Origin of the sequence: Pseudomonas sp. So3.2b (assembly GCF_019464415.1) — a bacterium.
GTDB lineage: Bacteria > Pseudomonadota > Gammaproteobacteria > Pseudomonadales > Pseudomonadaceae > Aquipseudomonas > Aquipseudomonas shahriarae.
The window spans coordinates 3,399,960-3,515,302 of the sequence record NZ_CP080494.1 but is presented as its reverse complement, the minus strand read 5'-3'; the positions used below and the strand labels follow the sequence as shown (position 1 = coordinate 3,515,302).

At 61.8% G+C, this 115,343-nt stretch carries 98 protein-coding genes (2 of these 98 cut by a window edge); 56 read left to right on the top strand and 42 right to left on the bottom strand.

What is annotated here, in order from left to right; genetic code table 11:
* The 15 genes from tssA to K1X80_RS15515 form a co-directional block, all read left to right on the top strand.
* On the top strand, positions 1–1,402 hold the 3' portion of the coding sequence (gene tssA / locus K1X80_RS15580; RefSeq protein WP_220172271.1) for a type VI secretion system protein TssA. It extends 152 nt beyond the left edge of the window; 1,402 of the gene's 1,554 nt are visible here — the last part of the coding sequence; its start codon lies beyond the left edge, outside the window; it ends in the stop codon at positions 1,400–1,402.
* A gap of 31 nt (positions 1,403–1,433) precedes the next feature.
* Complete coding sequence (tssB, locus tag K1X80_RS15575) at positions 1,434–1,931, top strand: type VI secretion system contractile sheath small subunit (RefSeq protein WP_220172270.1); 498 nt, start codon at positions 1,434–1,436, stop codon at positions 1,929–1,931.
* 27 nt (positions 1,932–1,958) lie between these two features.
* Positions 1,959–3,434 carry a type VI secretion system contractile sheath large subunit gene (gene tssC, locus K1X80_RS15570; RefSeq protein WP_200659736.1) on the top strand — a complete coding sequence of 492 codons (1,476 nt, stop codon included), beginning with the start codon at positions 1,959–1,961 and terminating at the stop codon, positions 3,432–3,434.
* Positions 3,435–3,448: 14 nt separating this feature from the next.
* The gene (tssE, locus tag K1X80_RS15565; RefSeq protein WP_169989801.1) at positions 3,449–3,868 is read left to right on the top strand and encodes a type VI secretion system baseplate subunit TssE; all 420 of its coding nucleotides are present in this window, start codon (positions 3,449–3,451) and stop codon (positions 3,866–3,868) included.
* Positions 3,858–5,627, top strand: a complete 1,770-nt coding sequence (gene tssF / locus K1X80_RS15560) for a type VI secretion system baseplate subunit TssF (protein ID WP_220172269.1) — start codon at positions 3,858–3,860, stop codon at positions 5,625–5,627. Before tssE ends, tssF begins: the two co-directional genes overlap by 11 nt.
* The gene (gene tssG / locus K1X80_RS15555) at positions 5,591–6,607 is read left to right on the top strand and encodes a type VI secretion system baseplate subunit TssG (RefSeq protein ID WP_200659761.1); all 1,017 of its coding nucleotides are present in this window, start codon (positions 5,591–5,593) and stop codon (positions 6,605–6,607) included. Before tssF ends, tssG begins: the two co-directional genes overlap by 37 nt.
* Positions 6,608–6,609: 2 nt before the next feature.
* Complete coding sequence (gene tssH / locus K1X80_RS15550; RefSeq protein WP_200659818.1) at positions 6,610–9,183, top strand: type VI secretion system ATPase TssH; 2,574 nt, start codon at positions 6,610–6,612, stop codon at positions 9,181–9,183.
* Complete coding sequence (locus K1X80_RS15545; protein WP_120733288.1) at positions 9,183–10,709, top strand: sigma-54-dependent Fis family transcriptional regulator; 1,527 nt, start codon at positions 9,183–9,185, stop codon at positions 10,707–10,709. Before tssH ends, K1X80_RS15545 begins: the two co-directional genes overlap by 1 nt.
* 67 nt (positions 10,710–10,776) lie before the next feature.
* A complete protein-coding gene (locus K1X80_RS28210) occupies positions 10,777–10,914 on the top strand; it encodes a type VI secretion protein TagU (RefSeq protein WP_115128353.1) in 138 nt (45 codons plus the stop codon).
* Between the two features lie 15 nt (positions 10,915–10,929).
* A complete protein-coding gene (gene tagH / locus K1X80_RS15540) occupies positions 10,930–12,048 on the top strand; it encodes a type VI secretion system-associated FHA domain protein TagH (protein ID WP_220172268.1) in 1,119 nt (372 codons plus the stop codon).
* A gap of 5 nt (positions 12,049–12,053) precedes the next feature.
* On the top strand, positions 12,054–12,554 hold the full coding sequence (tssJ, locus tag K1X80_RS15535) for a type VI secretion system lipoprotein TssJ (protein ID WP_200659769.1): 501 nt from the start codon (positions 12,054–12,056) through the stop codon (positions 12,552–12,554).
* A complete protein-coding gene (gene tssK, locus K1X80_RS15530) occupies positions 12,541–13,872 on the top strand; it encodes a type VI secretion system baseplate subunit TssK (RefSeq protein WP_200659778.1) in 1,332 nt (443 codons plus the stop codon). Before tssJ ends, tssK begins: the two co-directional genes overlap by 14 nt.
* A gap of 4 nt (positions 13,873–13,876) precedes the next feature.
* The gene (icmH, locus tag K1X80_RS15525; RefSeq protein ID WP_164844811.1) at positions 13,877–14,743 is read left to right on the top strand and encodes a type IVB secretion system protein IcmH/DotU; all 867 of its coding nucleotides are present in this window, start codon (positions 13,877–13,879) and stop codon (positions 14,741–14,743) included.
* Between the two features lie 15 nt (positions 14,744–14,758).
* Positions 14,759–18,145, top strand: coding sequence for a type VI secretion system membrane subunit TssM (tssM, locus tag K1X80_RS15520; RefSeq protein ID WP_220172267.1), 3,387 nt, complete (start codon positions 14,759–14,761; stop codon positions 18,143–18,145).
* Positions 18,146–18,286: 141 nt separating this feature from the next.
* Entirely contained in the window at positions 18,287–19,168 is an 882-nt protein-coding gene (locus K1X80_RS15515) for a serine/threonine-protein kinase (protein WP_233093294.1), read from the top strand.
* Here K1X80_RS15515 and K1X80_RS15510 read toward each other — a convergent pair.
* A complete protein-coding gene (locus K1X80_RS15510) occupies positions 19,165–19,503 on the bottom strand; it encodes a DUF6388 family protein (protein ID WP_057959356.1) in 339 nt (112 codons plus the stop codon). The two genes, K1X80_RS15515 and K1X80_RS15510, sit on opposite strands and share 4 nt — an antisense overlap.
* Positions 19,504–19,535: 32 nt before the next feature.
* Positions 19,536–19,715, bottom strand: coding sequence for a hypothetical protein (locus K1X80_RS15505; protein WP_232544788.1), 180 nt, complete (start codon positions 19,713–19,715; stop codon positions 19,536–19,538).
* 447 nt (positions 19,716–20,162) lie between these two features.
* Here K1X80_RS15505 and K1X80_RS15500 point away from each other — a divergent pair, with 447 nt between their 5' ends.
* The 3 genes from K1X80_RS15500 to K1X80_RS15490 all read left to right on the top strand — a co-directional run bounded on the left by K1X80_RS15500 (position 20,163) and on the right by K1X80_RS15490 (position 25,134).
* The gene (locus tag K1X80_RS15500; protein ID WP_186625172.1) at positions 20,163–22,265 is read left to right on the top strand and encodes an EAL domain-containing protein; all 2,103 of its coding nucleotides are present in this window, start codon (positions 20,163–20,165) and stop codon (positions 22,263–22,265) included.
* A gap of 816 nt (positions 22,266–23,081) precedes the next feature.
* Positions 23,082–23,591 (top strand): alkane oxidation protein activator PraB, encoded by a 510-nt coding sequence (gene praB / locus K1X80_RS15495; protein WP_057436883.1) that lies wholly within the window; start codon positions 23,082–23,084, stop codon positions 23,589–23,591.
* A gap of 100 nt (positions 23,592–23,691) precedes the next feature.
* Positions 23,692–25,134, top strand: a complete 1,443-nt coding sequence (locus tag K1X80_RS15490; RefSeq protein ID WP_216312071.1) for an outer membrane protein transport protein — start codon at positions 23,692–23,694, stop codon at positions 25,132–25,134.
* A 101-nt stretch (positions 25,135–25,235) separates the two neighbouring features.
* Here the strand turns inward: K1X80_RS15490 and K1X80_RS15485 are convergent, their stop codons facing one another.
* The 11 genes from K1X80_RS15485 to nirS all read right to left on the bottom strand — a co-directional run bounded on the left by K1X80_RS15485 (position 25,236) and on the right by nirS (position 34,162).
* Complete coding sequence (locus tag K1X80_RS15485) at positions 25,236–26,696, bottom strand: cytochrome D1 domain-containing protein (RefSeq protein ID WP_220172266.1); 1,461 nt, start codon at positions 26,694–26,696, stop codon at positions 25,236–25,238.
* Positions 26,693–27,526 carry a uroporphyrinogen-III C-methyltransferase gene (gene cobA, locus K1X80_RS15480; protein ID WP_115128345.1) on the bottom strand — a complete coding sequence of 278 codons (834 nt, stop codon included), beginning with the start codon at positions 27,524–27,526 and terminating at the stop codon, positions 26,693–26,695. Before cobA ends, K1X80_RS15485 begins: the two co-directional genes overlap by 4 nt.
* Positions 27,527–27,593: 67 nt before the next feature.
* Entirely contained in the window at positions 27,594–28,772 is a 1,179-nt protein-coding gene (nirJ, locus tag K1X80_RS15475) for a heme d1 biosynthesis radical SAM protein NirJ (protein WP_220172265.1), read from the bottom strand.
* Between the two features lie 57 nt (positions 28,773–28,829).
* The gene (locus tag K1X80_RS15470) at positions 28,830–29,360 is read right to left on the bottom strand and encodes an Lrp/AsnC family transcriptional regulator (RefSeq protein ID WP_169960662.1); all 531 of its coding nucleotides are present in this window, start codon (positions 29,358–29,360) and stop codon (positions 28,830–28,832) included.
* Complete coding sequence (locus K1X80_RS15465; protein ID WP_169989811.1) at positions 29,335–29,778, bottom strand: Lrp/AsnC family transcriptional regulator; 444 nt, start codon at positions 29,776–29,778, stop codon at positions 29,335–29,337. Before K1X80_RS15465 ends, K1X80_RS15470 begins: the two co-directional genes overlap by 26 nt.
* Positions 29,771–30,286, bottom strand: a complete 516-nt coding sequence (locus K1X80_RS15460; RefSeq protein ID WP_057436868.1) for an Lrp/AsnC family transcriptional regulator — start codon at positions 30,284–30,286, stop codon at positions 29,771–29,773. Before K1X80_RS15460 ends, K1X80_RS15465 begins: the two co-directional genes overlap by 8 nt.
* A complete protein-coding gene (locus K1X80_RS15455; protein ID WP_057959364.1) occupies positions 30,283–30,741 on the bottom strand; it encodes an Lrp/AsnC family transcriptional regulator in 459 nt (152 codons plus the stop codon). Before K1X80_RS15455 ends, K1X80_RS15460 begins: the two co-directional genes overlap by 4 nt.
* A gap of 1 nt (position 30,742) precedes the next feature.
* Positions 30,743–31,915, bottom strand: coding sequence for a cytochrome D1 domain-containing protein (locus K1X80_RS15450; protein WP_057959365.1), 1,173 nt, complete (start codon positions 31,913–31,915; stop codon positions 30,743–30,745).
* Positions 31,912–32,238 carry a cytochrome c gene (locus K1X80_RS15445; protein WP_169960664.1) on the bottom strand — a complete coding sequence of 109 codons (327 nt, stop codon included), beginning with the start codon at positions 32,236–32,238 and terminating at the stop codon, positions 31,912–31,914. Before K1X80_RS15445 ends, K1X80_RS15450 begins: the two co-directional genes overlap by 4 nt.
* Before the next feature lie 16 nt (positions 32,239–32,254).
* A complete protein-coding gene (locus K1X80_RS15440; protein ID WP_057436867.1) occupies positions 32,255–32,569 on the bottom strand; it encodes a c-type cytochrome in 315 nt (104 codons plus the stop codon).
* A 24-nt stretch (positions 32,570–32,593) separates the two neighbouring features.
* Positions 32,594–34,162, bottom strand: coding sequence for a nitrite reductase (gene nirS, locus K1X80_RS15435; protein WP_232544800.1), 1,569 nt, complete (start codon positions 34,160–34,162; stop codon positions 32,594–32,596).
* Positions 34,163–34,464: 302 nt separating this feature from the next.
* Here nirS and K1X80_RS15430 point away from each other — a divergent pair, with 302 nt between their 5' ends.
* The 7 genes from K1X80_RS15430 (at position 34,465) to K1X80_RS15400 (ending at position 40,498) form a co-directional block, all read left to right on the top strand.
* Positions 34,465–35,241, top strand: coding sequence for a CbbQ/NirQ/NorQ/GpvN family protein (locus K1X80_RS15430; protein WP_057436862.1), 777 nt, complete (start codon positions 34,465–34,467; stop codon positions 35,239–35,241).
* Positions 35,225–35,791, top strand: coding sequence for a cytochrome c oxidase subunit 3 (locus K1X80_RS15425; protein ID WP_128592978.1), 567 nt, complete (start codon positions 35,225–35,227; stop codon positions 35,789–35,791). The genes K1X80_RS15430 and K1X80_RS15425 overlap by 17 nt, the downstream gene beginning before the upstream one ends.
* Positions 35,788–36,009, top strand: a complete 222-nt coding sequence (locus K1X80_RS15420) for a cytochrome C oxidase subunit IV family protein (protein WP_057959367.1) — start codon at positions 35,788–35,790, stop codon at positions 36,007–36,009. Before K1X80_RS15425 ends, K1X80_RS15420 begins: the two co-directional genes overlap by 4 nt.
* A gap of 153 nt (positions 36,010–36,162) precedes the next feature.
* Positions 36,163–36,681: a sigma-70 family RNA polymerase sigma factor gene (locus K1X80_RS15415; RefSeq protein WP_220172264.1), complete on the top strand. Its 519-nt coding sequence runs from the start codon at positions 36,163–36,165 to the stop codon at positions 36,679–36,681.
* Positions 36,678–37,613, top strand: coding sequence for a FecR domain-containing protein (locus tag K1X80_RS15410; protein ID WP_057959368.1), 936 nt, complete (start codon positions 36,678–36,680; stop codon positions 37,611–37,613). Before K1X80_RS15415 ends, K1X80_RS15410 begins: the two co-directional genes overlap by 4 nt.
* A 161-nt stretch (positions 37,614–37,774) precedes the next feature.
* A complete protein-coding gene (locus tag K1X80_RS15405; RefSeq protein WP_128592979.1) occupies positions 37,775–40,165 on the top strand; it encodes a TonB-dependent receptor in 2,391 nt (796 codons plus the stop codon).
* A 117-nt stretch (positions 40,166–40,282) separates the two neighbouring features.
* Positions 40,283–40,498, top strand: coding sequence for a molybdopterin-binding protein (locus K1X80_RS15400; protein WP_003173733.1), 216 nt, complete (start codon positions 40,283–40,285; stop codon positions 40,496–40,498).
* A gap of 33 nt (positions 40,499–40,531) precedes the next feature.
* Here the strand turns inward: K1X80_RS15400 and K1X80_RS15395 are convergent, their stop codons facing one another.
* Genes K1X80_RS15395 through K1X80_RS15385 form a run of 3 tightly spaced genes read right to left on the bottom strand, consistent with a single transcriptional unit; the run spans position 40,532 to position 43,345 of the window.
* Positions 40,532–41,680, bottom strand: coding sequence for a MalY/PatB family protein (locus K1X80_RS15395; protein ID WP_057959370.1), 1,149 nt, complete (start codon positions 41,678–41,680; stop codon positions 40,532–40,534).
* 49 nt (positions 41,681–41,729) lie between these two features.
* Positions 41,730–42,410 (bottom strand): Crp/Fnr family transcriptional regulator, encoded by a 681-nt coding sequence (locus tag K1X80_RS15390; protein WP_198799306.1) that lies wholly within the window; start codon positions 42,408–42,410, stop codon positions 41,730–41,732.
* A 47-nt stretch (positions 42,411–42,457) separates the two neighbouring features.
* Complete coding sequence (locus tag K1X80_RS15385; RefSeq protein ID WP_057436851.1) at positions 42,458–43,345, bottom strand: LysR family transcriptional regulator; 888 nt, start codon at positions 43,343–43,345, stop codon at positions 42,458–42,460.
* Between the two features lie 113 nt (positions 43,346–43,458).
* On the opposite strand from K1X80_RS15385, the gene K1X80_RS15380 reads away from it, so the two are divergent.
* The gene (locus K1X80_RS15380; RefSeq protein ID WP_057445050.1) at positions 43,459–44,319 is read left to right on the top strand and encodes a DMT family transporter; all 861 of its coding nucleotides are present in this window, start codon (positions 43,459–43,461) and stop codon (positions 44,317–44,319) included.
* Between the two features lie 89 nt (positions 44,320–44,408).
* Here K1X80_RS15380 and narL read toward each other — a convergent pair whose 3' ends face one another.
* Together narL and K1X80_RS15370 are read right to left on the bottom strand one after the other, a co-directional pair.
* The gene (gene narL, locus K1X80_RS15375) at positions 44,409–45,056 is read right to left on the bottom strand and encodes a two-component system response regulator NarL (RefSeq protein WP_081044232.1); all 648 of its coding nucleotides are present in this window, start codon (positions 45,054–45,056) and stop codon (positions 44,409–44,411) included.
* Positions 45,057–45,067: 11 nt separating this feature from the next.
* On the bottom strand, positions 45,068–46,873 hold the full coding sequence (locus tag K1X80_RS15370; protein WP_057959375.1) for an ATP-binding protein: 1,806 nt from the start codon (positions 46,871–46,873) through the stop codon (positions 45,068–45,070).
* A gap of 310 nt (positions 46,874–47,183) precedes the next feature.
* Between K1X80_RS15370 and K1X80_RS15365 the strand changes: the two genes are divergently transcribed.
* The 13 genes from K1X80_RS15365 to K1X80_RS15305 all read left to right on the top strand — a co-directional run bounded on the left by K1X80_RS15365 (position 47,184) and on the right by K1X80_RS15305 (position 64,465).
* A complete protein-coding gene (locus K1X80_RS15365) occupies positions 47,184–48,449 on the top strand; it encodes a nitrate/nitrite transporter (RefSeq protein ID WP_081044233.1) in 1,266 nt (421 codons plus the stop codon).
* The gene (locus K1X80_RS15360) at positions 48,446–49,843 is read left to right on the top strand and encodes a NarK family nitrate/nitrite MFS transporter (RefSeq protein ID WP_057959377.1); all 1,398 of its coding nucleotides are present in this window, start codon (positions 48,446–48,448) and stop codon (positions 49,841–49,843) included. The genes K1X80_RS15365 and K1X80_RS15360 overlap by 4 nt, the downstream gene beginning before the upstream one ends.
* A gap of 70 nt (positions 49,844–49,913) precedes the next feature.
* A complete protein-coding gene (locus tag K1X80_RS15355) occupies positions 49,914–53,687 on the top strand; it encodes a nitrate reductase subunit alpha (protein ID WP_057959378.1) in 3,774 nt (1,257 codons plus the stop codon).
* Position 53,688: 1 nt separating this feature from the next.
* Positions 53,689–55,227: a nitrate reductase subunit beta gene (narH, locus tag K1X80_RS15350; protein ID WP_029291316.1), complete on the top strand. Its 1,539-nt coding sequence runs from the start codon at positions 53,689–53,691 to the stop codon at positions 55,225–55,227.
* A gap of 3 nt (positions 55,228–55,230) precedes the next feature.
* Positions 55,231–55,986 (top strand): nitrate reductase molybdenum cofactor assembly chaperone, encoded by a 756-nt coding sequence (gene narJ / locus K1X80_RS15345; protein WP_057436843.1) that lies wholly within the window; start codon positions 55,231–55,233, stop codon positions 55,984–55,986.
* The gene (gene narI, locus K1X80_RS15340; protein WP_057436841.1) at positions 55,979–56,656 is read left to right on the top strand and encodes a respiratory nitrate reductase subunit gamma; all 678 of its coding nucleotides are present in this window, start codon (positions 55,979–55,981) and stop codon (positions 56,654–56,656) included. The genes narJ and narI overlap by 8 nt, the downstream gene beginning before the upstream one ends.
* A 10-nt stretch (positions 56,657–56,666) precedes the next feature.
* Positions 56,667–57,581, top strand: a complete 915-nt coding sequence (locus tag K1X80_RS15335) for a peptidylprolyl isomerase (protein ID WP_057436839.1) — start codon at positions 56,667–56,669, stop codon at positions 57,579–57,581.
* 1 nt (position 57,582) lies between these two features.
* Positions 57,583–58,569 (top strand): GTP 3',8-cyclase MoaA, encoded by a 987-nt coding sequence (moaA, locus tag K1X80_RS15330; RefSeq protein WP_057959380.1) that lies wholly within the window; start codon positions 57,583–57,585, stop codon positions 58,567–58,569.
* Between the two features lie 120 nt (positions 58,570–58,689).
* Positions 58,690–59,742: a YhcG family protein gene (locus tag K1X80_RS15325; protein ID WP_220172263.1), complete on the top strand. Its 1,053-nt coding sequence runs from the start codon at positions 58,690–58,692 to the stop codon at positions 59,740–59,742.
* A gap of 96 nt (positions 59,743–59,838) precedes the next feature.
* On the top strand, positions 59,839–61,833 hold the full coding sequence (locus tag K1X80_RS15320) for a ribonucleoside triphosphate reductase (protein WP_057959382.1): 1,995 nt from the start codon (positions 59,839–59,841) through the stop codon (positions 61,831–61,833).
* Positions 61,834–61,897: 64 nt separating this feature from the next.
* On the top strand, positions 61,898–62,053 hold the full coding sequence (nrdD, locus tag K1X80_RS15315) for an anaerobic ribonucleoside-triphosphate reductase (protein ID WP_038441552.1): 156 nt from the start codon (positions 61,898–61,900) through the stop codon (positions 62,051–62,053).
* Positions 62,050–62,745 (top strand): anaerobic ribonucleoside-triphosphate reductase activating protein, encoded by a 696-nt coding sequence (locus K1X80_RS15310; RefSeq protein ID WP_057959383.1) that lies wholly within the window; start codon positions 62,050–62,052, stop codon positions 62,743–62,745. Before nrdD ends, K1X80_RS15310 begins: the two co-directional genes overlap by 4 nt.
* 100 nt (positions 62,746–62,845) lie before the next feature.
* Positions 62,846–64,465 (top strand): methyl-accepting chemotaxis protein, encoded by a 1,620-nt coding sequence (locus K1X80_RS15305; protein WP_057959384.1) that lies wholly within the window; start codon positions 62,846–62,848, stop codon positions 64,463–64,465.
* A gap of 194 nt (positions 64,466–64,659) precedes the next feature.
* Here K1X80_RS15305 and K1X80_RS15300 read toward each other — a convergent pair whose 3' ends face one another.
* Genes K1X80_RS15300 through K1X80_RS15285 form a run of 4 tightly spaced genes read right to left on the bottom strand, consistent with a single transcriptional unit; the run spans position 64,660 to position 67,732 of the window.
* The gene (locus K1X80_RS15300; protein ID WP_057959506.1) at positions 64,660–65,985 is read right to left on the bottom strand and encodes a 4Fe-4S binding protein; all 1,326 of its coding nucleotides are present in this window, start codon (positions 65,983–65,985) and stop codon (positions 64,660–64,662) included.
* 32 nt (positions 65,986–66,017) lie between these two features.
* A complete protein-coding gene (locus tag K1X80_RS15295; RefSeq protein ID WP_057959385.1) occupies positions 66,018–66,860 on the bottom strand; it encodes an FTR1 family protein in 843 nt (280 codons plus the stop codon).
* 17 nt (positions 66,861–66,877) lie between these two features.
* Complete coding sequence (locus tag K1X80_RS15290; protein WP_057436827.1) at positions 66,878–67,201, bottom strand: cupredoxin domain-containing protein; 324 nt, start codon at positions 67,199–67,201, stop codon at positions 66,878–66,880.
* Positions 67,202–67,732, bottom strand: coding sequence for an iron transporter (locus K1X80_RS15285; protein ID WP_057959386.1), 531 nt, complete (start codon positions 67,730–67,732; stop codon positions 67,202–67,204).
* Positions 67,733–67,908: 176 nt separating this feature from the next.
* Between K1X80_RS15285 and K1X80_RS15280 the strand changes: the two genes are divergently transcribed.
* Positions 67,909–68,118: a DUF3079 domain-containing protein gene (locus K1X80_RS15280; RefSeq protein WP_057436825.1), complete on the top strand. Its 210-nt coding sequence runs from the start codon at positions 67,909–67,911 to the stop codon at positions 68,116–68,118.
* Between the two features lie 105 nt (positions 68,119–68,223).
* Entirely contained in the window at positions 68,224–68,436 is a 213-nt protein-coding gene (locus K1X80_RS15275; RefSeq protein WP_057959387.1) for a PLDc N-terminal domain-containing protein, read from the top strand.
* Between the two features lie 202 nt (positions 68,437–68,638).
* Here K1X80_RS15275 and K1X80_RS15270 read toward each other — a convergent pair whose 3' ends face one another.
* Entirely contained in the window at positions 68,639–69,523 is an 885-nt protein-coding gene (locus tag K1X80_RS15270) for an alpha/beta hydrolase (protein WP_198817537.1), read from the bottom strand.
* Positions 69,524–69,597: 74 nt separating this feature from the next.
* Positions 69,598–70,767 carry a diguanylate cyclase gene (locus K1X80_RS15265; protein WP_200659813.1) on the bottom strand — a complete coding sequence of 390 codons (1,170 nt, stop codon included), beginning with the start codon at positions 70,765–70,767 and terminating at the stop codon, positions 69,598–69,600.
* A gap of 183 nt (positions 70,768–70,950) precedes the next feature.
* Here K1X80_RS15265 and K1X80_RS15260 point away from each other — a divergent pair, with 183 nt between their 5' ends.
* Together K1X80_RS15260 and K1X80_RS15255 are read left to right on the top strand one after the other, a co-directional pair.
* Positions 70,951–71,547: an NUDIX domain-containing protein gene (locus tag K1X80_RS15260; RefSeq protein WP_057959507.1), complete on the top strand. Its 597-nt coding sequence runs from the start codon at positions 70,951–70,953 to the stop codon at positions 71,545–71,547.
* 97 nt (positions 71,548–71,644) lie between these two features.
* Complete coding sequence (locus tag K1X80_RS15255; RefSeq protein ID WP_220172262.1) at positions 71,645–72,232, top strand: LysE family translocator; 588 nt, start codon at positions 71,645–71,647, stop codon at positions 72,230–72,232.
* 1 nt (position 72,233) lies between these two features.
* On the opposite strand, the gene K1X80_RS15250 is transcribed toward K1X80_RS15255, so the two are convergent.
* The 11 genes from K1X80_RS15250 to gloB all read right to left on the bottom strand — a co-directional run bounded on the left by K1X80_RS15250 (position 72,234) and on the right by gloB (position 87,355).
* Complete coding sequence (locus K1X80_RS15250; RefSeq protein WP_057436815.1) at positions 72,234–73,055, bottom strand: AraC family transcriptional regulator; 822 nt, start codon at positions 73,053–73,055, stop codon at positions 72,234–72,236.
* A 112-nt stretch (positions 73,056–73,167) separates the two neighbouring features.
* Positions 73,168–75,636: a TonB-dependent receptor gene (locus K1X80_RS15245; protein ID WP_220172261.1), complete on the bottom strand. Its 2,469-nt coding sequence runs from the start codon at positions 75,634–75,636 to the stop codon at positions 73,168–73,170.
* A 227-nt stretch (positions 75,637–75,863) separates the two neighbouring features.
* Positions 75,864–76,832 carry a FecR domain-containing protein gene (locus K1X80_RS15240; protein WP_220172260.1) on the bottom strand — a complete coding sequence of 323 codons (969 nt, stop codon included), beginning with the start codon at positions 76,830–76,832 and terminating at the stop codon, positions 75,864–75,866.
* Entirely contained in the window at positions 76,829–77,359 is a 531-nt protein-coding gene (locus K1X80_RS15235) for a sigma-70 family RNA polymerase sigma factor (protein ID WP_115128320.1), read from the bottom strand. Before K1X80_RS15235 ends, K1X80_RS15240 begins: the two co-directional genes overlap by 4 nt.
* Positions 77,360–77,535: 176 nt before the next feature.
* Positions 77,536–79,146, bottom strand: a complete 1,611-nt coding sequence (locus K1X80_RS15230; protein WP_057959392.1) for an ABC transporter ATP-binding protein — start codon at positions 79,144–79,146, stop codon at positions 77,536–77,538.
* A gap of 1 nt (position 79,147) precedes the next feature.
* On the bottom strand, positions 79,148–80,167 hold the full coding sequence (locus tag K1X80_RS15225) for an ABC transporter permease (RefSeq protein WP_057436809.1): 1,020 nt from the start codon (positions 80,165–80,167) through the stop codon (positions 79,148–79,150).
* A 1-nt stretch (position 80,168) separates the two neighbouring features.
* Positions 80,169–81,242 (bottom strand): microcin C ABC transporter permease YejB, encoded by a 1,074-nt coding sequence (locus K1X80_RS15220; RefSeq protein ID WP_057436807.1) that lies wholly within the window; start codon positions 81,240–81,242, stop codon positions 80,169–80,171.
* A gap of 1 nt (position 81,243) precedes the next feature.
* Positions 81,244–83,082 carry an extracellular solute-binding protein gene (locus K1X80_RS15215; protein WP_169989824.1) on the bottom strand — a complete coding sequence of 613 codons (1,839 nt, stop codon included), beginning with the start codon at positions 83,080–83,082 and terminating at the stop codon, positions 81,244–81,246.
* Entirely contained in the window at positions 83,079–84,908 is a 1,830-nt protein-coding gene (locus tag K1X80_RS15210) for an extracellular solute-binding protein (protein WP_057959395.1), read from the bottom strand. The genes K1X80_RS15215 and K1X80_RS15210 overlap by 4 nt, the downstream gene beginning before the upstream one ends.
* 168 nt (positions 84,909–85,076) lie before the next feature.
* Positions 85,077–86,489 (bottom strand): lytic transglycosylase domain-containing protein, encoded by a 1,413-nt coding sequence (locus tag K1X80_RS15205; RefSeq protein WP_057959396.1) that lies wholly within the window; start codon positions 86,487–86,489, stop codon positions 85,077–85,079.
* 98 nt (positions 86,490–86,587) lie between these two features.
* Positions 86,588–87,355, bottom strand: a complete 768-nt coding sequence (gloB, locus tag K1X80_RS15200) for a hydroxyacylglutathione hydrolase (RefSeq protein ID WP_057959397.1) — start codon at positions 87,353–87,355, stop codon at positions 86,588–86,590.
* Between the two features lie 65 nt (positions 87,356–87,420).
* Between gloB and K1X80_RS15195 the strand changes: the two genes are divergently transcribed.
* Positions 87,421–88,179 carry a class I SAM-dependent methyltransferase gene (locus K1X80_RS15195; protein WP_057436800.1) on the top strand — a complete coding sequence of 253 codons (759 nt, stop codon included), beginning with the start codon at positions 87,421–87,423 and terminating at the stop codon, positions 88,177–88,179.
* Between the two features lie 84 nt (positions 88,180–88,263).
* Positions 88,264–88,716, top strand: a complete 453-nt coding sequence (gene rnhA / locus K1X80_RS15190; protein WP_057436798.1) for a ribonuclease HI — start codon at positions 88,264–88,266, stop codon at positions 88,714–88,716.
* A gap of 55 nt (positions 88,717–88,771) precedes the next feature.
* On the opposite strand, the gene K1X80_RS15185 is transcribed toward rnhA, so the two are convergent.
* Complete coding sequence (locus K1X80_RS15185; protein WP_128592986.1) at positions 88,772–89,077, bottom strand: DUF2388 domain-containing protein; 306 nt, start codon at positions 89,075–89,077, stop codon at positions 88,772–88,774.
* Between the two features lie 202 nt (positions 89,078–89,279).
* On the opposite strand from K1X80_RS15185, the gene dnaQ reads away from it, so the two are divergent.
* The 3 genes from dnaQ to K1X80_RS15170 all read left to right on the top strand — a co-directional run bounded on the left by dnaQ (position 89,280) and on the right by K1X80_RS15170 (position 93,063).
* Entirely contained in the window at positions 89,280–90,020 is a 741-nt protein-coding gene (gene dnaQ, locus K1X80_RS15180; RefSeq protein ID WP_162947798.1) for a DNA polymerase III subunit epsilon, read from the top strand.
* Positions 90,021–90,235: 215 nt separating this feature from the next.
* Positions 90,236–92,491 carry an Orn/Lys/Arg decarboxylase N-terminal domain-containing protein gene (locus K1X80_RS15175; protein WP_115128315.1) on the top strand — a complete coding sequence of 752 codons (2,256 nt, stop codon included), beginning with the start codon at positions 90,236–90,238 and terminating at the stop codon, positions 92,489–92,491.
* An 8-nt stretch (positions 92,492–92,499) separates the two neighbouring features.
* Entirely contained in the window at positions 92,500–93,063 is a 564-nt protein-coding gene (locus K1X80_RS15170; RefSeq protein WP_057436789.1) for a GNAT family N-acetyltransferase, read from the top strand.
* A gap of 19 nt (positions 93,064–93,082) precedes the next feature.
* Here K1X80_RS15170 and K1X80_RS15165 read toward each other — a convergent pair whose 3' ends face one another.
* Positions 93,083–93,982, bottom strand: a complete 900-nt coding sequence (locus K1X80_RS15165; RefSeq protein WP_057959400.1) for a LysR substrate-binding domain-containing protein — start codon at positions 93,980–93,982, stop codon at positions 93,083–93,085.
* A 92-nt stretch (positions 93,983–94,074) separates the two neighbouring features.
* Positions 94,075–94,299 carry a hypothetical protein gene (locus K1X80_RS15160; RefSeq protein WP_057436787.1) on the bottom strand — a complete coding sequence of 75 codons (225 nt, stop codon included), beginning with the start codon at positions 94,297–94,299 and terminating at the stop codon, positions 94,075–94,077.
* A gap of 227 nt (positions 94,300–94,526) precedes the next feature.
* Here K1X80_RS15160 and K1X80_RS15155 point away from each other — a divergent pair, with 227 nt between their 5' ends.
* From K1X80_RS15155 to K1X80_RS15130, 6 genes are all read left to right on the top strand, one after another.
* On the top strand, positions 94,527–95,084 hold the full coding sequence (locus K1X80_RS15155) for an NADPH-dependent FMN reductase (RefSeq protein WP_170059209.1): 558 nt from the start codon (positions 94,527–94,529) through the stop codon (positions 95,082–95,084).
* Positions 95,085–95,450: 366 nt separating this feature from the next.
* A complete protein-coding gene (locus tag K1X80_RS15150) occupies positions 95,451–96,965 on the top strand; it encodes a class I adenylate-forming enzyme family protein (RefSeq protein WP_220172259.1) in 1,515 nt (504 codons plus the stop codon).
* Complete coding sequence (locus K1X80_RS15145) at positions 96,955–97,566, top strand: HAD family hydrolase (RefSeq protein ID WP_057959402.1); 612 nt, start codon at positions 96,955–96,957, stop codon at positions 97,564–97,566. Before K1X80_RS15150 ends, K1X80_RS15145 begins: the two co-directional genes overlap by 11 nt.
* 57 nt (positions 97,567–97,623) lie before the next feature.
* On the top strand, positions 97,624–98,994 hold the full coding sequence (locus K1X80_RS15140; RefSeq protein ID WP_220172258.1) for an FAD-dependent monooxygenase: 1,371 nt from the start codon (positions 97,624–97,626) through the stop codon (positions 98,992–98,994).
* A gap of 100 nt (positions 98,995–99,094) precedes the next feature.
* Positions 99,095–99,952 (top strand): polyketide synthase, encoded by an 858-nt coding sequence (locus K1X80_RS15135; RefSeq protein ID WP_220172257.1) that lies wholly within the window; start codon positions 99,095–99,097, stop codon positions 99,950–99,952.
* A gap of 41 nt (positions 99,953–99,993) precedes the next feature.
* Positions 99,994–103,410, top strand: a complete 3,417-nt coding sequence (locus K1X80_RS15130; RefSeq protein ID WP_220172256.1) for a beta-ketoacyl synthase N-terminal-like domain-containing protein — start codon at positions 99,994–99,996, stop codon at positions 103,408–103,410.
* A 92-nt stretch (positions 103,411–103,502) separates the two neighbouring features.
* Here K1X80_RS15130 and K1X80_RS15125 read toward each other — a convergent pair whose 3' ends face one another.
* Both K1X80_RS15125 and K1X80_RS15120 read right to left on the bottom strand, forming a co-directional pair.
* On the bottom strand, positions 103,503–103,997 hold the full coding sequence (locus tag K1X80_RS15125) for a DUF934 domain-containing protein (protein ID WP_029291397.1): 495 nt from the start codon (positions 103,995–103,997) through the stop codon (positions 103,503–103,505).
* Positions 103,981–105,639: a nitrite/sulfite reductase gene (locus K1X80_RS15120; RefSeq protein WP_057959405.1), complete on the bottom strand. Its 1,659-nt coding sequence runs from the start codon at positions 105,637–105,639 to the stop codon at positions 103,981–103,983. The genes K1X80_RS15125 and K1X80_RS15120 overlap by 17 nt, the downstream gene beginning before the upstream one ends.
* A gap of 452 nt (positions 105,640–106,091) precedes the next feature.
* Between K1X80_RS15120 and K1X80_RS15115 the strand changes: the two genes are divergently transcribed.
* Entirely contained in the window at positions 106,092–107,171 is a 1,080-nt protein-coding gene (locus K1X80_RS15115) for an ABC transporter substrate-binding protein (RefSeq protein ID WP_186625144.1), read from the top strand.
* A gap of 6 nt (positions 107,172–107,177) precedes the next feature.
* Here K1X80_RS15115 and K1X80_RS15110 read toward each other — a convergent pair whose 3' ends face one another.
* Entirely contained in the window at positions 107,178–107,393 is a 216-nt protein-coding gene (locus K1X80_RS15110; RefSeq protein WP_057959407.1) for a DUF2970 domain-containing protein, read from the bottom strand.
* Positions 107,394–107,529: 136 nt separating this feature from the next.
* On the opposite strand from K1X80_RS15110, the gene K1X80_RS15105 reads away from it, so the two are divergent.
* Positions 107,530–114,642, top strand: a complete 7,113-nt coding sequence (locus K1X80_RS15105; RefSeq protein WP_220172255.1) for an NEL-type E3 ubiquitin ligase domain-containing protein — start codon at positions 107,530–107,532, stop codon at positions 114,640–114,642.
* Positions 114,643–114,692: 50 nt separating this feature from the next.
* Here K1X80_RS15105 and metH read toward each other — a convergent pair whose 3' ends face one another.
* Positions 114,693–115,343, bottom strand: the end of a protein-coding gene (gene metH, locus K1X80_RS15100) for a methionine synthase (RefSeq protein ID WP_057959409.1). Its footprint extends 3,060 nt past the window's final position; 651 of the gene's 3,711 nt are visible here — the last part of the coding sequence; the start codon falls outside the window, past its right edge; its stop codon occupies positions 114,693–114,695.

The following is a 115,343-nucleotide window of genomic DNA, read 5'->3' as shown; positions in this document are numbered from 1 at the left end:
CAGCCAGCCGGACTGGCAGTCCGTGGTGGACCAAAGTGAAGCCTTGTTGCGTCACGAATCCAAGGATTTGCGGGTGGTTGCCTGGTTGACATGGGCTCTGTATCAACGCGAGTCCTTTTCCGGCCTGCTCGCCGGGCTCGGCCTGTTGCGCGACCTGTGTGAGCACCATTGGGCGACGGTTCACCCCCTCAAGCAGCGTACCCGCATTGCGGCCTTTGGCTGGTTGGTACAGCGCATTGAACCGGTGTTGGCGCAGAGTTTTTCGCTCAAGCACCAGCGTTCCCTGTTCCAGTGCCTGGCCGTGCAATTGTCCGACCTTGACCAGTTGTGGGTCAGGCACCTGGGGGACGATGCGCCGTTGCTACTGGCTGCGCGCAGGCAACTGGCGGACAAGCTGCAACAGGCCCGGGAGAACGATCCGCCGCCATCCGGGGTGAGCGGGGTGGTTGCCCAGGTCAAGCAGGTCGCGACCCAACTGCTGGCGCCTGAGCCGGTGGTGAACAACGAAAAAGACGTTCACAGGCTCCTGCGTACGCTGCAGGACGGCGCTCGACCGCTGTGTACCTGGTGGCTGCGCCAGAACGCCACTGACCTGCGGGCTTTGCGCCTGAGCCGGACGCTGGGCTGGCTGGGTATCACTGGTCTTCCCGATAGCAACAGCGAACAGATAACGCCGTTGCGTGGGTTGCTGCCCGACAAACTCAAGCGCTACCAGGAGCGCTTTGCCCAAGGGCATTACGCCGACCTGTTACTGGAGCTTGAGGCCAGCCTGGCGGGCGCGCCTTTCTGGTTTGACGGCGTGCGCATGCTCTGGGAGTGCCTCCAGGCGCTGCAGGCCGAACTGGCGATGGTCGAGACAGAGATTCAGTTCGCCCTGTTGCTGCAACGATTACCGGGGGTCGCTCAATTGCGCTTCCACGATGGAACACCCTTTGCCGACGCTACCACTCGCGGGTGGATCGACAGCCAGGTCAGCCACCACCTGCAGGCAAGGGTGCCACCAAGGAATATTGCCAGTGTTGGTCCGGCGCCATGGGAGGAGGCCTTGCAGACGGTCGCTCCGTTGCTGCGCAAGGAGGGGCTGAAGGCCGCTGTCCAGGCCTACAAAAACGCCATGCAGGCTGCGCGGGGTGACCGTGCCCGGTTTTATTGGCGCCTGGGCCTGGCTCGGTTGTGTATCCAGGGTGCCAAGCATGACTTGGCCAGGATCCAGCTTGAACAGCTTGAGCAGGAGTTGCAGCACGGCAGCCTGCATCGCTGGGAACCGGACCTGACCCTGGAGGTGTTGCAACAGCTGTACGCCTGTTACGACGTATTGCCCCAGGGCCATGGTCTGCGCGAGCGCAAGGACGATGTCTATCGCAAGCTGTGTCAGGTCGATCTGGAAGCGGTACTCCAATAGGTTTTCCGTCATTACGCAAAGGAGAAACATCATGGCCAAAGAAGGTTCGGTCGCCCCCAAGGAACGCATCAACATCACGTTCAAGCCGGCCATAGGCGGTGTCCAGGAAGAAGTTGAGCTGCCCCTGAAGCTGCTGGTCCTGGGTGACTTCACCCAGCGCGAAGACACGCGCAAGGTCGAAGACCGCAAGCCCATCAGTATCGACAAAAACACGTTCGACGAGGTGCTGGCCAAGCAAGCCTTGAGTCTGCAGCTGGGTGTTCCCAATCGATTGCAGGAAACCGATGAAGCCGATGAGTTGCCCATCCAGGTCCGCATCAACGCCATGCGGGACTTCAACCCGGCCCAACTGGTCGAGCAGGTTCCGCAATTGAAAAAACTGATGGAGTTACGTGAGGCGCTGGTCGCGCTCAAAGGCCCTCTGGGCAATACACCGAGCTTTCGCAAGGCCATAGAAAGCGCCTTGGCCGATGACCAGGCCCGTGCACGGGTATTGGCCGAACTGGGGCTGAACAGCCCCAACCCATGACTTTCTCAGTAAAAGGACACTGACCTTATGACCACTAGCCCTAGCGCCCAGGCCACCCCCCTGGATAGCGCATACAGCATTCTCGACGACATCATCGCCCAGACCCGCCTGACGGCCGATGATGGAACCTACGACATCGCCAGGCGCGGTGTGGCGGCCTTTATCGAGGAATTGATCAAGCCACAAAACCGAGGCGAGCCGGTCAAGAAACAACTGGTGGACCGCATGATTGCCGAGATCGACGCCAAGCTCAGCCGGCAAATGGACGAAATCCTCCACCATCCCGACTTCCAGGCACTGGAAGCGGCCTGGCGGGGTTTGCAGCTGCTGGTGGATCGCACCGACTTCCGGGAAAACATCAAGATCGAGCTGCTCAACGTCTCGCGGCAGGACCTGCTGGACGATTTCGAGGACTCGCCGGAGGTTGTGCAGTCGGGTCTCTACAAACATACCTACAGCGCCGAATACGGTCAGTTTGGTGGTCAGCCTGTCGGCGCCATTATCGCCAACTATTTCCTGTCGCCCAGCGCGCCTGACGTCAAGCTGATGCAATACGTATCCAGCGTCGCCTGCATGTCCCATGCGCCGTTCATTGCCGCCGCCGGGCCGGGTTTCTTCGGTCTGGAGAGCTTTACCGGCCTGCCGGACCTGAAGGATCTGAAAGACCACTTCGAAGGGCCGCAGTTTGCCAAATGGCAGAGCTTCCGCCAGAGCGAGGATGCCCGTTACGTGGCCTTGACGGTGCCACGCTTTCTCCTGCGAACGCCCTACGACCCGGTGGACTGCCCGGTCAAGACCTTCGCCTATAACGAGCATGTGGTCAGCAGTCATGAGCATTATCTGTGGGGCAATACGGCCTACGCCTTTGCCACGCGCCTGACTGACAGCTTCGCCCGCTTCCGTTGGTGCCCCAACATCATTGGCCCGCAAAGCGGGGGCACGGTGGAAGATCTGCCGCTGCATCACTTCCAGAGCATGGGCGAAATCGAAACCAAGATCCCCACCGAGGTGCTGGTCTCCGACCGTCGTGAGTACGAGCTGGCGGGGGAGGGCTTCATTGCCCTGACGATGCGCAAGGGCAGCGACAACGCGGCGTTCTTTTCCGCCAGTTCCGTGCAGAAACCCAAGCGCTTCGGCATCAGCGCCGAGGGCAAGGCCGCTGAGTTGAACTACAGGCTGGGCACCCAACTGCCGTACATGATGATCGTCAACCGCCTGGCGCACTATTTGAAAGTGCTGCAGCGCGAGCAGTTGGGTTCATGGAAGGAGCGCACCGACCTGGAGTTGGAGCTCAACAAGTGGATCCGCCAGTACGTGGCCGACCAGGAGAACCCCAGCGCCGAGGTGCGGGGGCGACGTCCGCTGCGGGCGGCACGGGTCGTCGTCAGTGACGTCGATGGCGAGCCGGGCTGGTATCGCATCAACCTCAGCGTGCGCCCGCATTTCAAGTACATGGGGGCGGATTTCACCCTGTTCCTGGTTGGCAAGCTCGATAAAGAATGAGCCGGGGGCCTGAGATGAGTCACTACAGCGGCTTCCTTGAGCGCCTTGCAGGCACCGCGCCTCAGTCGACGGGGCGCACGCCACTCGCCTGTGTCGCCGCGTCGGTGGCCACCCACCTGGGCAACATGCTCAGCACCCGGGCGGGCAGTGTGCAGACGCTGCCCGACTACGGCCTGCCGGACCTCAATGACATGCGTCTGAGCCTGCACGAATCCCTCAGCCAGGCACGCTTTCTGATCGAGCGGTTTATCGCGGCCTACGAACCGCGCTTGAGCAACGTACGGGTCGTTGCGTTGCCACGGGATCGCGACCCGCTGGCCCTGGCCTTTGATATCCAGGGCGCGTTGACCATCGACGGCGTCGTGCAGAACGTGGTGTTTTGCGCAAGCCTGACGGGCAACGGACGTGTCGAGGTCGCCCCAGGTGTCCTTTAACCGCTATTACCAGAGCGAACTCAATGCCTTGCGGCAGTTGGGGCGACGTTTCTGCGAACGCAATCCGGCGCTTGCCCCGTTCCTCGGGGACAGAGGCCGGGATCCGGATGTCGAGCGGTTGCTTGAGGGCTTTGCGTTCCTGACGGGCCGCTTGCGACAGAAGCTCGACGACCAGTTGCCCGAGCTCAGCCATTCGCTGATGCACCTGTTGTGGCCCAACTACATGCGCCCGTTACCCGCGTTCAGCATGTTGCAGTTCGCACCGCTGCTGCGTGCCGGGCCGGCGGTCACGGTCGAGCGGGACACGCCGGTGGAAAGTGTGGCGATTGACGGTGAGCGTTGCCGTTTTCGCACCTGTTACGCAACGGATGTGCTGCCCCTGCAAATCAGCGCGCTGGATTACTCGGCCCAGGGGGAGGGGGCCTTGTTGAGCCTGTGCCTGGAGATGACCGCCGAAGGACATATGGGCGAACTGGTGCTTGAGCACCTGCGCTTGCATTTTGCCGGGGAACGCTACGTCAGCCAGATGCTGTACGTGAGTCTGCTGCGCCACCTGCACGGTATCGAACTGCTGCTACTCGATGGCCAGGGCGAACCGCTGCTGGCCCATGACGGGCAGGTGCGGTCACTGCAACTGCCGGCCTGCGGGGTTCAGCCAGCAGGTTTTTCAGAAGCAGAGGCATTGCTGCCTTATCCGCCGAATGCGTTCACTGGGTATCGGCATCTGCAGGAGTATTTTGCGTTTCCAGAGAAGTATCTGTTTGTCGACGTCGGTGGTCTGGATGTTCTGCAAACCTTGCCGGTTGACGTGCTCAAACAGGTGCGGGGCGTTGAGTTGCGCTTCAAGCTTGGCCAGCGCAATCCCGAGCAGGTGCAGCCCACACTGGACAACGTGAAGCTGTTTTGCACGCCGGTGGTCAACCTGTTCAAGCACGATGGAGTGCCGATCCGACTGGATGGCCGGCAGGACGAGTATCTGCTGCTGGGGGCTGACTATGCGCCAGGCCATTGCGCGGTGTTCTCCGTCGACCAGGTCACGGGGTGGCGTCCGGGTGGCCTGGGCTACCAGACGTACGTGCCATTCGAGTCGTTCGAGCACGATGAGCAGACCGCGTGCTACAGCATCCGCCAGCGGCCCTCCGTGCAACACAGCGGGCTGGATACCTACCTGAGCTTTGGCAGTCGCCAGTCCGGTGATCAGGAAACCCTGTCTGTCGAGATGACCTGCACCAACCATGATTTGCCACGCACATTGCGTATCGGTGACATCAATCAAGCGTGCGAGCAAACACCCGAATTCCTGTCCTTCAGCAATATCACGGCAGCCACCCCTGGCATTGCGCCCCCGCTGGACAGCGACTTTCTCTGGAAGCTGATCAGCAACATGTCGCTCAACTACCTGTCCCTGAGCGATATCAATGCGCTGAAAGTGGTGCTCGAGACCTATGACCTGCCGCGCTACCACGATCGCCAGGCGGAAAAAGTCAGCATCCGCAGGCTGGGCGGGTTGCGCTCGATCAGCCAGCGGCCGATTGACAGATTACACGGCGGTTTGCCGATTCGAGGTGTGGCAATCGACCTGACCGTCGACCTCCAGCACTTCCTCGGAGAGGGCGACCTGTTTGTGTTTGCCTCGGTCCTCAACGAGTTTTTTGCCCTGTATGCGAGCCTCAACTCGTATCACGAACTGCGTGTTACCAGCACACAAGGAGAGGTGTACCTATGGCCATCCCGGATGGGCCTGCAGGCTCTGCTTTAACCGAACTCTCGCGGACCATTCGCGAGTACTCGCTGTTCCAGGCGATCTCGCAGGTGATCGAGTGTTTGCGTGACGCCCATCCGTCCCTGGGCGATGAGGCGCTGTATGAACGCCTGGAGTTCCAGGCCAACCCGGGGTTGGGGTTTCCCGGCAACGATATTGACCGGGTGACGTTCTTTGTCGAGGGCGGGCAACTGCGCGCACGTTTGCGCCTCAACGTATTGGGACTGGTGGGGGCGAATTCGCCACTGCCGGCGTTTTATGGTGAACACGCATTGACCGAACGGGCGGGCGGTAATCCTGTCGGCGATTTTCTCGACCTGTTTCACCACCGCCTGCATCGGTTGATGCTGCCTTTGTGGCGCAAGTACCGCTACCGGGCGTGCTTTCGGGCGGGAGCCAGCGACCCGTTTTCCGAGCAGATGTTCGCCCTGATAGGCCTGGGCGGCCGTGCCGTTCGGGGCGCGACGCAACTGGACTGGAAGCGCCTGCTGCCCTACCTGGGCTTGCTGGGTATGCGCGCCCATTCGGCGGCGCTTATCGAAACGGTGCTGCGTTACTACTTCAAGCACCCGCAGTTGCTGATCGAACAGTGCGTCAAGCGCAAGGTGGTGATTGCCCGCAGGCAACGCAACCAATTGGGTCAGGCCAGCAGCCTTCTGGGCCAGAACCTGGTCCTGGGGCGGCAGGTCGTCGACCGTGCCGGCAAGTTCAGGGTGCATATCCAGAACCTCGACTGGCAGCGGTTTCATGATTTTCTGCCCACCGGCGCAAGCCACTCTCCGCTTGGCGCGCTGGTGCGTTTCGCCGTGCGCGATCCGCTGGACTATGACCTGCGTCTGGTGCTGCGTACTGAGGAGGTGCGGGCGCTGCATATAGGCCAGCGCAATGTGTGCCGGCTGGGATGGACCAGTTGGATGGGGCAGGCGCGCGCGGATGGCGTGCTCACCCTGGCCAATAAACTCGGTAGAAACGGATGACGATGATGAATGTGGACTTGCAACAACTGATTCGCGTGTTGACGACGCACACTCGCCGAGACCTGGAGCGTGCCGCCGAACGCTGTGTGACCCGGGGCGGGACGCAAGTCCTGGTGGAGGACATGTTGCTGGCGCTACTGGAGCACCCGCAAGGATTGCTGGTGCGCGCGCTGCAAGATGCCGGTGTCGAACAGGGCGAGTTGCAAGCCACCCTGCAGCCCAGGGTGGGCCAGGGCACTTCACGCAATCCGGTGTTTGCGCCGTTGCTGGTGCAATGGTTGCAGCAAGCGCTGGCGGTTGCCCAACTGGAATTGGCGCAATCCCAGGTCGGTGACGCAGCCTTGATCCTCGCCTTGCTGCGTAACCCACAGTCTCACGCAGGCAGTCGTTATCAGGTGCTGCTGGCGCGCCTCGATGCGCAGCGCCTGCTTGAATTCGCCCTGAGCGCCGAGATTGAGGGTTCCCGTGGGACAGCCGGCGCCAACAATGAGTCGTTGTTGCAGCGCTTCACCCATGATCTGACTCAGCAAGCCTTAGAGGGGCGGGTTGACCCGGTATTGTGCCGCGACGCAGAAATCCGCCAACTGACCGATATCCTGGCGCGTCGGCGCAAGAACAATCCGATCATTGTCGGTGAGGCCGGTGTCGGCAAGACTGCGCTGGTCGAGGGTCTGGCCCGGCAGATCGCCTGTGGGCAAGTGCCGCCAGTGCTCAAGGATACGCGCCTGCTGGTCCTCGACATGGGGCTGCTGCAGGCCGGTGCCAGCATCAAGGGCGAGTTCGAGCGGCGGCTCAAGGGCGTTATCGACGAAGTGAATGCCTCACCGGTGCCGGTGATCCTGTTTATTGACGAGGCACACACCTTGATCGGTGCCGGCAGCGCGCCCGGCAGCGGCGATGCGGCGAACCTGCTCAAGCCGGCGCTGGCCCGTGGCGAGCTGCGTACCATCGCCGCCACCACCTGGTCGGAGTACAAGAAATACTTCGAAAAGGATCCGGCATTGGCCCGGCGCTTTCAGCCGGTGCATGTCCAGGAGCCCAGTGTCGATGACGCAGTGACCATCCTGCGGGGTCTCACTGCGGTGTATGAAGCCAGCCATGGCGTGTACGTGCGCGATGACGCCGTGGTTGCCGCCGCGCAGTTGTCTGCCCGTTACCTGGCGGGGCGACAGTTGCCCGACAAGGCCGTGGATCTGCTCGATACGGCCTGCGCCCGTGTGCGCATCAGCCTGGTGACAGCCCCGCCGGCGTTGCAGGCCGTGGCGGCGCAGCTGGCTGAAAGCACCGGCCAGCACCAGGCGCTTTGCCGCGATAGGGACGCTGGGTTACCTATAGATCCGGGCGCGCTGCAGGTTCTGGCTGCACGCCTGCAAACCATCGGTTGCGAACACGAGCACCTCAAGCAGTGCTGGACGCGCCAGCGCGAGATGGCCGAAGCGATACTGGCCCTGCGCATACAGGTGAGCCAGGCTCGTCAGTCGGGGCAGGCAATCGAGGTGCTTGAGCAGCAATTGTGCGAGGCCCACGGCAGTCTGCTGGCCGAGCAATCTCACCAGCGCCTGGTCAGCTTCGAAGTGTGCCCACGGCTGGTGGCGGAAGTAGTCAGCGCGTGGACGGGAATTCCGCTGAGCCAGGTGGCCTGCGAGCACAGCACCCAGGTCCGCGATTTCGCCACCGATCTGCGGGCGCGCATTCTTGGCCAGGCGCACGCCGTACAGGCGCTGGATCGCTCGATGCGTGCGGTTGCGGCAGGCCTGAACCGCCCCGATGCGCCCGTGGGCGTGTTTCTGCTGGTCGGCCCCAGTGGCGTCGGCAAGACAGAAACGGCACTGGCCCTGGCCGAGCTGTTGTATGGCGGTGAGCGGTTCCTGACCACTATCAACATGTCCGAGTACCAGGAGCCACACTCACTGTCGCGCCTGATAGGTGCTCCGCCCGGGTATGTCGGCTATGGCGAAGGTGGCGTCCTCACCGAGGCGGTCAGGCAAAAGCCCTATTCGGTGCTGCTGCTCGATGAAGTCGAGAAGGCGCACTCCGGTGTGATGAACCTGTTCTACCAGGTCTTCGACAAAGGGCGGGCCAATGACGGTGAGGGACGTGAGATCGACTTTCGCAACACCCTGATCCTGATGACCTCCAACCTTGGCAGCGAATGCACCATCGACCTGTGCCGGGCCACACGGCATCCCACCCCACAAGCGTTGCAGGAAGCACTTGCGCCGCTGCTCAAGCAGCATTTCAAGCCGGCGCTGCTGGCCCGTATGCGCGTAGTGCCGTACTACCCGATCAACGGAGCGGTGCTGCGGGAATTGGTAGAAAGCAAATTACAGCGCCTGGCTCAGCGTTTGTTGCAGCGCCAGTTAGCGTTCAGCTATTGCCCGCGGCTGGTCGATTACCTGGCAGAGCGCTGTACCCACACCGACAGCGGGGCGCGGTATGTCGATCAATGGATCGACGCCAATCTATTGCCCCTGGTTGTCGATCGCCTGCTTGAGGCAATGGCCAGGGACGAGCATCTGCAGCGTGCCCACGGGACGCTGGATGGCGACGGTCACGTAATCTGTGAGTTTGCGTGATGAGGGAGAACCCGTTGTCACAGGCGCTTGATCCTGCCGAACAGCTGGTGCAGTGGCTCTTGCACATGGGCATCGACAGCGATCGGGCAAGTATGCCTGGCCAACTTGCCCATGCCGCCGTGCAGTTGAGCCAGTGCTCGCTCAGCCAGGTGTACCTGGCAGATGAGGGCGACCGTGGTCTGGTGCTGGCTGCCGAATACCGGCGAGATGCAGGGCCTGGGGATATCGGCGCACGTGCAGCAGTTGATCAGCAGCACCAGCAATTGCTGCAGTTCGCCCTGGAGCACAAGCGCACCTTGAGCATCCGCGGCCTGCAAGACAGCATTTATGACACGACTTTTATTCCGTCAGGCCCGGCGCCCTGGCAATCGTTGCTGTGCGTCCCCGTCACCCATCGCCACCTTGCTGTGAAGGGCGTGTTGTTATGCGTAACCGAACGCAGCATCGACCTGCAGGGGTACGCCACGACACTGGGGCAGTTGGCGGTGTTTGCGCTGCGCCAGCGGTCGCTGTTACCGGAGCCTTGCCCGCCGCCGGCCCATTCGGCGCGCGATAACGTTCTGCGTCCCAACGGCTTCGGCCTGATCGGCAACAGTACGGCGATGGATGAGACCTGCCGCCTGATCGGCAAGGTGCTGGACAGTACCTATACCGTGCTTTTGCGCGGCGAGACCGGCACGGGCAAGGAGGTGGTCGCGCGGGCGATCCATGCCATGGGCCCGCGCCGGTCCAAGGCCTTTGTCGTGCAGAACTGCGCGGCATTCCCGGAAGGGTTGCTGGAGAGCGAACTGTTTGGCTATCGCAAAGGCGCGTTTACAGGCGCCGACCGGGACCGACCGGGGCTGTTCGATACCGCCAACGGCGGCACGTTGCTGCTCGATGAAATCGGCGACATGCCGATGTCACTGCAAGCCAAGTTGTTACGGGTATTGCAGGAGGGCGAAGTACGCCCGCTGGGCGCCCGCGTCGCCCATAAAGTGAATGTACGGATCATTGCCGCCACCCACCGCGACCTGCCTGCAATGGTGGCCCAGGGCAGCTTTCGCGAGGACCTCTACTACCGGCTGGCGCAGTTTCCAATCGAGCTGCCGGCCCTACGCCATCGCGAAGGCGATGCACGGCAATTGGCTCGCCATTTTGCGGGCCAGGCCTGCGCGACCCAGGGGCGAGCACCGGTGTCCTGGTCGGACCAGGCCCTGGATCAACTGTCCAGCCACAGCTTCCCCGGCAACGTGCGCGAACTCAAGTGCCTGGTGGAGCGCGCGGTGTTGTTGTGCGACGACGGGGTGATCCTGCCGCAACATTTGTCGTTGCCATTGGCGTCCTCCACACAGGCCAGCGACGCAACGCTGCGCCAACGCCTGGAGCGCGTCGAACGTGGCTTGCTGATTGATTGCCTGCACAAGAATCGCGGCAATCGCACCCGCACCGCCCGCGAGCTGGGAGTCGCCAGGCGCACCCTGTTGTACCGCCTCGCGCGGCTGAATATCCCTTTCGGTGAAGCATCAAGGGGGAGCGCTGAATGACACCAGCCCTGACTGACAGGCGCCGGCTGTTGCGCTCGGACGGATTTATTTCAATGGGAGAGGCGTGATGATTGTTTCTCGGTGGCAGGTATTAGTCCTTGTTCTGCTGATGTTGGTGCTGAGTGGTTGTACGGCAAATTACGTGTTTGACGACGATGAATATCGGCCGCTGGGAGATCCGCGGCCCGACCAGTACCCGCAATAAGCCCGGAGGCCCCGTATGCAGTTGATATTTGAGATCTGTGGCAATTGGCAAGGCATGCCCGGCTCGACCCGCAACAAAGTGTTTGACGGCGCCGGCGGGGTGATTGGCCGTGGTGCCGATTGTGATTGGGTCATTCCCGATCCCAGCCGTCAGTTGTCCAATCATCATGCCTTGATCAGCTTTCGTGACGATCAGTACTTTCTGACGGACATCAGCAGCAATGGCATTTGCCTGGGGGACAGCGCCGTGCGCTTGCGCAAGGGCCAGGCCCGGCCTATTGGTCAAGGCATGGTGTTTCGGATGGGCCCGTTTGATATTCGCACGCAGTTGGTGGCGGTGGCTGGCGCCGCGAGTCACAGCGACAACCTGATTCCGGATGACGCGTTCCTGCAGCTGGATCCGCTGTATGCCATGCCCGGCCAGGCCCAGCACTCAGAGGAAACGCGCTGGACGGACACCAGCACGGTCGAGCGCCAGCATGTGACTGTGCCGACCCTGGTAGAGCCTGCCCCGCAGATTGCACCAGCGGCAGAAAGCCCCCCGGCAGGTAACGACCACGCGCTGTTCTGGGGGGCGTTTTCCAAGGCGCTGGGCGTGTGCCTGGACCCGCTCGACGAACCAGGGCGGCAAGCGCTGGCAATCAAGGTAGCGGGCTTGCTCAGGCAGGCCGCCGAAGGGTTGCAGCAGAACCTGCACACCCACGAAGAGTTGAAAAGTGAGTTGAGCGCTTCGCTCGGGCGTCCGAGCGACCAGCCTCCCTTGATGGGCGGTGCCGATTCCCTGGAGGCCATGTTGGGCGGTGAGCGGCAGGGGCTGCCAGCCGAACTGGCGGTTATCCAGGCTTACCGCGATTTGCAGGTGCATCAGGTCGCGGTGCTCGCGGGTTGTCGTGCCGCCGTGCGCGGCGCACTGGCGGCGTTTGCCCCGGGCCAGTTGCTGGTGCGTTTCGAACAGCAGGGCAACACGCCGCGGCTCCCCACCAGCGGCGCCTATTGGCGTGCCTACCTACGCCATTATCAGCGCCTGGTCGAGGACGAAGGCTGGAGTGAACGCTTACTGAGCGAGGACTTTGCCAACGCCTACCGGGAGCAGGTACGCCTGGTTTCCACCCTTCACAGTACTTGTTCTGGATGATCCCCATGTCACGCTTCACCTTTGTTCTGTTACTCGCTGTGATGGGCCTGTTGCCCGGCTGCAGCAACCTGTCCCCCTATTCGAAGCTGACCAAGCTGGACCTGACGCTGACTGCCAGCGATCAGGTCAACCCGGATCTGAATGGTCGGCCGTCGCCTATCGTGGTGCGTTTGCTGGAGCTCAGCAATCCGGTGGCCTTCGAGAATGCGGATTTTTTCAGCCTGTATGGACGTGCCGAAAGCAGCTTGCCCAAGGACCTGATAAGCAGCGAAGAATGGGAGTTGCGCCCTGGTGAGCAGGTCCCGCTGAAGCTCAGGGCAACGTCGGGCGGCCGCTACATCGGGGTGTTGGCGGCCTACCGGGATTTGCCCCAGGCACGTTGGCGCTATGTCGTGCCGTTGGCCGTTGGCTCGCGGACCCGTATCGAACTGTTGTTCGATGAAGCGGGCGTGCGCGCAGCCGATTGGCAGCCGACCCAGGCAGGTGACTCACATGCTGCTCGATAAAGTCACCTGGCAGGAGGGCATGTTGTTGCGCCCTCAGCATCTGCAGCACAACGACCGTTACTACCATCAGCAACTGGCCCGCCGCAGCCAGTTGTCACAGGGCTATGCCTGGGGCTTCCTGACCTTGGAAATCGACCCGCAGTACCTCGAGATGGGCAAGGTGGTGGTCAGCCAGGCCAGTGGCGTGCTGCCTGATGGGACGCTGTTCGATATGCGTGACCTGAGCGCGCCGCTGGTGCTGGAAATTCCTCCAAACAGCGGCAGCCAGGCGGTGTACCTGGCGTTGCCGATGGTTGCCGGCAATGCCGTCGAGGTTCGCCGCCCGGCGCAAGCTGATGTAGTGGCGCGCTACACCGCGTACGAAGTGGAAGTGGGAGACGCCAATGCCGGCGAAGACACACGCTGCGCCATAACCTGCGCCCGCCCGGATTTTCGCCTGCTGCTTGGCGACGACCATGACGTCCAGACCTACGTCAGGCTCAAAGTCGCACAGGTCCTGGACTGTAACGGCCAGGGCGTTGTAGCCCTCGACAGCCTGTTCTCGCCGACGTTCATGCACCTTCATGGGTCGCCCTTTTTACTGTCCTGCCTCAAGGAGGTGGTCAGCCTGTTGGCGTTCCGCGGGGACGCGATTGCCGAGCGTTTGCAGGACGCTGGCCAGGCGGCCGGGGCCGAGATGGGGGACTTCCTGATGTTGCAGTTGATCAACCGTACGGAGTTGATCCTGCGCCACTATCTGGACCAGACCCGCCTGGGCCCCGACGTGTTGTACCAGGCTCTACTGGCGTTGCTGGGGGAGCTTTCGACGTTTTCCAGCGCTACCAAACGCGCCGGTTTTGACGGGCGCTACCAACATAGCGAGCAGGGACCGAGCTTCCGTGAGCTGATGGCGGCAATTCGTGCGGTGCTGTCGATGGTACTCGAGCAACATGCCATTGAGCTGGTGCTGCAGCCCCGTCAATACGGGGTGTTGGTGTGCCCGGTCAACGACCTGAATCTGCTGGGCACTGCGACTTTCATTGTGGCCGCCAGTGCCCGTAGCGATTCAGAGGTGTTGCGCCAGCGGTTGCCGGCGCACCTGAAAATCGGGCCGGTGGAGCGGATCCGCGAGCTGGTCAACCTGCACCTGGCTGGCATTAGCGTCAAGCCGTTGCCTGTGGCGCCCCGGCAGATTCCTTTCCATGCCGAAAAAACCTATTTCATGCTCGAGCTCAGCCCCCGCGACCTGGAGCAGTTGGCACATTCAGGTGGATTCGCCTTCCATGTCAGCGGCGAGTTTGCCGATCTTGAATTGAAATTCTGGGCTATCAGGAACTGAACCGATGACGATGGAAAGGACATACCCGCAGGATGACAAGACGGTCCTGCTGGATCGTCATGGATTTGGCCCGGCGCAGGGCGCCATCACGGATTTCGAGGCACCACCGCGCTTTGAACAGCTTGAGGACCGGATGATGTACGCCGCCCATTTGCAGGGCGCAGAACACTTCAGGCTGGGGCTCAACCCGCTGGTGACAGCGGCCTGGGACCTGTTGTCGGAGGTGGTCCGGCTCAAGGGCGGCACGGCCCGTGAAGGCCTGCACGCGCTCAATGATCGGTTGTCATCGGGCATTACGTTGTTTGAAACCCGCGCCCGCCACGCCGCAATCCTCGACAGCCAGATCACGGCGGCGCGTTACGTGCTGTGTAGCGTAATAGACGAAGCGGTGGTGATCACGGCCTGGGGCAGTCAGAGCGACTGGTCGCAGATGAGCCTGTTGAGCCGCTTTCATAACGAAACCTTTGGCGGCGAAAAATTCTTCGAGCTGCTTGAGCGATTGTCCAGGGATCCGATCAAGCATCTGGCGCTGCTGGAGTTGATGTACGTCTGCCTGGCGCTGGGCTTTGAAGGCAAATATCGGGTGATGGAGCGTGGCCTGCTGCAATTGGACGGCATTCGCGACGCTTTATACCGGCAGATCATCCATGTGCGCGGCCACGCGCCTCTGGCCAGTGAGCCCCGGCCACCGTCCAGCCGCAAACCCCGGCAGGCGATGCGCATTGTTTCTGCAACCTGGGTCTGGGTCTTCGTCGTAATGGGCCTGGCCCTCATGTATTCAGGGTTCGCCTGGGTGCTTGGAGAACAGCGCGAGAGCGTGCTCAAAGCCTATCTGCCGACCACCACCGACATCATCCGGACACCGCAGTAGCGCAGGGAGCGATCCATGAAAAATCTATTCAAAATGCTGGCCTCTGCCTTGGGTTTGACCTGGGTCTGGAGCTTGCTGCTGGTACTGTTGCTGGCGTGGACCGTGTGGCGGTTCGGGCCGCTCCTGGCGGTCGATGACAAGCGCTTCTGGCTCGGTGCGACATCGCGCTTATTGACCGTCAGCGGCTTGTTCCTGGCCTGGGGGTTGGCAATGGTCTTTGCCCAGCGGCGCACCCCCGCACAATCCCCCGCACAGGCTTGCGGCCCGGACCAGGCGCCGCCTAAGTCCCACAAGGGCCTTGTGGAGCACGAACAGCACAACGTGCGTGGCCGCTTCAAGGAAGCGCTGCACACCCTCAAGGCAGCGCGGCGTTATGGCAAACGCAGCGAACGTTGGCGCAACGAATTACCCTGGCACCTGGTGATGGGCGCCAGCGCCAGTGGCAAGACCTGCCTGTTGCAGGCGGGTGGCATGCAGCTGCCATTGGACCGGACTGATTGCGGCGCCCCCCACACTGCCGGCGCAATACCCCATTGCGAGTGGTATTTTGCCGATGAGGGGGTCCTGATCGACACCCCGGCGCGCTACCTGACCCATGCCGACAGTGAGGTCGATGGTGGCGGCTGGGCGACCTTGTTGACGCTGTTGAAAGCCCGGCGCCGTGCGCGCCCGCTCAGCGGCGTGCTACTGACACTGTCGGTGGATACCCTACTCAATGGCAGCGAGCAGGACCTGAGCGTTGCTGCGCGCCAGTTCAACAGCCGTCTTCACGATCTGCAGCAGACCTTGCATGTGGAGTTACCGGTCTATCTGGTGCTGACTCAGGCGGACCATTTGCCCGGTTTTGTCGAGTTCTTCGAGCGAACGGAGGGGCAGGGCAGCGACGGTCTGTTGGGCGAGCCCATCGTACCCGGCACGGCGGGAACCGATAACGCCCAGGTGCGCCAGGCATTTGAAGCCGTGCTGCAGCGTTTGAGCGGGGAACTGATACAGCGCCTGCATCTGGAGCGCAGCGGCGAGCGCCGCGGGCGTATGGTGGATTTTCCTCGGCAGGTGGCGCAGATCGGCGAGCGCCTGTGTCTGTTTACCGAACTGGCGTTTTCTGCCCATCGTTACCAGCGCGTCAACGCATTGCGCGGTTTCTACTTGACCAGCGCCGGTGAGCGTCCACGGTTTATCCAGGGCCTGTTCAGCCGGGTGGTGTTCGGCGAGGTCGACCTGGCCGGCCTGGACCACCGGGAGCGCGCGCAGATCCGCCGGCGCCAGCGAGGCCTGGCCCTGGCTGCCTTGCTGGTGCTCGGCGGCGCAGGTTCGCTGTGGATGTACAGCTATTCGCAGAATCATCAACGCCTGGAACAACTGCGGGAGTTGGCGCGGTCTCCGGCTCCTCGGCAGGCGGCAGAAGACCCGAGCGTGGCGATAGTTCCACTATTGGACCGTCGATGGGCGGCCACGCAGGTTTTTCCGGCACCGCAAGGTGCGGGATGGTTGCAGTTTTCAGGTTTGTACCAAGGTGACAGGAGCCGCCCGGTGCTGGACACCGCCTACCGCCAGGCATTGCTCCAGCACCTGATGGCACGGGTCAGCGACATGCTGGAGGAGCAGGTGCGCAGCAACTTGCACGACCGTCAGCAGTTGCTTCTCAGCCTGCGGGCCTATCTGATGCTCAATCTGCCTGAGCGGCGGGACACACAATGGTTGATGGATCGCGTCGCCGAGCTATGGTCGCTGCGCTACCCTGGCGACACTGCCCTGCAGAAGCGTTTGAATGCACATTTTGCACAATTGCTTGCGCAACCCTTTGTGGCACCCCTCAACGAAACCCTGGTGGCCCAGGCTCGCCAGGTCTTGAAAGCGCAACCTTTGGCTGGCGTGATCTACCGTCTGCTGCGTGAACAGGGCAGCGAGCTTGAACCCTATCGTTTCGCGCAACACCTGGACCCCCAGGAGCAAGTGTTCGCCGGCATTGACCAACCCATTCCTGGCTTCTTCACCCAGCAGGGCTACCGTCAGTTCTTTGCCGTGCAGGGCACTCGGATGGTCGCGGCCATCGTGCGTGATAACTGGGTACTGGGGGAGGGTACAGAACTGAGTGCCATGGGCCTGCGCCAACTGATGGTCGAGCTGGAGCAACAGTATTTCAGCGACTATGCCCAGGCCTGGGGGGCGGCGCTGGCCCAGGTGCGCTTGCAGGAAAACGATAGCCCCCGCGAAATTGCCGAGCAGCTGGCGGGCCTGACATCAGCCCGTTCACCGTTGTTGCAGTTGCTGCAGCAGGTCCGGGAAAACACCCGTTTTTCAAGCCCTGTCGAACGCCTTGAGGCGCTTCAGTCGGGTTCGCCGGTGGCCCAGGCGGCCGTGGACAGTGTCGCGCAACGGCTGCCCGACACCCCGCAGCGCGCAGTGCAGCGGCGCTTTGAATCACTGCATCAGTTGCTCGATGAGCAGGACAACCCTGGGCCAGAATTGTCCCAAGTGTTGCAAACCCTCAACCAGGTGCATCTGCAGTTGGCCGCCCTTGGGCGGGAGAACCGGCCTGAACGAGCCGCCTTTGAGCTGGTCAAGCGGCGCATGCAGGGACAACAGGACGCCCTGGGCAACCTGCGCAATGCTACGGCGCGCCTGCCGGCTCCCCTCAACGGCTGGCTCGCGGGTGTCGCTGATGACACCTGGCGCCTGGTGCTTGACGAGGCCTACCGCCACCTGAACCGACGCTATCAGAGTGAGGTGTATGGGTTCTATGCTTCGGCGATCAAGCAACGCTACCCGTTCAGCGCCCATGCCAGCAGCGACGTGGCCCTGAATGATTTTCGCGAGTTCTTCAAGCCCCAAGGGGTGATGGCGCGGTTTCTTGACGACGACCTGCGGCCTTTTGTGATGGGGGACGGCGACCGCTATCGGTTGCGCAGCCTGGATGGCCGCAGCCTGCCGATGTCGCGGGCGTTGCTGGACCAACTGGCAAAGGCGCGCACCATACGCCAGGCGTTCTTCGCCGATGACCCGAGTGAGCCGGGGGTGCGCTTTACCCTGGCGCCATACAGCCTGGATCCCACGGTCAGTCGAGCGATTCTGCGGTTCGGCGACCAACAGATGGAATACCGCCACGGGCCGATTGTCCCGATGCTGTTCCAGTGGCCCACCGATACCGAGGACGGGCGCAGCAGCCTGGTGCTGGAAGGTATGGCGCAACGGCCAATGGGCATCGAGAAAAACAGCGGACCATGGTCGCTGTTCCGCCTGTTTGACTTGCTGCAAGGCGAACCCTCGAATGGCCGCGATGCGCGCCTGCTCAAGGCGGACATCGGCGGCCTGCGAGCCCATTATCTGTTGACCAGCCAGCGCACGCCGAACCCGTTCGAGATGGCGACGTGGCGGACCTTCCGCATACCGGAGCAACTATGAGCCCATGGCAAGACACCTGCCGCAACGCAATGGGCGAGGCGTTGAACCCGGAACCCCCGAATTGATGCTGGATCGCGGGTTCGACGGGGCATTGCGTGGTCAGGCCAGGGGTAATCTGACGGCCCTGGTGATGCAAGCATGATGGAAAACCAGCCCCAGCCTGGCGCCTGTGCCCCGCTCATATCGAGCCCGCTGCCGATGTTACTGGGCGGCCGCTATCGCCTTGAACGGGTGCTCGGGGAAGGGGGCATGGGGATTGTCTATCGCGCCCGTGATTTGCTCCACGAGCAATTCGGTGAGCCAAGGCCCCTGGTGGCACTCAAGGTTCTCGGTGAAAGCCTTGCCCAGTCACAGGATGCGCACCTGCTGCTCTACAGGGAGTTTTCCCTGACCCGCAGCCTGGGGCACGCGCGCGTGGTACGGGTGTTTTCGTTTGATGTGGATACGGCGAGCGAAGTGGCGTTCTTCACCATGGAGCTGATGAGTGGCGCGACCCTGGACCAGTTGTTGCTCGACTGCCCGCGCGGGGTGCCTTGGCAAGAACTGCGGCGTATTGCAACGGGGCTGCTGGACGCGCTGGGTTACATCCATCGACAAGGTGTGTTGCACGGCGATGTGAAGCCCAGCAATGTCATGTTGGACGATGACGGGGTGCGCCTGTTTGACTTTGGCCTTGCCCAGGCGCTTGCGCCGCCGCTGTCCGGGCTGCCGGCCTTGAACCCACAGCGCTTCACTGCCTGGACACCGGCCTATGCCGCCCCGGAACTGCTGGACGGCGCACCCCTGTCAGCCAGTAGCGAGGTCTATGGTGCAGCGTGTCTGGTGTATGACCTGGCGCTGGGCAGGCGTAGTACACAAGGCGCGCGACTGGCGCCTCCGCGACAACTGCCCCGGCGTTGCTGGCCGGCACTGAAAATAGCGCTCAATGGCGACCCGCAGCGGCGAACCATCACCCTCGACGAGTTGCAGGTGGCGATGCAGTGTGAACATTCGGTGGTGGGCCGCTGGTTCGCTGCCCGTTAAGGTGAACTGTCTGCCAGACCATGCAGCTGACAATACTCAGCCCACTCCAGTCCCGCCATCTGGGCCACTTCCTTGTGAACCTCAAGGCGCTTGGCCTCGAACTCCTGTGGCGACTGGCTGATCAGTTGCAGTGTCAGTTCCCAGGCAAACAGGTTGCGGGCTTCTGCCTCGGCCTCAAAGGCCTCATGCAGGCGCTCGGCCCGGTATTGCGCCATGGTTTCCCGCTTGGCCTGGGCCGCCAAGGGGTTCAGCGTGTCCAGTTCGGTGCGCAGATCGGGGTGCTGGCTCAGGAATATATCCAGGGCAAGCTGAAGGTTTTCGCCAGGTTCAGACAAGGGGGGACTCCGCAAATACAGGTTGCGCGACCTCAGGACGAGGCTTGTTCGTAACGGCTTTTGCGTCGGGCGCGTTTACGCAGCCGATTGGCTGTCCACTGTTGCAGTGGATCCAACAAGAAAAAAAACAGGTAGGCGGTCAGCACCAGGGTCAAGTCGATCCAGGTTTTGCTGATAGGCCCTTCGACGGCTTCAACGGCGGCCTTGATCAAAAACAGTACAGCGACCCCACACAACCAAAGCCCTACGGTGAAAACCAGAGGTCGCGCACGATTTGTAAGCCTGCGTTGCATGTTCAATACATCTCCCTGAGAACGCTGGGTCAGTCGGCGTACCGATGCCTGCGGGTGTAAACGTGGCCTGCGGATCGAGTCATTCGATGCCGGCCTGCGGGTCGACAGACCCGTACAGCTCATGACATGAGCGGGTGGCAGTTGGTTCCGAAAACCTGCGGTACCCGCGTGGGCAGCAAGGCCCTCACGCACGGTATTGTTTCAAAAAGCGTAGGAAATTACACCCTTGTATGCACGTCTGCTGGTATCCCAGGACGACGCATCGATGCCAAACGCGGCAAAATCCTTTCATTTTCGGGGCCCGGCCGTGTAGCGTTAAGCCCTCGTTGAAGACCGGTGTGATGGCCCGAGGGCAGGGAGATAGTCATGGCGCAGACGCTGTTCAAGCTGTTCTTCACCCAACGCCTGGCAGCCCTGGCAAGCACGGAGTCGCTGCGAGCCATCCGGGAAGGCCTGTTATGGATCTTGCCATGCTTGCTGGTCTCGGCGGGTTTTCTGCTGTTGTCCGAATGCGCCCGCATTCTCGACTTCCCATCGCCGGTCGTGGCATTCCTGGCCGGCCTGCATGCCAAGATCAGTTCCGTGATCCCGCTGCTGGTGGCCGCTTCCATCGGCTATATGCTGGCAATCCAGCACCGCTTAGCGCAGTTGCCAGTAGCGTTTTTGTGCCTGGCACACGTGGTCATTGCCTCCTTTGTCCTGCGGGACTATCCACGTGCGTCGGCAACCTTTGTCCTGTTTATTGCCATCGCCTCGCCGTTGATCAATGTCCCGGTGATTGCCTGGCTGCATCGCTACCGCTGGACCCGCTTGGTCAACGCAGACCTGGTGGGACACAACCTCAGGGGTACGATCAACATGGTGGTACCGGGAGCAATCACCGCATTGCTACTGGTGGTGACGTTGTCGTTGCTGTTGCAGGTTGCTCATGTGGCGCAGTTCCAGGGCCCGGTGATGCTCGATACGCTGCAGTCCCCTTATGGCACCGGTGTGTTTGTCACGGCGATCAATTCGCTGCTGTGGTTTTTTGGCATCCATGGCGTGTACGCGATCCAGCCGCTGTTTGATGCCCTGGACCAGGCCGTGATACTCAATGGCGCGGCATTGGCGGCGGGGGAGCCCGTCCTGTATGCGTTGAATGGCGGTCTGCTGGGGTGCTTTGCCTTTATTGGCGGGGCTGGCGGTTCCCTGTGCCTGTTGCTGGCGATTCTGCTGTTTTCCAAGAGCCAGTCCATGCGGTTGCTGGCGGTGGCCAGCCTGCCGCTGTCGCTGTTCAACGTCAGCGAAGTGCTGCTGTTTGGCTTGCCGATCATTCTCAACCCGCGCCTGTTTATCCCTTTTTTAGCCGTGCCGGTGATCAATACGGTGCTGGCATTGCTGGTGGTGCAGGCCGGCTGGGTCTCGCCAGCGGTGGCCAGCGTGCCGTTCACCGCGCCGGTGCTGCTCAACGCCTACCTGAGTACCCAGGGCGATCTGGCTGCGGTGGCGCTGCAACTGGTGCTGCTGGGAGTCGGGATACTGGTCTATGCGCCTTATGTCCGCGCGATTCATCGGCAGGCGGTGGAGGGCGGTACGGTTTACCTCAAGTCTTTCGACATGACCTTTCGCGGGCTCGAAGAAAAAGGGCGTCTGCTGGAACTGGACCCAGTGCTGACTGCGCACCGGGCGCTGGCACGCCAGGCCAGTGCATTGAGCAGGATCCAGCAGATCAGCGACTACGAGTTCTACCTGGAGTACCAGCCCCAGGTGTCCTCCCTGACGGGTTTGTGCACCGGCTGTGAAGCGCTGATGCGCGCGCGGGATAGCCAGGGCAAGGTGCATTCGCCGTGGGAGTTCCTCCAGTGGCTGGCCCAGGCCCGGTTGATGCCGGACGTGGACGTCTGGGTCGCCTCCCAGGCCGTGCGTCAGTACCAGAAGTGGCAGAAAATCGGCTTTGCCCTACCGATCACCATTAATGTCTCCAGCGCCACCCTGACGAACCCCGCCTATGGCAGGCAACTGGTGGACATCCTCTCCCTGGCCCACGGCCATGTGTCGGTGGAGATCACTGAGGATGCGCTGGTGGGCGATATCCAGGCGACCCGGCAGATGATCCAGAAGCTGCAGGCCATTGGTGCCAAGGTCTATATCGACGACTTTGGCACGGGGTTTTCGGCGCTGAGTTACCTGCACCAGTTCCCGGTGGACTTCATCAAGATCGACCGCAGTTTTGTGGTGGCCCAGCAGGACCCCAAGGGCGCGCAGGTCTTGACCGGCATGCTGCGCTTTTGTGAGGCGCTGAACCTGGGGGTGGTGGTGGAAGGGGTGGAAACCGCTGAGCAGTTGGCCTTCCTCCAGTCGGGCAGGGGGCACGCCGGGGCGGAGTTGATTATCCAGGGCTGGTATTTCAGCAAAGCGTTGCCCGGCGACGCGGTGCAACGATTTGTTCGCGAGCGGGCAGTCAAGATGAATGATGAGGCCGGTGCATAGCCACGTCTTGCATTGATCCTACAAATAAGTCCTGCAAATAATTCCACTCTATATTGAGCCTTGACTTCCCGTGCGCTGGCGCTTGCGCCGAAGTTGGCCGGTGGTTCGAGTTATTCGACTTTCCTACGAGTATAAAGCTGTTGCGTAGGACTTCTCGTAAATGGAGGGTGCCCCTCTGGCGTAAGTAATTTTTTCAGGTAGATTATTTGATACGAGTTTTAAAAAGAAATTTCTAAATATAGGCTCTTGTGGAGGCGATTGACTTGTCTGCAATGTTTTTAGGCGCAATTTTCTAGTTTAAGTTTCCGTACTTGCTTGGGGCCTTGTTTGATGTCGGCACTGCTCTGTATCTATGTTCTTTATGGAAGGTGTTGGCAAAGGGCTAATCAGGTCTTGCAGTATCGACCTGTCGCCAATGCCCACCCGGCAGGGCTCCTGGAATGGGCGTGGCAATACCAGCATCGTCTGGCTTGATCTGAATGCCGTGGGTTTTTCGGAGTCGATGGGGCTCACAAACACTTATTGCCAGAAATTTGTCTGCCCTGGGGTTAGGGACGTTATTGGGTGTGTGTGGCGTTAAATAAAGATGCAGCGCGCCCTATGTAAGTACCCGGCAAGTCAGAAACTATCAAGTGGTAATAAAGCGGAGCTGTTCGGGGTTTTGTAAGTTCAAAAGGCTCCCGGGTTGATAAGCGATTTAATACCGTTATTTGAATTGAGATTTGGTCGGAGAGGGGGTGTCGCAGTTTTAGTGTGAGCTCTTGATCATGACCATTACCCCGGCGAAATAGTTCGCCATCCATGTGAGGAAAAATAATGAAAAGTTTGAAAGCCCTCGTTCGTGTAAGTTCGTTTGCTCTGTTGTTCGGGGCGGCTTCCATGGCCAGCGCCGTGTCGATTATTCCGGAAGGTCCATTTACCACTGAGGCAGGCACGATTGTTGTAACGTCGCCATCTTCCTTCGGGGCTCCCATTACCTGCGGCGTCACTTTCGGCGGCAATGTATCCGCAGGCGTAGCCACCATCACTTCGGCAACGCTCACTGGCGGTGGCCTGTGCAATCTGCCGAAGATGAAAAACGTTCCGTCTCCGGGTTGGGTATTGACCGCGACCAGCTATAACGCGAGCACCGGCATCGGTAGCGGCACCGTCTCAAACGTGGGTTGGACCGTGGCGTTCCCTTCCTCCAACTGCGGCCCGGGTACCCTCAATGGCGAGTGGAACCAGGCGACTCGCACGTTGACCGGTAAAAACCAGCCGCTTTCCGGCAACTGCGCCGTCCAGTCCCTGACCGTCAAGGTCCCGAGCCTTAGCGTGGCGCCTTGAGCCATCGCGCTTGCTAGTGCAAAGGGCTGATCACCCGTGAAAGGCAGGTGCCTTATTCGAGGCACCTGCTGGGGTGGGTAACGATACGACGGAGTGGTGCATGAAACACAACAAACAGCAGGTCCTGGCATTCTTTGCCCTGGCAGTGTTGGGTGGGCTGACGGTTGCGGCGTGCCCGGTCCAGGCCGGCGGGTTCATGACGCCGACTGCCAACACCGCAGGCTGGGGCCGGGCGTTCGGTGGCGGTTCGCTGTTCAGGAACGACCCATCAGCGGCCTTCAACAACCCGGCGGCGATGGCCTTTATCGACCGGCCCGTTTCGCAGTTCACCCTCAACTACGCCAATATCGACATCAAGTACAAAGGCTCGGCGTATGACTACGCGGGCAATCCCGCATCCATTACGGTCCTTGATCCTGATACCGGCCTGCCGACCTCGACGCCGCGCACCGGTGACGGTGGCCAGGGTGGGTTTGAAGCCTGGGCACCGACGGGCTTTACGGTTATCCCGATCAACGAGCGTTTTGCCTTTGGCCTGAGCCAGGTGGTGCCCATGGGGGCCCGCACGACGTGGGACGAGGACTGGAAGGGCCGGGACTTTGCGGTAGACACCAAAATCGAAACCGTGGGCCTGACCGGTTCGCTGTCGTTCAAGGTCAATGATCAGTTCTCCATCGGTGGCGGGGGGATTTTGCAGCACACCACAGGCTTTGTAAGCCAGAACGTTGACCTCTACGCCGCCGCCGCGCAGTCGCCGGACCTGGGCTACACGCCGTTTCCCGCCGGCCAGGGCCTGGCATTGATGCGGGTCAAAGTCGACAACACTTCCCTGGGCTGGTTTGCCGGTATGGCTTGGAAGCCGACCTCCCGGGATACCTTGGGCCTGAACTACCACGCCAAGATCAAGAACAAGCTGGAGGGCAAATACAATATCTACGCCGATGCACTCTCCAGAGATGTCATGACCACCCCTGTGCTGGATGGCAAGACCCTGGTCGAACTGGCCTATCCAGGCCTGCATCTGTATCCCGGTGGCGCCAATGCCTCGGCCCAACTGGACATCCCGGCCAATGCCTCCCTGGATTGGGTACACCAGTTCTCCGACCGCCTGACCCTGGGCGTGAGTGCCACCTGGACCCAATGGTCATCGTTCAAGGCCCTGACCTTGAAGTCGGAGGGCAGCACCCTGGTGTCGATTCCCTACAACTACAAGAACACCTGGATGTACGCCCTAGGCGGCGACTACCAACTCACCGATGACGTCACCCTGCGCAGCGGCGTGGCCTTTGACCAGACCCCGACCCCCAACTCCACCCGTGACCCGCGGATTCCTGATGGCGATCGGATATTTGCGTCCCTGGGGTTTGGCTACAACATCCGGGCGGTTCCGGGCTTGAGTATCGACGGTGCCTATTCACGGCAGTTTGTAGAAACCGTCAAGCTCAAGACCAAGAACGTTGATCGCCTTGGCGCGGCGTCGCTGGACGGCAAGGCCCAGCTCAAGGGCGAAGTGCTCAGCCTGGGGGCTACCTACGCCTTCTGATCCAGATCCCGTGTGGCAGCGGGCCTGCCCGCGATGGCGGCCCTTCAGTCACCGCCGCTACTGGCTGGCACACCACTGTCGCCAGCCATCCAGCCCCCCCATCAATGCGAAGTCCCCTCCGCAAACTCAATCTTGTTCCCCACGTTGTACTTGCCCGAAGGCTTGTTCATGGGGATCCGCTTGACCTCCTGCAACGTCTGGCTGTCATACACGATCAACGCGCCCTCGCGATCCCAGATGCTCAACAGCAAGTAGCGCCCATCCTTGGTGAACTCCACATGTGCTGCGGTCTTGCCCGGCATGGGCCGCAGGGTATGGGCGATTTCCAGGGTCTGCTTGTCGATCAAGTGGATCGCATCGTTGCCGGGTGCGAAAAACACATCACTCCACACATAGCGCGAGTTGCTGTGGCTGCGCATAAAGAACCCCGGCCCGAGGGTGGGAATTTCCTTGATCAGTTTCCAGGTCTTGAGGTCCAGCACCGAGATCTGCCCCTTGCTGATATTCGGCGTGGCAAACACCCACTGCCCATTGCGTTGCCAGTTGGTCCCCGAGCCCAGGTGCGGCATACCCGACAGCGCGATGTCGGTGACCACCTTCCCGGAGTCGAGGTCGATCACTTGCCCGCCACCGGCCTTGCGCGAAGTGGCGAGCAGTTGCCGGTAGTCAGGGGAAAAGGAAAAGTCATCGAGCACGTCCTGGGCCTGGATACGCCGGGGCTCGAAGCTCGGGGTCGCGGCCGCGTAGGACAACTCCCAGACCTCATTCACATCCTTGAGGGCGACGATAAAACTGTTGCGCGGCGGCGCGGTGTACACCGCGCTGACCCGCGAATTCGTCGGCAGGGTCTTGACCAGCGACAGGTCGCGCGCATCCAGCACCACCAGATTGCCCGGCAGGTAATTGCCCACCAGCACCCAGCGCCCGTCCTTGCTCACCGCCAGGTTGCGGGTATTGAGGCCGGCGCGAACCTCGGCGATCAGCTTGAGGTTATGCAGGTCATACAGGCTGATCCAGCCGTCGCGCGAAGCAAAGTACACAAAGCGCCCGTCCGGGGAAAACTTCGGCCCGCCGTGCACGGCAAAGTGCGAGGCAAAACGGTCGAGCACCTCAAAACGGTCACCGTCGAGAATGTCGATGTGATGGTCACCGGATTCCACCACCACAAACAGGTTCAGCGGGTCGGCGTGATGCTGCGGGGTGCTCGGCAGTTGGCTGAGGTCGGCCAGTTGGCGGTGGCTGCTGCGGATATCCTGCTCGTTCCAGGTCGCGGGCGTGGCGGGCGGCTGTTGCAGGAACGTCACCAGGCCGTCGATCTGTTGCGCGCTGAGTTGACCGGCGAATGCCGCCATCTGGCTGGCCGGGCGACCGTGTTCGATGACCTGGCGAATCTCGGCCGGCTTGATCCGCCCCAGGCTCTCCGGCAACAACGCCGGGCCGGTGCTGCCGACCCGGTTGAGGCCATGGCAGCTCTGGCAATGCTGCTGGTAATCGGCGGCGGCATCCGGCGCACCGTGGGCGGCGCTGGCCCAGAGCAACGGCACCAGCCACAGGCGCTTCATACCGCCACCCTGGGCCGCGCGAGATGAGCGGGCGCGAGGCTGGCGGGGTAGTGCAGGGGCGCATCGGCAAACAGATCCACCACATGCCCGATCACCGTCAAGGTCGGCACGCCGGGCTCGCACATCAGGGCCAGGGCCGGCAGTTGGCGCAGGGTGCCGCGATGCACTTGCTGGTCGACGCGGGCCCCATTGCAGATCAGCGCCGCCGGCGTCTCGGCGGACAGCCCGGCGCCGATCAGGCGTTCGGCGATCATCGCCAGGTTCGACAGGCCCATGTAGAACACCAGGGTCTGGCTGCCGTCGGCAAGGCTGTCCCAGGGCAATTTCAACTCACCGTCGCGCTGCAAATGCCCGGTGACGAAGCGACACGAGTTGACCAGATCACGGTGCGTCAACGGGATGCCCGCATAGGCGCTGCAGCCGGATGCCGCGGTGATGCCTGGAACCACCTGGCACGACACCCCTTGCGCCAGCAGGTATTCCAGTTCTTCGGCACCGCGGCCAAACACGAAGGGATCGCCGCCCTTGAGCCGCACCACGCGCTGTCCTTGCTGAGCCAGTTCGGCCAGCAGTTCATTGATCTGCTCCTGGGGCAGGCTGTGATAACCGCTGGCCTTGCCCACGTAATGGCGGGCGCAGGTCAGCGGGATCAGGGTCAGCAACTCGGCACTGATCAGGCGATCGAACACCACTGCATCCGCCTGCATCAGCAGGCTCCAGGCGCGCAGGGTCAACAGGCGCGGGTCGCCGGGACCAGCGCCGACCAGGGCGACTTCGCCGGGGTGGAAGGGGCTGTGCAGCGCGTAGGGTAAGGCGTAGGTTGAGTGCATGAGACTTCCTTGGTTCATCATCAGGTTGGCGCTCCCCGGTTGTTTCACCAGGTGAGCGGCCGGTGGTTCAGCGTGCCGAGCAAGGAATCAAGGTGGGCGGGGTGCGGGCGATTTCTGCGTTGCTGAGGTAGCAACCGGGGTCCGGGCCCCAGAGATCGCCGTCGGCCCAGGCGCGGGTGCGCGTGTTGCCGTTGCAGATGTTCAGCCAGCGGCAGTCGGTGCAACGGCCACCGACCTCCCGCGGGTATTGGCGCAGGCGCAGCAGTAACGGGTCGGGGCGTTCCAGCCAGATTTCGCGAAACGAGGTGCGGCGCACATTGCCCACCGAGTGTTGCCACCAGTAAGTGTCCGGGTGCACTTCGCCGGTGTTGTCGATATTGGCGATACCGCTGCCCGAGGCATTGCCGCCCCAGGCATGCAGCAGGTGTTCGAGTTGCGGGTAGTGTTCCGGCAAATGCTGATGCACCCATTGCAGCAACAGCACGGCGTCGGCGTCGTTGTTGCCGCTGACAAAATCGCTGGCCACGCCGTTCTGGACGTCGTTCCAGGCCTGCTGGAAGATCATCAGCATGGCGTCGCGGCTCATCTGCTGATGGGCGTCCAGTTGCCGGCTGCGCTTGCCGCGCCCGCTGTAGTTGAGGTGCGAGAGGTAGAACTTCTGCACATCGTATTCGCGCATCAGCCCCAGCAGTTGCGGCAACTGCGCGTGGTTTTCCTGGGTCAGGGTGGTGCGCAGGCCTACACGAATGCCAGCCTGGCGGCACAGGCCGATGGCATGCATCGAGCGCTCGAAACTGCCCTCGCACTGGCGGAATGCATCGTGGGTGGCCTTCAAGCCATCAATGCTGATGCCCACATAGTCAAAGCGCGCATCGGCGATCTGCTGGATATTGCCTTCGTCAATCAACGTGCCATTGCTCGACAGCGCCACGAAAAAGCCCTTGGCGCGGGCATAGGCGCTGAGCTGGAACAGGTCATCGCGCAGCAAGGGCTCGCCGCCCGAGAGGATCAACACCTTGACCCCTGCGTCGTGCAGGTCGTCGATCACCTTCAGCGCGGCCTCGGTATCCAGCTCATCGCGGAACACACTGTCGGCGCTGGTGGCGTAGCAGTGCTTGCAGGTCAGGTTGCAGCGGCGCAGCAGGTTCCAGATCACCACCGGCGCGCGCTCGCTGCCCGGTTTGGCGCTGCGCGGTGGTGGGCATTGGCCGGCCAGGGTGCGCAGGTAATGACTGATCCTAAGCATGGGGTGGTCCTTGTGTGGGAGAGCTGTCTCGCCCGGCGAGGCTGCGTTGGCGGTGGGTCATCCAGCATCTGTGTGGGCAGCTTCCACCGTGGATCGTTGGGTCAGGCGCAGGCCGGTTTTTTTCAGGATGCGACTGCTCACCAACATCTCGTCCGCCCGGCTGGCATCGCCCAGCAAGAAGCGCAGGTGTTCACGGTAACTGTCGATCTCTTCGCGGCTGCGGCCATGGACCATGGCGAACAGGTTGTAGGGCCAGTCCGCGCGCCGGGGCCGGCGATAGCAGTGGCTGACAAAGGGTTGGGCGCCGATCAGTTCGCCCAGGCGCGGCATCTGTTCATCGCACACATCCCACACGGTCATGCCGTTGTGGCGATAGCCCAAGCGATAGTGATTGGGCACGGCGGCGATCCGGCGGATCGCGCCTTCACCCTGCAAGCGCTTGAGCAGATCCAGGGTGGATTCGACGCTGATCCCCAATTGCTCGGCGAGCCAGGTCCAGGGGTCTTCCAACAGGGGCAGGCCGGCGTCGGTCAAATGGATCAAGCGCTGGGCCAGGCTCTCGTCAAACCGGGAAGTACAGACCGACATGGTAGGTTTGCTCCTTGGGCAGGTTAAGCACCTCAAGCCCGGTGATGGTGTGGATGTGCGAGAGGGTCTGCTCGAGGTCTTCGGCGGTGCCGCAGGCCAGCACAAACCACATGTTCCAGTGATGCTCGCGCCGGTAGTTATGGGCCACTTGCGGGAGTTCGTTGAGCTGCGTCGCGACCTGTTCAAAGCGTGCTTCAGGTACCGCCAGGGCGGCCAGGGTGAAGGCGCCGCCCAGGCGCTCAATATCAAACATCGGCCCGAAGCGCGTCAGCACGCCGTCTTCGAGCAGCAGGTGCAGGCGGTCGAGCAGTTCGTCGGGCGTGCTGTGCAGCTCTGCAGCCAGTAACTGCCACGGGTGACGAACCAGGGGCAGGCCCCGTTGCAGGCGGTTGATCAACTGACGGTCAAGTTCATCCATGGGCCCATACCTGGGATGGCGGTGGCGCAAAACGCCCGCCGCACTGCTTGAACATGCGTGTACTGAATAACAGGTGGTGGGGCAGGTCGCTGAGCAGGTGCTGTTGCAACAGTGCCTCGATCTGCGCCTGCACCGCTGCGCGCTCACGCCCGTGGACCATGCAGAACAGGTTGTAGCGCCAGTGCGGCAAGCGCCGTGGCCGCTGATAGCACAGGGTGATGCCCGGCGCGCAACCCAGGCGCTGGCCGACTTCGTCGATCAGCGCATCGGGCACATCCAGCACCAGCATCGCGTTGGCCACAAAGCCCAGGGCGCGGTGGTTGAGCACCAGGCCGACGCGGCGGAACAGGCCCTGCTCCTGCCATTGCTGCATCTGCCGCAACACTTGCTGGTGATGGGCGCCGATCTGCTCGGCCAGGTCTTCATAGGGCCGCGACACCCTCGGCAGGCCGCGCTCCAGGCATTGGCGCAGGTCGAGCAGTTGCTCGTGGTTCAGCGGCGCGATCACAGGTGGCCTCCCAGGGCAAAGCCCAGGTCGATGCGGTAGGAGGTGAGCATCGGCAGGTCCAGAGGGATCAGGCCGGTGTCTTTTTCCAGCTCGTCGAGAATCTGTTCCAGGTGCCGGCGATTGGGCCCGGTCAGCACAAACCATAGGTTGTAGTGATGCTCGCGGGCGTAGTTGTGATTGACCTCGGGATAGCGACTGATGCGCGCGGCCACCTGCTCCAGGCGTTCGGCGGGCACCGCCAGGGCGGCCAGGGTACTGGCCCCGGCGCGGCTGTGATCGAACACCGGCCCGACCCGTGACAGTGCGCCTGCCAGTTCCAGGCGTTGCAGGCAGGCCATCAACTGTTTCTCGCTGCAGCCGAGGGTGTTGGCCATTTCCATGTAAGGCTCGGCGCACAGCGGCATGCCATGTTGATAGCGGTCGATCAGGCGCGTGGTGAGCTCGTCAAGTTCCATCTCAATACCCCATTTTTTGCGCGCGGCTGCTGAAGAAGATTCCGCTGGGGCTTTCGGCCGGCAGGGTCTTGAGCAAGGTCAAGCGATAAGGATCCCAGACCTGCACCTGTTGGCCGTCGCGAACCGACAGCCACAGCTGCTCACCGCGCCCGGTGAATTCCATATGCAGCACACCAGGGCCGGGACGCAGGTCCGCGACCACCTGGTGGGTTTCAGTGTCGAGCACCTGTACCCGGTCGTTGTCCGGGTAGGCGAAGTTGACCCACAACTGGCGCCCGTCGGGCCGTGCGGTGACAAAAATCGGTTGGCCGGCCACGGCAATGGTGGCGGTCTGTTGCCAGGTGCGCGCATCCATCACCAGCACCTGATGGCGGCCTACGGCGGGCACGAAGGCCTGGTTATCGGCCACGGCCCAGCCTTCCAGATGCGGCATCTTGTACACCGGCAGTTTTTGCTGGCCGCGACCGTAGTCGGCGAGCACACGCTTGACCCCATGTTCGGGGTGCCACAGGTCGAGCTGGGCCATGCCGTCCTCGCCAAACAACCCGGCCATGTAGTAACGGCCATCGGCGGTGATCAGCGCGTCATAGGGCTGGCGACCAATGCCAGTGAAGCGGGTGATGGCCGGGGTGTTGCCCTGGCTGAAATCGGCGCTCCAGATCTCGTCGGTATCGAACAGGCTGAACACAAAGCGTTGTCCCGGCGCATCCACCAGGCCCACCACCCGCGAGCGTTTGCCGTCGGCCAGGGGCGTGGCCGGGATATCGGCCACCTGTTGCAGGGTCACGGCGTCGAACACCTTGACGCCACCGGGCTGGTAGTTGGAGACGGCAATCAAACGCCCGTCCTGGCTGATCGCGCCACCGATGCTGTTGCCCCCCTGGATCAGGCGTTTGTCGATGCGCTGGGTCAGCAGGTCGACCTTGGTCAGCCCGCCGTCACGGCCAAACAGGTAGGCGTAGCGCTGGTCCCGGGAAAACACTGCCGAGGCGTGGGACAGGTCGCCCAGCCCCGCGACCCGTGCCAGGCGGGCCTGGTGGCTGCTGTCGATAATCAGCAGGCTGCCGCTGGCGCGCTCCACCACCAGGCCCAGGTCGCCGCTGCCGCGCAACGGTGGATGGGAGCAGGCGGTGAGCAACAGGCCGGCAATGCAGGCAAGCAGGGGACGGATCATGGCGCGGGGGTTCCTTGCAGGAGGCGATCCACCAGCCAGGCAATATCGCCGGCATTGAGCAACGGCGCCCAGCCGGGCATCGCCAGGGCAGGGCGGCCATAGGTCACGGTGGCAATCAGGCTGTCGCGGGTTTGCCCGGACAGGGCTTGCGGGGTCAGGGCCGGGCCCAGGCCACCGGTCAGGTGCAGGCCGTGGCAGGCGCCACAGTCCTGGGTCAACAGGTGTTCCAGTTGGACCTGGCGCGCAGGCGCCGGTGCTCCGTGCACCGGCGCAGGAATGAGAAAGAGCAGCGCCATGGCCGAACCGATCATCGAGATTTGCATGGCGCGCTCCTTGTGCTTATTTCAGACTCAACACCCATTGGGCGAGGGTCAGGGCTTCGGCATCCGTGACGGGGTTGGCCGGCATCGGAATCGGTCCCCAGTTACCCTGGGTGCCGTTCTTGATGTGGCTGGCCAAGGTTTTGTCAGCGTCCTTGACGCCGGCATTTTTTGCCGCCACTTCCTTGAGCGCCGGGCCCACCATCTTGCTGTCGATGGTGTGGCAGGCGGCACAGGGTTTGCTCTTGAACAGCGCCGCGCCGTCATCGGCCATTGCGGTGGACAGGCTCAGGGCCGCGCCCAGGGTCGCCAGTGCAAGCAGGATATTTTTCATTGGTTTGCCTCTTGTTGATGAAGCTCAATAAATGTCGAATTGGGTGTTGTAGACGTTGAACTTGCCGGTCGGGGTAATCAGGCGCTTGTCCCGGATCACGTTCTTGAGCTTGAGGGTCTTGTCATCGACCACCACCAGCGCCGACTCCTCTTCCTGGCCGTTCCACACCGAGAACCACACTTCATCGCCTGCCTTGTTGTATTCCGGCTGCACCACGCGCAGGGCGCCTTGCTTGATGCCCGACCATTCGGCAATCGGCAGTACGGTGTAGCCAGCGTCGAGCTTGTCGATGTTGAACACCGCGACCGACTGGCTGAGCTTGGTGTCGGGGTTGAGCGTGGTGTCGACATACAGGTGCCGCGAGTTGGGGTGGGTCTTGATAAACAGCGAGCCACCGCCCTGGCCGTTGAGCGAGGTCACTTGCTTCCAGGCGTACTGCGGGTGCTTGACCGGGTCGGTGCCGATCACCGAAACCCCACCGTCACCCAAGTGACTGGTGGCCCACACCGGACCGTATTGCGGGTGTACAAAGTTGGCGCCACGGCCGGGGTGCGGGGTCTTGCCGACATCCACCAGAGCGGTGAGCTTGCGCTCCTTGGAGTCAATCACTGCAACCTTGTTGGAGTTGTTCGCCGCCGTCATGAAGTAGCGATGGGTGCTGTCCCAGCCGCCGTCGTGCAGGAAGGGCGCGGCGTCGATGGTGGTGATGGTGAGGTTTTTGATGTCTTGGTAATTGACCAGCATGACCTTGCCGGTTTCTTTGACGTTGACGATGAACTCGGGCCATTCGTGGGACGCGATGATCGCCGCCACCCGTGGTTCCGGGTGGTATTCCTGCTTGTCCACGGTCATGCCGCGGGTCGAAACGATCTGCTTGGGCTCCAGGGTCTCGCCGTCCATGATGGTGAACTGCGGCGGCCAGTAGGAACCGGCAATCGCGTACTTGTCTTCATAGCCTTTGAACTTGGAGGTCTCCACCGAACGGGCCTCGATGCCCACCTTGATCTCGGCGACTTTGGTCGGCTCGGCAGGCCACAGGTCGATCATGTCGATCTTGGCGTCACGGCCGATCACCAGCAGGTAGCGGCCCGAAGCGGAAATCCGCGAGATGTGCACGGCGTAGCCGGTGTCGATGAGCTTGACGATTTTCTTGCTGTCGCCGTCGATCAGGGCGATTTTGCCGTCGTCACGCAGGGTCACGGAGAACAGGTTTTCCAGGTTCAGCTGGTTGAGCTGCTTCTTCGGACGGTCTTCGGGTTTGACCAGCAGCTTCCAGGTCTTGAGCGTCTCGGCCATGCCCCATTCCGGTGGGGTGGGCGCGGTGTGCTGGATGAAGGTCGCCATGCTGGTGATCTGCGCCTTGGTCAGCGCATTGGAGGTACCCCAGTTCGGCATGCCGGCGGGGGAACCGTAGGTGATCAGGGCTTCCAGATACGCCTGGCCCCGGGCCTGGGTGATGTCCGGGGTCAGCGGCTTGCCGGTGGCGCCTTTGCGCAACACACCATGGCAACCGGCGCAGCGCTCGAAGTAAATCTGCTTCGATGCATCGAACTCGGCTTGGCTCAAGTCCGGTGCGCCAGGGCTCTTGACCATGGCTGCAGCCGGCGCGGGAGCCGCGGCGAAGGCCTGTGTTGAGAGGGCCAGGGCCAGCGCGCAGCTGAGCCTGGCCAGCGTCAGTACGAAGGGTGTTTTGTTGCGAGTCAGCATTCCATATCTCCTCAGGCAAGACCTTTGCGATCTGGGTAGAGCGCAGGTTCTTAGTGCCAGCAGAGACTATGTCGCGGCGGGTGAATGACCGCTTGACGGCGATCAAGTTTGCCCTGAGTACGGCTTGCCAGGTTGTCGCAGGCCCCCGTAGCGTGGCTGCCAAACCCGCTGTCCATGCAAGGTGCGCTATGACCGAACCCTTCTACCAAGCCGTCAACAACGAACATGAGTTGTTCGAGCACGCCTGGCGTCACCGCATGCCGGTGCTGATCAAGGGCCCCACCGGCTGCGGCAAGACCCGCTTCGTCCAGCACATGGCCCACCGTCTGCAATTGCCGCTGTATACCGTGGCCTGTCACGACGACCTCAGCGCCGCCGACCTGATCGGCCGCCACCTGATCGGCGCCCAGGGCACCTGGTGGCAGGACGGCCCGTTGACCCGCGCAGTGCGTGAAGGGGGCATTTGCTACTTGGACGAAGTGGTCGAGGCACGGCAGGACACCGCCGTGGTCCTGCACCCGGTGGCCGATGACCGTCGCGAGCTGTTCCTGGAACGCACGGGCGAAGTCCTCAAGGCGCCGCCGTCGTTCATGTTGGTGGTGTCCTACAACCCCGGTTACCAGAACCTGCTCAAAGGAATGAAACCCAGCACCCGCCAGCGGTTTGTGGCGATGCGCTTTGGTTATCCCGCGACAGCCGAAGAAGAGCGCATCGTCGCCCGCGAAGCCCAGGTGGATGGCGCCTTGGCGGCCCAGGTGGTGCGCCTGGGGCAGGCCTTGCGCCGGCTGGACCAGCATGATCTGGAAGAAGTGGCGTCCACCCGCTTGCTGATCTTCACCGCCCGCCTGATTGCCGCTGGCATGCACCCGCGCGAAGCCTGCATGGCCTGCCTGGCGGAAGCGCTGAGCGACGACCCGCAAACCGTCGCGGCCCTGATGGACGTGGTTGATGTTCACTTCAGTTGAGCGGCGGCTGCCGGGTGATTTGGCGATGTGGTTCTTTATCCTCGCCGAACTCTCGGTGTTTGCGATTCTGATCCTCGCCTTTGCCGTGACCCAGACGCTGCGGCCCGAGGTCTTTGCCGAGGGCCGCGCACAGTTGGATACCTCCACCGGCCTGGCGATGACCCTCAGCCTGCTGACGGCCGGCCTACTCGCCGCGTTGGCACAGCAACAGGTCATTGCAGGTCGCCCACGGCGGGCAGGTGGGTTATTGGCGTTGGGACTGGCGGTGGCGGCGGTTTATGTGTGGATCAAACTTGGCGAGTACGGGCACCTGGCTGCGGCCGGCCTGGGCCTGGAGCGCAGCACGTTCTTTACCCTGTACTGGATTTTGACCGGGTTTCATTTTCTGCATGTGCTGTTGGGCATGCTGATCCTGGCGTGGTTGGCGTTGCGCTGCTGGCGCCGGGCCTATGGTCCGGGGCGTCAGTCGGGGTTCGAGTCCGGGGTGTTGTATTGGCATATGGTGGATCTGGTGTGGGTGGTGCTGTTTCCGTTGGTGTACGTGTTGTGAAGTTGCTGGCGTGCTGGGCCGGGCTGGTGCTGCTCAGCGTGGGCACCGTCATGTCCGGTGCGGCGGGCTGGTGGTGGCTGGTGGTGTTGGCAGCGGTGGCCAAGGCCTGGGTGATTGCCGATGGGTTTATGGAACTGCGGCATGCGCCTTGGGGATGGCGGGCGGCGATGTTGGCGTGGCCGGTGGTGCTGGTGGCAGGGATGGTCGTGATGCGTTGATGACGATGATGGACCTCCTGGCTGTGGGAGTGGGCAAAGACTTCAAGGAGAGCCGGCGGTCTGCCCGCTAAAAAGATCATGGTGTGGCGCAGGGATATTAAATAGAATGAATCTCATTTGAGACTCACTCGCGCCGCCCAGGGTTCGCTTGCCATGAATGATGCCGTATTGCCAACGACCGCCGCAGAACCCAGCCTGAGCACCTTGTACCGCGACCATCGCAGCTGGCTGGAAAGCTGGTTGCGCCGGCGCCTGGGCAACGCCTGGGATGCCGCCGACCTGAGCCAGGACACCTTCCTGCGGGTGCTGGCCAGCGCCCAGCCAGTGGCGCAATTGCAGGAACCACGGGCCTATCTGGTGACGGTGGGCAAGCGCCTGCTGGTCAATTTCCACCAGCGCCGCAGCCTGGAGCAGGCGTATCTGAATGCCTTGGCACGCCTGCCTGAAGAGTGCGTGCCGTCGCCGGAGCAACGCTGGTTGCTACTGGAAACCCTGCAGGCCCTGGATGAATTGCTTGACGGTCTGGCGCTGGTGGTGCGCCGGGCGTTTCTCTGGAGCCAGCTCGAAGGCCTGGGCTACCGGGAGATTGCCGAGCGTCTCAAGGTCTCGGAGCGCACGGTCAAGCGCTATATGGCCCAGGCCTACGAACATTGCCTGCTGGTGGAACTGTGAGCCGTACCCCAGCGGATGTGGCCCGGGCCGCGGCGCACTGGCTGGCGCTGTTGGAATCCGGCACCGCTGGCGAGCGCGACCATGCCGGCTTGCAACAATGGCGCGACAGCCATCCCCAGCACGAACAGGCCTGGCAAAAAGCGCAACTGCTGCGCCAGCGCTTTGCCGACTTGCCATCCTCCCTGGCCATGGCCAGCCTCGACCGCCCGCAACCGGGCCGGCGCGCCGTGCTCAAGCGTGCCCTGGGCGTGGCTGCGCTGGTGCCGGCGGCCTGGTTGCTCAGTCGCCAGTTACCCCTCGACGTATGGCGTGCCGACCTGCATACCGCCACTGGCGAGCGCAAGCGCGTGCCGCTGGTCGATGGCAGCACCCTGCAACTGAACACCGCCAGCGCGGTGGATGTGGACCTCGCTGCGCGGCGCCTGACCCTGGTCGAAGGGGAGATGGCGCTGACTGTACCCGGTACGGCGGCGCTGAACGTACACAACCGTTATGGCCAGGTTATCGCCAGCCAGGCCGTGGTCTGCGTGCGCCAGTTGGCGGATGCTTGCCTGGTGTCGGTACTCAAGGGCCGGGTACAAGTACTCGACGGGCACGGGCGTGCTGCCTGGGTGCAGGGTGGGCAACAAATACGGCTGCAACCTGTGGGGCTGGGTGCGCCGATGCCGTTCGACGTGCAGCAACTGGGGTGGCGCGACGGTGTACTGACGGCGCAGAACCAGGCGCTGGGTGACTTCCTGCGCGAACTGGATCGCTACCGCCCGGGCGTCCTGCGCTGGGACCCGAGCCTGGAAACCTTGCGCGTCACCGGCAGTTTCCGCCTGGACGACACCGACTCCATCCTCAGCCTGTTGGCCACCACTCATGGGCTGCAGGTGCAGTTCCGCACACGCTATTGGGTCACGCTGCAGCCGCGCAAAACCCTGGGCTGATCGCGATCTTATTGTCCCGGCAGATCCCATGGGGGAGCGGGCAAGCCCACTCCCACACAAGCCCTTTCCCACCTTTTTATCGGCCAGTTCGCAAGACCGTGGCCCTTTTTTTCGGCTCGCCTGTCATCCAAGGCAAGTGAACGAAAACAGAGAGCCTTTTAATGCCCGTCGTCCCGCCATCATTGTTGCGCCTGAGTTTGGTGCTGAGCCTGAGTGCCAGTCCGTTGTTTGTTCCTGTGAGCTGGGCCGAGGACGCGGCCCGACGCAGTTATCAGGTGCCGGCCGGCACCCTGGGCAGTGCGTTGACCCGCTTTGCCGGGCTGGCCGGGGTCAATCTGTCGGTCGATCCGGCCCTGGTCGGCGGCCGCCAAAGCGCCGGGATCTCCGGTGAGTTTGCCGTCGAGGAAGGCTTCGCGCGTCTGCTGCAGGGCTCGGGCCTGCAATTGCAGGCGGTGGGTGAGCGTGCCTACACCTTGATCCCCGCGCCGCAGGGCGGTACCTACCAGTTGCCAGCCACCTCGATTCTCGGGGCCGCGAACACACCCGTCGCCGAAACCTACGCCGGTGACCAGGTCACGCGCAAAGGTGCGCAGGGCATGCTCGGCGACGGCGACTTTATGGATACGCCGTTCAACCTCACGTCCTATACCGCCAAGGCAGTGAAAAACCTGCAGGCGCGGACCCTCGGCGAGATGGTTGCCAGCGATCCTTCGGTGCGCATCACCAACCCGGCCGGCGGGCGTTTCGAGCAGTTCTCGGTGCGCGGTTTCAGCCTGTTCAACAGTGATGTGTCCTACGGCGGCCTGTATGGCGTGCTGCCGACCTACGCCATCGACATGGAAATGGTCGAGCGCGTCGATATCCTCAAGGGCCCCGGCGCCTTGCTCGGTGGCATCGCGCCTCGGGGCAGCGTCGGTGGCGGGATCAATATCGAGCCCAAGCGCGCCGGCGACACACCGCTCACCGAGTTCACCGGCAGCTATGCCTCGGCCGGGCAGTTCGGGGGGGCGGTGGATATCGGTCGGCGGTTTGGCGATGAGCAGCAGTTTGGCGTGCGCTTCAATGGCGTGAAGCAGTCCGGCGATACCGAATGGGATCACCAGGAGGTGGACCGTGAAATGACAGTGATCGGCCTCGACTACCGCAAGGAGCGGGTGCGCCTGTCCCTCGACCTCGGGCGCCAGGAACGCACCGGCGACGCACCTCAGGAGCGCGTGGAAATCGCCAAGGGTAGCGTGATGCCCAAGGCCAAGGACATCCGTGACAACTTCGCCCAGTCCTGGACCTACTCCCATACCAAAGACACCTTTGGCGCGGTGCGTGGCGAGTTTGATGTCAGCGATTCATTGATGGTCTATGCCGCAGCCGGGGCGCGCAAAGGCAACTACGACTTCCTGCGCCACGGCGTGCAGGCAACCCAGAGCAATGGCGACTTCACCGTGGTGCCGCGCAGCTTCCGTCGCGACGAAGACGTCAAGACCGTCACCGTCGGCGCGCGCAGTTGGTTCGACACCGGCCCGGTAGGGCACACCCTCAATGTCAGCCTCAATCAGTTCAATATGGATTTCGACAATGCCGGCGAGCGCTACACCCCCGGCAAGAGCAACCTCTACAACCCGGTGGTTTTGCCCCACCCAGGCAAGGCCGTGCGCTGGGACACCAGCACCCACACCGAAAACCGTTTCACCAGCCTGGCCCTGGCCGACACCCTGGCGTTTTTTGATGAACGGGTGCTGCTGACCCTCGGCGCCCGCCTGCAAAAGGTCCAGGTCACCTCCTGGAGCAATGGCATCAAGGATCAGCCGGAGTACGACGAACAAGCTACCTCGCCGGCCCTGGGCCTAGTGGTGAAAGTCACCGATCAGTTGTCCCTGTACACCAACTACATGGAAGGCTTGAGCCAGGGCGAGACCGCGCCATCGAGCGGGGTGCGCAATGAAAACGCGATCTTCCCACCGACCAAGAGCAAGCAGGTGGAAGTCGGCGCCAAGTACGACATGGGCAGCTTCGGCATGAGCGCCAGCGTGTTCCGGATCAAGCAGCCGGCCTATGGCATCGACAGCCAGGGTTTCTTCAAGCCCAACGGCGAATTGCGCAACCAGGGTGTGGAACTGAACGTGTTTGGCGAGCCCCTGACGGGCGTGCGCCTGCTCGGTGGGGTGATGCTGCTCGACAGCGAACAGACCAAGACCGCCCAGGGCCTGACCGACGGCAAGCGCGGCACCGGTGCGCCGATTGCCAACGTCAACCTGGGCGCCGAATGGGATATCCCACGCCTGCAAGGCGTGACCCTGACCGCCCGTGCGATCCATACCGGCGCGCAGTACCTGGATGCGGCCAACCAGCAGAAAATCGACAATTGGGAACGCTATGACCTGGGCGCGCGCTACACCTTCAAGGTCAAGGAAAACCCGGTGACCCTGCGCGCGACCGTGGAGAATGTGCTGGACACCACTTACTGGGCGTCGGCCGCGACCTCCAGCGACAGCGCGCCGGGCCTGACACTGTCGACGCCGCGAACGTGGCTGGTGTCGGCAACAGTGGGTTTTTAATATTCAAAAAAGGAATAAATAAATAGTTATTTATTCCTTTTATTGTTGGTGCGGAGGGCGCATTTTAAAGGCCTGCGCATTCGTGCGGATTGACCCAACAGTGAAAGGAAAACCCACATGACCATCAAAGCGATCAACGTGCGCAACCAGTTCAAGGGCGTGATCAAGGAGATCCTGCTCGGCGAAGTGGTGTCCGAGATCGACGTGCAGACGGCGTCCGGAATCGTCACTTCGGTGATCACCACCCGCTCGGTGCGCGACCTGGAGTTGAAGGTGGGCAGCGAAGTGATTGCCTTCGTCAAATCCACCGAAGTGTCCATCGCCAAGCTCTGAGTCCAGCCCTTGCAGGCGTCGGCAAGCCGGCGCTTACAAGGTTTTCAGCGCACGTTCCAGGCGTGAAATACCTTCTTCGAGCAACGCCCGCGGGCAGCCGAAGTTCAAGCGCACGAACTGCTGGCTGTCATCGCCAAACTCCACACCTGCACTCAAACCCACCTTGGCCTGTTCCAGGAAAAACCGCTGTGGGTCGTCCAGGCCCAGGGCGCTGCAATCCAGCCAGGCCAGGTAGGTGCCTTGCGGGGCATGGATGACCACGCCGGGCAGGCGTTTTTGTACGGCATCCAGCAGGTAGTCGCGGTTGTCTTGCAGGTACGCTACCAACGCTTTCAACCATTCATCACATTGGCTATAGGCCGCCCAGGTGGCTTCCAGGCCCAGGGGGCTGACGCTGTCGACCATGCCGCAGCGCGCCTTGTTGAAGCGTTCGCGGATGAGCGGGTCCTGGACAATGGCAAAGCAGGTTTTCAGGCCGGCGACGTTGTAGGCCTTGCTGGCTGACATCAGGGTAATGGTGCGGCGGGCGATTTCTGCGCTCAGCGACGCGGTGGGGATATGCCGGCGCCCGTCAAAGCACAGCTCGGCATGGATTTCGTCAGAGATAATCAGCGTGCCCTGATCCAGGCAGGCGTTGGCCACGGCCAGCAGCTCCTCGCGGGGGAACACCTTGCCCAGTGGGTTGTGGGGGTTGCTCAACAGCAACGCACCGGCGCCTTTCAAGGCCTGGCGCAAGGCGGGCAGGGGGGTGAGGTATTCGCCCTGGTCGTTCAGTTCGAAGGGCACTTCGATCTTGGGCAGGTTCCAGTTGCCCGCGGCATGGCGCAGCGGCGCATAGTTGGGGGTTTGCAACACCACCGACTGGCCTGGCTGGACAAAGGCGTGCAGGGCCATGTTGAAACCGGGCTCGACGCCCGGCAGGAACAACAGTTCATCGGGCTGCACGCGCCAGGCGTACTTGTCCCACAGGTCGCGGATGATCGCTTCGCGCACTTCTGGCCGGGCGACGCTGTAGCCGAGCATCTGCTGGTCCAGGCGTGCGTGCAGGGCCTTGAGGATCGCCGGTGGCGCGGCGATATCCATGTCGGCAATCCACATCGGCAAGACATCTTCTGGGTAACGGCTCCACTTGGTACTGCCGGTGCCGAGGCGAGGGTGGATCGTGTCGAAATCAAAGCTCATGGGGGCGCTCGTGTCAGGAAGGCGGGCGAAGAATGCCGTCGATTCTAAGTCAGCCGGCCTGATAGGTCATCAATTGCTCCTCGCACATAATGCGGATGGTGCGCCGTTGCACTTCAATCAGCCCGGCGTCCACCAGCCGATGCAGAATCCGCGAAAACGTTTCTGGCTGAATTCCCAGTTTGGAGGCCACCAGGCGCTTGGGCACTTGCAGCACTACATCGCCACTGGCCAGATCGCGCTCCTGGATCAGGAAGTTGATGACCCGGCGACTGGCGTTGGCCAGGCTCAGGGTGTCGATGTCCTTCAGGCGTTGATGCAGGTGGATGCTCATCGTGCCGAGGATCGCCAGGCAGATCTGCGGCTGGTCCTCCAGGGCCGTGCGGTAATGATGGCCCTCGATGCTCACCAACACGCTGTCCTTGAGCGCCGTGGCACTCACCGGATACGCCTTGGCGTGGCTGAACAACAGGGCTTCGGCAAAGGTCTGGCCGGGGCGGATAACCTCCACCAGGTGCTCCTGGCCTTCGCCGGTGACCCGGTGCAACTTGACCTGGCCGCTGACCAGCAGGAAAAACCGATCGGCAGGGGCGCCCTGGTGCATCAGGGTTACATGCCCGGGCAGACGCTTGAGGTTGGCCAGGGTGCAGACGTCCTGGAAGATCTTCTCCGGCAACGGACTGAACAGATGATGCCGGCGCAGGGTTAAGACGATGGATGGGTGGGTCAACATGGCGTACCTCCGCTCCCGCCCATGGTAGGGCGTGCGGCCGGCGGGGCCTATGCCTCGTTGGAGGTAGCCCCGTAGAGGGAGTGTTCGCGCAGCAGTGCCGAAAATGCGTCCCGGGCCGGGTGACAACCTGCATGGGCGTGCCAGTAAAACCGGTTGTCGATGTGCGTCAGTTCCGCGAACTCATGGCCTTGCCAGTTGGCACCCTGGCGGTATTGCTCGTAGATCCCCCGAGGCACCAGCGCGGCGCCGCTGCCAGCACTGACACAACCGACAATCGTGCCGTAGCTGGCGATGCTGACGATGGGGCAGACCTGGTCGTGGCGAGACAACCACTGCTCCAGCGCCAGGCGATAGGGGCAACCTGAGGGCCACATAAACAGGGTCAGGCCCTGCAGATCCGCGACGCTGCGCACCGGGCCCAGCGACGTGGGGGCAATCAGTACCAGGTCTTCGCTGTACAGCACCGCGCTTTCCAGCCCCGGGCGTTGCACATCCACGGCGACAATCGCCGCGTCCAGCCGATGGTGCTGGATATCATCGAGCAACTGCGACCAGGTGCCGGTGCTCAACTCCAGCGACACTTGGGGGTACAACGCGTGATAACGCGCCAGCAGCTGTGGCAAGCGCCCGGTTGCACTGGACTCGATAGCACCGATGCGCAGTCGCCCATGGGGCGCGCCACCGGGGGCGACGGCACGCCGGGAGGCTTCGGTCAGGTCGAGGATTTTCGTCGCATATTCGATAAACACTTCGCCGGCGGGGCTGACCCGCAGACCCCGGCCCTCGCGCACAAACAGCGCGACGCCGAGTTCCTGCTCGAGGGACTTGAGCCTTGCGGTGATATTGGACGGCACGCAATGCAGCTGCTGCGCCGCACGGGCGATGCTGCCCAGTTCGTAGACCGCCTTGAACATGCGCAGTTGGGACAGTTCCATGGTTCACCTGGAGTGAAGAGTGGGCTCAGTTTAAGTCACTTTTTTCCGGGGCTGGGGTTTCTCATACTTTTGCCAGGCAGTGCCTGTGTGCTGCCACGTCCCTGAGAACGCTCATGCCCCGTGCAAAAATTATCCTGGCAACACTCTTCGTCATTCTCTGCTGGGCGTATTCGCCGATCGGCATCCATATCGCGTTGCAAGCTTATGCGCCCGATAACCTGGCGTTGTTGCGTTTTTTGATCGCCTCCGGGTTCATGGCCGGTGTGGCCTGGATCAAGGGGATTTCCCGGCCCCGACTGCGGGATTTGCCTTTGTTTGCGGTGCTGGGATTGTTTGCCGTGACACTGCACCACATCGCCCTCAATTACGGCCAGCGCGGTGTGAGTGCCGGCGCTGCCAGCGTCCTGGCGCAATCCACGCCCTTGTTCAGCGCGTTACTTGCCAGCACGCTGTTCAGGGAGCGGCTCGGGGCCTGGCAGTGGGGTTGCGTGCTCGGCGGCCTGCTCGGCGCCGGGGTGGTGGCGGTAGGGGATCGCGGCTTGGGCGAGCTGGATGGGCATGGGTTGTTGATCCTGCTGGCGGCGGCGTCCTGGAGCCTGTATTTCGCTCTGCAAAAGCGTTATTCCCAGCATTACGACGGGCTGACCCTGGTGTGTTTCACCCTCTGGTCAGGTACGGCGTTGCTGCTGGTGTATCTGCCAGGGCTGCCGGCGGAGTTGGCCCAGGCTTCGGTGTCGGTGAACCTGGCAGTGCTGGTGCTGGGCATCTTTCCCAGTGCGCTGGCGTACCTGGCCTGGGCTTATGTGCTGACGCATAGCCAGGTCAGTCGGGCAGCGATTGCGCTTTATCTCATACCGCCGGTGGCGATGCTGATGGCGTGGGTGATATTGGCGCAGCGGCCTTCGGTGATGGTGATTGTGGGGACGGTGATTGTCCTGGCGAGTGTGGGGGCGTTGACGGTGAAAGTGCGGTGACGTAACTGACTGTCGCCGTTGGGTGGCTGGCGATGGCCATGTTTGGGGTGGGGTACAGATCCGTTGTTGCGATGGCGGTACATCAGTCCCTACCCAGCCTGACGCAAATGCTCCATCGCCCACACCGCCGCTTCCACCCGCGAGCGCAACCCCAGCTTGTGCAGCAAGTTCTTCACATGCACCTTCACCGTGCCCTCGGTAATCCCCAGTTTGTGCCCGATCACCTTATTGCTATACCCCCCGGCAATGGTCTTCAACACCTGCCGCTCGCGCTCGGTCAGTTCCACCGCCGCATGGGGCTGGGGCGAGCGCAGGGCCTGGGCCAGCACCCGAGTCAGGCCGGGGCTGATCACCAGGGCGCCGTGCAGGGCATCGCGGATGTACTGGATCAGCAACTCCGGCTCCATGTCCTTGAGCAGATACCCATTGGCATCCAGGCGCAGGGCGTCGCGGATGTCGTCTTCGGCATCGGACACGGTAAACAGCAAGACCTTGCCGCCATAGGCCATGGCCCGCAGGCGGCGCAGGGTTTCCAGGCCGTTCATCTGCGGCATGTTGTTGTCCAGCAGCACCAGGTCCGGTTGCAGCGATTCGATCAGGCCCAGGGCTTCTTCGCCATTGCCGGCTTCGCCCACCACGTGCAGGTCATCTTCCAGTTCGAGCATCTGGCGCATGCCGTGGCGCATCATCGGATGGTCGTCGACGAGCAGGATGCGGTGGCGGACTGATGGGTTGATGAGCGCCGTGTTCATGACAAGCTACCTTCTTGTAGGGAGGGCCCGAGAAATTCCGGGCGAAACAGCAAGTGCACCCGGGTGCCCTGGGGCTCGCGGGAGGAAATGTCCAGCTGGCCGTGCAGGCTGCGGGCGCGTTCGTCCATGATGGTCAGGCCGTGGTGTTCACGTTGGTCCACCGGCTCGCTGAAGCCGCGGCCATCGTCTTCAATGCTCAGGCTGACGGTTTCGCCATGCTGGCGCAGTTGCAGCCAGGCATTCTCGGCATGGGCATGGCGCAGGCAGTTGGACAGGGCTTCGCGGGTCACCTGCAACAGGTGGATCTGTTCACTGGCCGACAGCTGGAAGGCCAGGGCATCCACGTGCAGGTGTACCTGGAACTCGCCACGCCGGGAGAATTCCTCGGCGGTGTCTTTTAGCTCCTGGACCAGCCCGGCATCGTGAATTTGCAGGCGGAAGGTGGTGAGCAGCTCCCGCAGTTGCCGATAGGCATTGTTCAGGCCTTCGCGCAGTTCGCCGGTGACGGTTTCCAGGGTGGCCTTGGGTTCGTCGCGGCGCAGCAGGGTCTGCATGCGGCTGACTTGCAGCTTCATATAGGACAGGGCCTGGGCCAGGGAATCATGCAGTTCGCGGGCGATGATGGTGCGTTCGTCGAGCAGCAGCAGGCGGTGGTCCTGCTCGCGCTGGCGTTTGAGGGACAGCGAGGTGCCGATCAGGTTGGCCAGGGCCTGGATCAGTTGTTGCTCCCAGGCCTGGGGCGCATGGCCGTCGACAAAGTGCGCCTTGAGTTCGCCCAGTTCCGCGCCCTGGTTGCTGATGCTGAACACCTGGGGCGGGGCCACGTGATGGCGCTCGCAGGTGGCGCAATCGCCAATGGCGCAGACGTTGCGGCTGTTGCCGCCGTGCAGCGCGAGCATCTGTTGCGCCGGGGCGAGGAAGTGCCCTTGCAGGCACAGCGACAGGCGCAGGCCCGGCAGGCGTTTCTGGAAGCGCCGGATCAACTCGTCGAGACCTTCGGCGTTGGCCAGGCGCGTGGCCAGGCTGCGACTGCTCTCGTAGAGCAATTCTAGGGCGGCGTTGGCCTGTTGCAAATTGAGGGTTTTTTGCTGCACCTGGCTTTCCAGGGTGCGGTGGGACTGCTCGATGGTTTCGGCCAGGGTGTTGAAGCTCAGGGCCAACTGCCCCAGCTCATCCTGGGAGCGGTGATTGACCCGGGTCTGGTAATCCCCCTCACGAAAGCGCCGGGTGGCGTCCACCAGTTCCTTCAAGGGGGTGACCACGCCGTACTGCAATTCATACAGCCCAAGCAGCAGGATGATCAGCGTGCTGAACAGCGCCAGGCCCTGGATCAGCTGTTGCCAGCCTTGTTTGTGCTCGCTCTGTTGCTGCAACAGGCTGACGAACTGGTTCAGTTGCTCGACAAAGGCCGGCGCGCGTTCGCGGAAGAGGGCGCCGTCGTCGCGCTCGATGGCCGGGCGCAGCTCCTGGTTCCAGTGTTGCTGGATCTGCCGGTAGCTCTGTTGCAAGGCGCTCTGGGGGCCGTCTTCCAGTACTGCTTTCAACGACTGGCTGTCGAGGCGCCGTTGCAGGCTTTGAGTGATGGCCTGGATCTCGTCGGCGGGGGCATGGTCGGCGAGCTTCCAGCTCAGGTGGTAGGTCTCCATGCGCACCGAGCCTGCGGTGTTGATGGCCGCGCCATCGCCCTGGCTGAACCAGGCGATCAGCCCGGCGCTCAGGGAACTGGCCAGGGCCAGGATTGCAATCAGGATGACCGCGACACCGGCGCGTGCGGGCAGGGAGCTGCGCAGCCAGTTAAACATCACGGCGTAATCGAAGGGGTAAGAACAGCAGCATGACGGCACCTGGCACGGGAAACAGCATTGAATTGTGCATTCCCTGGCGCACTACCTCTAAAGAGTTGCCGGCGGACCCTCCCACGGGAAAAAGCCGGCACAAGAGATCAATCCATTGATAAATAAAGACTTTCTCTTGTTATTGGGCCTACCTCCTTAGAGGTAGACGGGCTAAGCATAGGCCAATACCCCCCAGGCGGACGTTGATCTGGGTCAAGTTCCTGGAGGGCCTCGCCCCTAACCTGCGCTCATGGAATCACTTCTGGGAGCGCAAACCGTGACTCAACCCCGTGTAAGACAGGGCCTGGTGCTGGGCATGAGTACACTGGCCTTCACCGTGTGCTTTATGGTCTGGATGATGTTCGCCGTCCTCGGCGTGCCGATCAAAGAGCTGCTGCAACTCAACGAAACCCAGTTCGGCCTGCTGGCCGCCACCCCGGTACTGACCGGCTCCCTGGTGCGCCTGCCCCTGGGCCTGCTGACTGACCGCTTCGGCGGGCGCATCGTGTTCTTTGTCTTGATGCTCACCTGCGTGCTGCCGCTGTACTTGATCACCTACGCCACCGCTTTCTGGCAATTCCTTGTGCTGGGGCTGTTTGTCGGCCTGGCCGGCGGCTCGTTCTCGGTGGGTATCGCCTACGTCGCCAAGTGGTTCGACAAAGACAACCAGGGCTTTGCCATGGGCGTGTTCGGCGCCGGCAACGCGGGGGCTGCAGTCACCAAGTTTCTGGCGCCGGCCCTGATTGCCCTGGGGACCTGGCACCTGGTGCCGAAAGTGTTCAGCGCGATCCTGTTTATCACCGCGCTGCTGTTCTGGTTCCTCACCAGCGAGAACAAGGCCCACCGCAGTGCCGGTGGCGCGACCTTGCGCGAGCAACTGCTGTGTCTCAAGGACCCGGCCGTGTGGCGCTACTGCCAGTACTACTCGATTGTGTTCGGCGGCTACGTGGCCCTGGCGCTGTGGGCGACCAAGTACTACGTGCAGGAATACGGCTTCAGCCTGCAAAGCGCCGCGCTGTTGGCCGCGTGCTTTTCCCTGCCCGGTGGCGTGCTGCGCGCTGTGGGCGGCTGGATGTCCGACCGCTGGGGCGCACAGAGCGTGACCTGGTGGGTGCTGTGGGTCAGCTGGATCTGCCTGTTCCTGCTCAGCTACCCGCAGACCCAGTTGCAGGTGCAAACCGTCAATGGCCCGCTGGACTTCCATATCGGCCTCAACGCCACCCTGTTCACCGTGCTGCTGTTTGTGATGGGCATCGCCTTCGCCTTCGGCAAGGCCTCGGTGTTCAAGTACATCGCCAATGACTATCCGCAAAACATGGGCGCGGTGTCCGGCATCGTCGGCCTGGCGGGCGGCCTTGGCGGCTTTGTCCTGCCAATCATGTTCGGCGCCCTGGTGGACCTCACCGGCGTACGCTCCTCCTGCTTCATGTTGATGTACGGCGTGGTCTGGGTATCCCTGACCTGGATGTACTTCAGCGAAATCCGCAAGCAACCGCTGCTTGGTAAAGCGGCGGCCCAGCCTCTCCAAGGAGAATCCGCATGACTATCGCGCAAAAGCCCAACTCGGGCCCGGTGATCCACGACTGGCGCCCTGAAGACCCGGCGTTCTGGGGCGCCAGCGGCAAGCAGACCGCGACCCGCAACCTGTGGATCTCGATCCCGGCGCTGCTGTTGGCCTTCGCCGTGTGGATGGTGTGGAGCACGGTGATCGTGCGCCTGAACGCCATCGGCTTCAGCTTCACCACTGACCAGCTGTTCTGGCTGGCGGCATTGCCCGGCCTGTCTGGCGCCACCTTGCGCGTGTTCTATTCGTTCATGGTGCCGATCTTCGGTGGCCGCCGCTGGACGGCCCTGAGCACTGCGTCGCTGCTGATTCCATCACTGTGGATGGGCTTCGCGGTACAAGACCCGAGCACCTCCTACAGCGTGTTTGTATTGATCGCGCTGCTGTGCGGCTTCGGTGGCGGCAACTTCGCCTCGAGCATGTCCAACATCAGCTTCTTCTATCCCAAGTCCCAGCAAGGCACTGCCCTGGGCCTGAACGCCGGCCTGGGTAACCTGGGGGTGTCGGTGATGCAGTTCTGCGTGCCGCTGGTGATTACCTTCGGTGTGTTCGGCCTGATTGGCGGCCAGCCCCAGACCCTGGAAGACGGCAGCCAGTTGTGGCTGCAGAACGCCGGGTTTATCTGGGTACCGTTCATCATCACCGTGACCCTGTTTGCCTGGTTCGGCATGAATGACCTGTCCAGCGCCCGCGCTTCGTTCAGCGAGCAGGCGGTGATCTTCAAGCGCAAGCACAACTGGCTGATGTGCTGGTTGTACCTGGCCACCTTCGGCTCGTTCATTGGCTTCTCGGCCGCCTTCCCGATGCTGATCAAGACCTCGTTCCCAGACGTCAACGCCTTGAAATTCGCCTTCCTCGGCCCGCTGGTAGGTGCCCTGGTACGCCCATTGGGTGGCTGGCTGGCCGACAAACTGGGCGGTGCGCGGGTGACCTTGTGGAACTTCGTGCTGATGATCGTGATGGTGTTCGGCGTCCTGCACTTTTTGCCCCTGAACGGCGAGGGCGGCAGCTTCTACGGCTTCCTCGGCATGTTCATGCTGCTGTTCATCACCACCGGCATCGGCAATGGCTCCACCTTCCGCATGATCCCGGTGATCTTCCGCACCCAGCATGAAAAGGCCAGCGCCGGCAAACCTGCCGCCGTGCGTGAGCAAGCCCTCAAGGATGCCAGCAAGGAGTCGGCAGCAGTGCTGGGCTTCAGCTCGGCAATGGGCGCCTTCGGTGCGTTCTTCATCCCCAAGACCTTTGGCTCGTCCATGGCCTACACCGGCAGCCCGGCCATGGCGTTCTACATGTTTGTCGGCTTCTACCTGACCTGCATCGTCGTGACCTGGTGGTGGTATGCGCGCAAAGGCGCCGAGACCCCCTGCTGAGTCGACCCCGAATTCAAACCTTGCGTGGGCGGGGCACAGAACCCCGCAGCAAGCCTGAGAGGAAAGCACCATGAGTCATTTACTGGATCAACTGCGGTTCTTCAATCGCAAGCAAGACGAGTTCTCCGAAGGTCACGGCGAGACCCGCAAGGAGTCCCGCGACTGGGAAAACGTCTACCGTTCGCGCTGGCAGTACGACAAGATCGTGCGCTCCACCCACGGGGTGAACTGCACCGGCTCGTGCTCGTGGAAGATCTACGTGAAGAACGGCCTGATCACCTGGGAAACCCAGCAGACCGACTACCCGCGCACCCGTAACGACCTGCCCAACCACGAGCCGCGCGGCTGCCCCCGTGGTGCCAGCTACAGCTGGTACATCTACAGCGCCAACCGCCTGAAGTACCCGAAGATCCGCAAGCCATTGCTCAAACTGTGGCGCGAGGCACGCCTGACCCTGTCGCCGGTCGAGGCCTGGGCGAGCATTGTCGAGGACAAGGTCAAGGCCGACTCCTATAAAAGCAAGCGTGGCATGGGGGGCTTCATCCGTTCCAACTGGGATGAAGTCAACGAGATCATCGCCGCGTCCAACGTCTACACCATCAAGCAATATGGCCCGGACCGTATCGTCGGCTTCTCGCCGATCCCGGCCATGTCCATGGTCAGCTATGCCGCAGGTTCGCGTTACCTGTCGCTGATCGGCGGTGTGTGCCTGAGCTTCTATGACTGGTACTGCGACCTGCCGCCAGCCTCGCCGATGGTCTGGGGCGAGCAGACCGACGTGCCGGAATCGGCCGACTGGTACAACTCCAACTACATCATTGCCTGGGGTTCCAACGTTCCGCAGACCCGTACCCCGGACGCGCACTTCTTCACCGAGGTGCGCTACAAGGGCACCAAGACCGTGGCGATCACGCCTGACTATTCGGAAGTGGCCAAGCTCACCGACCTGTGGCTCAACCCCAAGCAGGGCACCGACGCGGCACTGGCCCAGGCCTTCAACCATGTGATCTTCAAGGAATTTCACCTGGATAAACCGAGCGCCTACTTCACCGAATACGCCAAGCGCTATACCGACTTGCCGGTGCTGGTAATGCTCAAGCCGATGACCGGTTTTGCGCCGGGTGCAGGCTTCCAGCCGGACCGCTTCCTGCGCGCCTCGGACCTGGTCGACAACCTGGGCCAGGACAACAACCCGGAATGGAAAACCATCGCCCTCGACGAAAGCGGCGAGCTGGTTTCGCCACAAGGTTCCATCGGCTATCGCTGGGGCGAGAAGGGCAAGTGGAACATCCTGGCCAAAGAAGGCGGTGAAGGTCGCGAGATCGACCTGAAACTGAGCCTGATCGGCGATGACGTCGCCGAAGTGGCGTTCCCGTATTTTGCCGGTGAAGCCCACGACTACTTCCAGCACGTGGCCGGCGATGCCGTGCAATTTCGCCGGGTACCGGTACACAGCGTGACCCTGGCCGATGGCACGGTGGCCAAAGTGGCGACGGTGTTCGACCTGTCGGCGGCCAACCTGGCCATCGACCGTGGCCTGGGCGGCAACAACGTGGCCAAGGACTACAACGACGCCAGCGTACCGGGCACGCCAGCCTGGCAGGAGGCAATCACCGGGGTCAGCCGCGAGAAGGCCATCCAGATCGCCCGTGAGTTTGCCGACAACGCCGACAAGACCCGTGGTCGCTCGATGATCATCGTCGGCGCGGCGATGAACCACTGGTACCACATGGACATGAACTACCGCGGGCTGATCAATATGCTCATGCTCTGCGGTTGTGTCGGCCAGACCGGCGGCGGTTGGGCGCACTACGTGGGCCAGGAAAAACTGCGTCCGCAATGCGGCTGGCTGCCCCTGGCATTCGGCCTGGACTGGAACCGTCCGCCACGCCAGATGAACGGCACCAGCTTCTTCTACGGCCACAGCTCGCAATGGCGCCACGAGAAGATGAGCATGCACGACATCCTCTCGCCGCTGGCCGACAAGTCGCAGTTCCCGGAACACGCCCTGGACTACAACATCCGCGCCGAACGCGCCGGTTGGTTGCCCAGCGCGCCACAACTCAATACCAACCCGCTGCATATCTGCCGTGATGCGGCGGCTGCCGGTATGGACCCCAAAGACTACGTGGTCAAATCCTGGCAGGACGGCACCCTGCGCTTTGCCTGCGAGCAGCCGGACAGCCCAGTGAACTTCCCGCGCAACATGTTTATCTGGCGCTCCAACCTGCTCGGCTCGTCGGGAAAGGGCCACGAGTACATGCTCAAGTACCTGCTCGGCACCAAGAACGGGGTGATGAACGAAGACATCGGCCACAGCACCGAATGCAAGCCAACCGAGGCCGAATGGGTCGAAGACGGCGCCATCGGTAAGCTGGACCTGGTGACCACCCTGGACTTCCGCATGTCCTCGACTTGCGTGTATTCCGACATCGTCTTGCCGACCGCCACCTGGTACGAAAAAGACGACATGAACACCTCGGACATGCACCCGTTCATTCACCCGCTGTCGGCGGCGATTGATCCAGCGTGGGAATCGCGTTCGGACTGGGAAATCTACAAAGGCATCGCCAAGGCGTTCTCGGCCATGTCGGTCGGCCACCTGGGTGTGGAACAAGACCTGGTCACCGTGCCGTTGATGCATGACAGCGTGGGTGAACTGGCCCAGCCGTTTGGCGGCACTGACTGGAAAAGCGCCGGTGTGGCGCCGGTACCGGGCAAGAATGCGCCGAACATGGCGGTGGTGGAACGGGACTACCCGAACATCTACAAGCAGTTCTCGTCCCTCGGCCCGATGCTGGAAAAACTCGGCAACGGCGGCAAGGGCATCAACTGGAACACCGATGAAGAGGTGCAGTTCCTCGGTGAACTCAACCACCACGAAGGCGACGCGGGCATCAGCCACGGCCGGCCAAAAATCGACACGGCGATTGACGCGGCCGAGGTGATTCTGTCCCTGGCTCCGGAAACCAACGGCAAGGTCGCCTTGAAAGCCTGGGCGGCGCTGTCGGAATTCACCGGCATCGACCACAGCCACCTGGCGATTTCCAAGGCCCACGAAGCAATCCGCTTCCGCGATATCCAGGCACAGCCGCGCAAGATCATCTCCAGTCCCACCTGGTCGGGCCTCGAAGACGAACACGTGAGCTACAACGCCGGCTACACCAACGTCCATGAAAACATCCCATGGCGCACCATCACCGGCCGCCAGCAGTTCTACCAGGATCACCCGTGGATGCAGGCGTTCGGCGAGCAGTTGATGAGCTACCGGCCACCGGTCAACACCCGCACCATCGAAGGCGTGAAGGGCAAGCGCAGCAATGGCGAGACCGAGATCGTCCTGAACTGGATCACGCCGCACCAGAAATGGGGGATTCACAGCACCTACAGCGACAACCTGCTGATGCTCACCTTAAGCCGTGGCGGCCCGATTGTGTGGCTCTCGGAAATCGACGCCAAGCGCGCCGGGATCGAGGACAACGACTGGATCGAATGCTTCAACGTCAACGGCGCGCTGACCGCCCGTGCGGTGGTCAGCCAGCGGGTCAAGGAAGGCATGGTGATGATGTACCACGCCCAGGAACGCATTGTGAACGTACCGGGTTCGGAAACCACCAAGACCCGCGGCGGCCACCACAACTCGGTCACCCGCGTGGTGCTCAAGCCGACCCATATGATCGGCGGCTATGCCCAGCAGGCCTACGGTTTCAACTATTACGGCACGGTCGGCTGCAACCGCGATGAATTCGTGGTGGTGCGCAAGATGGTCAAGGTCGATTGGCTCGATGGCTCCAGCGGTGATGATCTACCGCGTCCATTGCCGACCGATATCGAGGAGAACTGAGATGAAGATCCGCTCACAAATCGGCATGGTCCTGAACCTGGACAAATGCATCGGCTGCCACACCTGCTCGATCACCTGCAAAAACGTGTGGACCAGCCGTGAAGGCATGGAATACGCCTGGTTCAACAACGTCGAATCCAAGCCCGGTATCGGCTACCCGAAAGAATGGGAAAACCAGGACAAGTGGAAGGGCGGCTGGATCCGCAACGCCAACGGCTCGATCAACCCACGCATCGGCGGCAAGTTCCGCGTGTTGGCGAACATCTTCGCCAACCCCGACCTGCCGAGCCTGGACGACTACTACGAACCGTTCGACTTCGATTACCAGCACCTGCACACCGCGCCTTTGGGCGAGCACCAACCGACCGCGCGGCCGCGCTCGGTGGTGTCCGGCAAGCGCATGGAAAAAATCGAGTGGGGCCCCAACTGGGAGGAAATCCTCGGCACCGAGTTCGCCAAGCGCCGCAAGGACAAGAACTTCGACCAGATCCAGGCCGACATTTATGGCGAGTACGAAAACACCTTCATGATGTACCTGCCGCGCCTGTGCGAGCACTGCCTGAACCCGGCGTGCGCGGCGTCGTGCCCCAGCGGCGCGATCTACAAGCGTGAAGAAGACGGCATCGTGCTGATCGACCAGGAAAAGTGTCGCGGCTGGCGCATGTGCATCAGCGGTTGCCCGTACAAGAAAATCTACTTCAACTGGAAGAGCGGCAAGTCCGAGAAGTGCATCTTCTGCTACCCACGGATCGAAGCCGGCATGCCTACCGTTTGCGCGGAAACCTGCGTCGGGCGTATCCGCTACCTCGGCGTGCTGCTGTATGACGCCGATCGCATCAGCGAAGTGGCCAGCACCGCCAACGAGCACGACCTGTACGAGAAGCAGCTGGAAATCTTCCTCGACCCGAACGACCCGGCGGTGATCCGCCAGGCCCTGGCCGATGGTGTACCGCAGTCGGTGATCGACTCGGCCCAGCGTTCGCCGGTGTACAAAATGGCCGTGGACTGGAAGCTCGCGCTGCCGCTGCACCCGGAATACCGCACCTTGCCGATGGTCTGGTACGTGCCACCACTCTCGCCGATCCAGAACGCGGCCGCCGCTGGCACCGTGGGCATGAACGGGGTGATCCCGGATGTCGACAGCCTGCGCATCCCCCTGCGTTACCTGGCCAATATGCTCACCGCCGGTGACGAAAAACCGGTCAAGCGTGCCCTGAAACGCCTGCTGGCCATGCGCGCTTTCAAGCGTTCGCAGCAAGTGGATGGGGTTGAAGACCTGCAAGTGCTGGCCGACGTGGACCTGAGCGTGGCCCAGGTGGAAGAGATGTACCGCTACCTGGCGATTGCCAACTACGAAGACCGTTTTGTGGTGCCCAGCGCCCACCGTGAAGACGCGATGAGCGATGCGTTTGCCGAGCGTTCCGGCTGTGGTTTCAGCTTCGGCAGCGGCTGCAGTGGCAGCTCCGACACCAATATGTTCGGCGCCAAAAAGGCTAACCGCCGCGACGTGTTGAAAACCGTCCAGATCTGGGAGGACTGAGCCATGCGCATTCTTAAAGTGATCTCGTTGCTGCTGGACTATCCCACCCAAATCCTGGTCGACGGCCATGATGAGCTGGAAAAGGCGATTATCGAATCGCGGGAAATCAGCCCCAAGCAGCGCGGTGCGCTGTTTGAGCTGCTCGAACTGATCTGCAGCAATGACCTGATGGACGGCCAGGAGCACTACGGCGCGCTGTTTGGCCGTGGCCGCTCGCTGTCGCTGCTGTTGTTCGAACACGTGCATGGCGAGTCGCGGGACCGTGGCCAGGCCATGGTCGACATGATGGCCCAGTACCAGGAAGCCGGGTTTGCCATCGGCGTCAAGGAGCTGCCGGACTACATTCCGCTGTACCTGGAGTTCTTGTCCACCCGCGAAGACATTGAGGCCCGCGAGGGCCTGGCGGATGTGGCGCACTTGCTGGCCCTGCTGGCGGCGCGCCTGGATGAGCGTGAAAGCGCCTACGCCAGTTGCTTCCGTGCGCTGTTGCAGATCAGCGGCGCCGAGCCGCACCAGGCCATCGCCGAGTTGCGCGCCCAGGTCGCCGCTGAAGTCCGCGACGACTCCCTCGAAGCCCTGGACAAGGTCTGGGAAGAGGAGGCCGTGGACTTTATGCAGGCCGAGCAGCAGGACCGTTGCAGCTCGATGCCCAGCGCACCGGGCAAGGCCCGCGAAGAAAGTGCGGTGCCCTTGCACTGGGTGGATTTTCAGCACGAAGGGCTGGCCGCTGTGCCAGCCAAGGAGGTGGGTAATGTCTAAGTGGAATTTGTTGGTATTTGGCGTGTATCCGTATGTCGCCCTGGCCATTTGCCTGTTGGGCAGCTGGGCGCGGTTTGACCTGTCCCAGTACACCTGGAAGGCCGGCTCCAGCCAGATGCTCAGTAACCGTGGCATGCGCGTGGCGAGCAACTTCTTCCATATCGGTGTGCTGTTCGTGCTGGCCGGGCATTTTGTCGGCCTGCTGACCCCGGCGTCGATCTACCACCATGTGATCAGCACTGAGCACAAGCAACTGCTGGCGATGGTTTCCGGTGGTTTCTTCGGCCTGCTGTGCCTGGTGGGCCTGCTGATGCTGGTCAAGCGCCGCCTCACCGATCCACGGGTACGGGCCACGTCGAGCCCGTCGGACATCTTGATCCTGCTGGTGTTGCTGGCGCAGTTGGTGCTGGGCTTGCTGACCATCGTCGCCTCCACCGGGCATATGGACGGTTCGGTGATGGTGATGCTCGCGGACTGGGCGCAGAACGTCGTGCTGCTGCGACCTGTGGAAGCGGCCGCCGCGATTGCCCCAGTGAGCCTGATCTACAAGTTGCACGTGGCGCTGGGTCTGACCCTGTTTGTGCTGTTCCCGTTTACCCGTCTGGTGCATATGGTCAGCGCACCGATCTGGTACCTGGGGCGTCGTTATCAAATCGTGCGGCAGAAGTGAGGAGAGCGTCATGACTACAGGATGCGGATGTGGTGGCGGCGGTGCGGGCGGTGGCGGTTGCAGTTCTTCGGCCAAGGCTGTGGACGTTGTGGTACCCGAAGTCGAGGTGGCGGTTGAGCCGCAACTGATCGCCAGTAGCGAGCAGGAATGGCCGATTGTCAGCGTCAACGGGGTGGTGATCACCCCGGAAAACATGGCCCAGGAGTTGCAGTATCACCCGGCTGAAAGCCGCGAAGAGGCAGTTTTCCTCGCTGCCCGCGCGCTGGTGATCCGTGAGCTGTTGCAGCAGCGGATTCGCGAGTTGGGTGTGCAACTGGAAGTCGGCGCCGGCGAGAACGAAGAGGAGGCGGCGACCCGCCTGTTGCTGGAGCGCGAAGTCCAGGTGCCGGACTGCGACGAGGCCACTTGTGTGCGCTACTTCGAGAGCAATCGCGGGCGCTTTCACAGCGCGCCGTTGCTGGCGGTGCGCCACATCCTGCTGGAGTGCGCGCCGGATGATGCTGAGGCGCGTCATCAGGCCCATGCCCAGGCCGAGGTGCTGTTGCAGAGCCTGGAAGAGTCGCCCGGCAGCTTTGCCGAGCTGGCGCTGCAGTATTCGGCGTGCCCCTCCAAGGCCCAGGGCGGCTCCCTGGGGCAGGTCAGCAAAGGCCAGACCGTGCCGGAGCTGGAGCGCCAGTTGTTCACCCTGGCCCCGGGCCTAGCCGGCAAACCCCTGGAAAGCCGCTACGGCTGGCATGTGATCTGCGTCGATCAACGCATCGAAGGCCAGGCGCTGCCATACGAGGCGGTGGCCACGGCGATCCGCACCCAGTTGCAGCAAGGGGTATGGCAGAAGGCACTGGTGCAATACCTGCAAACCCTGATTGGCGCGGCCGATGTGCGTGGCATCGCGCTGCAGGGCGCCGACTCGCCGTTGGTGCAGTGACATGAGCCTGGTGGATGGTGTGGGCCGTTCCATTGACTACCTGCGGTTGTCGGTGACCGATCGTTGTGATTTGCGCTGTGTGTATTGCATGGCGAAAAACATGACGTTCCTGCCGCGCCAGCAGGTCCTGACCCTGGAGGAGCTGCAACGGCTGGCGACGGTGTTCGTCAGCCAGGGTGTGCGCAAGATCCGCCTGACGGGGGGCGAACCGCTGATCCGTCCAGGCATTGTCGAACTGTGCCGCCATATCGCCGCGTTGCCCGGCCTGCGTGAGCTGGTGATGACCAGCAACGGCACGCAACTGGGGCGCCTGGCCCGGCCGCTGGTAGAGGCTGGGGTCAAGCGTATGAATATCAGCCTCGACAGCCTCGACCCCGAGCGCTTTCGCGCGATTACCCGCAACGGTGACCTGCGCCAGGTGCTGGACGGCATCGAGGCGGCGCGGGACGCGGGGTTCGAGCGGGTCAAGCTCAACTGCGTGGTGATGAAGGGGCGCAATTTCGATGAAGTCCCGGCGCTGGTGCAGTACGCCATCGACCAGGGCATTGATATCAGCTTTATCGAAGAGATGCCGCTGGGCGATGTAGGGCGCTCGCGGGGCGAATCCTTTTGCTCCAGCGAACAGGTGAGGGCGGTGATCGCCGAGCATCATGGCTTACTCGACAGCACCGAAAACAGCGGCGGCCCGGCGCGCTACGTGCGCCTGGCCCGCCATCCGCGCACGCGCATCGGCTTTATCTCGCCCAACTCCCATAACTTCTGCGCCAGCTGCAACCGGGTGCGGATGACGGTGGAAGGGCAGTTGCTGTTGTGCCTGGGGCAGGACAATGCGGTGGATTTTCGGGCGTTGGTACGCCGTTATCCACTGGATGACCGGCCGTTGGTGGAAGCGCTGCACAAGGCGTTGCGGGGCAAGCCATTGCGCCATGATTTCACCGGGCAGGGCGAGGTGCAGGTGGTGCGGTTTATGAATATGAGTGGGGGGTGAGGCTGGCCAACGGTAGTTCCCATTGTTTTGTATCAAGGGCATTCCGCTGGCCCGCGTGGCTTTTTTCGGTCGTTACCATTGCCGGTTTCTACAACGAGCACTATCGAAAAGGAGTTAGGTATGAATCGACCCCCTGACGGCCTCACCGCACCACCTGAGGGATATGGCGACTGGTTGAAAGAACTGAAAAGCCGCATCCACTCTGCCCAACTGCGTGCATCTCTGGCGGTAAACCGTGAACTGGTGCTGCTGTACTGGCAGATTGGCCAGGACATATTGACCCGACAGGCGCAGCAGGGATGGGGAGCAAAAGTCATCGAGCGTCTGGCGCGGGATTTGCGTTCAGCTTTTCCTGATATGAAAGGTTTTTCGCCACGCAACCTCAAGTACATGCGCGCATTTGCTGAAGCCTGGCCGGACGCTGAGTTTGTGCAAGGGGTGCTTGCACAATTGCCTTGGTATCACCAATTAGCGTTGCTCGATAAGCTACCCGGCCCCGAAACCCGTCGCTGGTACGCCGCCCAAGCCATTGAACACAACTGGTCACGCAACATTCTGGTCATGCAGATCGAGACCCGTTTGCTCGAGCGCAGTGGCAATGCTGTCAGCAACTTCGAAACCCTGCTGCCCAAGCCCCAGTCGGACTTGGCCCGCGAGTCGCTGAAAGATCCTTACCGTTTCGACTTTCTGGGACTGACCCTGGACGCGCAGGAGCGCGAGATCGAAAGCGCACTGATCAGGCATGTCATCGACTTTCTACTGGAGCTGGGGGCAGGCTTTGCCTTTGTCGGCAAGCAGGTGCTGCTGGATGTGGGCGGCGAGGAGTTCTTCCTTGACCTGCTGTTTTATCACCTGAAACTGCGCTGTTACGTCGCGATCGAGCTCAAGGCGGGCAAGTTCAAACCAGAACATCTGGGGCAGTTGGGTTTTTACCTCGCTGCGGTGGACGCCCAACTCAAGCACCCACAAGACAGCCCCACCATCGGCCTGCTGCTGTGCAAAAGCAAAAACAAGATAGTGGCTGAATACGCTTTGCGTGACAGCGCTCGCCCCATCGGGGTGGCGGAGTACCAGTTGGTCGACTCCCTCCCGGCAGAACTCCAAATCAGCTTGCCCAGCATTGAACAGATTGAACGTGAACTGGCCTGTGACGATACGTCTTCGCAAACTTGACCCTGGTCAATTGCAACCCGCCATTCACTGCGTACCATCACTGCATCTTGTGTTTATACGAACTATTAAATCTATATGTAGTGTTTGGAGCCCCCAATGCAGATCACCTCAAGCCCGCTGGTCAGTACCCGCCTACACAAGCGCGATGGCACCCAGGTCGCCTTTGACGCCGAAAAAATCCGCCGGGCGATAATCGCCGCCGGTAACGCCACCGGCGAGTATCAGGAGGCCGAGGTCGATCTGTTGTTGGGGGCGGTGCTCGCCAGGTTGCGCGGGATCGCCCGGCTGGATGTGGAGCAGATCCAGGACAGCGTCGAGCGGGTGTTGATGGATGCCGGGTACTTTATGGCGATGCGCGCCTATATCGTCTACCGCGAGCAGCACGGGCGCCTGCGCCGGGATCGCAAGACCCTCGTGGAGGTCGCCACCTCGATGAACGAGTACCTCGACCGCGAGGACTGGCGCGTGCAGGCCAATGCCAACCAAGGCTATTCCCTGGGTGGGCTGGTGCTTAATGTGTCGGGCAAGGTCACGGCCAATTACTGGCTGGACGAGGTCTACAGCCAGGAGATCGGCCAGGCCCACCGTGAGGCGGACTTGCATATCCATGACCTGGACATGCTCGCGGGATACTGCGCCGGCTGGTCCCTGCGCACGCTGCTGCACGAAGGCCTCAATGGCGTGCCTGGCCGTGTCGAAGCCGGGCCACCCAAGCATCTGGGCAGCGCCCTGGGGCAGATGGTCAACTTCCTCGGCACCCTGCAGAACGAGTGGGCCGGCGCCCAGGCATTCAGTTCGTTCGACACCTACCTGGCGCCCTTTGTGCGCAAGGACCAACTGACGTTCCCCGAGATCCGCCAGGCGGTGCAGGAGTTCATCTACAACCTCAATGTGCCGTCGCGCTGGGGCACCCAGACACCGTTTACCAACCTCACATTCGACTGGGTCTGCCCGGAAGACCTGCGCGAGCAGATCCCGATTATCGGCGGCGAAGAAATGCCATTTGCCTACGGCGATCTGCAAGTGGAAATGGAGCTGATCAACCGCGCCTATATCGAAGTGATGCAGGCGGGCGACGCCAAGGGCCGGGTGTTTACCTTCCCGATCCCGACTTACAACATTACCCATGACTTCCCGTGGGACAGCGAAAATGCTGACCGCCTGTTCGAGATGACCGCGCGCTACGGCCTGCCGTACTTCCAGAACTTCCTCAACTCCGATATGCAGCCCAACCAGGTGCGCTCGATGTGCTGCCGCCTGCAACTGGACGTGCGCGAGTTGCTCAAGCGCGGCGGCGGGTTGTTCGGCTCGGCGGAACAGACCGGTTCACTGGGGGTGGTGACGATCAACTGCGCGCGCCTGGGCTACCTGTTCAAGGGCGATACCAGTGGCCTGCTGCAACGCCTGGACCACTTGATGGAACTGGCGATGGAGAGCCTGGAGGTCAAGCGCAAAGTGATCCAGCACCATATGGACGCCGGCTTGTATCCCTACACCAAGCGCTACCTGGGCACCTTGCGCAATCACTTCTCGACCATTGGCCTGAACGGCATGCACGAGATGCTGCGTAATTTCACCGGCGACGAGGAGGGCACCCATACCGCCCGTGGCCGCGAGTTTGCGCTGCAGGTGCTGGACCATGTGCGCGCCACGTTGCTGCGCTTCCAGGAAGACACCGGCCACCTGTACAACCTGGAAGCCACACCGGCCGAAGGCACTACCTACCGGTTTGCCAAGGAAGACCTCAAGCGCTACCCCGAGATTCTCCAGGCCGGCAGCCTTGATGCGCCGTACTACACCAACTCCTCACAACTGCCGGTGGGCTTTACCGAAGACCCCTTCGAAGCCCTGGAGCTGCAAGACGAACTGCAATGCAAATACACCGGCGGCACCGTGTTGCACCTGTACATGGCCGAGCAGATTTCCTCGGCCCAGGCCTGCAAGCAACTGGTGCGCAAGGCCCTGGGACGCTTCCGTCTGCCATACCTGACAGTAACCCCCACGTTCTCCATCTGCCCGGTGCACGGCTACCTGGCGGGCGAACACGAGTTCTGCCCCAAGTGCGACGAAGCCCTGGGCCTGCCCCATTAATCAGTGGTTACCACAAGTGCCTGTTGCCGGTTTGGCAATAGGCTTCACCCCAAGGAGATTGACCATGCAAACCTCTCAGCCCCAACGCCAACGCTGTGAAGTCTGGACCCGTGTGATGGGCTACCACCGACCGGTTTCGGCCTTCAATCCCGGCAAGCAATCGGAGCATCGCGAGCGTGCGCACTTTACCGAAAGTGCCGCTGCGGCCGGGCGCCAATGAGCCGAGCGCTACGGGTCGGGGGCCTGGTGCCCCTGACCACCCTCGACTACCCCGGCATGCTCGCCTGCGTGCTGTTTTGCCAGGGCTGCGCCTGGCGTTGTCGGTATTGCCATAACCCGGACCTGATCCCCCCTCGCGGCAGCGATGAGGTGGATTGGCGCCGGGTTTTGCTGTTTCTGCAACGCCGCCAGGACCTGCTGGACGCCGTGGTGTTCAGCGGCGGCGAACCGACCTTGCAGGAAGGCCTGCCGGCAGCCATGGACGAAGTGCGCCATATGGGCTTTCGCATTGGCCTGCACAGTGCCGGGATCAAGCCTGCCGCGTTCGGCCACGCCCTGGCCCATGCCGACTGGGTCGGGTTCGACGTCAAGGCCCTGGCCGAGGATTGCCAGTTGATCACCCAGGTCAAAGGCAGCGGCGCCGCCAATTGGCGCAGCCTCGACCTGCTGCTGCACAGCGGCGTGGACTATGAGTGCCGCACCACCGTGCACTGGCACCTGATTGACCCGCAGCGCCTGCTGCTGCTGGCCCAGCGTTTGCAGGAACGAGGAGTCAAGCGTTTCGCCGTGCAGCTGGTGCGCACCGCGCGCATGCTCGATGAGCAGTTGCCGAGCGTTTCGGCGCAAGCCTTGCTGCCAGAACTGTGGGAAAAAATGCGGGCACTGTTCCCGGCATTTGTTTTACGGGGTTGAGCCTTTCGCACAACCCCTTTCAAGCGTGGCGACTGAACTCCCACCGGATCTACAAAGATGCTGCCCCTTGTGGGCAGGTATTCATCAGGGAGCTTATGACATGACTCGATTAACCACCGCCCGCCGCATCGCCATCGGCTTTGCTATCGCCCCCCTGGCCCTGGCCGGCATGGCGTTGTACGCCTTGCACGACCTGGGCACCCTCAAACAACAGTCGGAGCTGATCGTGCAGCAGGACTGGCCGAAAATCGCCCCGATCATGGTGATTGCCACCGGTGTGCGCGATAACGGCCGCAACACCCGAGACTTGCTGATCGACCAGGATAACCAGGCGGCCCAGCAGGCCATTGGTACTACCCGGCAACGCATCACCGACGCCTTTACTCAGTTAGAGCCGTTGTTCGATACGGCCGCCGGCCAGGCGGCCTACGCCGACCTGAAGAAACACCGCGAAGCCTATGTGGGCGCCTTTACCCAGGTGCAGGCACTGATTCGCCAGGGCGCCCATGCCGAGGGTGTGGCCCAGCTCAAGCAAAACGTACAACCCGCCGAGCAGGCGGTGTTCAAGAGCCTGGAGGCGATGATGGCCCTGCAGGGGCAGATTTTTGCCGAGCGCGAACACGCAGCGCAAACCCTGTACAGCGACGCGCGGCGCAATATGCTCGGGCTGTTTCTGCTGTGCGTGGCCCTGGTGGTGGCGGCAGCGGTGATTGTCACCCGCAGCGTGACCCGGCCCCTGGGCGGCGAGCCCGACGAGGCGGCGCGGGTGTTGAGCCAGATTGCCCAGGGCGACCTGACCACGGTAGTGCCAACGGCAGGCAGCGCTGACGGCAGCGTGATGAAGAACCTGCAGCAGATGCAGCACAACCTTAACGAAATGGTGCGCCAGATCGCCGCGTCGGTGGACCGCGTGGCCAGTTCGTCCGAGGAGTTGAGCGCGGTCAGTAGCCAGACCAGCAGTAGCCTGCAGTCGCAAGGTATGGAGATTGAACAGGCGGCCACCGCGGTCAACGAGATGACGGCGGCGGTGGATGAGGTGGCGCGCAATGCCGTCAGCACCAGCGAAGCCTCGCGTCTGTCGGCGCAGACCGCCCAGCTTGGGCGTGATCAGGTGCAGGAAACCGTCGCCTCGATCAGCACCCTGGCAGAGGGCGTGAGCGGCACGTCGGTGCGCATCCAGCAACTGGCCGGGCGGGTGCAGGATATCAGCGGCGTGCTGGAGGTGATCCGCAGTATTGCCGACCAGACCAACCTGCTGGCGCTCAACGCGGCCATCGAAGCGGCACGGGCCGGGGATGCCGGGCGTGGTTTTGCGGTGGTGGCTGATGAAGTGCGGGCCCTGGCCCATCGCACCCAGGCCTCGACTCAGGAGATCGAGCAGATGATCGGCAATATCCGCCTGGACACCGAACAGGCCGTGACCGCGATGCAGGGCAGCAGCGACCTGGTGCGAGCCACCTTGAGCGTGGCACAGCGCTCGGGCGAGGCGCTGGAAGCGATTACCCAGTCGATCTCGCAGATCAACGAACGCAACCTGATGATCGCCAGCGCCACCGAAGAACAGGCATTGGTGGCGCGGGAAGTGGATCGCAACCTGGTGGGCATTCGCAACCTGTCCGAGCAGGTGTTGCTGGGGGCCCGGCATACCGATACGGCCGGGCATGAGCTGGCGCAAATGGCCAGCGAGTTGCACCTGACAGTCGCCAGATTCCGCGTTTAGCGCTGGGCCTGTGTGCGGGCTTGCCCGAATGCCGTTCAGTTAAGCGCAGATCCCCTGTGGGAGCGGGCTTGCCCGCGAAGACGTCGGGCCAGTCAACATTAATGTTGACTGACCCACGGCTTTCGCGAGTAAACCCGCTCCCACAGGGGGTCTGCGCCGCTTTGAGAATTGCGTTCGCTTGACTGAACGGCGTCTTACAGGTTCCAGCCCCAGAACTGTAGCCACCAGCCATACGCCACCAGCCCATTACCCAGTAGCAGGCAAGCCGAGGCAGCGCAGCGTCGCGCCAGGGGTAGATCGGCCAGCTGTGTCCACGCCAGCCACACACACCAACCAACAGCCCCGACCAGCAATGCGCCGCGCGCCGGTTGGACCCATTCGAGCAGCAACCCTTCGTAGCGCAACAACTTCACCGTGGTGGCCGACAGCCCGAGGAACAGCCCCGCACCGCCCAGGGGCGTCAAGGTCAACGCCAGGGCCCAATACCGTGCACGATCACCGCTGATTCTTGCGGCCAGGCGCACCAGCCCCATCAAGGCGCCGCCGATCAGCAGGCTGCTGGCGCCCAGGTACGCGACGATGCAAAAGCCGTCCAGCCAACTGAAACTGTCGTTGGCCTGGGGGTAATGGGTCAACAGCCACCAGGGCGCGCTGTCCTGCAATGGCCACAGCCAGTCGCGCTCCACCAGCCACTGCGCCAGGGACTGCTTGAGCGTGATAAACCATGGGCTGACGGTCCACTGGAAGGCGCCCATCGCCAGGCCGATCACCCCGAACAGCAACAAGCGCGTATCCCAGGCCAACGCGGGTTTGCGTGGGGCCTGGAGGATTTCGCTATTGCATGAGCGGGCAATCAACTGCACCGCGCCCCGTTGCCCGCTGCAGCGCCCGCAGGCGTGGCAATCGCTGGCGCCTTGCAGGCGGCGGATGTCCAGCAGCGGCGCGCAGTTGGGCAAGGGCAGGCGCGGGCCGTCGTTGGCTTTCCAGCGTTGTTCGTCGACCTGGAAATGCACCGGTGCCAGGCGCGCGAGCAGGGCGAACACACCGCTGACCGGGCACAGGTAGCGGCACCACACCCGTTTGCCGCGCACGAACAACAACCCCACCAGCACGGCGGCCACGGTCGAACCGCCGAGAATCAGCAGGGCCGCCTGGGCGTAGTCGTAGACACTGATCAACTGGCCGTAGAGGGTGGTCAGGCAGAAGCCTACCGTGGGCCAGCCGCCCCAGCGGATCCAGTTCGGAATGCCCAGGCCACGTCCATGGCGGCTGGCCCATTCGCTCAAGGAGCCCTCGGGACAGAGCACGCCGCACCACACGCGGCCGAACAACACGATGGACAGCACCACGAACGGCCACCACAGGCCCCAGAACAGGAACTGTGCCAGCAGCGTCAGGTTATCCAGCAGGCGTGCCTGGCTGTCGGGCAGCGGCAGCCACGCCGGCACTACCAGCAGCCCGGCGTAGAACAGCACCACGGCCCATTGCACGCCACGAATCACCCGCGCATGGCGGCGCATGCCATCCCCCAGGCGTTGCAGCCAGGGGGTGTTCACAACGGCGCTCGCCGGGCCCGGTACAGCCCGCGGCCGACCAGCAACCAATACCCCGCCAGCACCAGCAGGGTGATAGTGCTGGGCGTCGCGCGGTAGCCGGCAAACCCTGCGAGCACGGCGCCCAGGCCGTGGCTGTCACTGAGCAGCACGCTGCTGTCCCACCAGGCTTCGCCGACCAGGGTGTAGACCCAGTTGGGCATGTCCATCGCCAGCAGTTGCCCGCCGATACGTTCCACGGCGGCCACCAGCAAGGAGGCCGCCAACAGCAGTAACAGAGCCTCGCTGAGGGCGAAAAAACTCGACCAGGAAATCAACCGGCGTGTACTACGCAGCAGCATCACTGTGAGCCCGGCCAACACCAGGCCCAGCCCGCCGCCAATGGCGAACAGAGCCAATGCCGGGCCGTCCAGATGGGCGCCGGCGCCGTACAGAAACACCACGGTCTCGCTGCCTTCACGGCTGACCGCCAGCAGCGCCAGCAACAGCAACCCCAGGCCACCCTGGCGTGCCGCGCGCTCGTCGGCTTCGCGCAGCAGGGTATGGCGCAGGCCCGGCCCGTGGCGATGCATCCAGAACACCATCTGCACCATCAGTAGGCTTGCCAACAGGGTCATGCCGGCCTGGAACCATTCGCCGCCAGGCCCGCTCATGGCTTCGCCGGCCCACAGCATCAGGCAGGCCAGCCCGGCAGAACACAGCAGGCCCAGCACCACGCCAGCCCACAGGAAGCGCCCCAGGCGCGAGTCCTCGGGCTGCTGGCTGATCCAGGCCTGAAGGATGCCGATCACCAGCAACGCCTCGACGCTTTCGCGCCAGACGATAAACATCGATTGATTCATCAAATGCTCCTGGGCCGTTATTCGGCGAGGATGCTGCCTTCGGGCAGCTGTGAGTTGAATTCGTCGAAAAAGGGATAGGCGCCCGGTTTGAGCGGGTGGATCACCACAAAGGTGGTGACCCCCGGTGACAGCACCTTTTCCACGCGCAGTGGTGTGCTCTCGAACTCGGCCGGGCCCTGGCCGATGTTTTTCAGCACGATCTTGAAGCGCTGGCCGGCCGCCACCTTGAGTTGCGCCGGAGTGAAGTGGCCGTCTTGCAGGGTCAATTCATAGGTGGGCAAGGGCGCGGCCAGGGCCGAGCCACAGGCCAGCAAGGCGCAGAGGGCGAGGGGGCGGCGCATTCAGTAGCCGCCTTTTTTGCCGATCCCCGCGTAGACGAATTCGTAGTGCACTTCACAGCGCTCGAACCACGGCGCGACCCCGGTTTCCTTATCGGTGTGTCGGCCCAGTGAGCCATGGCCGCTGGGCGGCATCACGGTAAAGGTCAGCTGATATTTGCCCGGGCCCAGCAGCTTGACGTTGTCGCCGTAGTGCGGCCCGTCGTTGGCCACCATGGCGTGGAACTCACCGATGATCGGGCTTGCGCCGCTTTGTTTCTGCAGGCGGAACGACACGTTGAGGTAAGGCACGAAACTGCCCTCCTGGAAGCCCTGCTGGTTGTCGGCGGTGGCGCGGATATCGGCTTCCAGATGCACATCCGAATCGGCGGTGGCGCGCATCATGCCTGGCGGTGCCATCTCGATCGGTTGCAGATAGACCGCGCCGACTTCCAGGCCAGGGCACATTTGTGGCTCGCCGATCGGGTATTCCTTGGCGACGGCTGCGCCAGTCGACAACAGCAGGGCCAGTGACAGCGTGAAGGGGATACGCATGGGTACTTCCTGACAGGGCAAATGAGAAGTCGAGTCTAGAAAGCTTTGCTGTAAATAATAATGATTCCTGTCAAGTTTCCAGGGATATACACATAACCATTCTTGACGTTGGTCAAGGCCGTGGGGCGGCGCCAGCCGTAGGATCCAATCACTGCCCACCGCTGTGGAGCCTGCTCATGGCCAAGCCATTCCCGCTCAACCCCAAACACCCCGAACGTATCTGCTGGGGCTGTGACCGTTACTGCGCAACCACCTCCCTGGCCTGCGGCAACGGGGCTGACCGCACCATGCATCCGGCCGAGATGATCGGCGACGATTGGTACCTGCATGGTGATTGGGGGATTGAGTTGCCGATTGCTACGGACAAAGTGCCGGAAGCTGGCTGACCGGTGGTGAGGGGACTTGCCAGGTGCCTGAGCAGTCGTTGGCATTTTTTCTGAACCCTCACGTTCACCCCTGGCCCTAAGGTATATGACCTCAGGAGGTGAACCATGCAAATCGAATACATCTGGATTATTTTGGCAACGCTGTTGGTGCTGGCTGAGTTGTGGGCGATCAACTGCGTATTGCGCAGTGCCAGTCGAGCCGAAACCAAGATGCTGTGGGTCGTGGTGATTGTATTCGTGCCCCTGCTGGGCATGATTCTGTGGGCGATCACCGGGCCCAAGGCGATTGCCAAGGAAAACGCCGGCGCCAATCGGTGAACCTCCCGCGTAAAAAAATCGTTTAAATGCCAAAAGAGTTGTCCACGAAAACCGTGGGTATCTCTGTGGATAACCTTGCGCGGGCCCGGCAGCGCTGGCGGTTCAACCCGCGGTTAATATTTGATCAGGATCGTTCGCAAGCCTTTTGGCGTGCGGCTTGCGCTTGACACGCGTCGCTGAAATCGGTGCCGGATCCGCAGTTTTACAGCAAACCCTGGAGCGCCTGGCGATAGCTGCGACCACCCAGGCTCAGGCTGTTGTTGTGACTGGCCCCCGGTACCAACAGCAGGTGCTTGGGCTCCAGGGCCGCATCAAACAGTTGCTGGCTGAAGCGCGGCGGCACATAGCGGTCGTCAAGGCCATGCACTACCAGCAAGGGCATATGGATCTCGGCGATCTTGTCGATGGAATCAAACTTCTGCGACAGCAACCAGCGCACCGGCAGCGAGGTATTCGCCACGGCCGCCGCCACGTCGGCCAGGGAGGTAAAGGTGGACTCGATCACCAGCCCGCGCACCGGCGGCGGCAGCTGTTTATCGGCGGCCTGCTGGCCCAACTCGGCCGCCAGGTCGATGGCGACGGCGCCGCCCAGGGAATGGCCGTAGATCAGGCGCTTGCCTGGATCAGGTTGCAGCACCTGGAAGCGCTCCCAGGCAATCCGCGCATCTTCATAGACGCTGGTCTCTGACGGCAAGTCGCCCTGGCTCTGGCCAAACCCGCGATAGTCGATGGCCAGCACCGAGTAGCCCTGGGCGTGCAGTTGCTCGATGCGAAACAGCTGGCCAGTGAGGTTCCAGCGCACGCCGTGCAGGTACAGGATCGCCGGCGCGTCTTTTTTCGCCGCCGGCCACCACCAGCCATGCAGGCTCTGTCCGGACTTGAAGCTGGCCGGCTTGAGCTCGAACTCCTGTAAGCCTTGCGGCAGGCCGCGGTACCAACTGGCGGTGCCGGGCTCGATGCGAAACACCAGCTCGCGCTCCTTGTGTTGAAGCACATTGCAGCCCACGGGCAGGCCGATGATCAGCAATGCCATGCACAGCAGAGGCAACCAGCGCAAACGCAGGCGCGAGAGAAAACGTGGGGCCATGGAGGTTCCAGGACAGGAGCGAAGCCGGTTTTTTACCAGATGCCTGGCCAGTGAGGGGAATATTCAGACCACCGTCAGGGGGCGATTGCTTGCAAAGTGTTACAGGCGGTCTGCACGCGATTGCGCCCCTGATCCTTGGCGCGATACAGCGCCTGGTCGGCCTGGGACAGCAGGCGCGACAGATCGTGGCAGGCCGGCGTGGTGGTCACCACCCCGATGCTCACACTGAGGAACCCCGGTGCCAGCAGGTCCAGCTCGGCGAACCGCTGGCGAATGCGTTCCGCTACCTGCACGGCGCCTCGTTCATCGGTATTGGCCAGCAGGCAGGCAAACTCTTCGCCACCAATACGCGCAAACAGATCGTGCTTGCGCAAGATCGACGCGGTCAGTTGGCTGAAGGCGATCAACGCCTGGTCGCCCATGGGATGGCCAAAACTGTCATTCAGGCGCTTGAAGTAGTCGAGGTCACACAACAGCAATGTCACCGGCTGCCCGCGCTGCATGCTGTCGGCCAGCAGTTGTTCGCCATGGAGCATGAACGCCCGGCGGTTGCCGATACCGGTCAGCACGTCGGTGAAGGCGGCCGCCTTGAAGTTGAGTTCGGCGCGCTCCTTGACCATCGCCAGGGTGACGTAGGCGATGCCGATGGCATACAGCATGGATTCGAACAGCATGAACGAAAAAAGCTGTACGCCGTCGTTCATCAATGCGTTCGGGTCCTTGTACGGCATGCCGGGATCGAGCACGGCGCGCACGCAGTAAAAGGTCGTATGCAACAGCATCAGCACCACGGCTGGCAGATAGGCCACTTCCAGGTGTTGACGGTGGCGCCACAACTCCAGGGCCGACAGCACGCCGTAGCTCGCGGCTATCAGGGAATACAGGGTCACCCGGCTGGACATCGAGCCATAGAACTGCGGGACCAGGCACATCACCAGCCACAGCGCCGGCCCGGCGAGGATGCCCGGCAGGTGTGGCTTGCCCTGGACAAACAGGCGCATGGCGGTCCAGTTCATTGCCGCGCTCATCAGGAGCACCACATTGCCCAGCACCAGCGCGACGAAGTCCACGCCCACCCCGCGCACGACCATCAACGCCGTGCCGAGGGAGGCCAGCAACAGCATCACGCCAAGATAGCCCAGGGTCGGCTCACGTACGCGATGCCAGGCATGCACGGTGAGCAAGCCCATCAGGCAAAAAACGAAGACGGCAACTATCAGGAGCGTCGGTATGTGCAGCATCATGTCCTTGACCCCGAAGGATGCACTGTCGAGATCACCCCGTCGGATACATGCCTGGGCGGTGATCCTGTGCACAAAGGGCGCAATTGTAGCTGGATAACCCATAACAATGCTGGCCTATGGACAGCTTGACGCTGGCAGGGCGTCACCGACATGCTGCGCGACCCTGCGACCAAAAGGCTCCCCATGGACAACAGCCCCGTACGCATCACCGCCGAAGAGTTGCTCTCGGACAACTGGTACCTGCTGAAAAAATACAGCTTCGACCTGCGTCGCCGGGACGGCAGCTGGCAAGCCCAGACCCGCGAGGTGTACGACCGTGGCAACGGTGCAACCATCCTGCTGTACAACACCTTGCAGCGCACAGTGTTGCTGATCCGCCAGTTCCGCATGCCGACCTTCGTCAATGGTCATGACGGCTACCTGATCGAAACCGCCGCTGGCTTGCTGGACAACGCCAGCCCCGAGGAACGTATTCGCCTGGAAGTCGAGGAAGAAACCGGCTACCGCGTAGGCCACGTGGAGAAAATCTACTCGGCCTTCATGAGCCCGGGCTCGGTGACCGAGCGCATTCATTTCTTTATCGGTGAGTACCAACCTGGCGACCGCGTGGGCGAGGGCGGCGGGCTGGAGCACGAAGGCGAAGATATTCAGGTGCTGGAGTTGGGATTCGACGAGGCCATCGCCATGGTTGGCCGCGGCGAAATTGTCGATGGCAAGACCATCATGCTCCTGCAATACCTGGAGCTGCGGCTGCTCAAGGCGGCGCTGACCCAGGCGTAGAAGCCAGCGCCTCCAGGGGCATTTTCTTCAATACGCACTGGCTAAAGGGACGTAGCGTACAGGCCTGTCCACCTGTCATTACAAAAAAGGAAGTGCAATGAGTTTGATCATGTCCATGGCCGCCTTCGCCTTGGCGACGTCCATCACCCCCGGCCCGGTCAATGTGGTCGCCCTTGGCTCGGGCGCGCGCTTTGGTTTTGCCGCCAGCCAGAAACACGTGGCCGGCGCGGCCTTGGGCTTCACCTTGCTGCTGGTGTTGATTGGCCTGGGCCTGCACGAACTGCTGGTGCGCTGGCCGATCCTGACCCAGGGCATCCAGTGGGGCGGGGTGGCCTTTCTGCTGTACATGGCCTACAAGCTGGCGATGGACGACGGCCGGCTGGATGCGCAAGACGCGGCTGTTGCGCCGTCGATGCTCTATGGCGCGGTCATGCAATGGCTCAACCCCAAGGCCTGGCTGGCGTGTGTGGCGGGCATGGGCCTGTTTGCGGCCGATGGCGAGGCCGCGCGGGTCTGGCAACTGGCGGCGGTGAACCTGGTGATTTGCTATCTATCGGTGGCGTGCTGGGCGTATGTCGGCACGTTCTTTCGTCGTTACCTGAGCAATGCCCGGGGCATGCGCCTGTTCAATCGGGCCATGGCGCTGTTGCTGGTGATCAGCGTGGTGTACCTGTTGCTGGCGTGAGTCAGCCGCGATACTGCCCCGGCGTGGCCGCCAGGTGTTGCTTGAACGTGCGCTGCAGATGCGCCTGGTCGGCAAAACCGGCGGCCAGTGCCACATCGGCAATCAGGTGGCCGCTACGCAACTGGTTGCGGGCGAACTGGACGCGCTGGTTGATCAGGAACGCATGGGGCGTCATGCCGTAAGCCTGCTTGAACGCGCGGATCAGGTAAGACGGCGACAGCTGCGCCGCCTGGCAGATTGCTTCCAGCTTCAGCGCCTCGGTGCAATGCGCGCGGATGTACTCGGCGGCGTGTTCCAGCTTGTGATTGACCTCGCGTACAGGCTCGGCAGCCGGGTTCAGGCGCAGTTGCACCTCAGTGAAAAAACTCACCACGGCGCTGTGTTTCTGCAGGTGCTCGGTGTGCTCGTCGACCAGCACGGTGTACAGCTCCAACAGGCCGGCAAACAGCAGCGGGTCGTCGGTATGGGTCGCGTCGAAGCGGCGAAAGCCCAAGTCACTGGCAAACCCCAACTGGTGTTGCAGATCGGTCAGCCAGGGCGTGTCGATGTAGAGCATGTGATACGACCAGGGTTGGTCGTCGATGGGGTTGCAGGCATGCACATCGCCCGGGTTCATCAGCACCACAGTGCCGGCGCGGATGTGGAAGGTGTCCGGGCCATGGAGATACAGGCTTTGCCCGGCGGTGATCGCGCCAATCGAGAAGTGGTCGTGGGCATGCCGGGTGTAGCAGACCTTGCGCCCATCCTCGATGGTACGCGCCTCGATAAACGGCAGGCTGGCATCACGCCAGAAGCGTGGGGCGGCGAGGTCGGGCAGCGCCATGGTGCAATCTCCGGGGGACCTTGTAGGACCACGATGATTGCACATAAATACGCCGCCGACCTTATGTAGAAGCCGGCAAGCCCCCACATTTCTCAGGGGGCGCCCCCCAGGCTTAGAAGTCCCAGCGCGTCGCCAGTTGCAGGCTGCGCGGCTCGCCGTAGAACCCGGTGCCGAAGTTGCCCAGGCCGGTGTAGTACTTTTTATCCAGGGCATTTTTCACGTTCAACGTCGCGCTCAAGTGCTCGTTGAAGCGATAGCGTGCCATCAGGTCCACCAGGTAGTGGCTGTCCTGGGTGATGCGCGCGTATTGGCCAAAGTTGACCGTGTCATTCGGGTTGGGCTGGAACACATTGCCGAAGAACTCGCTCTGCCAGTTGATCCCGGCGCCGAGGGTCACCTTGTCCAGCGCGCCCGGCAGGCGATAGGTGTTGAACAGGCGCACCACTTGTTGCGGCGTGGTGGTTTGCAGCACCGAGCTGTAGACGTAATCGTCGTTGGCATCGCGGGTGTGCTGGTAGGTGTAGCCGGCCGAGACATTCCAGCCGTCCAGCACTTCGCCGGCCAGTTCCACCTCAAAGCCCTTGGTGGTGGCGCCGGCAATCGGGCTATAGATCGAGTCGCTTTCAAAGCCCGAGACGTATTGCGCGACATTGTCCTGTTCGATGCGGAACGCGGCGAAGCTGGCGTTCAGGCGGCCGTCGAAAAAGGCCGCCTTGAGCCCGGCTTCATAAGTGTCGCCCTCAATCGCGTCGAGCAATTTGCGGTCGGCATCCTTGCTGTTTTGCGGGCGGTAGATCTTGGTGTAGCTGCTGTACACCGACCAGATGTCGTTGAGGTCATAGACCACCCCGGCGTAGGGCGTCACCACCCCGGTTTGTTTGTAGCTGGTGCGGGCGTCGGTACTCGTCGCAGCGTAGAAGTCGGTGGTGTCGGTGTTGCTGAAATTGCTGACGCGGGTACCCAGGATCACCGACAGGTCATCGGTAGGCTTGAGGCGGGTCGCCAGGTAGGCGCCGGTTTGGCGTTGCACAATATCGTTCTGGCCGCTGCGCGGGATATCCGGCTTGGCGTACTCACCACGCCAGTCATAAATGCTGCCGCCCACCGGCGGGTAGATCGAACCGTAGACCGGCACGTCCTGTTTCGAGCGGGTTGCCATAAAGCCCATGATCAACTCGTGCTCGCGACCCAACAGGCTGAACGGGCCGCTGAGGTTGACGTCAAGGGTGTTCTGCACCTGGTCGCCCTTGTACTTGCCCATGAACATGTACATGCCCTCACCAGTGACCTGGTCCGGGTTGCCGCCACTGGCGGAGGCGAGCAAGGTGTCGTGCTGGCTGCGCTTGCGGTCCAGGCTGACTTTGAGCGACCAGTCGTTGGCCAGCTTTTGCTGGACCGAGGCGAAGATTGTCTGGTTCTGGAAGTCGCGGCGGCTCCAGTCGGCGGCCGGGTTGAACGAGCGCGAGAAATTCGTGCGATTGCCATTGCTGAAATACATCGGGAAACCGGTCCAGCTGGCGCCACGGGAGCGGGTGTCCTGCTGGTCGATACCGAAGGTCAGCAGGGTGTCGGGAGTCAGATCGGCTTCGAGGATGCCGTAGGCAATGTCCTTGGTGTGCTGGTAGTGGTCCAGGTACGACGAGCGATCCTGATAAACCCCGACAAAACGCCCGCGCACATTGCCCGACTCGGTCAGCGGCCCGGAGATATCGCCTTCGGTGCGGTAGTTGTCCCAGGAGCCCACGGTGCCGGTAACCGAGGCCTTGAAGTCCTTGGTGGGCTTTTTACGGATCAGGTTGACCGTGGCCGACGGGTCGCCCGAACCGCTCATCAGGCCCGATGAGCCCTTGATGATTTCCAGGTGGTCGTACACCGCCATGTCGGTGCTGGTGGTGCCGTAGTCATACACGCCGTCATAGGTGGAGTTGACGCCGTCGTACTGGAAATTGGTGATCGGCAGGCCACGGCTGGAGAACTCCCAGCGCTCGCTGTCGTAGTTCTGCACGCTGACGCCAGGGGCGCGGCGCAGGGTGTCGGCGATGTTGTTGGAACCCTGGTCATCCATCTGCTGGCGGGTGATCACGGTGACCGACTGCGGCGTCTCGCGGATCGACAGCGGCAGGCCGGTGGCCGAGGCCATCGAGCCGGTGGTGTAGGAATGACTGTCTTCGGTGGTGGCGCCCAGGGCCACGCCGGAAATGGTGGTGGCACCGAGCTCCAGCTCGCCGGTATTGAGCGGCACCAGCTCCAGCACATAGCCATTGTCGCCCTGGGGCTGGGCCTGCAAACCGCTGCCTTGCAACAAACGCTGCAAGCCGGCTGCGGGGGTGTAGCTGCCACTGAGTCCAGGGCTGGTCTTCCCGGCTGCCAGGCTGTTGTGGCCGGCGATAAACACCCCGGACTGCTCGGCAAAGCGATTCAGCACGCTGACCAGCGACCCGGCGCCAATGTTGTAGCTGCGCGTGGTTTCCTGGGTCGACGGCGTTTCCACCGCCTGCACATTGAGCGGGCCCAGGCAGAGCAGGGTCGCGGTGATGGCCAGCGCCAGGGGGCGCAGCGTGAAAGCAGCGGGTTGCGACATGGAAGGTTCCCTACGGATTCGGCGAATATGAAAGCGTCTGCTGGGTTAACCGAACGAACGTCGAAAAGGGGAACAGGTGGAGCCAAAAAAACTGCTCGCCTTGAGCCAGGCCTGTTGTGGCGAGCGGGCTTGCCCGCGTTGGACTGCGCAGCAGTCCCATCTTTTGGGGCCGCTACGCGACCCAACGCGGGCAAGCCCGCTCGCCACAACAGCCCGGTTGGTTGGCGTTAGGTAGCGTGTGTTTTGGGCCCCACGCTGACCCACCACGGCAGCACTCTGTCCACCTGGATCGGCAATGCCGCCTCCAGCAGCCGCAACGCATGCTCGCTGTCCTTGAGCGGGAACGAGCCCATCACTGGCAGATGGGCCACGGCCGGATCACAACCGAGGTGGCCGGGCCGGTAGCGGTTCAGTTCACCGATCAATTGGCCCAGGGGCAGGTTGTCGGCCAATAGCACGCCGCGGCTCCAGGCCTCGCGGGTGGCGGATGCGGGCACTGTGCTGCGGATCGTATGCCGACCGAACACCGCCTGTTGCCCGGACTCGATAATGCGTATCTGCTGGCCGTCGGCGGTGCGCACTTCTACCCGGCCGTCGAAGACATTCAGGGTGGTGCTGTCTTCGCTGTGCAGCACACTGAAGCGCGTACCCAGGGCACGCAGGTGGCCGTGCGCGGTGTCGACCAGGAACGGCCGCTGGAGGTCCTTGGCGGTGTCGATCAACACTTCGCCAAAACGCAGGTGCAGCAGGCGCTGCTGCGCATCGAAGCGTACATCCATGGCGCTCAGGGCGTTGAGCCAGATATGTGTGCCGTCGGCGAGCAATGCGTCGCGGATCTCGCCGCTGGCCGTGGCGTAGTCGGCGCTCCAGCCGCCGATCACCCGGGGCAGGGCAGTGCCGCGCCAGGTGCCCCAGGCCAAGGTCGAACCGGCGCACAGTACCAATAATGTCTTGAGGGTTTGCCGCCGCGTGCTGCGCAGGGCGCGGCCGGCGCCGATGGGCTCGTCGGTCAGCGGCGCGAAGCGTTGGCTGACGCGCTCGACATAGCGCCAGGCAGCCTGATGCTCGGGGTTCTGCCCCAGCCATGTCTGCCAATGCTGTTGTGCCTGGCTGCCGTCTTGCGGGTCCTGTAGGCGCACATACCATTGGGCTGCCTGCTGCAGGCTGGCGTGGCTGAGTTTTCCGCTGGGGTTCATTCCACCAGCAACCCGTCGAGTTCGGCTTCCAGCACCGCGCAGTGCAACAGCGCCTGGGCCATGTATTTTTTCACCATGCGCTCACAGACCCCCAACTGCAGGGCGATTTGCTTGTAAGTCAGGCCATGCAGTTGCGCCAGCAGGAAGGCGTCGCTGACCTTGCGCGGCAGGCGCGCGAGCATGGCATCGACCTCGTACAGGGTTTCGACAATGATCGCCCGCTGCTCCGGCGATGGCTGCACCGCCTGTGGGCGGTCGGCGAGGCTTTGCAGCCAGGCCTGCTCCAGTTGGCGGCGGCGCCAATGGTCGATGCACAGGCCACGGGCGATGGTCGCCAGGTACGAGCGCTCGCGCACGGCGTCAGCCTGGTCAGGCGGGCGCTTGAGCACGCGGATAAAGGTGTCTTGCGCCAGGTCGGCGGCATCCCAGCGGTTGCTCAGGCGCCGGCGCAACAGGCCCAGCAGCCAGGAGTGGTGGCTGCCGTAGAGCTGACTGAAGGAAGCGGGGGAAGTCGACACAATATCCAACCGGCGCTGGCGCCACGACGTGAATAGGAATTGGTCGCGATTAAAGCAAAGGCCTGCGGGCAGCGCAAATGATATTGGTTTGCTTTTGCGAAAGGCTTTGCCTGCAGAGCTGCACAGATCAAATGTGGGAGCAGGCAAGCCAGCTCCCACAAGGCGTCTCCGGCCTAAACTCAAGATCAGCTACGTGAGGTTGGCACCAGAAACGCGGCCTCCAGCAGCTGCCGGGTATAGGCATGCTGGGGATCGGCGAAGATGGTCTTGGCATCCCCCTGTTCCACCACTTGCCCCTGTTTGACCACCATCAACTGATGGCTCAGGGCTTTGACCACCGCCAGGTCATGGCTGATAAACAGGTAGGTCAGGTTGTACTTGGCCTGCAGGTTACGCAGCAGTTCCACCACCTGGCGCTGCACCGTGCGGTCCAGGGCCGAGGTGGGTTCATCCAGCAGGATCAGGCGTGGCTTGAGCACCAGGGCGCGGGCAATGGCGATGCGCTGGCGTTGACCTCCGGAGAATTCGTGGGGGTAGCGGTGGCGGGTCTGCGGGTCGAGCCCCACCTCCTTGAGCGCGGCGATAATCGCTGCTTCCTGCTCGGCCGCGGTGCCGATCTTGTGGATGCGCAAACCTTCGCCAACGATCTCGCTGACGCACATACGCGGGCTCAGGCTGCCAAACGGGTCCTGGAACACCACCTGCATTTCCCGGCGCAATGGCCGCACCTGTTGCTGGGTGAGTTGGTCCAGTTGCTGGCCCTCAAAACGGATCCCGCCCTTGCTGCCGATCAACCGCAGGATCGCCAGGCCCAGGGTGGATTTGCCCGAGCCGCTTTCGCCGACAATGCCCAGGGTCTGGCCCTGGGGCAGGCTGAAGTGGATGCCGTTCACCGCCTTGACGTAATCGACGGTATTGCGCAGGAAGCCTTTTTTGATCGGGAACCAGACTTTCAGGTCGTCGACTTCCAGCAGTGGTGGGCCAACCGCGTTGCTCGCCGGACCGCCACTGGGCTCGGCGGCCAGCAGTTCCTGGGTGTACGGATGCTGCGGGGAGCGAAACAGTTCTTCGCAGGACGCCTGCTCGACAATGCAACCGCGCTGCATCACACACACGCGGTGGGCAATGCGCCGCACCAGGTTCAAGTCATGGCTGATCAGCAACAGCGCCATGCCCAGGCGCGCCTGCAACTCCTTGAGCAGTTCGAGGATCTTCAACTGCACGGTCACGTCCAGGGCCGTGGTCGGCTCGTCGGCGATCAGCAGTTCCGGCTCGTTGGCCAGGGCCATGGCGATCATCACCCGCTGACGCTGGCCGCCGGACAACTCATGGGGCAAGGCCTTGAGGCGCTTGTGCGGTTCGGGGATGCCCACCAGGTCCAGCAGTTCCAGGGTGCGCAGGGTCGCAGCCTTGCCGGTCAGGCCCTTGTGCAGGCCCAGCACTTCGTTGATCTGCTTTTCGATGGAGTGCAGCGGGTTCAGCGAGGTCATCGGCTCCTGGAAGATCATCGCAATGCGGTTGCCGCGAATCTGGCGCAGGGGCTTTTCTTTCAGGGTCAGCAGATCCTGCCCGGCATACTTGATCGTGCCGGACGGATGCCGCGCCAGGGGGTAGGGCAGCAGGCGCAGAATCGAGTGGGCGGTCACCGACTTGCCGGAGCCGCTTTCGCCGACCAGGGCCAGGGTTTCACCGCGGCGGATATCGAAGCTGATATTTTCCACCACGCGCTGATGCTGCTCGCCGGTGACGAACTCGACGCTGAGGTCGCGGACTTCGATCAGATTGTCCTGATTCATCTCATTTCCTCGGGTCGAAGGCATCGCGAGCGGACTCGCCGATAAACACCAGCAAACTCAACATGATCGCCAGCACCGCAAAGGCACTGATGCCCAGCCATGGCGCCTGCAGGTTGGATTTGCCCTGGGCCACCAACTCGCCCAGGGACGGCGACCCGGCGGGCAGGCCGAAGCCCAGGAAGTCCAGGGCGGTGAGGGTGCCAATCGCGCCGGTGAGGATGAAGGGCATAAAGGTCATGGTCGAGACCATGGCATTGGGCAGGATATGGCGGAACATGATCGCGCCGTTCTGCATGCCCAGGGCCCGGGCCGCGCGCACGTATTCCAGGTTACGGCCGCGCAGGAACTCGGCGCGCACCACGTCCACCAGGCTCATCCAGGAAAACAGCAACATAATCCCCAGCAGCCACCAGAAGTTCGGCTGTACAAAGCTGGCGAGGATGATCAGCAGGTACAGCACCGGCAACCCCGACCAGATTTCCAGGAACCGCTGGCCGGCCAGGTCGACCCAGCCGCCATAAAAACCCTGCAGGGCCCCGGCCGCCACACCGATGATCGAGCTCAACACCGTGAGGGTCAGGGCAAAAAGCACCGAGACCCGAAAGCCATAGATCACCCGCGCCAGCACGTCGCGGCCCTGGTCGTCGGTGCCCAGCAGGTTGTCCGCCGAGGGCGGCGCCGGTGCCGGGACTTTCAGGTCGTAGTTGATGCTCTGGTAGCTGTAGGGGATCGGTGCCCAGAGCGTCCAGGCATCCTTGGCCTTGAGCAGTTCGCGGATGTACGGGCTTTTGTAGTTGGCTTCCAGGGGGAATTCGCCGCCGAAGGTGGTTTCCGGGTAGCGCTTGAGCGCCGGGAAGTACCAGTCGCCGTCGTAATGCACTGCCAACGGCTTGTCATTGGCGATCAACTCGGCGCCCAGGCTCAGGCCAAACAGGATCAGGAACAGCCACAGCGACCACCAGCCACGTTTATTGGCCTTGAAACGCTCGAAGCGGCGGCGATTGAGGGGGGATAGCGTCATCTCAATGCTCCCGGCTTTCGAAGTCGATACGCGGGTCGACCAGGGTGTAGGTCAAATCACCGATCAGTTTCACCACCAGGCCCAGCAGGGTGAAGATAAACAGCGTGCCGAACACCACCGGGTAATCGCGGTTGATCGCCGCTTCAAAGCTCATCAGGCCCAGGCCGTCGAGGGAGAAGATCACTTCGACTAGCAGCGAGCCGGTAAAAAAGATGCCGATAAACGCTGAAGGGAACCCGGCGATCACCAGCAGCATGGCGTTGCGGAACACATGGCCGTAGAGCACCCGGTGATTGGTCAGGCCCTTGGCCTTGGCGGTGATCACGTACTGCTTGTTGATCTCGTCGAGAAAGCTGTTTTTGGTCAGCAGGGTCATGGTGGCGAAGTTACCGATGACCAGGGCCGTGACCGGCAGCGCCAGGTGCCAGAAGTAGTCGAGGATCTTGCCGCCCCAGCTCAGTTCGTCAAAGTTGTTGGAGGTCAGGCCTCGCAACGGGAACCAGTCAAAATAACTGCCGCCGGCAAACACCACGATCAACAGAATGGCAAACAGGAACGCCGGGATCGCATAGCCGACGATGATTGCCGAACTGGTCCACACGTCAAAGTGGCTGCCATGGCGAGTGGCCTTGGCGATCCCGAGGGGGATCGAGACCAGGTACATGATCAGGGTGCTCCATAACCCGAGGGAGATGGACACCGGCATTTTCTCCTTGATCAGGTCGATGACCTTGGCGTCGCGAAAGAAGCTGTCGCCAAAGTCCAGCTGGGCGTAGTTCTTGACCATGATCCACAAGCGTTCCGGCGCCGACTTGTCGAAGCCGTACATCTTCTCGATTTCCTTGATCAGCGTCGGGTCCAGGCCCTGGGCCCCGCGGTAGCTGGAGCCGGCCACCGAGACTTCGGCACCGCCACCGGCGATGCGGCTGGTAGCACCTTCAAAGCCTTCGAGCTTGGCGATCATTTGTTCCACCGGGCCGCCGGGGGCGGCCTGGATAATCACAAAGTTGATCAGCAAAATGCCGAACAGCGTGGGGATGATCAGCAGCAACCTGCGAAAAATATAAGCCAGCATGTCAGTCGCCTCCGCTCGCCGGATCGGCCGTGGTCTGGGGTTGCGGCGTCACGGCCGGGGCCTGATCGGGCTTGATCCACCAAGTGGCAATGCCCACGTCATAGCGCGGCGGGACTTTAGGGTGGCCAAGGTGATTCCAATAGGCCACGCGGTAGGTCTTGATATGCCAGTTGGGGATCACGTAGTAGCCAAACTGCAAGACCCGGTCCAGGGCCTTGGCGTGGGCCACCAGGCTGTTACGCGAGTCGGCGTTGATCAATTGTTCCACCAATTCGTCGATGGCCGGGTCCTTGAGGCCGATGTAGTTGCGGCTGCCGGGCTTGTCGGCACTGCTCGATTGCCAGAACTCACGCTGCTCGTTACCCGGTGAAGAGGACTGCGGAAAGCTGCCGACCATCATGTCGAAGTCCCGCGAGCGCACGCGGTTGACGTATTGCGAGACATCGACCCGGCGGATCACCAGTTCGATGCCCAGGTCCGCCAGGTTGCGCTTGAACGGCAGCAGGATGCGCTCGAAGTCGGTCTGGGCCAGCATGAACTCGATGCTCACCGGCTTGCCGGTGGTGTCGACCATCTTGTCGTCAACAATGCGCCAGCCGGCCTCTTGCAACAGTTGGTAGGCTTCGCGCTGCTGGGTGCGGATCATGCCGCTGGCATCGGTTTTTGCCGGGGCGAAGGCCTGGGTGAAGGCTTCGTCAGGGATCCTGCCGCGCAGCGGTTCGAGAATCGCCAGTTCGGCAGGGCTGGGCAGGCCGGTGGCGGCCATGTCCGAGTTCTCGAAATAGCTGCGGGTACGGGTATAGGCGCCGTTGAACAGTTGCTTGTTAGTCCATTCGAAGTCCATCAACAGGCTGATCGCCTTGCGCACCCGCACGTCCTGGAACATCGGCTTGCGGATATTGAACACAAAACCCTGCATCCCGGTGGGATTGCCGTTCGGCAGTTCTTCCTTGATCAGCCGGCCCTCGGCCACGGCCGGGACGTTGTAGGCGTTGGCCCAGTTCTTGGCCGTCATTTCCTGCCAGTAATCGAACTGCCCGGCCTTGAGCGCCTCTAGGGCCACGGTGCTGTCGCGGTAGTAATCGCTGATGCGGTAATCGAAGTTGTACAGGCCCTTGTTGACGGGCAGGTCCTTGCCCCAGTAATCCTTGACCCGCTCGTAGCGGATCGAGCGCCCTGGCTTGACCTCGGCCACTTTGTACGGGCCGCTGCCCAGGGGGATCTCCAGGCTGCTCTTGGCAAAGTCACGCCCGGCCCACCAGTGTTTGGGCAACACTGGCAATTGGCCGAGGATCAACGGCAGTTCGCGGTTGCTGGTGTGCTTGAACTTGAACAGCACGCGCAACGGGTCTTCGGCGATCACTTCGGCGACGTCGGCGTAGTAGGTGCGGTAGATCGGGCTGCCCTGGGTGATCAGGGTTTCAAAGGTGAACACCACATCTTCGGCATGCACCGGATGGCCATCGTGGAAGCGCGCTTCGGGCCGCAGGTAGAAGCGTACCCAGCTGTTATCCGGGGCCTTTTCGATCTTGCCGGCGATCAGGCCATATTCAGTGATGGGCTCGTCCAGGCCCTGCTGGGCCAGGGTGTCGTAGACCAGGGTGATGTTATCGGCGGGCACGCCCTTGCTGATAAACGGATTGAGGCTGTCGAAGCTGCCCATGGCTGCTTCGCGAAAGGTGCCGCCTTTGGGCGCATCCGGGTTGACGTAGTCGACATGCTTGAAATTGGCCGGGTACTTGGGCGGCTCGTCATACAGGGTCAGGGCATGTTGTGGGGCAGCAACGGCCTGGGCGCAAAACAACAGGCCACTGATAATCGCAGTACGCAAAGGCATCATTGGGGTTTCTCCGAAGCTTTCAGCCACCACGCTCTCAGGCCCAGGCTGTAGGGCGGCGTGGTGACGAAGGCGAACCGGTTACGGTACGCCAGGCGATGATAGTTGAGATACCAATTGGGAATACTGTAGTGCTGCCACAGCAGGACCCGGTCCAAAGCCCGGCCGGCGGCGACTTGTTGGTCGCGGGTCTGCGCGGCGAGCAGTTGCTCCAGCAGGTGGTCGACCACCGGGTTGGCGATGCCCGCGTAGTTCTTGCTGCCTTTGATCGCGGCCTGGCTGGAGTGGAAGTACTGCCACTGCTCAAGGCCAGGGCTCAAGGTCTGGTTGAGGGTCATCAGGATCATGTCGAAATCAAACTGATCGAGGCGCTGCTTGTACTGCGCGCGGTCTACCGTACGCAGGCGGGCATCGATGCCGATGCTGCGCAGGTTTTCGACGTAAGGTTGCAGGATGCGCTCCAGGTTCGGGTTGACCAGCAGGATTTCGAAACGCAGCGGCTGGCCATTGCTGTCGAGCAGGCGCTGGCCAGAGAGTGTCCAGCCACCTTCGGCCAGCAGGCCGAGGGCACGACGCAAGGTTTCCCGGGGGATGCCGCGCCCGTCGGTCTGCGGCAGGCTGAAGGCCTGGGTAAACAGATTGGCCGGTAGTCGGTCGCGATAGGGTGAGAGCATCAGCCATTCATGACCCACCGGCAGGCCGCTGGCTGCGAATTCGCTGTTGGGGTAGTAGCTCAGGGTGCGTTTATAGGCGCCGCTGAACAGGGTGCGGTTGGTCCACTCGAAATCGAACATCAACCCCAGCGCTTCGCGCACCTTGGCCTGGCTGAAAGTGGCGCGCCGGCTGTTCATGAACAGGCCCTGGCTCTGGGTCGGAACCTGGTGGGCAATCTGCGCCTTGATGACTTCGCCACGGTTCACCGCCGGGAAGTTGTAGCCATTGGCCCAGTTTTTGGCCTGGTGTTCGATATAAATGTCGAATTCGCCGGCCTTGAATGCCTCGAAGGCCACGTCGCTGTCGCGATAGAACTCCACCTCGACCTTGTCGTAGTTGTAGAACCCGCGATTGACCGGCAGGTCTTTGCCCCAATAGTCCTTGACCCGCTCGAACACCAATTGCCGGCCCGGTTGGACCTGGCTGATGCGATAGGGCCCGCTGCCCAGCGGTGGCTCGAAGGTGGTGGCCTTGAAGTCGCGGTTTTTCCAGTAGTGCTGAGGCAGCACCGGCAACTCACCCAGGCGCAGGATCAACAACGGGTTGCCGGCGCGCTTGAACACGAAGCGGATGCGATGGGGGTTGAGTACATCCACCCGGGCCACTTCCTGCAGGTTGGTGCGGTATTGCGGATGGCCTTCGGTCAGCAACGTGCGGTAGGAAAACGCCACGTCGTCGGCGGTAATGGGCTTGCCGTCATGGAAACGCGCTTGCGGGCGCAGGTTGAACACCACCCAACTGCGGTCCTCGCTGTACTCCACAGATTGGGCAATCAGGCCATAACTGGACGTGGGCTCGTCGCCGGACGGGGCGTACTGGCCGGTGCCGACCATCAGCGGCTCGTTGAGCTCATTGACGCCGTATTGCAGGAAATTGGCGGTTGAGACTGGGCTGGAGCCCTTGAAGGTATAGGGGTTGAGGGTATCAAACGTGCCAAATGCCATGACCCGCAAGGTGCCGCCCTTGGGCGCTGCGGGGTTTACCCAATCGAAGTGGGTGAATTTGGCCGGGTACTTGAGCGTACCGAACTGCGCATAACCGTGGTTCTCGGTAATGGTCGCATTCGCACAAAAGCTCAAGGCCAGACTTATTAGTAGAAGGAGGGGACGCTTCAAGTCAGAGATCCGATCCGGGCGGCTTGGGCTTTATGATCGGTACAGTAACAGCTTGTTCCACTTGGAAAAAGACTGTTGAAAAGGCCATTTTCAGGCTCGGAGGGATCTTGAGCGGTACGCAGGGCAGATATGGGAGCTGGCTCCCATACAGGCCTGCGTGCACTCGGTTTATCTTGGCCCGGAGACCACCAGCATCTGCCCCGGCTTCAAGGCCTGGCCAGTGCGAGGGTTCCAACGCTTGAGATGTTGCATCTCGACGTTGAAGCGCTTGGCAACCAAGTACAGCGAGTCACCTTTCTTGACCTTGTATTGCACCGGCTTCTTGCCGCGAGCCTTGGCCACCAGTTTACGGGTGTCCTGCATCACCAGGGTCTGGCCGACCTTCAAGGCCTGGCCATTGAGCTTGTTCCAGCGCTGCAGGTCATGCACGTTGACCTTGTTGGCCTTGGCAATCAGCGTCAGGTTGTCGCCGCTCTTGACCTTATAGCTGCGCGAGCGCCCGGCCACGGCCTTGTGCTCGACTTCGTCAAACACCGGCTTTTTCGGGCGCAGGCTCAACAATTCCTCGGGGTTCATCGAGGACAGGCTACTGGCCAGTAACTGCGCCTTGGAGGTGGGCACCAACAAATGCTGGGGACCGTCCAGGGTGGTGCGTTGCTTGAAGGCCGGGTTGAGCTGGAACAGTTCGTCTTCGTCGATCTCGGCCAGCGCGGCGACCCGGGACAGGTCCATGCTTTGCTTGACTTCGACCATTTCGAAGTATGGCGTGTTGGCAATCGGGTTCAGGTTGACGCCGTAGGCCTCGGGGGCCAGCACCACCTGGGACAGCGCCAGGAACTTGGGCACGTAGTCCTTGGTTTCCTGGGGCAGTGGCAGGTTCCAGTAGTCGGTGGGCAGGCCGAGCTTCTCGTTGCGCTCGATGGCCCGGCTGACGGTGCCTTCACCCGCGTTATAGGCCGCCAGGGCCAGCAGCCAGTCGCCGTTGAACATGTCATGCAGACGTGTCAGATAGTCCAGGGCGGCGGTGGTGGAGGCGGTGATGTCGCGACGGCCGTCGTAGGCACGGGTCTGGCGCAGGTTGAAGTAGCGCCCGGTGGAGGGAATGAATTGCCACAGGCCGACCGCATCGCTGCGTGAATAGGCCATTGGGTTGTAGGCACTTTCAATCACTGGCAGCAGTGCCAGTTCCAGGGGCATGTTGCGTTCTTCAAGGCGTTCGACGATGTAGTGAATATAGAGGCTGCCGCGTTCGCTGGCGTTCTCCAGGAAGGACGGGTTGCTGGCGAACCACAGGCGCTGTTGCTCGATACGCGGGTTGACGCCGACACCGTCCTGCAGTTGGAACCCCTGGCGCATGCGCTCCCAGACATCCTGGGGTACCTGCGGGCTTGGCTTCTCTGAGAGCCAAAGGGGTTTTTGCTTGATCTTGGCTGTGAGTACGGGTTTGGGTTGCACGGTGGATTGTGCAGCGAAATGAGTGGTTTGGCAGCCCGCCAGAGTTGCGGATACGGCCACCGCAATGGCTTGAGCCAGGCGGGTCAATGCGTCTGAATGGTTGGACTTACGAATAGATGACGACATTGGCTGGAAGTTAGTTCCGGGCAAAAATGTCGGGCGATTCTAGAAAGCGCTTGGGTTCCGGTCAACCATTCAGAAATTTCGTATCAGAACCTGTCTGCTTAGAACGTGTCTTTCCACGCTCGCAAGCTAGCAAAAACCTCGCTCCCGGCGCGGTTATCGCGGTTCCCCCACTCGTCCGCTTTTTGTTTAACGGATGTTTCAGCGGTGCGCAAAAACGGGTTGGTGAGTTTTTCCAGGGCCAGGGTCGAGGGCACCGTCATCTTGCCGGCTGCCCGAAGTTGGCTGACTTTAGCCACCCGTTCGGCGATATCGGCGTTGTGCGGTTCCACGGCCTGGGCAAAGCGCAGGTTGCTTTGGGTGTACTCGTGGGTGCAGTAGACCAGTGTGTCGGCCGGCAGCGCGGCCAGGCGCTCCAGGGAGTTGTACATCTGTTGCGGCGTGCCTTCGAACAAACGCCCACAACCGGCGGCGAACAGGGTGTCGCCGCAGAACAGCAAGCCATGATGATAAAAGGCTATATGTCCCAGGGTGTGTCCCGGCACGGCGAGCACGTCGAAGCCCCAGCCCAGCACCTCGATCCGGTCGTTATCGTTGAGCGCGACGTCACGGGCCGGGATTTTTTCGCTGGCCGGGCCATAGACCTTGGCGCCTGTGGCTTGCTTGAGCTGCTCTACACCGCCCACGTGGTCATTGTGGTGGTGGGTAATCAGGATGTCGCCGAGGGTCCAGTCCGGATGTTGCGCAAGCCACGCCATGACAGGCGCGGCATCGCCCGGATCGACCACGGCACAACGATGGCTGCGATGGTCCTGTAACAACCAGATGTAGTTATCGGTGAAGGCGGGCAGGGCACTGATCTGTATCATTCTTCTATTCGCCAAGCTGAACACATTGGTGCATCTTAGAACGTCTTGGCGAGTTGGAGAATGCAATGACTGATAAAGCGTTCGCCCAGGCCGATCCCGAGTGGCTGGCGTTGATCAGCGCAGCCCGTGAGTGGCTGTCCGGGCCGATCGGGCAATTTCTGCTGGAACAGGAGCGGCTTATGCTCGAAGAAGAGCTTGAGCGCTTCTTTGGCGGCTACCTGGTGCACTACGGCCCTTCGGCACAAACCCCGCCGCCCGCGCCCCAGGTGCAGCGCAATGTGCGCCTGGGCGCGCCGTTGCCGGGGGTCGAGATTGTCTGCGAAGAACAGGCCTGGCCTTTGAGCGAGCACGCCGCCGATGTGGTGGTGATGCAGCATGGCCTGGATTTCTGCCTGTCGCCCCATGGCTTGCTGCGTGAAGCGGCCAGCGCGGTGCGCCCGGGTGGCCATCTGTTGATCGTCGGCATCAACCCCTGGAGCTCCTGGGGCCTGCGGCATGTCTTCGCCCATGATGCGCTGCGCCAGGCGCGCTGCATCTCGCCCTCGCGGGTCAGCGACTGGTTGAACCTGCTGGGCTTCGCGCTGGAGAAACGTCGCTTCGGGTGCTATCGTCCGCCGCTTGCTTCGCCCAAGTGGCAGGGCCGGTTGGCCGGTTGGGAGCGCCGTGCCGGGGCCTGGCAGTTGTCCGGGGGCGGTTTCTACCTGCTGGTAGCCCGTAAGATCGTGGTCGGCCTGCGACCGGTGAGCCAGGTCCGGCGCGAGCCCATCGGCAAACTGGTGCCAATGCCCCTGGCCAAGGTCAACCGTCGCTCCAGCGAGCAATAACTCACTTTTTGGCATTCAGGTCGTCGTGTGCGACCTCGGGAGCTGTCGGTCGATTACCGGCAACCCGCTTTGATGGATAGCGTAATGACCGATAGCGTAGAACTCTTTACCGACGGCGCCTGCAAGGGCAATCCTGGTCCGGGCGGCTGGGGCGCCTTGCTGGTGTGCAAGGGCGTGGAGAAGGAGTTGTGGGGCGGCGAACCCAACACCACCAACAACCGCATGGAGCTGATGGGCGCCATTCGCGGCCTGGAGGAGCTCAAGCGCCGTTGCGACGTGCTGCTGGTGACGGACTCGCAGTACGTCATGAAAGGCATCAACGAATGGATGGTCAACTGGAAAAAGCGCGGTTGGAAAACCGCAGCCAAGGAGCCGGTAAAGAACGCCGACCTATGGCAGTTGCTGGATGAACAGTGCAACCGCCATAACATCACCTGGAAATGGGTGCGCGGGCATATCGGCCACCCGGGCAACGAGCGGGCCGACCAATTGGCCAATCGTGGCGTGGATGACGTGCGCGGTTACAAGCAGAGCTGAGGTTCCCCATAGCCCTTGTTGGCTGGCGCGGTCCTGGATCTGGCAATCGCTGAAATCACAACGCCAGAATCCCCCGGGCGAGTTGCTCGTCCGTATCGCGTAACGCCGGCAAGGTGCGGCGAATGTGCTGCAATGCCGACTCCAGCTGGACACCCCGTATCTCGCCGTGGCTGGCAACAAACGCCGCGGCATCGTCCTTGGCCGCCAGTACGATCTTGTCATCCTTGAAGTTGCTGCTGGTGCCCTTGGTGGCACTCATCGACAGGCTGACCAGGGCGTCGGTGGTCATCACAAAGCTGGTGGCCTGGGTATGGGCAGCGCCCATCAGGCACAGGGCGAGCAGATAGTTTGGCTTGAGCATGGGTAGATTTTTACGCATCTGTAAGGAGCGGCGCAGGCTAACAAGGCGTGTGATAGCAAACTGCGCAGGCTTTGCTAAACCTTGTAAAAAACTGTTGGGCGAGGGCTCGCGGCGTTCCTCCAGGGGGCGCTCCGGTTACAGAGCGTGCTAATATCCCGCCCCTTGAAATACACACACCGTTGAGAGCTGAACCCTGATGGCCATCCGATCCGTTGTACTCGATACCGAAACCACCGGCATGCCGGTGACCGATGGTCACCGGATCATTGAAATCGGCTGTGTCGAGTTGATGGGCCGCCGCCTTACCGGCCGGCATTTCCACGTGTACCTGCAACCGGACCGAGAAAGTGACGAAGGCGCCATTGGCGTCCACGGCATCACCAACGAATTCCTGGTGGGCAAGCCGCGCTTTGCGGAAGTTGCCGATGAGTTTTTCGAGTTCATCAACGGCGCGCAGTTGATCATCCACAACGCGGCGTTCGACGTGGGTTTCATCAACAACGAATTCGCGCTGATGGGCCAGACGGATCGGGCGGACATCACCCGTCACTGCTCGATCCTCGACACCCTGATGATGGCCCGTGAGCGCCACCCGGGCCAGCGCAACAGCCTCGACGCCTTGTGCAAACGCTATGGCGTCGACAACTCCGGCCGTGAACTGCACGGCGCCTTGCTCGACTCCGAGATTCTGGCGGACGTCTACCTGACCATGACGGGCGGGCAGACCAGCCTGTCCCTGGCCGGCAACGCCTCCGATGGCAACGGTTCGGCCGAAGGCTCGGGCAACCGACCTTCGGAAATCCGTCGCCTGCCGGCGGACCGCAAGCCCACGACCATCATCCGCGCCAGCGAGCAGGACATGGCCGAGCACGCGGCACGCCTGGAAGCCATCGCCAAGTCGGCGGGGGCGCCGGCGTTGTGGACCCAGTTGACCCAACACTAGTCGCCCGGCGCGGTCTAAACATGTCGGAGCAGGCTTGTGTGGGAGCGGGCTTGCCCGCGATTACGGTTTGACAGCCAGTGCAGCTGTTACTGATCCACCGCCATCGCGGGCAAGCCCGCTCCCACATTGGTTCTGTATAGGCTTCGAAATCTTCATTCGCGACATTCGCTGCCAGCTTCTACCCTGAGTACATCGCTCTCAGGACGCCAAGCCCCATGTACAAAGACCTGAAGTTCCCTATCCTGATCGTGCACCGTGATATCAAGGCCGACACCGTCGCCGGTGATCGGGTCCGGGGCATCGCCCGGGAGCTGGAGCAAGAAGGTTTCAGTATCTTTTCTGCCGTGGACTATGCCGAGGGCCGGCTGGTGGCTTCGACCCATCATGGGCTGGCGTGCATGCTGATCGCCGCTGAAGGCGCCGGGGAAAATACCCATCTGCTGCAGAACATGGTCGAGCTGATCCGACTGGCGCGCCTGCGTGCGCCCAACCTGCCGATCTTTGCCCTGGGCGAGCAAGTCACCCTGGAAAATGCCCCGGCCGACGCCATGAGTGAACTCAACCAACTGCGCGGCATTCTCTACCTGTTCGAAGACACCGTGCCATTTCTGGCCCGGCAGGTGGCCCGGGCGGCGCGTACTTACCTCGATGGCCTGCTGCCGCCATTCTTCAAGGCCCTGGTGCAGCACACGGCCGACTCCAATTACTCCTGGCATACCCCCGGCCACGGCGGTGGTGTTGCCTATCGCAAAAGCCCGGTGGGGCAGGCGTTTCATCAGTTTTTCGGGGAAAATACCCTGCGTTCGGATTTGTCGGTGTCGGTGCCGGAACTCGGTTCGCTGCTGGATCACACCGGCCCCTTGGCCGAAGCTGAAGCCCGTGCGGCGCGCAACTTTGGCGCCGACCATACCTTCTTTGTGATCAATGGTACGTCCACCGCCAATAAGATCGTCTGGCATTCCATGGTCGGCCGCGACGACCTGGTGCTGGTGGACCGCAACTGCCACAAGTCGGTGCTGCACTCGATCATCATGACCGGCGCGATCCCGCTGTACTTGTGCCCGGAGCGCAATGAGCTGGGGATCATCGGCCCGATTCCGCTGACCGAGTTCAGCCGCGAGTCGATTCTCGCGAAGATCGAGGCCAGCCCCTTGACCCGGGGCCGCGAGCCCAAGGTCAAGCTGGCGGTGGTGACCAACTCGACCTATGACGGCCTGTGCTACAACGCCGAGCTGATTAAGCAACAATTGGGCAACAGTGTCGAGGTCCTGCACTTTGACGAGGCCTGGTATGCCTACGCGGCCTTCCACGAGTTTTTTGCCGGGCGCTATGGCATGGGGACTTCACGTACGCCCGATAGCCCGCTGGTGTTCACCACGCATTCGACCCACAAGTTGTTGGCGGCCTTCAGCCAGGCGTCGATGATCCATGTACAGGACGGCGGGGCACGGCAACTGGACCGTGACCGGTTCAATGAAGCGTTCATGATGCACATCTCTACCTCGCCGCAGTACAGCATCATTGCCTCGCTGGACGTGGCATCGGCCATGATGGAAGGGCCGGCAGGGCGTTCGCTGCTCCAGGAAATGTTCGATGAGGCCCTGAGTTTCCGTCGGGCCCTGGCCAATCTGCGCCAGCATATTGCCGCCGATGACTGGTGGTTTTCCATCTGGCAGCCGCCTTCGGTGGCGGGCATTGACCGGGTGGCGACGGCCGACTGGTTACTGCAGCCCGAGGCCGACTGGCATGGCTTTGGTGATATCGCCGAAGACTATGTGTTGCTCGACCCGATCAAGGTCACCCTGGTGATGCCCGGCCTTACGGCGGGCGGTGCCTTGAGTGACTGCGGAATCCCGGCGGCGGTGGTCAGTAAATTCCTCTGGGAGCGTGGCCTGGTGGTGGAAAAAACCGGGCTCTATTCATTCCTCGTGCTGTTTTCCATGGGGATCACCAAAGGCAAGTGGAGTACCCTGCTCACGGAATTGCTGGAGTTCAAGCGCAGTTACGACGCCAATAGCAGCCTGGCCAGTTGCCTGCCATCGGTGTTCGAGCAGGGCCCGACGCGCTACCAGGGCATGGGTTTGCAAGACTTGTGCGACCAGTTGCACGGCTGCTATCGCAGCAACGCAACGGCCAAGCACCTTAAGCGCATGTACACGGTGTTACCGGAAATCGCCATGAAACCGGCCGATGCCTATGACCAACTGGTACGCGGTGAAGTCGAGGCCGTGTCCATAGATGCCTTGCCAGGGCGTATCGCCGCCGTGATGCTGGTGCCTTATCCGCCGGGCATTCCGCTGATCATGCCGGGGGAGCGCTTTACCGAATCGACGCGCTCGATTATCGACTACCTGGCCTTTGCCCGGGAGTTCGATAGCAGCTTCCCGGGGTTTGTCGCCGATGTGCATGGTTTACAACACGAAGACGACGGCAACGGTCGTTGTTACACCGTCGATTGCATCAAGTGTTAAGGATGGTTATGCAAGCTGTAGTGAATCCGAAGTACCCGGGGCTCAGTGTACGAGTCGCCGACGAGGGATTTGACGCCTACGTGTGGGGCAATGATTTCAGCTTTGAGGTGTGCGTATATGGCACGCCGGAACTGGGCAAGCCAGTTGATCAGTGGGCGGTGGAGCAGATCCTGCCGTACCGCAAATGCTACGGCATCGATCCGGAGGAGTTCGCCAGCTATCGCGATGCCGCCGACAGCGCGGTATTCATGGCTTACCTGGATGATCGGCCGGTTGGCCATATCGTCGTCAGTACCAATTGGAACGGCTATGCCCATGTCGATGAGTTGGCGGTGGTGCTGCCGGCACGCCGGCATGGCGTGGCCAAGGCTTTGCTCGACGTGGCACAGTTCTGGAGCCGCAAGAAAAACCTGCCGGGGATGATGCTGGAGACCCAGAACAACAACCTCGGGGCCTGTCGGCTGTATGAACGCAGCGGCTACGTCATGGGCGGGATCGACCATCTGCGTTATCGCGGGATTGATCCGCAGACGCGTGAGGTGGCGATTTTCTGGTATCGCTTGTTCGGCTGAGCCCCACCCGTGGCGGGGGCTAATTGACCGGCGACAACAGGCCCTGCGCTTTGTGCGTGACAATCTCCAGCAACGCATTGAGCGCCGGGCTCGGGCTGCTGTCCTTGACCGTCAAGCCATACAGGCTTACCAGGATTGGCGGTGATAACGGGCAGGTATCCAGCCCGGCCTCACGCGCGCCACTGGCGGTGAAGGGATCGACCACCGCCAACCCTTCGCCGGCCTCGACCATGCTGCGCATCATCTGATAGGTCTGCACCCGTGTCTGGATTACCGGCAACGGGCGCAGCGCCTGTAATTTGCTGTCCAGCAACTGGCTCAACGGGTCCTGGCCCTCCAGGCCGATCATCGACTGGCCGGCCAATTCTTGCAGGGCGATGTATTTCTGCCGTGGCTTGAGCCAGCCATGGGGCGCCAACAACTGCAACTTGCCCTGGGCCAGCACGGTACTGGTGATTTGCGGGTGTTCGGGATCATGCAGGCTCAGGCCCAGGTCGGCCTCTTGCAGCAACAGGCTCCTGACGATGTCGCGGGTCGGCTGGCTGGACAGGTTGCAGGGGGTGTCCTGGAAACGCCGACGCAACAGCGCAATGCTTTGCGGCAGCAATTGATTGGCCAACGGCGGTGTACAGAGCGTGCGCAGTGGCGGCGCATGATGATGCTTGAGGCTGCTGGCCAGGCGTTGTATCGGTTCCAGGGCTTCGTAGAGATGGGCGATCTGTGCCTGCATCGCCAGGGTTTCCCGGGTGGCCTGCAACCGCCCGCGGACGCTGGCAAACAGCATGAATCCCAGTTGCTGCTCAGCGTCCTTGAGGGTGGCGTCCACGTCGGACACAGCCAATTGCAACCATTCGGCGGCGGTGCCGAGGTGTCCGGTCTGCAAAATGGCTTGAATCACTTCGATATGACGTAAACGCATGCATGAAGTCCATGTTCAGCAGGTAAGGGATTCACCGGGTGAATCCTAACCCAAGTCCGCTCATATGACTTCTGCCTGGAGGCACAGCCTTATCAAACAGGCGTGTTTTCGGGTTCGCGGGTCAGTGAAACCTGCGACTGGACCAGCACAAAGGTATTGTCATCGACTTTGTTGACCCGATCACCAATCGCCAGCTTGTAGGAAATGACAGGTTCTGAACCGCCGTCTGTCGAGGTGGACTCCTGGAATTCATGCACGGAATAAACGCGGCCTTCCGCGTCGCGGGCATGGAATTGTCCGACAAGTACTGCTGCCATCTGTTTAGAACCTCTGGAGAAAAACACCGATTTGCGGTTCTGTAGACCGTCATTAAGGCGGGTAGTTTACCTACATAGAAAAAATACTATTCGATGATGTGCCGCTTATTTTTCCTACAGGTAGATCACGGCGCAAAACAGCCGCCGATTGGCCACAACCTGCTGGTGATAGGCCGGCTAAGGCTCTATAACTACAGGTTCCTTTAGTCAGATGTCGGGAAAGCCCCATGAGCAAGGTCTACACGATTGCCGTACTGGTCGGCAGCTTGAGAAAACAGTCGATCAACCGCAAGGTCGCCCAGGCATTGGCGCAATTGGCGCCTGCAAACCTCAAGCTCAGCATCGTCGAAATCGGCGAATTGCCACTGTATAACGAAGACCTTGATGGCTCAGCGCCGCCTGCCGCCTACAGCACCTTCCGCCAGCAGGTGGCTGCGGCCGATGCGGTGCTGTTTGTCACCCCCGAATACAATCGCTCGGTGCCGGCGGCCTTGAAGAATGCCATTGATGTGGGTTCGCGTCCTTATGGCCAGAGCGTCTGGAGCGGCAAGCCAGGTGCGGTCATCAGCGTTTCACCGGGGGCCATTGGTGGGTTCGGCGCCAACCACCATTTGCGCCAGTCCCTGGTGTTCCTGGATGTGCCGTGCATGCAGCAGCCAGAAGCCTACCTGGGAGGCGCGGGCAGTGCGTTCGATGAGGCGGGCAAACTGTCGGAGAAAACCCAACCGTTCCTGCAGGCGTTTATTGATGCCTATGGCCAGTGGGTAACGAAACAGAAGGGCTGACCGATCGGCAAGACCCAGGCATCGCGCCTGGGTCTTTTGCTACGGTCAGCTCAATTGGTCGGCCAGGTGCAACGCCTGCCGCCCGATAAACTTGAGCCTGGCTTGCATGCAGGGGTTCTGGAAGCCCAGGGTCTGCGCCTGGCACTGTTGCGTTGGTGAAAAGAGGGTTATGGGGGTTCCCTGGACTGGAACTTAAAAGTGTTTCAAAGATAATTCGGCATTACATGTTGAAGTGTCCTACATGTATTCGAGCCTCAGATGAGTAAGATCCAAGCGCCCTGGAAGTATAAACGGCCTCGTCACTCTACTTGTGCCTAAGGTGCTTTAGTCCAATTCACTGGTTTGAAACGTCAGGAGTATTAATAAATGGAATCCTTGCTGTGTCAGGACGGCTTTCTACACCGATTTTTCGGGATATCAGAGTCCTTCCCTGAACATATCGCTATCAGGAATCTGGATGTCGACACAGGGGTTGTGACATATCGCGAGTTACGACTAAAAGCCGAGCAGTGTAACGGTGCGCTCGGCACTTTAAATATCTTGCCGGGCGACAAAGTTGCACTTGTTCTACCCAGCGGTGTTGAATTTATCGCTTATTTTTTAGCGATCGTTGGACGTGGTGCAATTCCGGTCATTCTTAACTACAAGTTGACGCCATTTGAAATGGCGAGTGTGGTGGGCAGCGCCAGGCCTGTGCTGGTTGTGACAACAGCTGCGCTCTTCGAAAAACACAGCGAAATATTCCAACTCGCCAACGGCGTTCGTCACTCCTTGTTATTGGAAGTGGGTGAGTCCTCATCCCTGCCTGAAAATGCGACGCCTGATGTTCAGCTTATGTGTCGCAACGAACCGCTGGTATTGCCTGAAGGCAACCCAGTCGTCTCGATACAGTTCACTTATCGGGGCACCGGCAAACCGCTGGCGGTTCCTCACCGCTACCTTGACGTGACGCATGCAATCGACGGCATGCACGAGCATATTCATCGCCAGGGGGTCGGCTCCGTCCATCTGGTCACGCTGCCGCTGCACGCCATCTTCGGGCTGTCGGCGATGATGATCTTTCCATTGAGCGTGGGCGCCACGCTGTTGATGACCGATACCGTGCTCAACAGGGACCTGGCAGAAGTCCTGTCCCGGCATAAGGTCACCTATACCTGCCTGGTGCCCGATGTCATTCGCTATTTCAATAGCCGACTGGCCAAGCGCAAAGGCGCGCTGTTGCCGATGCACCCTCAACTGATGATTTACTCAGGCGGTAGCCATCTACCCGCGGACGAAGCGGAGAAACTGGGGCGGTTGCTGGGCTGCAAACCGGTATTGCAGGGCTACGGCTTGACCGAGAGCATGCCCGTGCTGCTACAGAGTACGCTTGGCGTCGCGCAGCGCGGTGCCATGGGGCAGCCGATCAGGGGTGTGGAACTGCGCGTCGTCGACGCTCAAGGGCAAGACGTCGCGCCAGGGCGGATCGGCGAATTGCTGGTACGCGGGTCGATGGTGATTGACGGTTACGACGATGCAGAAGAAGCCAATAAGCGGTTCTTCCGTGACGGCTGGCTGCACACGGGTGACCTGGTTTGGCGCGATGACGATGGACATGTGTTTTTCTATCGTCAACGCTTACGCATCTCAAAGATCAAAGCGCAGATGGTCGATCTGTTGGAGGTCGAATCCGTCGCCATGCAACACCCCGATGCGGTGCGTGCAAAAGCCTACATCGTTCCCGACCACAAAGAGGTCAACGCATTGCACCTGTGTGTCGAGGGGCGTGCCGGGCTGACTCAGAGCGCAATTTCCACGCTGCTTTCTCAGCACCTCTCGGGGTTCAAACTGCCCAAGACCATTGAGATCATCGTTCTCAAGGAGCACAGCCATGCAAGCTGATGGCACGCCACCGGTATTGGCGGTGTTTGACTTTGACGGCACGCTCTCCGACCGGCATACGTTCTGGCGCTATATGCGTTACGTCGCGGGAACAAAAATGTTCTGGCTCAAAATGATCTGGCTGCTGCCAAAAGTGTTCAGCGTGATTCTGGGCGTGACCCCGTTGATGCAGGCTCGATTGGCGTTTATTGCGCGTTACCTGGGTGGCGTGTCGGTGGAGAAGGAGCGTGAGCACGCGCGGCATTTCGTGACTGAGCAATTGCCACGCTGGATCAGGCCCGAGGCGCTGCGCCGGCTGCAATGGCATCAATCCATGGGGCATGTCACGGCGCTGGTCAGCAACTCGCCAGAGAACTACCTGGCTCCCTGGGGGGCGGCAGTGGGGTTCGACTATGTGTGCGGCACTCGCCTGGAAACCGAGAACGACAGGCTGACGGGGGGCATCTCAGGCACCAACTGTGTTGGGCCGGAGAAAGTCATACGGCTCAGAGGCTGCCTGGCCAACCTTGATGACTACTACATTTACGCCTACGGCGACTCATCCGGCGACGATGCCCTGCTCGGTATTGCCAACGCCCCCTTTTATCGGAACTGGTACTGACTTATGGGCGCCTCGAACACTTCAGTCCCCGGGCCATGCGCTGTGCCGACGACGGTCATGATCGTGGGTGCCGGACCTGTTGGCCTGCTACTGGCAAACCTACTGCAGAAATGGGGCGTTTCTTTCCGCCTTATTGACAAGAATGCCGGCCCTTCGACCGCCACCACGTCGCGGGTCGTGCATTCAAGAACCCTGGAAATGCTCCGGCACCTGGGGGTTGCCGAACAGGCTGTCAGCAACGGTTTTACGCTCAAGCAGTTTTCGCTGCAGGCGAACAGCAAACGGGTACCGAACGATAACTTCTCCTATCTGGATGCCTGTTACCCTTTTTTACTCAGCTTGCCAGCGTCGACGCTAGAGCAAATCCTGCTTGAGCGTCTTGATGCATCGGGCCTGGGTGTTGAGTGGAATACCGAACTGGTCGAACTGCAGAACCAGCCGCAATCCGTGCAGATGCTCCTGCATCATGCTGATGGCCGCGACGAACGTTTGAGCGCTCGCTGGATGGTCGCCTGCGACGGTGCTCATCGCCGCATTGCCACGTCCCAGCCGCGTCGTGTGCAGGCACTGCAGCACGATGCCGTGTTCCTGGCAGGCGATTCGGCGCCTATCGGCCACCCTCTGGCGGATCAGGCGATTAACCTGGGGATGGGCGAGGCCTATAACCTGGCGTGGAAAATCGCCTATGTCGATCAGGGCCTGGCAGCCCCCGCATTGCTGCAGAGCTATAACGAAGAGTGCTTCCCGACAACCTTGCGAGCCGAGAGCATGGTGCACCGAGTGCTTGTCTGGCTGCGGGATAACATCCTGCCACTGCTGGGTGACTGGCGCCCGCTCCAGCGCACGTTGGCCTCGATGATTTGTGCTCATCACTACCGCTACGGCAAAAGTACCGGTATTCAAGAGTCCCTGACGAACAAGCAGCGCGCGCATTGGAATAAAAAGGGCAGGAAGTCGCGGTTCCCGACCGCAGCACCTCGCGCCGGCCAACTGGCTCCCGATATCGAGTTATGGCAACCCCCAGGTACGCCGCCAAGACGCTTGATGGATCTGTTCCAGGGAACGTTCACGTTACTGGTCTTCAGTGCGGCCGATCAATTTTCCTCTTTACTGCCGGGTTATTACGCACTGGCTGATGCAGTGCAGACGGATTACCCAGGTATCAAGGCCTACTGCGTTATTGATGCCCTCGGCAGTGCAGGGGCGCCGTTTCAACATTCGACGTTATTGGACCCGGACTGGCGCTTGCACAAGCGTTATCACGCGCGGGCAGGCACATTGATGCTGATTCGTCCTGACGGCTATATCGCTTTTCAGGGGCTGGATATAACTACGCTGATGACGTATCTGCACGCGCGATCCGGGCTGATCAAGGCGAACAAAAAAGCAACTTCCAGCGAAAATGATTTAACGGCACTGCCGATTTAAACCTGTGTGCGCAGTTCATTAGTTTGCGCAAGGCCCGCGTTGGCGATGAACTGATAGTTTGTTTTAAATAACCAAATTTAACTTCGGTTAGGAGGTCTCCATGCGCCTTGAACTTGGCGATGTTGTTCAGGAATTTATCGTGTCCAATGGAAAAATGGTCCAGAGTTATTTCTCTCTATCAGAGAGGATCATTGATTCGCTGGGCGACTCGGATACAGCGAAAGAATCAATATTGATGCGTTTGCTGGCTCAGGCCGAAACCGTCACGGTGCAGTATCTCAATGCTCACAAACAAGTACTTGAGGGCGCGTTTTCCCGTCGGGTTGAAGTACCGCTTAATCCAACGCTTGCACAGCTGGAAACGTCGTACTTGAACTCAGCCACACTGGCAACGGCCACTCTTGATGAGCCAGGCAGTGCGCAATTGCCAGCCGTGGATGTCGAGGCCTCGGTGCTTGAACAACTGGCAATTATCACTGGTTTTACCGTAGATCAGATCGACCAGGAACAACCCTATGAAAGCCTGGGGCTGGACTCCCTGGTGCAGATGGAATTCCTCGAGTCGCTCGTCGACCTGTGGCCGGAACTCAAAGCCAGCGGCACTCAATTGCTCAACGCCAAGTGCCCGCAACACACTATCGCACTGATTAGAGCGGCTCTGGCTGCGCCCGAGTCGCCCCCCGCGCCGGCAAGTGCTGCGCAAACGCCTGAGGCCCAGAGCGCCGAGCCGGCCTTCAGCCAACAACTGTTCGACGCCTTGGTACCGCTGATCCCGGGCGAGCCAAAAGCGTTCGATATTGATACGCCCTTCACCGAGCTGGGACTCAATGGTTTTGCCCGCGAAGCATTTTGCCAAGCACTGGCACAGCAGTGCTCTGCCAGCCAGTTTGCCGGTGAAGCGTTGATGTCATGTCGTACGCCGCGGGACACGCTGTGGTTTTTGGAAAGGCTGAGCTGAGACACGCCCCGCTGCAATTTTGGCAATCAGGAGGAAACGACATGCAGAGCACGGTGACACCAGAGGGGGATTTTTGCTTCAGCGCCATGGCTGGCGAGTTCCCTGGGGCGCCATCAGTGGATGCGCTTTGGCACTTGCTGGCACAAGGGCAGATCGCGCCTCTGAATTCGATGCTGCCACGCTGGGAGCTGGATAAAGCGTCGATCTATTCAGCCACGGTCGGGGAAAAAAACCGCACCTACCTGGACAGTGCCTATTGCCTGTCTGATAGCGCAGCGACCCCTTCACGGTATGAAGGAAGGCAGGTCGCCATTGGCCGGAAAGTGCTGCAGGCACTCCTTGCCCAATTGACTGCACAAGGTTCGGTGTTGATCAGGGAGCGCACGGCGTTGGTCGTCGCGACGTCCTGGAGTGACGAGAGTTTTTTCCTTGCCCCCACATCGACTGAGGCCCGTGTGCCACAGGGCTATGCGCCCGGCGAACAAGTGGCGGAGTTGGCGTTGGCGCTGGGGCTGGGAGGGCCGGCGTTGTCCGTCGATACCGCCTGCAGTTCGTTCCCCTACGCGCTCAACATGGCCCAGGCCCTGGTCAACAGCGGGCAAGCGGATAACGCTATCGTGATGGCGTTGAACACGGTACTGCCGCTTCCACTTTTCCTGGGGTTTTCCCAGTTGACGGCGTTTTCACCCAGGGCCCGGATGCAGGCGTTCGGTCGCGACGCGGACGGTATTGTGCCGGGTGAGTGCGCGGTGGCTTTCCTGGTCGAGCCGGTATCCCAAGCCCTGCAGGCGCAGCGCCGCCCCCTGGGCATACTGCGCGCATTGGGGCTGTCGGCCGATGGCGCAGAGGGGTCAGTGTTTGCACCCGGCAAACAGGCCCAATATACGGCCTACCAACGCGCCTATCTCGGCCTGGACCCCGGCGCGGTGGACTATATCGAGACCCATGGTACGGGCACCCCGCTGGGTGATGCGACAGAACTCGACTCGCTGAACAGTTTCTTCGGTGCCTATCGGACCGAGGGTAAAAAATTACCCATAGGCTCGATCAAATCTGTCATTGGGCATCCCTTGGCGGCCGCAGGAGGTGCTTCGCTCGCCAAGACGTTGATGATACTGGCTCAAAAAACCATTCCACCCCAGCCCGACTACTCGCCAAGCGCCAAGGTCGATGAATCCTGTCTGCAACTTGCGAGCGGGCAGGGACAGCCCTTGGCTGATCGCCAGTCGGCGATTCGCATCGGCATCTCCAGCTTTGGTTTTGGCGGTGCCAACGCGCACCTGGTGGTGGATCAATACCTGCCCGGCAACCAGCCCATGGCCTCCCGAGTCAGCCCCGGCGTGCTGCTACTGGACCTGGGCATTGTCGAGGCGGAGGCGGCGATCGGCAGCCACTTCTCGTTACACTCACTCAAGCAACAACTTGATCAGCCTGAGGCCCCCTTGGTTGGTTTTCCCCACGGGCGCTTTGTTGATTACCCGGCCACTTCGGTTCAGCCGTTGCCAGGGCGATTCCTGGCGCAGGACCACGTCATTGATATCGATGGCTTCGGCATGGGCCCCAAACTGCTGGCCAGTGTCGATCCGTTCAAACTGTTGATCACCGATCGTGTCAATCACCTACTGCGGCGCCTGCCCGGGGTAGCCGGCTCACCCGATACCGCGATGGTCATGTGCTGTAACTTGGGCGGCGCGCACTTCAGTAACGCCTATAGCCGTATTCACAACTTCTTCGGCCGGGCACAGGGCATGCCACCCGAGCAGGATGCGGCGGACGTGGCAACCAGTTTGCCGAGCATGTTGTCGGGGTACCCGGCGAAAATTTTCGACCTCAAGGGTTTTCATCAGACATTGGTCGGCACGCCTGGGGTGTTCTGGCACGCCCTGCTGGCCTCGCAACAATGGTTCAACGAAGGCATCACCACGCTGTTGCTCGGTGCGGGGCGCTTCATCAGTGCGCCAGCCGAAATCGAGCGCGTTCGGCAGTCACCGACCCTGCAGGGGGAGGGCATGGGGGTGTTCGCTTTGCGGCCCTATCGAGCGCAAACCAGTGACACACCTGTGCTGGTGATCCGCGCAGCGGTCTTGGGCCATGTCGCCACCTCCCTGGAAGCGGCGTGCGCACGTCTGGGCCGGGCGCGAAGCGATGTCCAGCATATTGAGGTGTGTGAGTTGCAGCCGGCGGCAGCCCCTGTCGGCGGTTCATGGCAAGGCATGACCGGTTGCCTGGCTGAAGCCACCGGCGTCGAAACCCTGTTGGCCGTAATGATGAGTGCTTCGGTTCACTCGGTGATCGAGGTGCGCCAGGCCGGCAAGCCGGTGATGTGGTTATTCACCGAGAAACTGCGGGAGTGGGGGATCACCGCCCCCGAATGCCCGCCAGCCATCAAGCGCCCCTTTGAATTGCGCTTCGCGCACCCGCAGCCTCAGGCGTTGCAGTCGTGCATCGGGCCTGACGGTCCTGCCAGCCCTGTGGCTGATTTGCAAAACGATGAGACAGGCGTGCTGGCACTCAGCGATCAACTGACAGAGACACTGCTCTCGGCGCTGCGTGTCAGGGTGCGTGCCATCGAAGCGCTTTGCACCCTGCGCCGTGACGCTCACGCCCGGCCTGCCGAGCACTGGCAGCGCAGCCCGGAAAACATCGTGATCAGCAATGTTCAACGCAGTGCGCAGTCACTGCACGCGCAATTGCTGGTAAATGAAGCGCACCCCTATTTTTTTGATCACCCACTGGACCATGTCCCCGGCATTTTATTGATCGAGGGGGTATTGCAGTTGACCGAACTCGCCATGCCTCCACGCAGTGGCCGGGTCGCGTATGTCAACGACCTGACGATCAAGTTCCAGCGGTACGTACAAAAACAAGGGGCAATTGACCTGCAACTGGAATACGACCAAGAACTCCAGGTATTTCGCGCGAAGGTCCGGCAAGCCGGCAAGCTCATGTGCACCTGCACCCTGGGCATTGCATACAGCTCGGCACACGAGGCGTTGCCCGCCGCCCCGTTCACTGCGACCGCCTGCCGCGACAAGGCTCTGCTGCACAAGGACAGACAAGAAAACGTTCTGGTCAGCGACATGAGCGATGTCGCTCGGGGCTTGAGCGTCGAAACCCTTCAACCGGCCAACGAGCACTTTTTCCGCAAGGGCGGCCCCAAGCATTACTCGATGGTGTATTTCCTTGAAGTTGCGCGCCAGTGCTTCATGCAGATTGCTCACACCCACCGACGCATCCCACTGGGCACCCCGATGAACCTGCTGGCCTTGAGTTTCACGCTGGATCGACCGATTCCGACGAACAGCCCGTTGCTACTGGCGCCACAAGGCAGCTTCGAGGCGCCTGAGCCGTCATTCAAAACCAACCAGGTCTGCATTGATCTGTTCAATCGGGGAGAAAAAATCGGTCAAGCCGACATTACCGCTCAATTGCTGAGTCGGGCTCACGCTGGCGCATAACAGCGCTTGCCCTCAACCCCGGCAAAGCCGTGTCTGCACGGCGTAAAACCAAAAAAGCCCTGACAGGTCAGGGCTTTTTCATTGGCTGGCGCTTAGCGCCGACGGAACAGCGGCAGCGGTTCATCCGTAGCCGCCTGGTACGTCACCGAAAAGTCCTTGAGACTTTCCAGCGCTTCATACGGGTCTTTGTCAGCGCGCAAGGCGTAGGCATCGAAGCCGCAGCGATGCAGGTAGAACAACTGGTCGCGCAGCACATCGCCAATCGCCCGCAGTTCGCCCTTGTAACCGTAGCGGTCACGCAGCAGGCGCGCGTTGGAGTAGTTGCGCCCGTCGGTGAAGGCCGGGAAATTCAGGGCGATGACCTGGAAGTGTTGCACGTCATCGCCGATTTCCTCGGCTTCTTCATCGGCGTCCAGCCACACACCCAGGCCGCCATCGCGGGCCTTGAGCGCATGACCATGCTCGCGCCACAGGGCCAGTGGCACGATCAGGTCGTCGCAGTTGGAGATGCCATCGAACGTCGCGTCCTTGGGCAACAGGTGCCAGGTTTCGTCGACGACTTCGTTGTTCTTAATGATTCGCTGCATAGACGCGCTCCTTGAACAGGTCAATGCCAATGCGCTGGTAGGTGTCGATGAAGCGCTCATCTTCGGTGCGCTGTTCGATATAAACGTCGATCAGCTTGCCGATCACCTCGGGCATGGCTTCCTGGGCGAAGGATGGGCCGAGGATCTTGCCCAGGCTCGCATCGCGGCTGGCGCTGCCACCCAGGGACACTTGGTAGAATTCTTCGCCTTTCTTGTCCACCCCGAGGATGCCGATGTGGCCGACGTGGTGGTGACCACAGGCGTTCATGCACCCGGAGATGTTCAGGTCCAGCTCGCCAATGTCGAACAGGTAGTCCAGGTCGTCGAAACGGCGCTGGATCGACTCGGCAATCGGAATTGACTTGGCGTTGGCCAGGGAGCAGAAGTCGCCACCCGGGCAGCAGATGATATCGGTCAGCAGGCCAATGTTCGGCGTGGCGAAACCGCCTTCGCGCAGCTCACCCCACAGGGTGAACAGTTGGCTCTGCTCAACGTCCGCGAGGATGATGTTCTGTTCGTGGGACGTACGCAGTTGGCCGAAGCTGTAACGCTCGGCCAGGTCAGCGACGGCGTCCAGCTGCTTGTCGGTGATATCGCCAGGTGCTACGCCAGTCGGCTTGAGCGACAGGGTCACGGCCACATAGCCCGGCTGCTTGTGCGCCAGGGTGTTGCGGGTACGCCAGCGGGCAAAGCCCGGGTGCTGCTGGTCGAGTGCGGCCAGTTCGGCGTCCTGGTTGTCCAGGGCCTTGTAGTGCGGGTCGACAAAGTGCTTGGCCACGCGATGCACTTCGGCTTCGGTCAGAGTGGTCTGGCCGCCGCGCAGGTGTTCCATCTCGGCGTCGACCTTCTGGGCAAACACCTCGGGGGTGAGGGCCTTGACCAGGATCTTGATGCGCGCCTTGTACTTGTTGTCCCGACGGCCATAGCGGTTGTACACACGCAGGATGGCGTCGAGATAGCTCAACAGGTCTTGCCAGGGCAGGAATTCATTGATGAATGCGCCCACCACCGGGGTACGCCCCAGGCCGCCGCCCACCAGGACGCGGAAGCCCAGTTCGCCGGCAGCGTTGTACACCGGCTCCAGGCCGATATCGTGGACTTCGATCGCGGCACGGTCGGAAGCCGAGCCATTGATGGCGATCTTGAATTTACGCGGCAGGTAGGCAAATTCTGGGTGGAACGTAGTCCACTGCCGAACGATCTCGCACCACGGGCGCGGGTCGATCACTTCATCGGCGGCCACGCCGGCAAACTGGTCTGTCGTCACGTTGCGCAGGCAGTTACCGCTGGTCTGAATGGCGTGCATCTGCACGGTGGCCAATTCAGCCAGGATGTCCGGCACGTCTTCCAGGGCCGGCCAGTTGAACTGCACGTTCTGGCGGGTACTGATATGGGCATAGCCCTTGTCGAAGTCACGGGCGATCTTGGCCATCATGCGCGTCTGGCGCGAAGTCAGTTGGCCGTAAGGCACGGCCACCCGCAGCATCGGCGCAAAGCGCTGGACATAAAGGCCATTTTGCAGGCGCAGAGGGCGGAACTCTTCTTCGCTCAGTTCACCTGCCAGATAGCGTCGGGTCTGATCACGGAACTGCTTGACGCGGTCCTCGATGATGCGCTGATCGTATTCGTCGTATACGTACATATAGGTCCTGTTCTCGGCAAATCTGCGCGCACGGCCGCGCACTCCCAACGGAGCCGGCGAACGATACCAGCTTGCGTTTATGCGCAAAAGTGATGTTTTAGTATATGCACATAACCAAATAGCCTAATGAGAACGGTTATTGCGATACCCACATTTGTCATGCGGGCAATCATCGACTTTACTGTGGTCGAGTCTTAATGCAATCAGCCATAAAACCGACAAGAGGCGATGCGATGAGCAATCCAACCAAAGCCCGCAAACCCGACAGCAGTGTGGATGCCTGGGCAATTCTGTTCCTGATTATCCTGGTGGTTGCCACCGCCGTGTTCTGGGTCAGCCATCAATAGGGAGCGCTGATCGCCACGCAACTGTCCTACTATCTGACAAATAGCCAAGATCAAAAGGCTCATTGCCATTATTATGATCGGTCAATTTCCAGGGTGCGGGCAGTAATGTTGAAGGTTCTCTGTGGGTGCTTGTGGTGGGTGGGGCTGACGTTCGGGACGATCGCTCATGCCACATCGGTGGTGTTTCTCAACCCCGGCCTGTCCACTGAAACCTTCTGGGTCAGCTATTCGCAATTCATGCAGGCCGCAGCCAAGGACCTCGGCCTGGATTTGCGTGTGCGCTATTCGGAGCGCAACGGGCAGAACACCTTGCAACAAGCCCGCGAAGCACTGCAAGGCCCCAGTTACCCGGATTACCTGGTGGTGGTCAATGAGCAGTACATCGCCCCGCAGATTTTGCGGATGGCCCAGGGCAGCCCGGTCAAGTTGCTGATCGTCAACAATGCCCTGACCCCGGACCAGGTGCAGTTGCTGGATGCCGGCAAATACCCCAACTGGATCGGCAGCATCACCGCCAACGACGAGGAGGGCGGCTACCTGATGCTCAAGGAGCTGCTGCGTCAGCACGGCCCGGTTCCGGCGGGCGAAACCCTCCAATTGCTGGCATTTTCCGGCGCCAAGAATACCCCCACTTCCCAGGCCCGTGAGCAGGGCCTGCGGCGGGCCTTGGGCGAACACCCGCAAGTGCATCTGCGCCAGTTGGTTTATGGCGAATGGAGCCGCCAGCGCGCCTTCGAGCAAGCAACCCTGATGTTCAAGCGCTACCCGCAGGCGACGCTGGTCTGGTCGGCCAATGATGAAATGGCCTTCGGCGCCATGCAGGCCTTGAATGGCAGCGGGCGCACGCCCGGCAAGGAGGTGTTGTTCAGCGCGATCAACAGTTCCCCCGAGGTGTTGCAGGCGCGCCTGCAAGGGCAGATCAGTGCGCTGGTGGCCGGGCATTTTACGCTCGGTGGCTGGGCCATGGTGCTGCTGCATGACGACGCCAGTGGGGTGGACATTCAACGCCATGGCGGGCGCGAGCGTCAGGTGAGGTTATTTCAGTTGATTGACAGGCCACAGGCCCAGCGCCTGCTGGACCTGCGTAACCACGAGGGCGACGGGGTGAATTTTCGCGCACTGTCGGCTCAGGGCAAGCCGGCGGCCTACCAGTACCCCTTCAGCTTGAAGATGCTGTGGAAGTAAGCGCGACTAGACCCCGGCCAGGTGCAGCACCAGCTTGACGATGGCAAAGAGAGTCAGGGCAAACACGGCGGTAAACAGGATCCCCAGCACTACAAAATGGCTGGGCTTGCCATGGGTGAAGTCCCGCGCGCGGTTTTTGCCGCTCTGCACGCCAAAAGCGGCAGCCATCACGCTGTGAAGCATCTGCCAGAAGGTCGGTGGTTTATCGTCCGGTGCGTCCATGAGTCCTCCTGCGAGGTCTGGGTGACATGATGTCTCCCAACAGGATAGCCAAGGCCGGGGGAATAGGTAGACGTAGTTACCGCTGTCGCGCCTGACCTGCGTGATGTGCTGGAGCTCCTTTTCCTGGAGCTGCATCATGCCCGACTCTCCCGTAACGCCCGTGCGCCTTGCGCCGCCAACCCCCAGTATCCATCGACAATTGTTGATCGGTGTCACCCCGCAATGGCTGATCGAGAGCACTGCCCCACGACGGGCGGCGCTCAAGCACGCCGATACGTCACTGCCGCCGGCCTATTGGCGCGCCACCCCCGAGCAACGCCAGCAGTTGCATGCCTGTTTTACCGCAAGCTTTTCCACGCAGACGGCGGTGGACAAGACCCTGTCTGCCTTGCAGGGGATCGACGCGTTTGCCAGGCCGCTGTTGGTCAATGCGCTTAAAGAGCAATATGACGTCACACTGGCCCCCCACGTCGACACCTGGTTGAGCCTCAGAAAATCCCTGCTGGTCAGTGACTTCAAGATAGCGGCGCGGACCTACGACTTCTTGAAACTGGAACTACTGCAGGCTGCGCTGCATAACTTCGAGGAATCCGAATGCGAGGAGGGGGCCTTTCACCCCTCGTCCGGTTTCCGCTGGCACGTGTCGTCTTCCGGTTCCTCACCTGACGAGCCGTTGCTGCCCGTGCGCTTGGGCAGGCTCAAGGTCCATGAGTTTGTGCAGCTGTGCCGCAGCCTGGATCTGGGCGGAAAGTACCAGGCCTATATCAGCGATTTCTTTGCCTCGGTCGAAACCACCCTGCGCCAGCAATTCATTGCCAGTCAAAAGGCGGCAATGAGGGCTGCGGCCGAGCTGGCACGCTTATGCCAGGACATTACCGAGGACGACTACACCATGATCCTGTCGGTGATCAACGGCGAGCGCGCGCCGCAGATGGATGGGCAACCGGTGTGGATCTGCGACCTTGGCCTGATGAAATTACGCATGACGGGGTGTGTGTTGTTTCTGGCCTTTGACGATGAGCATCTGGATTCGCCGATCCTCTATGTGCCCCAGGACCCGTATCACCCCCTCAAGCGCTATAAAGATCACGCACAGTTGCTGGGGACTTTGCAGCGCCGCTTCACCACGCCTGGCGCGGCCACCACCCGGGTCGAGCGGCCAACCGCGTATCAGGCCTTTTTCAGTCAGTTCGTCGAGGCCGCCGACCACCCTTATTACTTCAGGCAATTCACCCAGGATGCGCCCGATGCCACCTTGCGCGAAAAAATCGGCTCGAATTTCCCCGGCATCGGGCAACTGTATGAGCTGGTCAGCAAGCTGACGCCTTTGAGGCTGAAGAATTTCCCGCCGCTGCCTTTGGCCCCCCAGGTGCCGAACCCGGATCCGTTTTTGGCGCCCAAGGCCATGGCGTTCAAAGGCCAGGCGTTCGGCAGCCATAAAGTCGATCTGTGGACCTACCTGTATGAGCAACATCGGCACAAGTGCATCGCCGACGCGGCCAGCCGCGCCGTGCCCACCGCGCAGGTCGATGCCCGGGTGCGTAAACAGAAACTGGCCATGGTGCTCAATATCGAGATGTTTGCCCTGGGTGCTGTGGCAGGCTTCGTGCCCGTGTTGGGGGAGCTCATGCTGGCCGTGATGGTCGAGCAATTGTTGACGGGGGCGATTGAGGCAACCCAGGAGTGGAGTGCGGGCGACCGCCAGGCGGCCCGTGCGCACTTGATCGACCTGGCGCAGAACCTCGCCTTGATCGGCTTGATGGCGGCGGGTGGTTCGGCGCTGCGCCAACTCAGGCCCGAGCCGGTGATCGAAGGCCTGGTGCCGGTAACGCTGCCGGACGGCCGGAAGCGCTTATGGCGGCCCGACCTGGCGCCCTACAAGAAGCACCTCACCCTTGCGTCAGGCCGCCAGCCCAACGCCTTGGGGCAGTATGAGGTCGATGGGCAGCTCCACATCCATATGGATAACGCGTTCTACGAGAAAACCTTCGATCCGCAGATCAACAAATGGCGCATCAAACACCCGCAAGACCCCATGGCCTATCAGCCGATCCTTGAGCACAACCGGGCGGGGGCCTGGCGCCATAGTCATGAGCAGCCCTTGGCGTGGGACCGCCCGACGCTGCTGCGGCGCCTGGGGCATATCACCGACGGGTTCTCTGATGAGACTTTGGGGCTGATCGGCGATGTGAGTGGTGTCGATGACGACCTGCTGCGCCAAGTGCATATGGATGGCCTGCCGGTGCCGGCAGGACTGGCTGACACCCTGGAGCGATTCCGGGTCGATCAGGAGGTCGACGACCTGATCGGGCGGCTACGCCGTGGAGCCGGCCTGGACAGCCGCCACGAATACGCCTTGCCCCTCACGGTTGAGTTGGACGGCTGGCCGCCAGGGCGGGTATTGGAAGTGTTTGAGGAGGTAGCCTTCGTGGCGCGCGCGCAGGGCCAGACGGGGCTGGGCGAGGAGGAGGCCAGGCGTCTGCTGGGCACGCCGCAGCGCGGCGAGCAGCCTGGCGCGCCGCTGATCGATGAGTGGGAAGGCGGGCGTTGGGAACCGGCGGGGCGCTCCATTCGCTATGGCAGCCATGCCTTGGCAGATGATGAGTTGCCGACCCTGAAAATCAGCCGGGCCGATTTACAGCACGGCAAGCTCGCTCAGGTGCTGTTGAATGGCCTGAGCGAACAGGAAATCACCGGCCTGCTGGGCAGTGCGTCCAGTTGGAGGGGGCGGCCCAGGGAGCAGGTGTTCAACGAGCGCCTGGCCGATCATGCCCTGCACCGCCAGTCAGCGCTGTTCGACGCTCGGTTATCTGCCAAGGGTGACCCGGCGGTTGACCGGGGGCCATTGCAACGCCGGTTTCCCTCGCTGTCTGCGCGGGCCCGGGAGGAACTCCTGAATAGCGCCAGCCCCCAGGAACTGCGGCGCTTGCAAGACAGCGCGCGGCTGAGCGAGCGTCTGGATCACCAGGCCCGCAGCAGCCTGCACCAGGGGCGCTTGAGCCGAGCGATCAGTGGCCTGCACCGCGACCGACTCGCCAACGCCGACAGCGACCGGCTCGCCTTGCATACCCTGGAGCGCCTGCCCGGATGGCCTTCAGGCTTGCGCCTGGAGATGCGTGTAGACAGCATTCAAGGGCCCTTGGTCGACAGCATTGGCGAGGCGCACGCCGCCACGCGTCGCTACCTGATCAAACGCGGCAATCGTTTCCAGGCCCAGGATCAAGCCGGCAAGCCGCTCAATAGCGCACCGGCCCAGGGCCGTAATCTATTCCCGTCGATCGTCGATGCCTTGCCCGAAGCGGCGCGTCAAGCGCTGGCGCTGACCCCTCATGGGGCGGACTTGCAGCCGGTGTTGGCAGCCTACGCCAGGCGCCACCGCGACGTTATGGCCGATGACATCTTAAAGTTGCGCAGGCCCAGGTCCCGGCCGGCGCTGCGCCTGCCCAGCGGGCGCCTGGGATATGAGTTATCGGGGCGCGGCGGGCCTTTTGCAGCGGATGACTCTCTGATCGCCCAGGTTCGCACGGCGTATCCAAATATCAGCGACACCCAGGCGCAAGAGCTGATCTGGGCGCGCCGACGTGACGGTGAAAGCAACCCGCAAATCTGGCGGTTGTTCGCCAATCGCCAGCGAGAGTTGTTGGGGTTGCGCAACACCCTTGAGCAATGGGCGGGGGCAGATGCGCAGCGCTTGCGTTCGGTAGAGGACGTCATCGAATGCTGGCGCCAGGGCTATGACCGAGACCGCAGCGCCCATGCCACCCTGAATCTGCGCGGGGAGCACGCGCTACCGCAGATGGAGGCCGACTTTTCCCATGTGCGATCCCTGCACCTGTCAGGGGCCAGATTGCTCGCCCAACAAGCCAGCGATTTATTTCGGTCATTTCCCAATGTGCAGTATCTGGAGCTCTACGTGCGCCCCAACAATCTTGGCCAGGTGGCTGAACGGCTGGCGAGCGTGCCCGGCATCACCCGGCTGTCGCTCACCGGGCCATTGCTGACCTATTCGCCTGAAGTGCTGCTGGCGCTCAATCGCATGACTGCGCTTGAACGATTGTCCCTGGCCGGCAACCTGGAAACCCTGGATATCCAAGGCCTGACGGCGTTGCGCCGCCTAACCGTGTCCGGAACCCTGGAAACCTGGCCCCAAGGGCTCCTGGCACTTGAGCACCTGGAGTTTCTCGACCTTGCCCAGACCCAGTTGCGTTCGGTGCCGGCCGAGATGCTGGTCGGGCATCAACGGTTGTGGCGCGGGTTGCAAATGAATTGGGCGGCGTATGAGCCTGAAGACTTCATGCGGGTTTTTGAGTACCTGCATGACAATCCGGCCCATCTGGTCGATGAGCAGCGACTGGTGCAGGCCTACTGCGAAGGGGCCTTGGCTCGCTTGCGACGCGCGGACCCGACATTCGCCGAAAGGGTGTTGCTCAGCTTCAGAACGCAGGGGCTGACGGCCCGCCAACGTCTGGAGAGTGTCAACGCGGTGCAGGCGCAATACCGTAGATTGGTCGATGAGCTGGAGCAATGGTCGGATCGCGATTCAAGCACTGGCCGGGTCGAGTTGGATCGTCAGCTAGCCTCTGAAAAACTCCTGGATTGCTGGCGCGAAGGCCTGGAGCAACGCCTGGTAGCAGAGGCTGAGCCACTTCCTGCCGGGGCGGCGGTGTTGGACCTGTCAGGCGCCAACCTGATTGATTTACCGCGGGTGCCGGCCAACGGGTTTGCCCATGTGCGCAGCTTGATCCTGGAGGATATCGGCGTTTCCCTTGAAGGCATCAATGCCTGGCTCGACCAGTTTCCCCAGGTCGAAACATTGAGCCTGGCCCGCAACAACCTGACCGAGCCGCCTGCGGTACTGCTTACCCATTCGTCCCTGCGCCACCTCGACCTGTCTCACAATTGGCTGGTGATCAACCCGGCGATCCAGGCGCGTTTGAGCAGGTTGACCGGCCTTTTATCATTGCGCCTGCAGTACAACCCGATCAGCCGCCTGGATGTCAGCGGCTTCCACGACTTGCGTACGTTGGACCTGAGTCACAGCGCAATCAGCGAATGGCCCCAGGGTGTGCTTGAGTTGTCGTCGTTGCAATGCCTGGATCTGAGCCACAGCGCCGTAACGGCAATCCCCGAAGCGGCGCTGAGCGGGCATGATAGTTTGCTTTCCAACACCCATCTGCGCGGTTGTCGCCTCAGCGTGACGGCGCGTACCGATGCGCGGACGTTTGCGCGACGCTACGCGATTGAACACCCATCCGTTGCCCTGGAAAACCCGTTGGGCATACCCCGTGAGTTGCTTGCCCAAGGCCTGACCGGGGGGGAGCCTGAGTATTTTCCCGAGAATGTCTTGCGCCGCCCCGACTTGCTCGTGGCACTCCCCACGGCACTTGCCTCGGCTGCACTGGCTCCCGCAGCCCGCATACAACGCCTGGTCCCGGCGCTGGACGAGTTGCAGGCGGTGGCACGGCTAGCCGAGCTGCAAGCCAGCGGCCTCGACTCCGGGCAGATCCAGGCACGCCTCGATGAGTGGGAAGGGCAGTACAGCCAGTGGGTGCAACTGCTCAATGAATGGATAGATGTCCATGGCTACCTTGATGGCGGTTGGGTCAGTGTATTGGATCGTCGTCGCGCAGCGGACCGTGTGCTGGAAAGCTGGCGTCACACCCTACGTGCCACGCCCGGCCTGCCTGAAGTGAATAGCGCCAGCCTGCTGGATTTGTCCGGCCTGCTGTTGGGCGACCTGCCGAAGTTGCCCAAGTATTTCGCTCACGTCACCGAACTGAACCTGAGTCGCGTCAGGCTCACGGCCCAGGGTTCCAACGAGTTCCTGCGGGCCTTCAGCCACGTGCGTACGTTGACCCTCAGTGACAACGGCCTGCGAGCCTTGCCCGATGCCCTCGCAGAGTTTCACGGGTTGAGACGCTTGGACCTCAGCAGAAATGAACTACAAAACGCCTCCCAGCTTCAGGGGCACCTGGTGCGCCTGCAGGCGCTGGAATGGCTGAACCTGGGCGAGAATGTGTTGAGCGAATTGGACCTCGGTGGCCTGTCCAGGCTCGAAACGTTGTACCTGCATACCAACCTGTTGGACGAGTGGCCCATGACAGTGCTTGAGCTTGGGCGCCTGCGCACCCTGGACCTGCACGACAACTGGATCGAGACCCTGCCAGATACAGCCTTTGAGCCGCAACACCGCGCCTTGATGTCGGGGACTGACCTCTCGGGAAACCGCCTTGAGCAGGAAAGCTGTGAGCGTTTGCAGGGGTATCTGGCGCAGACCGGCAATGGCTTGGGGTTTTCCGCCGAGCAGCTTGAGGAAATGATCCAGGGATACCGGGAGCGCGATGAGCGGGGGGCTTTTGACTCCCCTGACTACTCGCTGGATCATCCGGATATCGAAACGCCGCAAATCCAGAAGGCGCGCTGGTTTGCTGATGTCCTGCCCGATTCGCCAAGGCACCGGATCTGGGACGACCTCAACGCACAGCCGGGGAGCCACGATTTCTTCTTCACCCTGTCGCAACTGCGCAATACCGAGGACTTCCTTGAGGCGCCAGGCGATCTGACCCAGCGCGTATGGGCGGTGTTGGAGGCCATTGGCGGCAACCCGGCCATGCGTCGGGACGTGTTCGCCCGGGCGACGGCGTTGATGCCCGAGGTGACCTGTGGGGATGGCAGAATCCTGATGTTCAACGCGTTTGAAACCCGCGTTCAGGAGTTCGCTGCGTTGAGATTGGCCGAGGCTGGTCAGGATGGCGCCGCCCTGTTGAAGTTCGCCCGTGGCATGCTTCGCCTGGAGGCGGTTGAAGGCATCGCCGAGGACATCATCAAGGCCCATGAGGATATTGACCCGGCGGAAATTCGTTTAGCCCTGCGCATTGGCCTTGCCGAGCGCCTGGACCTGCCCCGGCAGCCCTCTGGCATGCTGTATAGCGAGTTATCGGAAGTGACCCAGGCCGACCTCGACCGGGCATACGCCACTGTCCTGGAGGGCGAGAGCACGCCGGGCTTTGAAGAAAAGCTGGTGGGCCTTGAGTATTGGCGCAATTACCTGAAGAAAAAGTACGCCACGGATTTTGCGACCCTGGCGCGCGAGCTGGAACACCAGACCGATCGCCTGGATGAGCGCTACCCCGAGAGCGGTGCCGACTACTTGCGTGAATACGCGGCATTGGGTGCCTGGATCAAGGAGCAGCGCAGGGCGCTGGCGATCCGCCTGACCCGGCAGGAACGGGCCGAGCTGAAGCTATAAGGCTGCCAGCGGTGTGCCAGGCACCCGAACAGAGTGCCTGGCAATCGCCCCTAGTTGTCGTAACCCAGGTTCGGCGCCAGCCAGCGTTCGGTCACGGCCAGATCCTGGTCTTTACGTGCGGTGTAGCTGGTCACCTGGTCCTTGTCGATCTTGCCTACAGCAAAGTACTGCGCCTGTGGATGGGCGAAGTACCAGCCGCTGACCGCTGCGGCCGGGAACATCGCGTAGTGCTCGGTGAGGAACACGCCGCTGCGGCCCGCATGCATCTCGTGGGCCTCGGGGTCGAGCAGTTGGAACAACTGGGCCTTCTCGGTGTGATCCGGGCACGCCGGGTAGCCGGGGGCAGGGCGGATACCGCTGTACTGCTCCTTGATCAGCGCCTCGTTGTCCAGTTCTTCATCCTTGGCATAGCCCCAGTAGTCTTTACGCACTTGCTGGTGCAGCCATTCGGCGCAGGCTTCGGCCAGGCGGTCGGCCAGGGCCTTGACCATGATCGAGTTGTAGTCGTCGCCCGCATCCTGGTAAGCCTTGGCCACTTCCTCGGCGCCGATGCCGGCGGTGGTGATAAAACCACCGATGTAGTCGGTTACGCCGCTGTCCTTGGGCGCAACAAAGTCGGCCAGGGAGAAGTTCGGCTTGCCGTCGGTCTTGATGATCTGCTGGCGCAGGTGATGCAGTTTGGCAATCGGCTGGCCGTCGTC

Bases quoted from the DNA above. Each gene is read 5' to 3' on its own strand.
- tssB (WP_220172270.1), top strand. From the start codon at position 1,434: ATGGCCAAAGAAGGTTCGGTCGCCCCCAAGGAACGCATCAACATCACG.
- tssC (WP_200659736.1), top strand. From the start codon at position 1,959: ATGACCACTAGCCCTAGCGCCCAGGCCACCCCCCTGGATAGCGCATAC.
- tssE (WP_169989801.1), top strand. From the start codon at position 3,449: ATGAGTCACTACAGCGGCTTCCTTGAGCGCCTTGCAGGCACCGCGCCT.
- tssG (WP_200659761.1), top strand. From the start codon at position 5,591: ATGGCCATCCCGGATGGGCCTGCAGGCTCTGCTTTAACCGAACTCTCG.
- tssH (WP_200659818.1), top strand. From the start codon at position 6,610: ATGATGAATGTGGACTTGCAACAACTGATTCGCGTGTTGACGACGCAC.
- K1X80_RS15545 (WP_120733288.1), top strand. From the start codon at position 9,183: ATGAGGGAGAACCCGTTGTCACAGGCGCTTGATCCTGCCGAACAGCTG.
- K1X80_RS28210 (WP_115128353.1), top strand. From the start codon at position 10,777: ATGATTGTTTCTCGGTGGCAGGTATTAGTCCTTGTTCTGCTGATGTTG.
- tagH (WP_220172268.1), top strand. From the start codon at position 10,930: ATGCAGTTGATATTTGAGATCTGTGGCAATTGGCAAGGCATGCCCGGC.
- tssJ (WP_200659769.1), top strand. From the start codon at position 12,054: ATGTCACGCTTCACCTTTGTTCTGTTACTCGCTGTGATGGGCCTGTTG.
- tssK (WP_200659778.1), top strand. From the start codon at position 12,541: ATGCTGCTCGATAAAGTCACCTGGCAGGAGGGCATGTTGTTGCGCCCT.
- icmH (WP_164844811.1), top strand. From the start codon at position 13,877: ATGACGATGGAAAGGACATACCCGCAGGATGACAAGACGGTCCTGCTG.
- tssM (WP_220172267.1), top strand. From the start codon at position 14,759: ATGAAAAATCTATTCAAAATGCTGGCCTCTGCCTTGGGTTTGACCTGG.
- K1X80_RS15515 (WP_233093294.1), top strand. From the start codon at position 18,287: ATGGAAAACCAGCCCCAGCCTGGCGCCTGTGCCCCGCTCATATCGAGC.
- K1X80_RS15500 (WP_186625172.1), top strand. From the start codon at position 20,163: ATGGCGCAGACGCTGTTCAAGCTGTTCTTCACCCAACGCCTGGCAGCC.
- praB (WP_057436883.1), top strand. From the start codon at position 23,082: ATGAAAAGTTTGAAAGCCCTCGTTCGTGTAAGTTCGTTTGCTCTGTTG.
- K1X80_RS15490 (WP_216312071.1), top strand. From the start codon at position 23,692: ATGAAACACAACAAACAGCAGGTCCTGGCATTCTTTGCCCTGGCAGTG.
- K1X80_RS15485 (WP_220172266.1), bottom strand. From the start codon at position 26,696: ATGAAGCGCCTGTGGCTGGTGCCGTTGCTCTGGGCCAGCGCCGCCCAC.
- cobA (WP_115128345.1), bottom strand. From the start codon at position 27,526: ATGCACTCAACCTACGCCTTACCCTACGCGCTGCACAGCCCCTTCCAC.
- nirJ (WP_220172265.1), bottom strand. From the start codon at position 28,772: ATGCTTAGGATCAGTCATTACCTGCGCACCCTGGCCGGCCAATGCCCA.
- K1X80_RS15470 (WP_169960662.1), bottom strand. From the start codon at position 29,360: ATGTCGGTCTGTACTTCCCGGTTTGACGAGAGCCTGGCCCAGCGCTTG.
- K1X80_RS15465 (WP_169989811.1), bottom strand. From the start codon at position 29,778: ATGGATGAACTTGACCGTCAGTTGATCAACCGCCTGCAACGGGGCCTG.
- K1X80_RS15455 (WP_057959364.1), bottom strand. From the start codon at position 30,741: ATGGAACTTGACGAGCTCACCACGCGCCTGATCGACCGCTATCAACAT.
- K1X80_RS15450 (WP_057959365.1), bottom strand. From the start codon at position 31,915: ATGATCCGTCCCCTGCTTGCCTGCATTGCCGGCCTGTTGCTCACCGCC.
- K1X80_RS15445 (WP_169960664.1), bottom strand. From the start codon at position 32,238: ATGCAAATCTCGATGATCGGTTCGGCCATGGCGCTGCTCTTTCTCATT.
- K1X80_RS15440 (WP_057436867.1), bottom strand. From the start codon at position 32,569: ATGAAAAATATCCTGCTTGCACTGGCGACCCTGGGCGCGGCCCTGAGC.
- nirS (WP_232544800.1), bottom strand. From the start codon at position 34,162: ATGGTCAAGAGCCCTGGCGCACCGGACTTGAGCCAAGCCGAGTTCGAT.
- K1X80_RS15430 (WP_057436862.1), top strand. From the start codon at position 34,465: ATGACCGAACCCTTCTACCAAGCCGTCAACAACGAACATGAGTTGTTC.
- K1X80_RS15425 (WP_128592978.1), top strand. From the start codon at position 35,225: ATGTTCACTTCAGTTGAGCGGCGGCTGCCGGGTGATTTGGCGATGTGG.
- K1X80_RS15415 (WP_220172264.1), top strand. From the start codon at position 36,163: ATGAATGATGCCGTATTGCCAACGACCGCCGCAGAACCCAGCCTGAGC.
- K1X80_RS15405 (WP_128592979.1), top strand. From the start codon at position 37,775: ATGCCCGTCGTCCCGCCATCATTGTTGCGCCTGAGTTTGGTGCTGAGC.
- K1X80_RS15400 (WP_003173733.1), top strand. From the start codon at position 40,283: ATGACCATCAAAGCGATCAACGTGCGCAACCAGTTCAAGGGCGTGATC.
- K1X80_RS15395 (WP_057959370.1), bottom strand. From the start codon at position 41,680: ATGAGCTTTGATTTCGACACGATCCACCCTCGCCTCGGCACCGGCAGT.
- K1X80_RS15390 (WP_198799306.1), bottom strand. From the start codon at position 42,410: ATGTTGACCCACCCATCCATCGTCTTAACCCTGCGCCGGCATCATCTG.
- K1X80_RS15385 (WP_057436851.1), bottom strand. From the start codon at position 43,345: ATGGAACTGTCCCAACTGCGCATGTTCAAGGCGGTCTACGAACTGGGC.
- K1X80_RS15380 (WP_057445050.1), top strand. From the start codon at position 43,459: ATGCCCCGTGCAAAAATTATCCTGGCAACACTCTTCGTCATTCTCTGC.
- K1X80_RS15370 (WP_057959375.1), bottom strand. From the start codon at position 46,873: ATGTTTAACTGGCTGCGCAGCTCCCTGCCCGCACGCGCCGGTGTCGCG.
- K1X80_RS15360 (WP_057959377.1), top strand. From the start codon at position 48,446: ATGACTATCGCGCAAAAGCCCAACTCGGGCCCGGTGATCCACGACTGG.
- K1X80_RS15355 (WP_057959378.1), top strand. From the start codon at position 49,914: ATGAGTCATTTACTGGATCAACTGCGGTTCTTCAATCGCAAGCAAGAC.
- narH (WP_029291316.1), top strand. From the start codon at position 53,689: ATGAAGATCCGCTCACAAATCGGCATGGTCCTGAACCTGGACAAATGC.
- narJ (WP_057436843.1), top strand. From the start codon at position 55,231: ATGCGCATTCTTAAAGTGATCTCGTTGCTGCTGGACTATCCCACCCAA.
- narI (WP_057436841.1), top strand. From the start codon at position 55,979: ATGTCTAAGTGGAATTTGTTGGTATTTGGCGTGTATCCGTATGTCGCC.
- K1X80_RS15335 (WP_057436839.1), top strand. From the start codon at position 56,667: ATGACTACAGGATGCGGATGTGGTGGCGGCGGTGCGGGCGGTGGCGGT.
- moaA (WP_057959380.1), top strand. From the start codon at position 57,583: ATGAGCCTGGTGGATGGTGTGGGCCGTTCCATTGACTACCTGCGGTTG.
- K1X80_RS15325 (WP_220172263.1), top strand. From the start codon at position 58,690: ATGAATCGACCCCCTGACGGCCTCACCGCACCACCTGAGGGATATGGC.
- K1X80_RS15320 (WP_057959382.1), top strand. From the start codon at position 59,839: ATGCAGATCACCTCAAGCCCGCTGGTCAGTACCCGCCTACACAAGCGC.
- nrdD (WP_038441552.1), top strand. From the start codon at position 61,898: ATGCAAACCTCTCAGCCCCAACGCCAACGCTGTGAAGTCTGGACCCGT.
- K1X80_RS15310 (WP_057959383.1), top strand. From the start codon at position 62,050: ATGAGCCGAGCGCTACGGGTCGGGGGCCTGGTGCCCCTGACCACCCTC.
- K1X80_RS15305 (WP_057959384.1), top strand. From the start codon at position 62,846: ATGACTCGATTAACCACCGCCCGCCGCATCGCCATCGGCTTTGCTATC.
- K1X80_RS15300 (WP_057959506.1), bottom strand. From the start codon at position 65,985: ATGCGCCGCCATGCGCGGGTGATTCGTGGCGTGCAATGGGCCGTGGTG.
- K1X80_RS15295 (WP_057959385.1), bottom strand. From the start codon at position 66,860: ATGAATCAATCGATGTTTATCGTCTGGCGCGAAAGCGTCGAGGCGTTG.
- K1X80_RS15290 (WP_057436827.1), bottom strand. From the start codon at position 67,201: ATGCGCCGCCCCCTCGCCCTCTGCGCCTTGCTGGCCTGTGGCTCGGCC.
- K1X80_RS15285 (WP_057959386.1), bottom strand. From the start codon at position 67,732: ATGCGTATCCCCTTCACGCTGTCACTGGCCCTGCTGTTGTCGACTGGC.
- K1X80_RS15280 (WP_057436825.1), top strand. From the start codon at position 67,909: ATGGCCAAGCCATTCCCGCTCAACCCCAAACACCCCGAACGTATCTGC.
- K1X80_RS15275 (WP_057959387.1), top strand. From the start codon at position 68,224: ATGCAAATCGAATACATCTGGATTATTTTGGCAACGCTGTTGGTGCTG.
- K1X80_RS15270 (WP_198817537.1), bottom strand. From the start codon at position 69,523: ATGGCCCCACGTTTTCTCTCGCGCCTGCGTTTGCGCTGGTTGCCTCTG.
- K1X80_RS15265 (WP_200659813.1), bottom strand. From the start codon at position 70,767: ATGATGCTGCACATACCGACGCTCCTGATAGTTGCCGTCTTCGTTTTT.
- K1X80_RS15260 (WP_057959507.1), top strand. From the start codon at position 70,951: ATGGACAACAGCCCCGTACGCATCACCGCCGAAGAGTTGCTCTCGGAC.
- K1X80_RS15255 (WP_220172262.1), top strand. From the start codon at position 71,645: ATGAGTTTGATCATGTCCATGGCCGCCTTCGCCTTGGCGACGTCCATC.
- K1X80_RS15250 (WP_057436815.1), bottom strand. From the start codon at position 73,055: ATGGCGCTGCCCGACCTCGCCGCCCCACGCTTCTGGCGTGATGCCAGC.
- K1X80_RS15245 (WP_220172261.1), bottom strand. From the start codon at position 75,636: ATGTCGCAACCCGCTGCTTTCACGCTGCGCCCCCTGGCGCTGGCCATC.
- K1X80_RS15240 (WP_220172260.1), bottom strand. From the start codon at position 76,832: ATGAACCCCAGCGGAAAACTCAGCCACGCCAGCCTGCAGCAGGCAGCC.
- K1X80_RS15230 (WP_057959392.1), bottom strand. From the start codon at position 79,146: ATGAATCAGGACAATCTGATCGAAGTCCGCGACCTCAGCGTCGAGTTC.
- K1X80_RS15225 (WP_057436809.1), bottom strand. From the start codon at position 80,167: ATGACGCTATCCCCCCTCAATCGCCGCCGCTTCGAGCGTTTCAAGGCC.
- K1X80_RS15220 (WP_057436807.1), bottom strand. From the start codon at position 81,242: ATGCTGGCTTATATTTTTCGCAGGTTGCTGCTGATCATCCCCACGCTG.
- K1X80_RS15215 (WP_169989824.1), bottom strand. From the start codon at position 83,082: ATGATGCCTTTGCGTACTGCGATTATCAGTGGCCTGTTGTTTTGCGCC.
- K1X80_RS15205 (WP_057959396.1), bottom strand. From the start codon at position 86,489: ATGTCGTCATCTATTCGTAAGTCCAACCATTCAGACGCATTGACCCGC.
- gloB (WP_057959397.1), bottom strand. From the start codon at position 87,355: ATGATACAGATCAGTGCCCTGCCCGCCTTCACCGATAACTACATCTGG.
- K1X80_RS15195 (WP_057436800.1), top strand. From the start codon at position 87,421: ATGACTGATAAAGCGTTCGCCCAGGCCGATCCCGAGTGGCTGGCGTTG.
- rnhA (WP_057436798.1), top strand. From the start codon at position 88,264: ATGACCGATAGCGTAGAACTCTTTACCGACGGCGCCTGCAAGGGCAAT.
- K1X80_RS15185 (WP_128592986.1), bottom strand. From the start codon at position 89,077: ATGCTCAAGCCAAACTATCTGCTCGCCCTGTGCCTGATGGGCGCTGCC.
- K1X80_RS15175 (WP_115128315.1), top strand. From the start codon at position 90,236: ATGTACAAAGACCTGAAGTTCCCTATCCTGATCGTGCACCGTGATATC.
- K1X80_RS15170 (WP_057436789.1), top strand. From the start codon at position 92,500: ATGCAAGCTGTAGTGAATCCGAAGTACCCGGGGCTCAGTGTACGAGTC.
- K1X80_RS15165 (WP_057959400.1), bottom strand. From the start codon at position 93,982: ATGCGTTTACGTCATATCGAAGTGATTCAAGCCATTTTGCAGACCGGA.
- K1X80_RS15160 (WP_057436787.1), bottom strand. From the start codon at position 94,299: ATGGCAGCAGTACTTGTCGGACAATTCCATGCCCGCGACGCGGAAGGC.
- K1X80_RS15155 (WP_170059209.1), top strand. From the start codon at position 94,527: ATGAGCAAGGTCTACACGATTGCCGTACTGGTCGGCAGCTTGAGAAAA.
- K1X80_RS15150 (WP_220172259.1), top strand. From the start codon at position 95,451: ATGGAATCCTTGCTGTGTCAGGACGGCTTTCTACACCGATTTTTCGGG.
- K1X80_RS15145 (WP_057959402.1), top strand. From the start codon at position 96,955: ATGCAAGCTGATGGCACGCCACCGGTATTGGCGGTGTTTGACTTTGAC.
- K1X80_RS15140 (WP_220172258.1), top strand. From the start codon at position 97,624: ATGATCGTGGGTGCCGGACCTGTTGGCCTGCTACTGGCAAACCTACTG.
- K1X80_RS15135 (WP_220172257.1), top strand. From the start codon at position 99,095: ATGCGCCTTGAACTTGGCGATGTTGTTCAGGAATTTATCGTGTCCAAT.
- K1X80_RS15130 (WP_220172256.1), top strand. From the start codon at position 99,994: ATGCAGAGCACGGTGACACCAGAGGGGGATTTTTGCTTCAGCGCCATG.
- K1X80_RS15125 (WP_029291397.1), bottom strand. From the start codon at position 103,997: ATGCAGCGAATCATTAAGAACAACGAAGTCGTCGACGAAACCTGGCAC.
- K1X80_RS15120 (WP_057959405.1), bottom strand. From the start codon at position 105,639: ATGTACGTATACGACGAATACGATCAGCGCATCATCGAGGACCGCGTC.
- K1X80_RS15115 (WP_186625144.1), top strand. From the start codon at position 106,092: ATGTTGAAGGTTCTCTGTGGGTGCTTGTGGTGGGTGGGGCTGACGTTC.
- K1X80_RS15110 (WP_057959407.1), bottom strand. From the start codon at position 107,393: ATGGACGCACCGGACGATAAACCACCGACCTTCTGGCAGATGCTTCAC.
- K1X80_RS15105 (WP_220172255.1), top strand. From the start codon at position 107,530: ATGCCCGACTCTCCCGTAACGCCCGTGCGCCTTGCGCCGCCAACCCCC.